The sequence below is a fragment of the Flavobacterium sp. GQ95 genome, assembly GCF_059758655.1.
In genome coordinates, this window is sequence record NZ_JCAXEB010000002.1 from 288,358 (window position 1) to 403,700 (window position 115,343).

A 115,343-nucleotide genomic window follows, 5' to 3' on the forward strand; every position below is an offset into this window, starting at 1 on the left:
ATTCAATGCGGTGATCAGACGTGACGGATCATCAAGATTTAGCGATGGCAATAAATGGGGTAATTTCCCTTCTGTTTCTGCGGGATGGAGAATCAGCAATGAATCCTTTTTTAAATCAGAATTCATTAAAGATTTAAAATTAAGAGCGAGTTATGGAGAATTAGGTTCTGGAAATATTAGAGAGTATGAATCTAAAAGTTTTATTAATAATTTCGGACAAGTTGTTTTAGGAAACGGACAAGTTTTATATCCTTCTGCAACACAGGTAAAACTTGCCAATTCTCAATTACGTTGGGAAAAACTAAAACAAACCAATGTTGGGTTAGATCTTGGCGTTTTAAATAATGATTTGCGTTTTACGGCAGATTATTTTATTGCCCGTACAGAAGATGTATTATTTGGTTTCCCAATTTTATTAACCACTGGAAATGATGGAGGAAACCCAATTTCTAATGCTGCAACTGTTGAAAATAAAGGTATTGAACTGGAATTGGCGTACAGCAAAAAAATCAATGATTTCTCTTTTAATGCTTCTGTAAACTTTACAAAAGTAAACAACAAACTGGTTTCTTTAGGTAACGGCCAAAATGAAAATATTGTTGGAAACACGATGACCCGTAGCGGAAATCCGGTTGGAATGTGGTATGTACTGCAAACAGATGGATTGTTCCAAAATACAGCAGAAATTCAGAACTACAAAAATGCAGACGGAAAAGTAATTATGCCAAATGCTGTACCTGGCGATATCCGTTTTAAAGATGTTAACGGTGATGGAGAAATTACAAACGAAGACAAAGACATCGTTGGAAGCCCATGGCCGGAGTTTGAAATGGGATTAAACGCAGGAGCTGAATATGAATCTTTTGATTTTTCTATGAACTGGATTGCTTCGCATGGAGCCACTGTTTACAATGGATTCAGAAGTGTTGTAGATCGTTTTGATGATAATAGTAATTACAGAACAGGAATACAGCCGTGGACACCTGAAAATCCAAATACTGATTTTCCTAGAATTACAAAAGGATCAACCTTAAACTCAAGAGGAGACAGTGACCGCTTCTTAGAAAGCGGCGATTTTATCAGACTAAAATACATCGGGTTTGGATACAATTTGCCTGATAGTGTTTTACAAAAATCAGGTATTACCAGAGCAAGATTGACATTATCTGCACAAAACGTGATTACAATTTCTAAATACAAAGGTTTAGATCCTGAATTCAGCAATACTGGCGATAATAAGATTTTTGAACGAGGTGTTGATAATGGTGCTTTCCCGAATCTTCAGACCTATTCTTTTGGTGTTGAGTTTAGCTTTTAATTTTTAAAAAACAGCATAATGAAAAAAATAATAATAATAACCGTAGTTTTTCTGGGTCTCTTTTTTACATCATCTTGTGAAAAGGAACTGGACCTGAACAGCCAGACTGATATTGAAACAGAACAATATTGGAAAACTGAAAGTGATGCACAAGCCGGTGTTAACTCTATTTACGCCATGTTTTATAAAGATGGTTTATGGGCAAGATGGATTTATTTTCGTTTAGATTTAACTTCTGATGAAGGGTATAGTGTAAGTCCATGGACAGAATTGGCAGACTGGACAAGATTCAACTATATCAATTATAATTTTTGGGAAGGGAACAATGTAACATGGAGAGATACTTACAAAGCTGTTTTTAGATGCAATCAGGTATTGGCAAATGTTCCGAATATTACTTTTCAAAATGAAGATGATAAAAAGAAAATTCTGGCTCAGGCTAAATTCTTTAGAGCCCTACATTATTACTATGCAGCTATTCTTTGGGAAAACATTCCATTGGTTTTAGAACCTTCTAAACCGTCTGATTTACCACAGCAAAAAAATGTAACGGAGGTTTGGGCTCAGATCGAAAAAGATTTAAATGAAGCGTATGAAGATTTACCTGCCGACTGGGCAGATGATCAAACCGGAAGACCTGATAAAGGAGCTGCAAAAGCTTTTCTGGCAAAAACATATATGCAACAGCATAAATGGGCCGAAGCAAAAACAGCTTTAGAATATTTAATTTCTGGTGCGGGAGCTAAATACAGCCTGATGTCTAATTATAGAGACAATTTCACGGATGTTAATGAAAACAACAACGAATCTGTTTTTGAAATTCAGTTTGGAGATCAAAGAAAAGGAGGGACTGGTGAAGATCCAAACGCTGCAGTTTCAAGCAATCGTGCGCAATTTTTTGCACCAAGAAGTATTGGATGGTCAGACGGGCAGGCTCGTTTCTGGTTAGTAAATGCTTTTAAACAGGAAAAAAACAAAGATGGTAATCTGGATACCCGTTTAAGATATACTTTATATTATCCAGGTTTATTGGCTGATTTTGGAGATAAAACATATGGTAAAAATTGGGAATGGAACAATGACGAAGCCTGGTTCAGAAAAGGAAGCCGTGATTACTACAGAAATAATGAAGATTATTACAGCCAGGTTAATTACAGACTAATTCGTTATGCTGATATTTTATTGCGTTACGCTGAAGTTTTGAACGAATTAGGAAATACTGCGGGAGCCTATCAATATGTTGATTTGGTCAGAGCTCGTGTAAACATGAACACGCTAGCTGCGGCGCATCCTGAAATAGGAAATGATCGTGTTAAGTTTTTAGAAAGATTAAAAATGGAAAGAGTTTTAGAATTAGCTGGCGAAAGTGTTCGTTGGGAAGATTTAAAACGTTGGGGAGATCTAAATACGCAGGCTTCTGTTGATAAAATTGCGCTTCGTGATCCTGATTTCAAAAACTTCGTTGTGGGTAAAAATCAAAGATTACCAATTCCACAGGTTGATGTAGACAATAATCCAAATCTGGATCAACACCCTGAATATTAAACTATTTTTAAGGGAATCAGATTGAATGATCTGATTCCCTTACCATAAAAGAACGATTGTTCATACTTAAGAAAAATTTATAATGAGAAAGATAAAACTGTATCTAACTTTAATGTTAGCTGGACTACTATTGTTCAGTTGTGACAAAAAAAGAGAAATCTGGACAAAAGAACAAGCAAATGAATGGTATGCTGAACAGCCCTGGTTGGTAGGAGCAAATTACTACCCAAGTACTGCTATTAATCAATTAGAAATGTGGCAGGCTGATAGTTTCGACCCAAAAAGAATCGATCAGGAATTAGGCTGGGCCGAAGGAATTGGTATGAATGTAATGCGTGTCTATCTGCACGACTTACTGCACAAACAAGATGCTGAAGGTCTTTACAAACGCATGGATACTTTTTTAGAAATTGCCGATAAACATCATATCAAAATACTATTTGTTTTATTTGATTCGTGCTGGGATCCGTTTCCGGTTTTAGGAAAACAACGTGCTCCAAAACCGCATACGCATAACTCGGGATGGGTACAAAGTCCGGGACAAAAGGTTTTACAGGATACAACGCAATATCCGCGTTTAGAGAAATATGTAAAAGAAACGGTTTCTAAATTTAAAAAAGACGAACGTATATTAGGCTGGGATGTCTGGAATGAACCCGATAATATGACGGGACCATCATATGAAAAAGTGGAGATAAAAAACAAAGCCGCTTTGATTTTACCGCTTCTAAAAAACGTTTTTATCTGGGCAAGAGAAAGCAAGCCATCACAACCATTGACTTCAGGAGTGTGGGTTGGAGACTGGAGCGATCCGAAGAAAATGCTTCCAATGCATAAAATGCAAATTGAACAGTCAGACGTGCTTTCATTTCATAATTACAATACGCCTGCAGATTTTGAAAAAGTTATCAAACAATTGCAACTTTACGGAAAACCGCTGATTTGTACAGAATATATGGCCAGACCAAATGGGAGTACGTTTGAAGGTTTCCTGCCAGTTGCCCGCAAATACAATGTTGGTATGATCAACTGGGGACTAGTTGACGGAAAAACACAAACCAAATACGCCTGGGACAGCTGGACGAAACAATACGACGCTGAGCCGGAAGTTTGGTTTCACGAAGTTTTTCACACTGATGGAACGCCTTACATTAAAGCCGAAACGGATTTGATTAAAAAGATGACGGCTGAGGCGAATGAAAAGAATTAGATAATGTGTCAATTAGATAATTAGATAATTTTTTTGGAACGGATAAATAGCCACGAATTCACGAATTTTTTAATCTATTATACGCAATCATTCGTGAATTCGTGGCGAAAAAAAAACATTTTAATCCTTTAATGTGTGGCATGAATAATTAGAACATAATTTCAAAGAGTTTAAGGCATTATCTAATTTTCTAATTGACACATTGTCATATTAACATATTGACACATTTTAAAAAAATGAATATGATAAAACGACTATATTTTTTACTAGTAATTCTGGTTAGATTTTCTGCGGAAGCGCAACAACCAGATCCGCCGGGACAGGTGAAGGGAAATGAAAAACCTAAAAACGAAGCCTATCTTTTTGCTCATATGACGCATAACGATTATGGCAGATTGTATTATTCCGTTAGTTTGGATGGTTTGCATTGGGAGAATCTAAATAACGGAAAACGAGTTTTTGAGGAATATAAAGGCCATCCCGACATCTGCAAAGGCCCAGATGGGAAATATTACATCGCAGGAAATACAGGTGACGATGCAAAAAGCATTAATATTTGGGTTTCTGACGATTTAATTACCTGGAAAAAACATTCAGATTATACGCCCGATTTAAAAAGTACGCCAGATTATGCAAATGCTTTACAGCGAATTGGGGCACCAAAATTGTATTACGATGCTCCTTCAGGAAAATTTATTATGACCTGGCATACGCCGCATCTTGACGGAACAAAAGAAGATCCGGAACGTTATTGGGCAAGCCAGAGAACATTATATGTTTTATCTAAAGATTTAAAAACTTTTGAAGGAACTCCAAAACGTTTATTCGATTGGGATATGGGAACAATTGATGTTTTCATCCGTAAAATTGGCGATTCCTACTACGCTGTTATCAAAGATGAAACCTATCCAACCTTGTATTGGACAACTGGAAAAACCATTCGAATTGCAAAATCAAAATCGCTTTTAGGTCCTTATTCTTTGCCCCAGCAATCGATCAGCCCAAACTTCAGAGAAGCACCAATGTTGATTCCGTCACCGGATGATAAAATTTGGTATATGTATTACGAACAATATCCGGGAGTTTCGTACGGATTATCAATTGCTGATAACCTAAACGGACCCTGGTTTCAGGCTTCAGGATATACCTTTTTTGCTGATTGGGACAAATACAGTTTCCCTGAAAAAGTACGCCACGGCTGTATGGTTACCATTTCAAGAAATGAATACGATAGTTTGGTGAAGAAATTTGGCCTTACGAAAAAGTTATAAGTTATGAATTATGAGTTATGAATTATGAGTTATGAGTTGAGTGTTGGAGTTTAACTCATAATTCATAACTCCAAACTCATAACTCAAAAAGAATTGGTTAGTTAAGTTAGTGTTTGGAAATTACCAGGCTATGTGGAAATGGTCTGGTAATTTATTAAGCTTTAAAACAGAAAATCTACAATGAAAAATAAAATAATAGTGCTTATTTTCCTGTTTTTAGGATTTATGACGAATGCACAATGGAAGCCTCAGGGAGATAAAATCAAAACGAAATGGGCAGCACAGGTTGATCCGGATAAAACTTTACCTGAATATCCCCGTCCGATTATGGAGCGTAGCCGATGGAAAAATCTAAATGGCTTATGGAATTATGCCATTCAGGATCTTGGAAAAACGGTACCTTCAAAATATGACGGGCAAATTCTGGTTCCGTTTGCGGTTGAATCGAGTTTGTCAGGCGTTATGAAGCAAGTGGGAGCGGAGAAGGAACTTTGGTATGAAACCAATTTCTCGATTGATTCCAACTGGAAAGGTCAAAATATTTTGCTGCATTTTGGAGCTGTAGACTGGAAAACTGAAATTTGGATCAACAATATCAAAATTGGTTCGCATACTGGCGGTTACACACCATTTTCGTTTGATATCACACCATTTATCAAAAAAAGAAAAAAACAGAAATTGATGGTAAAAGTGTGGGATCCGTCAAACGATGGACCACAACCAAGAGGTAAACAAGTTAAAAATCCCGAAGGAATCTGGTACACGCCCGTTACCGGAATCTGGCAAACGGTTTGGATTGAACCGGTAAATACCAAAAACATTACAGCTTTAAAAACAACTCCAAATATTGATCAAAACAGCATTAGCATCAAAGCAGATGTTGCCGGTGCAAAAACGGGTGATATTATTGAAATTTCTGTTTTTGATAGTGGAAATGAAATTGCAAAAGAGAAAGCGGTTGTGGGAGAAAGTTTAGATATTATTTTGAATAACCCCAAATTATGGTCGCCGGAGAATCCGTTTTTATATCAGACTAAAATCAGTTTAATCAGCGATGATAAAGTGGTTGATGAAGTAAAAAGCTATTTTGCTATGCGAAAAATTTCATCCAAACGAGATGAATTTGGCATTGTCAGAATGCAATTGAACAACAAAGATTATTTTCAGTTTGGCCCGCTTGATCAGGGTTGGTGGCCTGACGGATTATACACGGCGCCAACAGATGAAGCCTTGAAATACGATATTATTAAGACTAAAGAATTAGGTTTTAATATGATCCGCAAACACGTAAAAGTAGAACCGGAGCGTTGGTATACGCATTGTGATCAATTGGGAATTTTGGTTTGGCAGGATATGCCAAGCGGAGACGAGCAACCGGTTTGGCAAAACAAAAAGTATTTTGAAGGAAATGAATTGCAGCGTTCTGCAAAGTCAGAAGAAATCTACAAGAAAGAATGGGCAGCCATTATGGATCATTTGTATTCGTATCCAAGTATTGTGGTTTGGGTTCCGTTTAACGAAGCCTGGGGACAATTTAAAACCGTTGAAATTACAGAATGGACCAAAAATCATGATCCAAGCCGATTAACGAATTCATCAAGTGGCGGAAATCATTTTCAGACCGGCGATATTTTAGATTTACACAATTATCCGGGGCCGGAAATGTATTTATATGATGCCCGAAGAGTAACCGTTTTAGGCGAATATGGCGGAATAGGTCTGCCGCTTGAAGGACATTTATGGAGAGCCAATGACAATTGGGGATATGTAAAATTCAAAAATGAAAATGAAGTTACGGCAGAATACATCAAGTATGCGCAGATTTTAAAAAACTACGTAAAATCAGGTTTTTCAGCAGCAGTTTACACACAAACAACCGATGTTGAAGGCGAAGTAAACGGATTTATGACCTACGACAGAAAAGTGGATAAAATGGATTTTAAAGAAGTAAACAGAATGAATACTGAAATCATTAATGTTTTAAATCAAACAAGTAAATAATACAATTTCAAATGAAAAAATACATCATTCCATTTTTGCTTTTGTTTGTTTCTATAACTTTTGCACAGCAAAAAACATTCTCAAACCCAATTCTCCCTTCAGGCGCAGACCCTTACAGTACCTACTATAAAGGCTATTATTACTACACAAATACTTTGGGAAACAGATTGGTTTTATGGAAAACAAAAGACTTGTCTAATCTAAAGAACGCCGAAAGCAAAACGATCTGGGAAGCTCCAAAAGGAACTGATTATTCGGCAGAAATCTGGGCACCTGAATTTCATATCATCAACGGAAAATGGTACGCATATTTTGCTGCAGATAATGGTGATAACAATAATCACAGAATGTATGTTTTAGAAAATAAAGCATCAGATCCGTTTAAAGGAAAATGGGAATTTAAAGGAAAAATTGCGGCTAAAACCGATAAATGGGCGATTGACGGAAATGTATTTGAATATAAAAAACAGCTGTACATGATTTGGGCAGGCTGGGAAGGCGACACAAACGGGCAGCAGAATATTTACATCGCCAAAATGAAAAACCCACTTGAAATTGAAGGCGATCGCGTTTTAATTTCTTCACCAACACATGAGTGGGAAACGCACGGAGCACTGAATGATCCTGTTAATCCACCTCAGGTAAATGTTAATGAAGGCCCGCAGTTTTTGCAAAATGGAGATAAAATTTTCATAGTGTTTTCGGCCAGTGGTTGTTGGACAGATTTCTACGCTTTGGGACTATTAAGCTTCAATGGCGGTGACAATTTATTAGACGCAAATGCCTGGAAAAAAGCCGATGAGCCAATTTTCAAACAATCAGATAAAAATAAAGTGTACGCTCCGGGACATAACTCCTTTTTTAAATCTCCTGATGGAAAAGAAGACTGGATTTTATATCACGCCAATTCAAATCCCGGTGAAGGCTGTGGGAATCAAAGAGCACCGAGAATGCAGAAAATTAATTGGGATGCAAATGGTTTCCCAGTTTTGGGTGAACCTGTAAGCGAAGAAACTAAATTGGCAATTCCATCAAAATAAAAAACATTTTAAAATCATAAAAATGAAAAATATTCAAATAGCAGCGGTCGTTTTGCTGGCATTTTTTCAGTTTAATTGTAAAGACAACAAAAGGGCAGATGAGGTTGTAAAGGAAACAACTCAAATGGTATCTGATTCTATTAAACCAGTTTTAGAAACTAAAAATTTTGACACCATAATGGATGGCAAAAAAGTCAATTTGTATTGGATAGAAAACAAAGGAATAAAAGCAGCTTTTACCAATTACGGAGGAAGATTAATCGGACTTTGGATTGCAGATAAAAATGGAAAACAAACTGATGTTGTAGTTGGAATGAACAGCGCAAAAGGTTTTAAAACTTCGACTGAACCTTATTTTGGTGCAACAATCGGACGAGTTGGAAACCGTATTGCAAAAGGAAAATTTGCCTTAGAAGGGAAACAATATCAGGTGTCTTTAAATAATGGAAAAAATGCTTTGCACGGTGGTGTAAAAGGTTTTCAGGATGTGGTTTGGGATGCCAATAAAACGAATGAAAATACGTTGGTCTTTAGTTATGTTTCACCAGATCGAGAGCAGGGTTTCCCCGGGAATTTAACGGTAAAAGTGACTTATACGCTTGAAGCGGATCAAACCATTAAAATGCAATATGAAGCTACGACAGATAAAACAACTTTAGTGAATTTAACCAATCATGCCTTTTTTAATTTGAATGGAGAAGGAAGCGGTTCGATCTTAAATCACGAACTTCAGGTTTATGCTAATGAATTTACGCCTGTTGATGAAGGGTTAATTCCGTCTGGCGAATTAAAACCAGTTAAAAACACTCCTTTTGATTTTACTTCAAAACATACTATTGGCGAAAGAATTGAAACTAACGATGAACAGTTAAAATTCGGAAAAGGATACGATCATAATTACGTTTTAAACGGAACAAAGAAAAAGAGTCTGAATCATGCCGCTACAATTTCAGGCGACAAATCAGGAATTACATTAGACATCTACACACAGGAACCGGGTTTGCAGTTTTATAGTGGAAACTTTATGCAATCGAAAAACACCTTTAAATCTGGTGCAAAAGACGATTTTAGAACTGCTTTTGCCTTAGAAACGCAACATTTTCCAGATGCTCCAAATCAACCCAAATTTGCTCCGATTGTTTTGAAACCGGGAGAAAAATATCATACGGTTTCTTATTATCAGTTTTCTGTGAAGTAGGTATTTGATGAGATAATTAGAAAATTAGAAAAATGTGAGATATGCGACGCGATTGTCATCCTGAGGGATGAAGGAACAAACAAGGAATTCGACAAAGATTGGCGATTTTCTGTGCGGAGTTTCTAGTGCGATCCTTCGTTCCTTAAGAAGAAATACTATTAGTTATAAAACCTAAATCTGATTATAAAATGAAAAAAATATTAACCCTGGTTAGCTCGCTATGTATTTTCGTGTGTTGCTCGCAGGAAAATAATGCGTCAAAAACAACAGAGCCTGAGCAAAAAAATATTCTTTTAGCAGATCCTACGATCTTTTACGATAACGGAACCTATTATTTATACGGAACTACTGGTGGCGACACGCCATTAAGCGGGCAAGGTTTTATGGTTTATACGTCGACTGATTTAAAAAAATGGAGTGGTCCGGCTGGTTCTCAAAACGGATTGGCTTTGAAAATAGGGGATGCTTTTGGTGACAAAGGTTTTTGGGCACCACAGATTTTGAAGTATAACAATACCTTTTATATGATTTATACGGCAAACGAAAATATTGCGATTGCAAGCAGTGACAGTCCATTAGGACCATTTAAAAATGAATCTAAAAAGCCAATTATTGAAACAGGAAATCAAATAGATCCGTTTATTTTTATTGATGAAAATGGAAAAAAATATTTGTATCATGTTAAGTTAACCAACGGAAACCGAATTTTTGTTGCCGAAATAAATGATGATCTTCAAAGTATAAAACCAGAAACTTTAACCGAATGTATTTCCGGGACTTTGCCTTGGGAAAATACCCAAAATGTTCCATGGCCGGTTACAGAAGGACCAACCGTTTTAAAACATGATGGATTATATTATTTAATTTATTCGGCAAATGATTTCAGAAATCCTGATTATGCTGTTGGTTATGCGACAAGCAAAAATCCATATGGGCCTTGGGGAAAGTCTGCTGACAGTCCAATTATTAGTAGAAAAAATGTGAAGCAGGATGGTATTGGTCACGGTGATATTTTTTGGGATAAAAACAATAAAATGCATTATGTGCTTCATACCCATTTTAGCGAAAGCGGTGTTGCTCCGAGAAAGACTGGGATAATTTCTATTGATTTTGAAGGAAAAGCGCTGAAAGCAAATCCGGATAGCTTTGTTTTCCTGAAAGAATAAGAGAAAATACTTATTTTTTATTGGTCAAATAAGTCGATCGTTATTTAGAATTGAAAATATTTAAGAAAACCTGTTTCAAAAATGAGACAGGTTTTTTTATTGGTGTTCAGTTGGTTATAAATGTAATTTTAACAAATAACTATTGTTTTTATTTAGAATGATTAAAAATAATTTGGAAAACATACTATTAGGGATTACTTTTGCCAACGAAATTTAACAACTTACTAAAATGAACATAAATATTACCAAAAAAGCTTTCTTTTTTATGTTGCTTTTGACATCATTAAATATGATGAGTCAGGAACTGGGAAAAGTTAGCGGAAAAGTTTCCTTAAGTGGAAATGTCCCTGCAGAAAACATTGCTGTTGCTCTTAAAGGGACGAAGTATACTGCCGTTACGAATTCAAATGGACAATACGAGATTAAAAGTGTGAAACCAGGAAGTTATGTAATTAGCATTCGTGCCGTAGGAATTCATGCAGTTGAAGATAATATTGTTGTAAAATCCAAACAAACTACAACTAAAAATTTCTCACTTTCTGAAAGTCAGGAAGATCTGGATGAAGTTGTTATTACAAAAAATAAATACAAGCAAGACAAACCTTCTTTGTCTTTGCGTCTTCAAACACCAGTTTTAGAGATTCCACAAAACATACAAATCATTAGTGGTCAGACTTTAAAAGATCAGCAAATTACAAGCATGAGCGACGGTGTTATTCGTAACGTGAGTGGTGCTGTACGTTTGGAGCACTGGGGAGATTTGTATACTAATATTACAATGAGAGGTTCTCAAATTCAGGCTTTCCGTAACGGATTTAACGTGGTTTCTTCTTTCTGGGGACCATTGACTGAAGATATGAGTTTTGTAGATCATATCGAATTCGTAAAAGGACCTGCAGGATTCATGCTTTCAAGCGGAGATCCAAGTGGACTTTATAATGTAGTGACTAAAAAACCAACGGGAATTACAAAAGGTGAAGTTTCTGTACTTGGTGGAAGTTATGATTTTTACAGAGTTAGCATTGACCTTGATGGTAAATTAGATAAAAAAGGAAAATTGTTGTACAGATTTAATGGAGCGGCACAGAACAAAGGTTCTCACCGTGCATTTGAACACAATAATCGGTATGTAATCGCTCCTGTTATTACATATCAGGTTGATGATAAAACAAAATTGACTGCTGAATATAATTTTCAGTATGCTAATATGACTGAGGTAGGTTCTTACTACGTATTTGGACCAGCATCAGGCGGATATGCAACTTTACCAGTTGGATTCACAATGACACAACCAGGTTTGCCTGATACTAATATTCAGGATCACAGTGGATATTTGATGTTTGAACACAAGTTTGATGACAACTGGAAATTGACCGCACAAACATCCTATTTTAAATACCTTCAACAAGGATACAGTTCCTGGCCAGGTGTTGTTGGTCCGGGGCCTGTTGACAGAGATTTTGACGGTGTACCGGAAGGAACCCTTGCAGCCGGAGAAATTATTCGTAATGTGGGTATTTGGGATGCAGAAAGTAATATGTACTTAGGACAAATTTTCGTAAACGGAAAATTTAATACAGGAGCTGTTAGCCACAAAATACTAGGTGGAGTAGATTTAGGAAGTAAAGATTATGCGGCAGATTGGGGACAATCTCATGATCTTGATACTGTTGATGCGCCATTCAATGTAAATAATCCAAATTACGGAACACCTTCTAACGGTTTTCCAGCTTTTGACCACGATACTCCTCTTAGCCAAAGAGCTGGTGGAATTTATACTTCCGAATATGCAGCTGGATATGTTCAGGATGAACTTGGTTTCTTTCAAAATAAATTAAGATTAACTCTTGCTGCAAGATATACATGGATTAGCCAGTCTAGCTATGGTGATACACAGGAGGATAGTCATATTACACCTCGTGTAGGAGTTAGTTATTCTGTAAATGAAAGTACAGCAGTGTACGGATTATATGATCAGGCTTTTACGCCACAGTCAGGAGTTATTAAAAATGGCGATCCTATAAAACCATTAACAGGTAACAACTTTGAAGTTGGTATTAAAAAAGATTGGTTTGACGGTTCCTGGAATACATCATTATCGGCTTATCGAATTGTAAAACAAAATGAACTTACGGCGGATCCTAATAATGGACCAAATGATCCTTTTAAAATTGTTTTGGGAGAAAAAAGAGCTGAAGGTGTTGAATTTGATGTGAGAGGAAAATTATTAGATGGTCTTAATTTGATCGCAAATTATGCCTTTACAGAATCAGTAGTAACAGAATCTAATATTGCAAGTATAAATGTTGGTTCTGTGGTACCTGGATATGCTAAACACACAGCAAATGCATGGTTGAATTATACAGTTCAAAGTGGTAAAATTAAAGGATTTGGAGCTTCTATAGGAGGAACTTTCCTTGACGGTCGCCAAACAGATACGTGGAGTGCAGGACTTCAAAAATTACCATCGTACTTTAAATTAGACGGAGGTTTATCTTATGAAACAGGAAAAGTAAAAGTTACTGCAAATGTTTTCAATATTTTGGATAAATACCTTTACAGTGGTTCTTATTATGAGTGGCTTTCTGCTTATTACTGGCAAACAGAAGCACCAAGAAACTTTAGAGTTGGTGTAACTTACAAGTTCTAAGAAATACATAATTATAAAATGAAAAAGCATCTGTTAATAGCAGATGCTTTTTTTTTGTAAAAATTTTAGCCCACGGATTTTGCGGATTTAAACGGATTTATACTGAGGTTTTTTAAGGTCGACAAATAAGGATCGGTATAAATCCGTTTAAATCCGTGTCATCTGTGGCTAATAACTATTTAGCTTAGCCTTTTTTAATTAACGGAATCACTTTTGTACCTATGAGTTCTATTGTATTCATTAATTGTTTGTGTGTAAGACCTGCATTGTCCATTTGGAAAGTGAATCGGTCTACGCCGCCAAGAGATTCACTATGTCTTAATAATTTCTCTGCAACACGTTCCGGACTTCCAACAATTAAAACGCCATCATCATCAATAAGTCCGTCAAATTTTGCTTTGGTAACCGGTGGCCAACCGCGCTCTAATCCTAATTTTGTCCAAAGTTCGGCATAACCAGGGTAGTATTCGTCTATAGCTTTTTCGGTTGTTGTTCCAACAAAACCTGGTGAATGTATTCCAACTTTCAATTCTTCAGGCTTATATCCTGCAGCTGCTCCCGCTTGTCGGTATAAATCAATCAGCGGACGAAAACGATGTGTTTGTCCTCCAATTATAGCAACCATTAAAGGTAATCCTAAAGATCCGGCTCTAACAAAAGATTCCGGAGTTCCGCCAACACCTAGCCAAACAGGTAATTTTTCCTGTAATGTTCTCGGATAAATTGGAAGATTATTTATGGCAGGACGGAATTTCCCTGACCAGGTTACAAATTCATTGTCCCGAATTTGTAGAAATAGCTCTAATTTCTCTTTAAAAAGCGCATCGTAGTCATTCAGATTAAATCCGAAAAGGGGATAAGCTTCAATAGAAGAGCCACGGCCCACTACAATTTCGGCGCGACCTTTTGAAATTAAATCCAAAGTAGCAAAACTTTGATACACTCTTACCGGATCGGCAGCACTTAATACCGAGACAGCACTTGCCAGTCGGATGTTTTTAGTTCTCGCGGCAGCAGCACTTAAAATCACGACGGTAGCCGAATCTAAAAATTCTTTTTTATGATGTTCTCCAATTCCAAAAACATCCAAACCAACCTGATCTGCTAATTCTATTCTTTGGAGTAATTGTTCCATGGCATCAACACTACTCAAAGTGTTGTTGGTGCCGTACATTGCCGAAGCAAAACTGTCAATTCCTATTTCCATTTTTTTTAGGCTTTAGGCTTTAAGCTATAGGCAGTAAGCTTTTAGATAGCTTACTGCTAAATGCTTATAGCAATTATTTTTATTTTAGCTTTAGGCTTTAAGCAATAGGCTTTAAGCTTTTTGGAAAGCCTATTGCCTATGACTTACAGCCTACAGCATTTATTATTAACTTTAAGCTTGAGCAATACGCTTTAAGCTTTTTTGGAAAGCCTATAGCCTAAAGCTTATAGCCTATAGCAATAATTAATGTGAGAAGCCAAATGAAACACTGATTAAAATAATCAGGATAACAATCAGCGTAATCACAACATAAAGATAATCTTTCTCCAGAAGGAAAGAAAATAAGGAAAGCAAAACACGAAATACAGGCGTCAGAAAAAGTAAAATGATTCCGAAGAAGATTAATGATTCTCCTTTTCCTTGGATAACACCCTGATAAACATCAAAAACTACTTCAAATATGTTTCGGTCATTCTCATGAAATACAGAGTAGTTTTCGATATCGGTGCTGTGTCCCATCAAATAAACAATTCCACCAATAAAAGCTACTGACAATGAAGTCCACACGCCGTAACGCAATAAATTTCCTATGATGGTTTGGAAATCTTTCTCTCCGAATTTTTCGTTTTGCATATTTTTAGATTTTTCCATTTAGTCCGTTATAAATCATATTCACAGCCAATACAAAAATCAGGCAGGCAAAAAAGACTCTGAGTTTTTTAGGGTTTGTTTTTACTAATACTTTAGCACCGGCCATAGCACCAAACAGAACGCCAATAACAACCGGCATACAAATTCCGGGCTCGATATAACCTTTTTGAATATAAATCACAGAACTCGCCATTGCCGTTACGCCCATCATAAAATTACTGGTGGTGGTCGAAACTTTAAACGGAATCTTCATAATATTATCCATCGCAATTACTTTAAAAGCTCCTGAACCAATTCCGAGTAAACCCGACATCATTCCGGCAATTCCCATCATACTGAATCCGCCAATTACATTTTTGGTTCCATAGCTGATGACTTCGCCATTATGAGAAGGGTAAGTGCCTTGTAATCTTAGTTTTTTAGCTAATGAACTTGATTCTAATACGATATGTTCTTCTTTTTTTCGAAGAGAATTTATAGCAGAAAATATCAAGGTCATACCAAATAAAACGGCTATGAATGAAGTAGGAGCAATAGTAGAAAGTAGCGCCCCGCAAACAGCACCAATTGTAGTAGCGATTTCAAGAAAAATCCCCAAACGCATATTGGTAATTCCTTCCCGAACATAAGCTGCCGCAGAACCGGATGAAGTGGCAATTACAGAAACCAAAGCAGCACCAATGGCGTAATGAATATCAACTCCCAGAATGACAGTTAAAAGCGGAATAATAATGATACCGCCTCCTAAACCTGATAATGAACCAATAAAACCTGCTAAAAAAGCACCAAGAAGCATAATCAGGGTAAACGTAAGTACTGTCATTCGGATTAATTTTGTTTTTGCTAATTTACGAATAGAAATTTGGTGAGAAAATGTTTAAGTGCTTAAAAAGTCCTTAAAAAAGCGAAAACGATTTATCTGTTATAGATTTCAAATGAAATAAAATTCGTGCATTAAACTTTTATTAACAACTGCGAAAAAACTTATAGTTTATATTTGTAAGGCTAATTCAAAAACAAACAATTCAATTGTATGATGAAAATTCAAACATTTAGCATTTTCGCCTTTTTATTTGTGGCTTTTTCGGTTTCGGCATACAGCCAAAATGTCAAGCTGCTCAATATTGACCAGCTTAATGAAAGAGTAAAAAACGGAAAAGACAGCACTTATGTAGTCAACTTTTGGGCCACCTGGTGCGCACCGTGTATTAAAGAATTACCTCATTTTGAAAAACTTCAGGCTGACTTTAAATCCGAGAAAGTGAAAGTTTTGCTGGTAAGTGTTGATTTTAAATCAAAATTGAGTTCGGCTGTGGTACCATTTGTTAAAAGAAAAAATTTAAAAAATGAAGTTTTTCTATTGAATGAAAGCAGTCCGCAGGAATATATTGACCGCATTGATCCTTCGTGGTCAGGCAGTATTCCGGCAACACTTTTTATCAAAGGCGATAAAAGAAAATTTGTCGAAAGTGAATTTACCTATGAACAATTATTAACTGAATATAAAAAACTATAAACTATTTAAACCATGAAGAAAATAATCCTTTTAGTTATGCTGGCATTTTCTGCGTTTCTTTCGCAGGCGCAAAATGCAACTCTTAAAGCAGGAGATACTGCACCAGACTTTAAATTGAAAAATGTTGATGGCAAAGAAGTTTCGTTCGCCAGTTTTCCAAAAGCAAAAGGTTATATTGTAGTTTTTACCTGCAATACTTGTCCGTATGCCATAGGTTATGAGCAAAGAATCATTGATTTGGATAATAAATTCAGACCACAAGGTTATCCCGTAATCGCAATCAATCCGAATGATCCTGAAGCTTCTACAGCAGATACTTTCGAAAAAATGCAGGAACTGGCTAAAAACAAAAAATACCCTTTCCCTTATTTATTTGATGGAGGACAAAAAATAACAGATCAATATGGAGCAAAACGTACTCCGCATCTTTTTATCGTATCAAAAACAGCTAAAGGAAATGTAGTTGAATATGTGGGTGCAATCGATAATGATCCGGAAGGGACTAAAGCTGACAAAACAAAATATGCTGAAGATGTGATCGCGTCATTAAAAAGTAATCAAAAACCAGCCATTACGCAGACAAAAGAAATTGGCTGTACAGTTAAGAGAAAAGCGAAAGCTTAATTTGTCTTTCATTTATATAAAAAACGCTTCAGATATCTGGAGCGTTTTTTGTTTTTATTATTTCTTCCGTCATTTTTGTCATTTCGACGAAGGAGAAATCCTCGCAAGAAGCTCGACAAGGATTGGCGATTTTGCATGCGTAGAATGGATTGAAATCCATCCCTACAATATGCTTTTTTCCTCCGGAACGATGACAATATCGCGCATAACTTACAAACTTTTCAACTTCTTCATAAATAAAGGAAAAACTTCATTCAATTCATCAAATAAAGGATTTTTACGATGTTTCAATTTTATTTCTCCGAATAATTTCAATCCCAGTGCAAATTGTATCGCTTCAGATTCATTGTCAAATAAGTTTTTAGCTTTTATTTTTTCGATGATATCAAATATTTCATCGTGATTACCAAATTCTATTCCGAGTTCTTTTGCTGGATGCGTTTCTCCGTTTGCGTATTCTTTTAAGCTTAATGTTAAGTAATATTTGTTTGCTCTTTTTTCCATGTGATTTGAGATTTATTTAGGTAATTACAAATAGGTGGGGCATGTATATATTTAAAAATGGTTTATTCAATATTTAAAGCAGCTCCATCGGAGCGTTATGTTTATAGCTTAAATGTATTACGATTCAAAGCTCCAGCGGAGCAATATTTCACCCCGCCGGGGCTCTACGCTCGAACCGTATAAAATTCTATAAATATGGCGTCCCGCTGGGACTATGTCGGTGATAATGTTTTATATATTCTTATTTTATCCATTTATCTACAATTACTTTAAATGTCTCTTTATACTGTTCGCCGACGGTTATTTCTATTTTATTGATGAAGATTGAATTCTTGCTGATAGCACTTATTTTTTCAAGGGAAACAATAAACGAACGATTCATTCTCATGAATTTTGAAGATGGTAATTTTTCTTCGAGTGCTTTCAATGAAATCAATGACATCAAAGCTTTATCTGAATTTTCAAGATGAACTTTGACATAATCCTTTAAGCTTTCGATGTATAAAATGTCTTTTAAATTCACTTTTACCCATTGATATTCTACTTTCAAAAAGATAAAATCATCTTCAGCATTTGTTGGCGGATGGTCGTTTGTAGTTTCTTCGGCAATCTGCAAAACTTTGTTTGCGGCGCGTAAAAATTCTTCATAGCTAAAAGGCTTTAAAAGATAATCAACCGCATTAACTCTGTAACCTTCAATAGCATAATGATTGTAAGCTGTTGTAAACACAATTTTCGGCAACGACCCTGGTTGTTCCTGTAAAAGTCTTGCCAATTCCATTCCGGTTAAATTGGGCATATTGATATCTAAGAAAACTAAATCCGGCTGTTTTTCGCGAATTACACCCATAGCTTCAACTGCATTGTCACAGCTGGAAATTAACTCCAGAAATGGGGTCTGCCCGATAAAAGTTTCGACCAGTTTTAATGCTAATGGTTCATCGTCAACTGCTATACATTTTAATACTGTCATTCTTCTAAAGTTATTTGCAGCTTTACATTGTATTTTCCGTTTTTTGCAATGCCCGCTGTTAAGGTATGTTTATTCGGATAAATCAAATGAAGTCTGCGTTTTGTATTTGTTAATCCTATGCCGCCTTCGTCTGATACTGTCGTTTTTTCAAAAAAAGTATTTTCAACCTCAAATTCAAGTTCGGTGCCATTCTGCGTAAGCGTAATATGTATTTCACTTTTATCAGTAGCATGAACACCATGTTTAAAGGCATTTTCTACTAAAGGTAACAACAACATTGGAACAATTGGATAATCGTGCAGTTTTTCCGGAATATTAGTTGTAATCGTTAATTTGCTGTTGGCACGAAGCCGCATTAAAGCTATAAAATCTTTTAAAAAATCAACTTCTTTAAGCAATGTGGTTCTTTCACCTTCGGTGCTGTAAAGAAGGTATCGCATCATTCGGCTTAGTGTGTGAAGGGCACTGCGGGAATCTTCAACATTTGTATAGGTTAATGAATAAATACTGTTAAGCGAATTAAAGAAAAAATGCGGATTGATTTGCGCCTTGAGCATTGCCAATTCTGCTACTGTTTTATCCTGTTCCAGCTTTTGTTTGTGTTGTGCTGCTTTTTGCCAATATTGGAGCATCGACCAGCTTGTGCTGATTCCTAAAACCAGCAATGTCAGCATGAGTACATAATTGTCAAAATAGGGATTTCTATATTTTTTAAATCCTAAGACTTCACTGACTTTATTATGAAGATCTGTCTCTGAAGTATAAAAATAGGCAATAAGCTGCATTACAAAAATGGCAAGGAAAGCCCAAATTAAAAACGGAGATGTATTGTCTTTTATAATAGTTTTTGGAACTATGATTTTAGCATTGGAATAAAAAAGAATAATTAATAAAACTAAGATAATCATCTGCCAAAGCCAAAAGACAGATGGCAGCACCACATTCCAGGCTATTGGGATGTAAAACAACATGATGAATCCTAATAATAACCAGCTTAGAATGTGCAATCCGGTAAATAAATAAGGTCTAAATAAGTTTGTTGACATTATAATTTATTTTTTTATTGACAATATTACATTTTATTCGAATGCAATTTTGAGCCAATCGCTAAAGAGAGATTTACAATCCATAAAAACCATTTTACAGCCGACGAGCCTTACTCAAAAATACAGTTTTTTGACGAAACAACTTTTATCGGTTCTCACTGCATGTTTATCGATTATATCTTGCTATACGTCTAGTGGAAAGTTTTTGCATGAAAAGTTTTAGTTCTTTTGTACCTTAGTAAATAGATAATCTCATATTTCATCAAAATGAATAAGCAATCTTTTTTAAGCATTCTTGCTGCTTCAGTTATCATCGCTTCTTGCGGAAATAAAAATGATAAATCGGCTCAGGCTGGCGATGCGCCACAAGTTAAAGAATATAAAACGCTGACTTTAGAACCTAAAACAGCGACTTTATATGCTGATTTTCCGGCAACAATTCAGGGACAGCAAAATATAGAAATTCGCCCAAGGGTTGAAGGGTATATTGATAAAATATTTGTAGATGAAGGCGCTGTAGTAAAAACAGGACAGCCTTTGTTTAAAATCAGTGCTCCGGAATATGAGCAGGAAGTTAGAACGGCTTCTGCAAGTATTAAAAGCGCGCAGGCTTCTGTAAGTGCTGCAAAATTAGCTGTTAACAAAGTAAAACCTTTGGTTGAAAAAGGAATTATCAGCAAATATGATTTAGAATCTGCTCAATATAATTATGAATCTGCAATGGCGACTTTAGCACAGGCAAATGCTGCCTTGGTAAATGCTAAAACAAATTTAGGATATACCACTGTAACAAGTCCGGTTAACGGAGTGGTTGGTTCGATTCCGTTTCGTTTAGGAAGTTTGGTAAGTTCAAATACAGCTGATCCGTTAACGACAGTTTCAAGTATTGGAAACGTTTACGCTTATTTTGCCTTAAATGAAAAAAAACTTTTGGATTTTACTCAAAGTACTTCATCTCCCGGAACTACACTCGCTCAAAAAATCAAAAACATGCCCGAAGTTTCATTACTGCTTTCAGATGGTTCATTATATCCTGAAAAAGGTAGAGTAGAAACCGTAAACGGTTTAATCAATACAGAAACGGGTTCGGTAACTTTTAGAGCACGTTTCAGCAATCCAAAAAGTATCATTAGAAGCGGAAGCAGCACTACAGTTAGAATTCCAAATGAAGTTGTAGAGAAAATACTAATTCCACAAAGTGCAACATTTGAGCTTCAGGATAAAATTTTCGCCGTTACAGTAGGCAAGGATGGGAAAACTAAAAATGTCAATATTACAGTTTTAGAAATTACAGCAGGTAATTATTACGTAGTTACAAGCGGCTTAAAAACAGGAGATGAAATTGTATTAGAAGGAGTAGCTTCTTTAAAAGACGGAAGCGAAATTAAGCCTCAAAATCAGAATCAAGAAACGGTATACGCCGATTTAAAATAGAAAAAAATGTTTAAAATATTCATAAAAAGACCAGTACTTTCTACAGTAATATCGGTCATTATCGTAATTCTGGGTGTTTTAGGCCTCGTTGAGTTACCTATTTCTCAATATCCTGATATTGCTCCGCCAACCGTAAACGTTTCAGCAAGTTATACGGGTGCTAATGCCGATGTGGTACTGAAAAGTATCGTAATTCCATTGGAAGAGCAAATTAATGGTGTAGAGAACATGACTTACATGACTTCTTCGGCAACAAACGACGGAAATGCATCTATCAAAATTTTCTTTAAAGTAGGGACAAATCCAGATTTAGCAGCGGTAAACGTTCAGAACAGGGTTTCGAGAGCTACGAGTTTATTGCCAGTAGAGGTAACACAGGCTGGTGTAACGGTGACGAAGAGCCAAAGTAGTAACTTGTTGATTTTCTCTTTATATAGTGATGACAAAGCATATGACCAGACTTTCCTTCAAAATTATGCTAAGATTAACCTTGTTCCGCAAATTCAGCGTGTAGTTGGAGTAGGAGATGTAACCGTTTTTGGTGCCAAAGATTATTCTATGAGAATCTGGTTAAGACCAGATATCATGCAGCAATACAAACTGATTCCGAGTGATATTTCAGCTGCTTTGGCAGAACAAAATATCGAAGCTGCACCAGGTAAATTTGGTGAGAATGGCGATCAGGCTTTTCAATATGTAATTAAATATAAAGGACGTTTAACAAGTCAGAAAGAATTTGGCGAAATCATTGTAAAATCTGTTGGTAACGGACAAATGTTACGATTAAAAGATGTTGCCAAAGTAGAATTGGGATCTTTAAGTTATGCTTCGACAATTAAAACCAACGGAGTAGAATCGGCAGCGATGGCGATTAGCCAGACTCCGGGATCAAATGCCCGTGACGTAATCAACAATTCTAAAAAACTGATTGAAGATGCGGCAAAAAACTTCCCCAAAGGAGTAAAATATACCATCCTTGTTGACGTTAATGAAAATTTGGATGCTTCCATTGAAAAGGTAATTCATACTTTGATTGAAGCTTTTATATTGGTTTTTATCGTTGTATTTATATTTCTTCAGGATTTTAGATCGACTTTAATTCCGGCGATTGCAGTTCCGGTTGCGATTGTAGGAACGTTTTTCTTCCTGAGTTTATTTGGCTTTACGATTAACTTATTAACGCTTTTTGCGATGGTTTTGGCCATTGGTATTGTCGTCGATGATGCGATTGTCGTCGTCGAGGCCGTGCATGCCAAACTGGATCATGGTTATAAATCGTCTAAGAAAGCAACAATCGATGCGATGGATGAAATCTCCGGAGCAATTATTTCGATCACGCTTGTAATGGCCGCGGTATTTATTCCGGTAACATTTATTAATGGATCTACAGGGGTTTTCTACAAACAATTTGGTATCACGTTAGCGGTTGCGATTATTCTTTCAGCTATTAACGCCTTGACTTTGAGCCCGGCATTGTGTGCTTTGCTTTTAAAACCGCATGCTGACGATCATAAACATAAAAGTTTTATTCAGAGGTTTTATACTTCGTTTAACGTTGCATTTGATAATGTAACGAATAGATACAAACGTTCTGTTAGTTTTCTTTCTGTAAAAAAATGGATTGTATTGGCTGCTATTCTTATTGCCAGTGCCGCATTGTTTTATATGATGAAAACGACGCCATCTGCTTTCGTTCCTGCAGAAGATCAGGGGACCGTTTTTGCCAACATTAGTTTACCGCCATCAGCTTCCATGGAACGTTCTGATGTAATAGCCAAACGAGTTGACAGTATTGCCAAAACGATTCCGGGAGTTAAGAATACCCTTCGTATTGTGGGGCAAAACTTTACAGCCGGAGCGGGAAGTGCTTACAGTATGGTTATCGTAAAATTAGTACCATGGGATCAACGTGACTTAAGTGTTAATGATGTAATCGGTCAGCTTTTTGCCAAAACAAGTGGTATTCGTGAAGCTAATATTTTCTTTATTTCGCCACCAACCATTCAGGGATTTGGACAAAGTGGTGGATTCGAATTTCAATTGCAGGATAAAGGAGGTCACTCGACAGCAGAATTCTTCAAAGTAAATACTGATTTTTTAGAGAAACTATCAAAACGTCCGGAAATACAATATGCAACAACGCCATTTAACCCGGGTTTTCCACAATATATGATGGAAATTAATTTGGCTAAAGCCAAAGATGCAGGAGTTCCGGTGAATTCGATTTTATCAACGATGCAAGGTTATTACGGTGGATTATATGCTTCGAATTTCAATAAATTCGGTAAACAATACCGTGTTATGATTCAGGCTTCCCCTGAATTCCGAGCTAATACAGAAGGGTTAAATAAAATATTTGTCCGCAACAGTTCTGGAACCATGGCGCCGATTACGGAGTTTATAAAAATGACCCGAGTTTTTGGTCCGGAATCGATTTCAAGATTTAACTTATTTACCTCTATTGCGATTACAGGAGCGCCAAACCCGGGCTTTAGTTCTGGAGATGCCATTAAGGCAATTCAGGAAGTTGCTGCGGAAAATCTTCCAGCTGGTTATGGGTATGAATTTTCAGGATTAACGCGTGAGGAATTAGCTTCCGGAAGTGAAACTATTTTCATTTTTATATTGTGTCTGGTGTTTGTTTATTTCTTACTAAGTGCACAATACGAGAGTTATATTTTGCCTTTTGCGGTATTATTTTCCATTCCGTTTGGATTGGCGGGAGCTTATCTGTTCTCGATTATTTTCAAATTGAACAGTAATATTTATCTGCAGATTTCCTTGATTATGTTGATTGGATTGTTGGCGAAGAACGGAATCTTGATTGTCGAATTCGCATTAGACAGAAGACGAAAAGGATTGCCAATTGTACAATCAGCGATCGAAGGAGCTGTGGCACGTTTACGCCCAATTTTAATGACTTCTTTTGCTTTTATCCTGGGACTTGTTCCTTTGATGTTTGCTACCGGAGCGGGAGCTGTCGGGAATAAATCGATCGGTACAGGAGCAGTAGGAGGTATGTTAATCGGAACCATTTTGGGAGTATTTGTGATTCCGATATTGTTCATTGTGTTCCAGACTTTACAGGAAAAATTGAGTGGTCCGGCTAAAGATGGTTATGACGACGACGACGATGACGAGGAAATACAATTGATCGAAGCTCATAAAGAGTAATAATTTAATTTAGAAGAAATGACTCATAGTTCAAATAAATATATTGTACTGGTACTGACAGCCGCACTTTTAAGTGCGTGCTCGGTTACCAAAAAGTACGAACGCCCGGCAACGATTTCGACAGATAAATTGTATCGTGATCAGGCTTCTGCCGATTCTACTACGATTGCGAATATGCCGTGGCAAAGCGTTTTTAAAGATGAAAAACTGAAAGCACTAATTCAAAAAGGATTAGATCAGAATCTAAATCTGAAGAATGCGATTGAAAATATTGTACAGGCTAATGCCTCTTTAGTTCAAAGTAAATTAGCCTATTATCCGACACTGAATGTAGATGCTAATGTAACTCGTAACAAACAGTCACAAGCGGGATTAAATTTTCCAGCCGGAATAAATATCAACACGTTGACTACAACTTATAAATTAGGTTTGAGTACGTCTTGGGAAGCGGATATTTGGGGAAAACTAAGCAGTTCTAAAAGAGCAGCTTTGGCGACTTATTTAGGTACTGATGCTGCAAGACAAGCAATTCAAACCCAACTGATAGCTGATATTGCCAATAATTATTTTCTGTTATTGGCTTATGATAAACAATTGGTGATCACGGAGGAAACCTTAGAAAGCCGAATCAAAAATGTACAAACCATAAAAGATTTAAAAGAAGGTGCTATTGTGACGGGCGCGGCGGTTGTACAAAGTGAAGCCAACCAACACGCGGCCGAAGTACTGATTCCGGATTTAAAACGTAATATTCGTGAGACAGAAAATGCTATTCATATTTTGTTGGGAGAAACTCCCGGACCAATTGACAGAGGTGTTTTAGGAACGCAGACAATTCCTGAAAATCTGGCAACAGGTTTGCCATCTCAATTATTGCAAAATCGTCCTGATGTTCGTCAGGCGGAATTTAATTTGAGAATGGCTTTCGAAATGACCAATATGGCCAAAACTTATTTTTACCCAAGTTTGACATTGACAGCAAGCGGCGGATTTTCGAATCTGCAATTGACAGACTTTTTCACCAATTCCATTTTCTATTCTTTAATTGGCGGATTGACACAGCCTTTATTCAATCAGGGAATTAATAAAATGAGGTTGACCACAGCACAATCACAACAAGTGCAGGCTTATAACAATTTTCAGCAAAGTCTTTTAGTTGCAGGTCAGGAAGTTTCAAATGCTTTGTACGCTTATCAAATGGCGGCTGACAAAGAAGATTCAAGAGAAAAACAAATTGCAGCTTTAGAAAAAGCAGTTGATTATACACAACAGCTTTTAGAATACAGCTCTGCTACAAATTATACAGATGTATTGACATCGCAACAAAATCTTTTAGCAGCACAATTGAGTGGTGTAAACGATAATTTACAAAAATTACAAGCGGTGGTTGATTTGTACCGTGCATTAGGTGGAGGCTGGAAATAGATTCTTTATGCCGAAAAGCATTGTTGGTCGATAAAATTGGCTGATCGGTATAAAGAATAATCCAGCATTCAAAGTTTGTTACTATTTTAGATAAATAATAACAAGTCAAAGAAAAAGATCTGAAGTTCCAAAAGATGATCTCTATTATTAAAACATGACTAAATGAAAAACGCCTCGAGAAATTGAGGCGTTTTTTTTACCTCTATGTCGGTTAAAAAGTGCTCTCCGTCGATTGGTTTGGTGGTTCTGTATAATGGATGCGATAAACGTAATTAATGGCACTACTTTCGATTAGTATTAAATGAAATTAATATTTAAAAATAAAAACGATGAAAAAATCAGTATTCGCCTTAGTGCTTTTTATGAGTGTATTTTTTGCTCAGGCACAAGTTTCAATTAATGTAAATATTGGAACTCCTCCAAGCTGGGGACCGGAAGGAAATGACAACAGCAGATATTATTATTTACCGGATATCGATACTTATTATGACGTTGCTCAAAGTCAGTATATTTATGATAATAATGGTAGATGGATTCGTGATAAAAGACTTCCGGCACAATACAGACGATATGATTTGTACTCCGGTTATAAAGTAGTTTTAAATGATTACAGAGGAGATGCTCCTTATGCATATCACAAGAAACACAGAGAAAATTATCCAAAAGGATATCATGGAAAACCTCAGAAAAACAGAGGCAGTAAACCGGAGAAAAACAAATCAGATCACAAGCACGGAAATGAAAAACCGAAAAATTACAATGGAAAATCTAATAATGATAAGAAACATTCTCATGATGATCACCATTAATTAAAATAGAACTAATGAAAAACGCCTCAGATTTCTGAGGCGTTTTTTTATAATTTATAATGGCAACTATTAACTAGAAAAAGTCAACCCCTTAGCTTTAAAACTACTAAATAAAGTCTGACGTGCAGAGCTAATGGTTTCTTCGGTTCGGTAAATACTACACCAGAATTTCACTAATACTTTGTATTTTCCATCAGAAATGGCATTGTAGAAAATTTGAGGTGTTTTGGTTGTATTGACCAAAGATAAACTTTCAAGCGCCTGCATTATGATTTCATTGATGTCATTCGGAGTGGTATCTCCACTTATGTCTATGGAAACTTCAACTAATTTAAAATTGTCCGTATACGTCCAGTTGGTGATGTTTTGCGATAATAAATTTCCATTCGGAATAATGATTTCGGCACCATTTGGAGCATTGATTTTGGTGGTACGCAATCCCATTGATTTTACACGACCAGATTCAGAACTAATTTCGATCACATCTCCAATCTGAATTGGTTTATCAAAAATTAAAATAACACCCGATACAAAGTTATTTACGACATTCTGAAGCCCAAGTCCAACACCGACACCTAAAGCTCCTAATAAAATACTCAACTTATCCAAAGGCATTCCTGAAGCTGCAACGGCTAAAAGATAACCACCGATCAAAACAATAAGTCTGGTAATTAGTAATTTTGAATGCTGTCTTTTATTGACGTTTTCTTCATTTTCATCGTCAATTTCACCAAAGAAGTAAGCGACATATTTTTGAAGCAGATGGGCTATCCAGATAATAATAAAAAACAGTACAATATTGCCCAAAGTGAAAGTTATACTTCCAATAGTATTCGGGTGGCTTAATAAATTTCCTAAAGAAGAGCGAAGCGATTCCCAGATATTTAAATTGGAAGCAATTACCACTAACCACATATAGCTGATCACAATGATAAAAGGTTTTTTCAGCGTCTCAGATAAACTTTCGTGATCAAAAATCTTTTCGAAACCGCGCTTAATTCGGGTCGTATAGATTTGAAGAATAATGATTTCTAAAATTATTTTCAGCAGTACACTAAGAGCTACAATCTGCGTAAGCGAAATAAAAGCAGTTAAACTCAGCATATTAGAAAGCGATACACGTCCAAAAAGATTATAAAGTATCGATAAACCATTTAATCCGATGAAAATAATGCTGGCCCATTTAAAAAATCCTTTGATATACAATTGATCTTTAAGCGTTTTGATTTGCACCAAACCATAACGGATTCCCAGAATGTTAATAATAATAAAGGCACTACGTTGTAAAAATCCTACTTCGATAAACAGGTCAAGAAAACAAAGGGTAAAGAACAATCCCAATAGAAATAGCCAGTTTTTCATGGCAACTTTGGACCATTTATTTTTAAAAAGTACAGTCAAAAATCCGAGCAATAATAGTTGAAGTAATTCTAAAAATAAAGCCGGCGCATATAAGTTGCTGACAACGGCAATGTTGAGTCCGATTACTGCGGCCGGAATGATAACGCCTCTGTTTAAGTATTTAAAATTAAAGTCAGAAAGATTTTCGGCATATCCGTTTTCTTTAAGATATTTTATATTTCGTGAAATATACCAGGCCAGAAGCCCTATTAAAAAGAGTAAAGTGATTAAACCACCTGTTCGATAGCTCAAATAATAAGCAGCAACGCTTTCTTCGATTACGATTTTGGCGCCGATATTTTGTTTTATAGCTTTTTTCGGAATCGATTCATTGAAATTCCATAAAAAAGGATATTCTTTATGAAGCATGCTGATTCCAGACTTCTCCAGATTATTCTCAACGGTAATCAAGGCATTGGAAACGGCAATTTTTCGTTGTACCGTAATTCTTTTTTTAGCGTTAAGGATACTCTGATTTTTAGTCATCAGGCTGTCTGTACTGCGGTATTTTTTTCTAAGATTAGCGAATTCTTTTTTAAACTGTTTACGTCTAATAGTATCTTTTATTAATCCCATCAACGTTTTGTCTTTACGCAGTTCAATGAATCGACCTTTAATTTTTTCGAGATTTTCGTTGCGTAAATTTATGGCAGTATTCTGCTCATCCAGTTGCGTCTGGATTTCCTGCAGGACAGTATGATACATTTGCTGGTTACGCACATTTGGATTCGCACCTTTCAGGCTTGCCAAAATAAGGTCGAGTTTACTTTGGGTTCTTTTGATTTCACCAAACAAATGACGCGAAGCACTATCAAAATCGGCATCATTATAAGCAGATTCCATTACTTCGCCGGCTTTTTCAATAGCCATCAGATAGTCGCTGTCAGTGGCTGTCTCTTCAAATAATTTGGAGCGGCTTTCTTTTTTTGGAGCGGTTGTCTGCGAATAGGAGAGCGGTGCAAATACTAATGCAATTAATAAGGCGAATAAATAGAAAGGATTTCTTTTTTGAGACATAATTTAAGTAATGAATTGGGTTTCAAATTTAATTTTTTTTGAGCAACTTTTGGAGAAAATATCGAAATATTCTGATGTGAAAACACCTCAAAATGGTATTGTTTTTTGATTTATACGTTTTTTAGGAATGATTTTCAAATCTTTAATATTAGCAAAATTTATTCTTTCCAACTAAAAGTATATAGTTCATAAAATATTATATTAGTTCCCTAATCTAAGTATAAATCAAATAACGCATAAACAATCAGGAAATGGAAAATATCACGGTAATTATAATGTTACTATTTGGAGTTGCTTTTCTAAGTCTGTTAAGTAAAAAATATAATTTTCCAATTCCAATCGTCTTGGTGCTTTGCGGTGTTGCTATCAGTATTATTCCCGGACTTCCGGTTATTGCCCTGAATCCTGAAGTTGTTTTTATCATTTTTTTACCTCCTCTTTTGTATCACGCTGCGTGGTATACGAGTTGGTATGAATTTAAAAAAACGATTCGTCCAATTACGCTTGCAGCTGTTGGCCTGGTTTTGTTTACGACTGTTGCAGTTGCAATTGCAGCTCATTCACTTATAAACGATATGTCGTGGCCTTTGGCATTTTTGCTTGGTGCCATTGTTTCGCCTCCTGATGCGGTTTCGGCAACCTCTATTACAAAAGGTCTTGGCTTGCATCCTCGACTTATTGCTCTTCTGGAGGGTGAAAGCCTGCTTAATGATGCCAGCGGATTAGTCGCTTATAAATATGCATTAACGGCAATTCTTGCCGGAAATTTTGTGTTATGGCAGGCAGGCTTAAATTTCTTTATAATGTCAACACTTGGCATTGCCATTGGGTTAGTAGTGGGCTTTGTAATGAGTATTGCCCATAAAAAATTTGTGTGCGATGATATTATTGAGGCGACTTTAACTCTTTTAACACCTTTTGCTTCTTATTTAATTGCAGAACATTTCGAGTGCTCGGGTGTTCTTGCTGTAGTTACCACCGGACTTTATCTTTCAGCTCGATCAGGCAGTATTTTTACACATGAAAGCCGTATTATGGCGGGAACAATCTGGAGTATTCTGACCAATATTTTAAACGGTCTTATCTTTATATTAATTGGTTTGCAGCTTCGTCATATTATTATAGGGATCAGTAATTATTCTGGAAACTCTCTTTTTATATGGGGTGTCAGTATTAGTGCAGTTGTTATTTTTGTTCGTTTTTTGTGGATTGTTCCTTCAACATTGTTACAAAAATTTCTAAGTAAAAAAGACAGTCAGAAAGAAGAATTTGATTACCGGAACATGATCGTTTTTGGCTGGTCCGGAATGCGTGGTGTGGTTTCAATGGCGGCAGCTTTGGCACTACCTTTAATGGTGAATGAAAAAGAAGAATTTCCTTTGCGTAATCTTATTATCTATTTGGTCTTCTGCGTGATACTTTCGACATTAGTCATTCAGGGATTAACGCTTCCGTGGCTGATCAAAAAACTAAAACTTCAGCCTTATTCTATTCTGGCTGAGGAATACGAGATTCGAAATGTTATTGTTTCCGAAACCATTTCTCATATTGAAGATAATTTTTCACTTCTTAATGATGATTTACTACATAATATTAAAAGTAAATACGAAGTTAAGTTTAATCGTTTGCAGAAAACAGAACTTCCGGCTAATTTCTTCGGAAAAGGCAATATAATGGGTGGGGAGATTTTTAATGATTTTACTAAACTTCAAATTGATTTATTGAATGTAGAGCGTGAAAAACTGGAGTTAATGCATAAACAGGGAGCTGTTAATGAAGAAGTTTTTCGAAAAATAGAAAAAGAACTTGATCTTGAAGAAACCCGGCTCTGGATGGAAATGTATGAGGAATGAGATAATTAGATAATTGGATAATTGGAATGTTGGATTTTGCGTTATTAGATTTAGATATTTGGATAATTGGTAAAATGGAGTGGTTAATTTAGGAAAATATAATGTTGTAAAATAACTTATATTTACATCTCTTATTATCTATTTTATGGAAGAAAATAAACATGTAACTATATATGATATTGCTGAGAAGTTAAATTTGGCAACCTCAACAATTTCAAGAGCTTTAAAGGATCATCATTCAATAAGTGACAAAACGATCAAGAAAGTTAAGAAGGCCGCAAAAGAAATGGGATTTGTGCCCAATACTCTTGCAGCAGGTTTACGTGGCAATAAAACCAAAACAATTGGTGTTTTGATTCCAACAGTAACACAACCCTTTTTATCATCGTTGATTAGTGGTATTGAGATTACGGCACAAAAATCAGACTATTCGGTAATCATTATGCAATCGCATGACTCTTATCACGAAGAAGTCAATATGGCTAAATCCTTATACAGCAACCGTGTAAGTGGTGTTATTTGCTCGTTAGCAATGGAAACCAGGGATACTTCGCATTTTCATCAATTTTCAAATAATAATATTCCGCTGGTTTTTGTCGACAGGGTTCCGAAAGATTATAATACTTTCAGAGTGGTTATTGACAATTATTCTGCGGGTTACAAAGCGACCAAACATCTTATAGAACAGGGTTGTCTTCGTATTGCGCATTTAACAGCCGGTTCAGAATTTGGAAATCTGTATAACGAAAGAAAAAGAGGTTACGTTGAAGCTTTAAGAGATCATAATTTACCAATAGATGAGGATTTAATTATCGATTTGAAAGCCGTGACTTATGAAGAAGGGGTGAAGGCAAGCAACAAACTGTTTGATTTAAAACCAATTCCGGACGGACTTTTTGCTTCCGGAGATATTATTGCAGTAAGTGCGGTTCAAACGGCCAAAAAACGTGGTATTAAAGTACCTGAAGATATTGCCATTATTGGTTTTAATAATGACCCGATTTCTCAAATTATAGATCCTAATTTATCGACTATTACGCACCCCGCTGAAAAAATGGGTAAAGCCGCTGCCGATATTATTATAAAAAACCTTAAATCGGCGAAAAACGAAGATGTACAAGAAATTGCTTTCTTAAATACAGAAGTACTTATTCGCGAATCTTCTAATAGAAAAGAATCCTAATATTCGTTTTAAATTAAAATATTTAGATTGTTTTTTTGGTATAAAATTACCAGCAATGATTTACAAATAATAAAAGCTCCATTCAATTAAGTTTGAAGGGAGTTTTTTTATTTTAGAAGCAACCGATTGTCTTCTATAGACCCTCATTTAAATTTTCTGATTCAAACCCTCCATTTCTCTTCAAATCACGAAGATCTTAACTGGCGTTGCAATCCTATCAATTCTTTTGTATGAATTATTTGAATTTATTTTTTGAGAAGAAATTAAAACTTAAAAAAATTTTAACAGACAGTTTTTGTGTTTTTTTTAAATAAAACGAAGATCTCTCTTTTTATCTACAACGTTTTCGTGATTTAAAATCCTTATTTTATTGATTATTTAATATTTTGTGATTAAAAATATAAATATGGTTTTTTTTAACTCAATTTTTTAACAAATTAAAATAAAAATTTTAAACAACCGGTTGTGTGTTGTTGTAATTTATATATATTTGTTTTTATAAAAGGGTAAATACTAATTCATTTACAGAGAAAAATGGAAAGGTTATGAGCTTTTATAAAAACTAACTTAAACCATATATTAACTAATTAAACCAATCATTTATGACTAACTTTTTAATTACTAAAAGCAAATCAAAATACTTTAAGAATTTGGGTTTCATGATCCTGTTGTTTGTATTTTCTGCTTCGGTAAATGCTCAGACGACTGTATCAGGAACAGTTTCGGATAATAGCGGACCAATACCGGGTGTCAATATTATTGTAAAAGGAACAAATACTAGTGCAGCTACAAATTTTGATGGTACCTATTCAATTAAGACAACGCCAAATGCAGTTTTGGTTTTTAGCTTTATCGGCTATAGAACACAGGAAGTACCAGTAAGTAATAAAAGTCAGATTAATGTAACGCTTGAAGAAGATGTAAGCAGTTTAAAAGAAGTTGTAGTCGTAGGATACGGTACAATGAAAAGATCCGATTTAACGGGAGCTGTTTCTACAGTGACCAGTGCGGCAGTACAACAATCTGTTGCAACTACAATTGATCAGGTTTTACAAGGACGTGCAGCGGGTGTTCAAATTCAGTCGAATAGTGGTGCGCCAGGTTCAAGTTCTTCGATTCGTATTCGTGGTATCAGTTCATTAAACGGATCAAACGAACCTATTTTTGTAATCGACGGCGTTATTATTGACGGATCTACAAGTTCTGTAAATACAAATCCGCTTGCGAATATCAATCCGGCAGATATCGTTTCGATGGATATTTTGAAAGATGCTTCAGCAACTGCCATCTATGGTTCAAGAGCTGCAAACGGAGTTATTATGATTACTACAAAACGTGGAAAAAAAGGAGATATGATCTTAAATTTTGACAGTTATGTAGGTTGGCAGGAAATACCAAAACATTTGGATTTATTAAATCTGAAAGAATATGGTACACTTAAAAACACACGTTCTGATTTAGGAATTGTGCAACGTGATAATTACTTCATCAGACCTGATTTATTAGGAGAAGGAACAGACTGGCAAAAAGAATTGTTTGATACAGCTTTGATGCAAAGTTATAATTTATCTGCTTCTGGTGGGTCAGACAATACTACTTATGCATTGGGAATTGGTTATTTAGATCAGGAAGGTATTGCTATCGGATCTGGATTTGATCGTTTCAATCTTAGGGGAGTTGTCGATTCGCAAGTAAAAAGCTTTTTAAAAGTGGGAGTAAATTTCGCCTTGAGTAAAACCAATCAAACTACTACAGTTCAGGATGATGCTTTGATTTTAACAGCTCTTAAACAAACACCAAACGTTGCTGTCCGTAACGCTGATGGCACATTTGATGGCCCGGATACGAAAGAATTTGTTCAAAACAATCCTATTGGTTTGGCTTCTATCAAAGACAATCATAATAAAAACTATGGAATTCGAGCTAATGCGTATGCCGAGATTGGTTTTACAAAAGATCTTAAATTCAAAACAACTTATTCGTTAGATTATGGTTTTGCAAACAATTATACGTTTAACCCATCTTATACTTTCGGGGCACTTGTAAATGAGGTGAGAGAAGGTTCAAGAACAAAATCTAACAGTGAATTCTGGAGCTGGAATAATCTTTTAACTTACGATAAAACTTTTGGAGCTCATAAAGTTGTTGTTATGTTAGCTCAGGAGATGCAGGAATCAAATTGGGAGAATCTTTATGGTTACAGAACAGGATATTTAACTAATGGTGCTACAGATTTAAATGCAGGAGATGCTACAACGGCTAAAAATTCTAATGGAAGTAATACAAGCTCGATTAGTTCTTATTTCAGCAGACTGCAATATTCTTTTAATGATAAATATTTACTGAATGCGACTATCAGAAGAGATGGCTCTTCTAAATTTTACAAGGACAATCAATGGGGATGGTTTCCATCAGCAGGTTTTGCGTGGAAAGTTTCTAATGAAAATTTCTTAAAAGACAGCAAAACAATCAGTAACCTGAAATTGCGTTTGGGTTGGGGAGAAGTGGGTAGCCAAAATGTACCAAACTATGCTTATACTTCAACTTACAATGCTTCTGCAACAAATTGGGGAACTGGATTATTGGCAGCAAATACAGCAAATAAAGATTTAAAATGGGAAACAACAAGTTCAAGCAATGTAGGTCTTGATATTAGTTTCTTAGACAACAGAATTGAACTTGTTGCTGATGTTTACTATAAAAAAACAAACAACCTGTTATTGCAATTACCACTTCCTGCTTATGTAGGTACAACTGGACAGGGATCAACTTCTGCTCCATGGGTAAATATTGGTTCTCTTGAAAATAAAGGACTTGAGCTTACATTGAACACCTTAAATATGGACAGAAAAGATTTCACCTGGAGATCTAATTTTAATATGTCTATGAACAGAAGTAAAGTGTTGGCACTTAATACAGAAACAGGAATCTTAAATAAATCACTTCAACAAGGTTCTGATGTAACAATTGTGACCCGTACAGCAGTAGATCAGGCTATTGGTCAGTTTTATGGTTATAAAGTAATTGGTCGTTTTGAAAAAGCTACTGATTTCTATTATAAAGATGCAGCCGGAGTAGTGAAACCAACCGCTTTGCCGGAAGGAATGGCGATAGGTGAAAACGGTGTCTGGATTGGAGATTATATTTTTAAAGATATTAATAATGACGGTGTGATCAACGAGAAAGACCGTGATTATATTGGAAACCCAAATCCGGATATTACTTTCGGTTTCACGAATTCATTTTCTTTCAAAGGATTTGATGTCAGCATTTTGCTAACAGGTTCATACGGAAATGATGTGGCAAATTACCAAAGACGCTGGCTGGAAAATCCTCGTGAAAACACGAATTTATTGTCATCAGCTTTAGGGTATGCGCAATTAGGATTAATTGACCCAACTGGGCCAAATGATTATCGTAATGTACAAATTGTTGGTGGAGATCCTTATATGCCAAGAATTGCAGCTTCATCGGCAGCATCAGCTTCTAACTATCGTTTCAGCGACAGATTTATAGAAGATGCTTCTTATGTAAGAGTTAAGAATATCTCAATTGGTTACAATCTGCCAAAATCATTATACTCTAAATACGGCATTTCTAACATCAAAGTATATTCAAACGCTCAAAACGTATTAACATTCACAAAATACAAAGGTTATGATCCTGAAGTTGGATCTCTTAATCAGGATGCGTTGTTAACTGGTATCGATAACGGACGTTATCCTTCGGCAATGGTTACTACTCTTGGATTAAATGTTAATTTCTAATTTTTGCAAACTATGAAAACAAAAAATATATTTTACACGGTTCTTATGATCGCATTGCCATTTGTTTGGACTAGTTGTAGTGATCTTTTAGAGGTTGAACCAAATGATCAGATTACTAAAGAGAACTTTTATAAAACCGAGGCCGATTTTCAGGCCGCAACCGGACCATTATACAATAAAGTCTGGTTCGATTTTAATGATAAATTCTATTACGGTTTAGGAGACGGACGTGCCAATAACTTATACGCACCGTATTCAGATTATATTTATCCGTTTACTGACTTGTCTGAAACCGGATTAACAGGACCTTTGGTTTCGGCCTGGGGATCTTTGTACAATGTGGTGCAACAATCTAATAACGTAATTATTGGTATTTCTGAAAGTGAGGTTAGTGCTACTGTTAAAAATAAATATATAGCCGAAGCCCGTTTTATGAGAGGTACAGCGTATTGGTATTTGGCTTCGCTTTGGGGAGATGTAATTATTACAACTGACCCGAGAGAGTTGGTTAAAAACCCGATTGTGAATAAAAACCCGTTGAAAGATGTTTATGAATTTGCAATTCGCGATTTAGAATATGCTGCAAAATATCTTCCTGAAACGGCAGGTCAGGCAGGAAGACTGACAAAATACAGTGCTTACGGAATGTTATCTCGTGTGTACCTGTCATTTTCAGGAATAAGTGATAATCCGAACAGCAGTACAAGAAAACAGGAATATCTTGACTTAGCTAAAAAAGCAGCCGAGAAAGTACTGACTTCCGGACCTTACAAATTGTTGGCTAATTATGACGATTTATTTAAGATAGACAACAACAACAATACAGAATCTATGTTTGCTTTACAATGGGTACCAAACGGAGATTATGGTGTAACGAATACACAACAGGCTTATTTTGCCTTAGGTTCTGATATTACAGGAGATGATACTGGTTGGGGTTACTGGACAAGAGCTTCTTATAATGTTTTACAGGAATACGAAACTAAAGATACGCGCCGTAAAGCAACCTGGATGGCAGATAATGATGTTTATCCTGAAATCAATAAAACAAATGGAGGATATACTGTTGATCATACCAATGATTTCCTTACCGTTAAAAAAGGAGTTGTTGGTTCTACAAAAGACAATGCAAAAACGTCTCGTATGAACTCAGGTTTAAATACTTACATGTTGCGTTTAGGAGAAGTTTACTTAAACTATGCAGAAGCAGCTTTAGGAAACAGTGCTACAACTTCAGACGCTCAGGCTGTTGCCTTAGTAAACGCGCTTCGTACCCGTGCAGGACTGGATCCGAAGGCAGTATTAACTTACCCTGATATCATTCACGAAAGAAGAGTAGAGTTGTGTATGGAAGGTCAGTATTGGTATGATCTGGTTAGAAGATCCTATTACAAACAGCAAGAAGTAATAAATTATATTACAGGTCAGAATAGAGGTACTATAGTGCCAATTCTTTACGACAATGCTACAAATAAAGTAACAATCGATGCTACAAAAAGCAATAGTACCCGTTCAATAGGAGTAATTGATGCCACTATTTTTGTTATGCCTTATCCGGAATCTGAACTGGTTCAAAATCCTTTATTGAGAGAAAATCCTGTTCCTTATGAGTTTAAAGAGGAGAAAATAAAAGACTTGTTCTAATAGTATGAGAAATAATAATTTAAAAAGATTGATCGATATGAAGCAATATATATTAAATAAAAAATATTGGGCATCCATTGCATTTTTTGGCATGATGTGCTGTGCATTGCTGTTTACCTCTTGCGATAATAGTGATTCGACAAGTAAATCAATAGTTGTCAGCAAAGTGTTTCTGGAAGATGTAAATTCAGCTGTTCCGGATAGAGAAGTGAGTTTTGTACGACTGGGACAAACGATAAGAATTGAAGGTTCCGGATTTACCGGACTTAAAAAAGTGTACATCAACGGTTATTCAACTTATTTTAATGTCGTTTTTGTATCTGATAATTCTATAATCCTTTCTGTATCTGCTGATACACCAACTATAGAAGCAGATCCGGCTGACAGAAATACAATTCGTTTTGTAAATGATAATACTGAAACCGTATTTCCATTCCAGATTCGTGCTTCAAGGCCAACTATCAACGGTATTTCAAACACGATGCCTAATCCTGGTGAAAAAATTATGGTTGTTGGTTCTGGTTTAACTGAAATAAACAAAGTGGTTTTCCCTGGAAATGTTACCGTAACAAGCGGAATTACATCAGATCCTGATGGGGAGTTTTTTACCGTTACCATGCCAAACGGCGTTTCAGATATTGGAGGCTCGCTATTTGTAGAGGGTTCAAACGGAGGAGCTTATTCTCCGGCTTACTTTAACTTTAAAAAAGGTTTATTATTGAATTTTGACGGAAGCGGATCTCACGGTTATTGGGGAACTTCGACAAGTATGATTCAGCCAACGGATTTAGAATCAACAGTAATCGGAACTGGTACAGTTTCACAAGGAAAGTATGTTCCGCATCGTCCGGCCCGTATTGCTTCTTTTGATGCTGCCAAAAACCGTTTGACAGAAACCTGGACAGCAGGAAATGGTGTTGACAACTGGAGAGCGCAATTAACACCTTACATTCCGGCAAATACGCCATTGGATAAAGTAGCATTTCAGTTTGATATTTATGTACCAGATGCCTGGAAAGATTCCGGGTTCTTAAAAATCTGTATGATCAATAATTTTAATGGAGGAGAATGGGCAGGTGCAGTTTATAATTTTGTGCCGTGGATTGTTGATGGAAAATCGGTTGCTTTTCAAACTACCGGATGGACAACAGTTACTATTCCATTAAATAAATTCTATGCATGGTCTAAGGAAGCTTTTACTTTTGAAACTGTTCTGGCCTACCGCGAAGCTGCGACTTATCAGAATTTTGGTATTTACTTCGAAAACTCCGATGTTAAACTGAAAGACGTTACAGGAACTGATAGTACTGTAGAGTTTCCTTCAAAAGCGACTTCTGTAAAAGTGTATACAGACAACTGGAGAATCGTTTCATTAAACACACCAACTTATAATGATTTCCCGAATTAATATAAATCTGTAAAAAGATTAATAAAGGAGATAAATCATATAATTTAAAAAATATAAAAAATGAAATACAAATATATAATCCCAATAATTGCTTCCTCATTACTGATTTTGTCCTCATGTGATGATAATTTGATGGAATGGGAAAAAGATCCGGAACACGGAGTTGTGACCGGAGCAGAATTGCCTTTAGAACTGGTTGAAAAAATCAGCCGTTACGAACCATTAAAAACCTACACCAATTTTGTTTTAGGAAACGGAATTGGTGCCGATTTGTACATGAGCGATCCGGCATACCGAAAGTTAGTCAATGAAAATTTTGATGAGGTAACTCCGGGCTACGCCATGAAACATGGTGCAATGGTAAACGCAAAAGGAGAAATCAATTTTAAAACTATTGATGACTTTATTACGGCTACAAAAGCAGCAGGTTTAAAAGTTTTCGGACATACCTTGGTTTGGCATTCGAACCAAAATGCGAGTTACTTAAATGGTATTATTGCTCCAACGGTGATTCCGGGTTCAAGCGGTACCAACATTCTTGATGTTGCCGGTTTAAAAGCAGGAACATTTACGAATTGGGCTAGAAATAATCCTGGTAAAGGTATTAGTATTGTTGCAAATGCAGGATTAACAAGTACTTCGCAAGCGATTCAATTGGCATCTAGCGCTACATCTTCAGCAGCTTATAACTTGCAATTGACCTCTCCAAACACATCAATAGTTGCGGGGCATAATTATGAAATTTCATTTTATATCAAATCTGATGTAACGGGTAAAGGACGTATTTCTTTTGGATCAACATTAACGAATCAATATCCACACAAAGACTGGTATAATACCGGAGGATCATGGGTTGAAGCTTTTGCAACTTCATCACAATGGCAACAGGTTAAAATTAAACTGGCTCCAGGTGATTTTAAGGCAGGAAGTACTAATTTTCAATTTAATATTGATTTAGGATATCTGCCAAATGTAACTTACCTGATTGATGTTAATACAATCGCTGTGGTAGATCTTGATGCAGCACCAACAGTTGTTAATTTAGTTGCTAATGGTACCTTAAATACGGATATCAACGGATGGTCAAAATTTAATGGAGCTGATAATGCTTTAAGTTTTGCTGGTGCAGCAAATGCTTATGAAGGTAGCGGTGCGATGAAAGTGGTGAATGCCACAAGTGATGCTGCAAACCAATGGAAAACACAAATTCATGCTGATTTTACAAGTATAATGACTTTAGATAAAGATTATACAATTTCATATATGATTCGTTCAGAAGCTGCCGGATCTGTACGTTGTTCGACAACAGGTACAACAGCTCATTATCAGGGAGATCAGGCTACTTCTACAACATGGAAATTAGTAGAATGGAAGTTTAAAGGAAATGGAACGGAAACAGGATTAAATTTCGATTTAGGCGGAGCAGCAGGAACGTATTATATTGATAATGTTGTCGTGACTTCGGGAGCAACAACCGGTGGACCAACTGAGCCAATTACAATAGATAAAACAGCAGCTGAAAAAACAACAATCATTGGTAATGCAATGCAGGATTGGATTTCTAAAATGATGACGCATTATAAAACAAGCGTTTTTGCATGGGATGTTGTTAATGAGCCAATGAAAGAAGACGGAACATTAAGAAACGGCACAGAAGGTGAAACGGCGACAGATCACTTTTCATGGGCAAAATATCTTGGAAAAGATTATGCTGTTACTGCCTTTAAACTGGCCCGTCAGTACGGAAATACAACAGACAAACTTTTTATAAATGATTATAATCTGGAGTCACGATTAGACAAATGTGATGGTTTAATTGAATATGTGAAATATATTGAAAGCAAAGGTGGTACTGTTGATGGTATCGGAACTCAAATGCACATTTCATTGACGACCGATAAAGAAAAAATGGTTCAGATGTTCCAAAAATTAGCAGCTACCGGAAAACTGATTAAAATTTCGGAGCTGGATATCAGATTAGGTACAAATGCCCCAACTGTTGCACAACAAGCTTCTCAGGCAGAAATGTATCAGTATGTAATCGATATGTACAAAAAACATATTCCGGCAGCACAACAATATGGTATTACGATTTGGGGAGTTTCTGACAGTGTAAAAGAACACGAGTTCTGGTTGCCTGACGAATCTCCAAATCTTTGGGATGCCAATTATGTTCGTAAACACGCTTATAAAGGAACCGCTGATGGTCTTGCAGGAAAAGATGTGAGTAAAGATTTTTCTGGTGAACTAGTAAAAAAATAAGCCCCCTTTTTGCCTTAATCCATATTATAAAGCCAGTTCCGGTTTTATAATATGGATTATTTATTATGTTGAATTTTTTATCTTTAATATTAAAATGAAGAATATGTTTGATTTTCTGAAAACGAGTTTCTTTTTACTGGTGTTGACGGCAACGCAATTCGGCTTTAGCCAGGATAAAATACCGCATCTTCAAAAAAAAGGAAATAAGACCCAATTGATGGTTAGCGAAAAACCGTTCCTTGTTTTGGGCGGAGAATTAGGAAATTCTTCAGCTACGACTATGGGAAGCATGGAGCCTATTTGGCTTAAACTGAAGCATATGAATCTCAATACGGTATTAACGCCAGTTTATTGGGAATTGATTGAAAAGGAGGAAGACAAATTTGATTTTTCTTTAGTGGATGATTTAATTCTGCGTGCCCGAAAAGAAGATTTAAAACTGGTATTCCTTTGGTTCGGATCATGGAAAAATAGTATGTCGAGTCATGCGCCGGCCTGGGTAAAATTAAATCAGAAGAAATATCCGAGAGTAAAAGATGATATAAACAAAAGCCATGAAATACTAACGCCTTTTAGTGAAAATAATCTGAAAGCAGATCTAAATGCTTTTCAGAAATTGATGGCGCATATTAAAGATTTTGATCAAAAGGAGCAGACTGTTATTATGATTCAGGTTGAAAACGAGATCGGAATGCTGCCAACTGCCAGAGATTACAGCCCATTGGCAAATGAAGCTTTCAATAAAGAAGTACCTGCAGAATTATTGCAATACCTGCAGAAAAATAAAGAAAAATTAGTGCCTGAATTTTTAGAAGTCTGGAAAAAAAATGGTTTTAAAACGAAAGGAAACTGGGAAACAATTTTTGGAAAAGGACTTTCTACAGATGAGATTTTTATGGCCTGGTATTTCTCTAAATTTACCAATGCAGTTACCAAAGCCGGAAAAGACAGTTATGCCATTCCAATGTTTGTAAATGCAGCATTAAATGCACCTGAAAAAAAACCGGGAGAATACCCAAGTGCCGGGCCTTTGCCTCATGTTATGGACGTTTGGAAAGCCGCCGGAAATTCGGTTGATTTTCTCGCGCCAGATTTTTATAATCCATCATTTAAACATTGGAACGATTTATTTACCCGTCAGGGCGATCCGTTGTTTATACCGGAACATAAATTTGATAAAACAGCACCTTTTAAAGGATTGTACGCCATTGGTCATTATGAAGCGATTGGTTTTTCACCTTTTTCTATTGAATCGGTTGATGATGCCAAAAAAGAACCTCTGGGAAAAATATATGATTTAGTCCAGCAATTAACGCCTGTCATCGAAGCCAATAAAGGATTGGGAAAAATAGATGGTGTGTTATTGGATAAAGGAAATCAGTCACAAATCATTCAGTTAGGAAATTACGAATTTACGTTTAAACATGATTACACGCTGAATTGGTCTGATGCTGCCAAAGAAGAAACCTGGCCAATGACAAGTGCTCTTATAATAGAAATTGCGCCTGATGAATTTTATATTGCCGGTTCCGGAATTGTAGTCACGTTTAAACCATTAAAAGATAAAACAGGTAACGCCGGAATTTTAAAAGTCGATCAGGGAACATTTGAGAATAATGTTTGGAAAACATTCCGTCATTTTAATGGCGATCAAACCCATCAGGGAAGACATGTGAGAATCGCAGTTGATGATTACGAAATTCAGAAATTGAAATTATATACTTACGAATAATTCTTTACTGTAGCAATAGTTAAAAAGTACCTAATTTTCAGGTACTTTTTTATTGTTGCAGAATGAATTATGCTTTCAAATTGAATTTGAAAAGTGATTTTCGATAATATATTTTATATGAGTAATAAAAACATCTGTGTTTTTAATTTCTTGTTTGATAGAAGCATCATAATCTGTTAATTTAAATTGATGAACTATATCTTTTTTTAAATATTTTATGATAGATTCAAGACTACGAGTATCATTTTCCTGCTGTTTTTTTAATTCTCGTTGTTTGCTTTCCAAATACTGTAAACTCTTTTTTAATCTTTGAAGCTCTAATTTTTCCAATCTTTATGCTTTATAAATTTGATTAAACAAAACGATAACCCGGAAGGCCATTAAACTCAACATGCTCCAAAAACTTTTCCATTTGAATTTAAGCCATTCCAGAGTATCGCTTATTGATACTTACGTACAATTTGAGGTTTTGGTTTTGTTAAAGTTTATAGAATTTTTCAAAAGTGTTATAAAATTCCCATGTTAGTAATTAAGTATCTGATAATGTATTGTTTAGTTTTGCTGTAAAAGAAAATTTTTTAGTTTTTTGAAAAATAATTGCGTAACTCAAAAGTTACTTATATATTTGAGTAACTTAAAAGTTACTTATTATGGAAAGAAGCATCAAACATCAGTATTTTTTTGCCCATTCCCCTGAAAAGGTTTGGCAATACCTAACCAACCCCGATTTAATGGCGCTTTGGTTAATGAAAAATAATTTTCAACCAATAGTGGGAACCGATTTTCAATTTAGAATCAACCCGATTCCGGATTTGAATTTCGATGGAATTTTTTATTGTACCGTTTTGGAAATTGAGCCGTATAAAAAATTGTCATATTCCTGGAAGAGCGGGCCGGGGGATGAGAAGATCACGCTTGAATCGGTTGTAATCTGGAAACTGGAGCCAACAGAAAAAGGTACACAAGTTTATCTGGAACATAACGGATTTGACAAAGATGAAAACCTTGATTTTTTCAATGGTTTAAACCATGGCTGGCTAGAGAAATTCGAAAAAATAAACAATTTATTAAACGCATAAAATGGCAACACCAGCTCTTGATGTATTTCAGGTCATTGGAGACCCAAGCAGAAGGAAAATGCTTTCCCTGCTTTGCGAAGACCGGCTAACAATCAATTCGCTCGCCGAGCATTTCGACATGAGTCGTCCTGCAGTTTCTAAACATGTAAAGATTTTGCATAATGCAGGTTTTATTTCGATAGAAGATAGTGGGCGTGAACGTTATTGCAGTCTCAAAAAAGATGGTTTTGATGAACTAAAAACCTGGATTTCTTTCTTTGATGAATTCTGGGGATCAAAATTGAAAAAATTGGATGCTTTGATGGGGGATACTAAAATGCCGAATTAAAATGAGGCTTAACCGCAAAGTTCGCAAAGTTATATTCGCAAAGCTTTGCGAACTTTGTGTTTTTACAGAGCAAACCCAGGTAAAATTCCTTTGCGCACTTTGCGGTTAAATCTCTCCACTTTTATAATCAAAATTGATATTTTTATATCTTTATAAAATAAAATTATAATCCATGACGATCCAGCAATTAAAATATATTGTAGCCTTAGACGAAGAACGCCATTTTGCAAGAGCTGCCGAAGTTTGTATGGTAACACAACCCGGACTAACGATTCAGTTAAAGAATCTGGAAGAGGAAATCGGAATAAAGATTTTTGACCGGAATAAAGTGCCGTTGACGCCAACTATATTAGGAACCGAGATTATTAATCGCGCGAAAAAAATTCTCCGTGAAGCGGATGAAATTCGGGATTTTGTGGTCAATGAAAAAAACCTGCTGGAAGGGGAGATCAAAGTTGGTATCATTTCGACTTTATCGCCTTATCTGATTCCGTTGTTTATTAAAGCGATGAAAGAGACAACTCCAAAAGTACATTTCATAATAAAAGAAGCCAATACCGGTCAATTGATGAAAGATGTAGAAACCGGAACGATTGATGTCGCTATTATGGCAACACCTACCGGAAATCCGAATTTAATTGAACATCCTATTTTTAAAGAACCTTTTGTCGCCTATTTAAATGAATTGCATCCCATGGCTGAGGAAGCTTTTTATGAATTACAGCCTGGAGATCAAACTGAATTATTGCTGTTGCACCATGAATTTTGCTATAACGCGCAGCTTTTGGATATCTGCGGATTAAAAAATTCAGATAAGATAAAAGAACAATTTACGTACGACATCAGTTCGATTGAAACATTAAAAAACTTAGTGCGTGCCCAATTAGGATTTGCTATTATTCCACAGCTTTCGATAATGAACGAAGCCGCAACCGGACTTTTTAAGCCTTTCAAAGAGCCTATTCCGGTAAGAGAAATCAGCCTTGTAGTTTCAGATTCGTTTTCAAAGAAGTTAATCCTGGAGAAAATGAACGAAGCCATCTGGAATTGCCTTCCGGATTCCCTCAAAAAGGATTTCGCTTATCGAAAAATTCGTTGGAATGATTCGCCTTATTTTGTGAAGGCGGTAAGTAAGTTTATGTAATTTATAAACACATAGAAACATAGCTTTTCTTTGTCGATAAAGGCGTTTCACTTGTTTTAAAACACAAAGCTATGTGTCTTGAAACAAGTGAAACGCCTTTTTGCAGTATAAAAATCTATGTTTCTATGTGTTTAAATACTCAACTCAAAGCTGAACCAATTATTGTTTTTTAGAAGCAGCAATAATAACTTTCGAAACAGCCTCTGGTTGTGAAATAAAAACCACATGGCTTCCTTTTATTTCTGTGATTTTTGTGTTAGAACGTTTGTACATAGCACGCTCAATATCAGGATTGATGCTTTTGTCTTCTATTGCAACAATTCCGTAAGAAGGTTTGTCTCTCCAGGCTGCTTTTGTGATAGGCGTTCCAAAACCTTGTGCATGGAAAGCACCTTGAGAAGCGTACATGAAATCAGCTTGTTCTTTGCTTAAGTCTCCGGCAAAACCAGCATGGAATTTAGCTTTGTCATAATAAGCGATTCCTTTGTCGTCTGGAGGCAGTACACCGTTTTCAGGAGCAGGAGGCGCAGTTTGTAACCATTGAATAGAGTTTTCTCCGTTATCAGGCTGTAAAGCCGCTACGTAAACCAATGCTGCTACTTTTGGATGATTTCCGGCTTCTGTAATTACAGTTCCGCCCCATGAATGTCCCACTAAAATAGTTGGTCCGTCTTGTTTGTCTAACGCTAAGTTTGTAGCGGCAACATCATCTGCCAAAGAGCTTAACGGATTTTGAACAATAGTTACATTATATCCTTTTTTAGTCAAAATTTGGTATAACCCCTGCCATCCTGAACCGTCTGCAAAGGCACCGTGTACCAATACAACGTTTTTAATTTGCGGAACAGCAGTTTTAGTTTGTGCGTTACCATTTACAGTTGTAAATACTAAACTTAAGATTAAAGCGGCGAATGCGAAATAGCGATTAATTGTTTTCATAATAATAAAATTTAAATTTTAGATTTTTGTGTTGATGTTTTTACTGATAAATTCCAATTTTTCGCAATATTGTCATTTCGAGGAACGAGAAATCATCGCAAGTAGCTCTGTACAGAATGTTCCCAATCTTTGTCGAGTTTCTCGCGAGGATTTCTCGTTCCTCGAAATGACAAGACTGCATTGATTTTGTATTTAAAGTAATTGGAATTTGGAATTTAAAAAATTTGGAATTTATCTAAAGTTGTTGATATTTAATTAATTCAATTTTACAGATAATGTTATTTCTGTATTAAGAAGTTTTGAGATTGGACAAATTTCTTTTGCTTTTTGTGCTGCCAGTTGAAAATCTTCTGCTGAGATTCCAGGAACTTTTCCGGTCAATTCTAATTGAATTAAAGTAATTGTTCCGTCTTCGAAAGTAACTTTTGCGACTGTATCTAAATCTTCCGGAACAAATCCGGCTTCAGATAATAAAAAGCTTAATTGCATGGTAAAACAGCCTGAATGTGCCGCTGCGATTAATTCTTCCGGGTTGGTTCCAACTCCTTGCTCAAAACGGGTTTTAAAAGATAATTGTGCTTCGTTCAAAGTTGTGCTTTGTGTACTGATAGTTCCTTTTCCTTCCATTCCTGTACCTTTCCAATTTGCGTTTGCTCTTCTTGTAAATTTCATGATTTCTATTTTTTAAAGTTGTTTTAATTATTTCAAATCAATTGTTTGATTTTGATGAGACAAATTTATGGTGAGTATGCTTATTAATCAAATTAATAATTTTTTAGTGTTATTAAAATAATTTATAATTGTAGTGTTAAAAGGGTATGACAGAATAAAAACAGCTTTAATAAAATTGTACGGGCTGGATAGAATAAAGAATAAAGAATAAAGAATAAAGAATAACTCATAACCAATAACTCATAATATTAATTAATCTACTATTTTGATAGGTTAATAAAAGTTTTGATGATTTATGGAGTGAAATCAAAAATAACTTTTTAAATTTGCAACCACAATGAGAAATAATAGCCAGAATATGAAGAATTATTATTACAGCAACAAAATGATGTGCTGTAATACTGTAATGATTGTATGGGCTTCTATATAAAATAATACTATTTTTTCGAAAAGCCTTTCATGAGTATTTGAAAGGCTTTTTTGTTTTTAAACTAAAATTAAAGAATGATTGAATTAAAAAACGTTAGTAAAACTTTTCATCAGAAAGACCGAATTGTTTCGGCGCTATCGGATGTCTCGCTAAAGGTGCCGCCAGGGAAAATTTTTGGTGTAATCGGGACTTCGGGAGCAGGAAAAAGTACCTTAATAAGATGCGTTAATTTACTGGAAAGACCAACTTCGGGAGAAATTATTGTAGATGGAAAATCCCTTATACAATTATCAAACGCGCAGCTTGCTATTGAAAGAAGACAAATCGGAATGATTTTTCAGCATTTTAATTTACTTTCCTCCAGAACAGTTTTTGAGAATGTCGCTTTTCCGCTGGAATTATCTGGAGCTTCAAAAGAAGCGATCAAAACGCGTGTTTTAGAATTGCTTCAATTGGTTGGCTTAACCGAAAAAGCAAATGATTATCCGACAAGTCTTTCAGGAGGACAAAAACAAAGAGTTGCCATTGCGAGAACATTAGCCAATAATCCAAAAGTATTATTGTGTGACGAAGCAACAAGTGCGCTGGATCCTGCAACCACAAGATCTATTTTGAATTTACTGAAAGATATTAATCGCCGACTTAATATTACGATTTTACTGATTACACACCAGATGGAAGTGGTAAAATCAATTTGTGATGAAGTAGCCGTAATTAGTCACGGAAAATTAATAGAGCAGGGAAGTGTAGGCGAAATTTTTGCCGATCCAAAACACGAACTGACAAGGGAGTTTATTGCCTCTTCTTTGCATCTGGATATTCCTGCCGTTTATCTGGAAAGATTACAAAAGGAAGATGGTGAAAATTTAAACCCGCTATTAAGACTTGAAATGACAGGGAAATCAGTAAATGAGCCTGTAATATCTGAAGTTTCGCGCTTGTTTGATACTAATTTTAAAATTATTAGTGCCCAAATGGATCAGGCTGGAGAGGTTAATTTTGGAATTATGCTTATCGAATTATCTGGTAAACGGGAAAACTACAAGGCTGCAATTGAATATTTTATATCAAAACATATTAAAACAGAAATCATAGGTTATGTCTGAATCCATTATTGAATTATTATTAAAAGGAACCTGGGAAACGATCATCATGACGTTTTTGTCGGGATTTTTTGGTTTTCTGCTGGGACTTCCAACAGGTATTTTACTTTTCCTAACCCGAAAAAACCAAATATTAGAACAACCCGTTTTAAATAGAATATTATCTATTTTGGTGAATATTTTCCGTTCTATACCCTTCATAATATTAATAGTCTGGATGATTCCGTTTACCCGTGCGATTGTCGGAACTTCTATTGGGGTTAGTGCAGCATTGGTTCCGTTAAGTATTGGGGCAGCGCCCTTTATTGCCCGATTGGTAGAGAACAGCCTTTTAGGTTTGCCATCCGGATTAATTGAAGCCGCAAGAGCTTTAGGGGCAACACCTTTTCAAATAGTATATAAAGTATTACTGCCGGAAGCTTTGCCTTCTTTGATAAATGCAGCATCTATCACTCTAATTACACTTGTAGGTTACTCTGCAATGGGTGGAGCAGTAGGAGCGGGCGGTTTAGGGCAAGTGGGCTATCAGTACGGTTATATTGGCTATGATGCTGTAACTATGAATTCGGTATTAGCTTTACTTGTGATTCTGGTATTTCTTATCCAGTTTGCCGGCGACACTTTATCAAAACGATTTGATCACAGATAATTTCAATTAAAAAATTAGAATTAAAAATTAAAAAATATAAAGATGAATACTAAATTAAATTTCTTTAAAGCAGTTGGGATTATAGCTTTATCACTTGCTTTATCAAATTGTGGAGAAAACAAAAAGAACGATCCGCATTTTATAAAAGTAGGAGTTGCTTCGGGGCCAGAATTGAAAGTAGCAGAAGCTGCTAAAAAAGTTGCCAAAGAAAAATACGGACTTGAGGTGGAGTTGGTTTCTTTTAACGATTATGTAATTCCAAACGAAGCGTTAAGTCAGGGCGATATCGATGCCAATGCTTTTCAGCACAAACCTTATTTGGATGAGCAGTCTAAACAACGTGGTTACAAATTGGCTATTATCGGAAAAACATTTATTTATCCAATTGCGGCCTATTCTAAAAAAATAAAAAGTCTTTCTGAATTGAAAAACGAGAGCACGATTATTATTCCAAATGATCCAACAAACGGAGGACGTTCGTTACTACTTTTAGAAAAAAACGGTTTATTAAAATTGCGTGCAGGAGTTGGTTTATTACCGAAAGTAACAGACATTATAAGTAATCCTAAAAATCTGAAAATATTAGAATTAGAAGCGCCTCAATTGCCACGTGCTTTAGACGATCAAAATGTTTCGATTGCTATTATCAACAACACTTTTGCTTCTCAGGCAGGTTTGGTTCCTTCACGTGATGCCCTGTTTGTAGAAGATAAAGATTCTCCATACGTAAATCTGGTAGTAAGCCGTGAAGACAATAAAAATGAGGAAAAGGTAAAACAGTTTCTTCAGGCCTTTCAATCTGCAGAAGTAGAGCAGGCAGCTGTTCGCGAGTTTAAAGGCGGGGCTGTGAAGGGCTGGTAATTGAAGGTGAAATATTAGAATAAAAAAAACTGCGTAGAATCTAAAAGGATTTTACGCAGTTTTTTTTTTGATATTAGTATTGCTACGAAAGATGTAATGTTTAAGAGTTATTACTGGTTCGTACTGTATTTTTTTATCTTATTTCTTTTCTAAAATGTTTAAGTAATTTGTAAATATTTTCCTTCAAATTATTTGGTTGCACTAAGATTATATACTATATTAGTTTAAAGAATTTAAAAGTATTGAATGAATCCACATTCCTGATACGCGATAAATCGCCATCTTTATAATTGGGATTGATTAGCGTTGCGTGAGACACGATAAATCGCGTCTGTACTTTGCAGATTATTATGAATATATAGGGATGATCGATTCTTCTATTTTAGAAAATGAAAATGAATAAATGAAAAAATTTCTGAATAAATATCGCATTCCATCTGCCAGATTAGAAAATTGGGATTATGGTGCAAATGGTGCCTATTTTATCACAATATGCACGGATAAAAGGCAGCATTATTTTGGGGAGGTTTATGAACGCGAAATGCAATTGAATGAATTGGGAAAATTAGCCCACGATTTATGGCAGGAGATTACCAATCAATTTCCATACGTCGAATTAGGAAATTTTGTAATAATGCCCAATCACATGCATGGAATATTAATTATCAATAAATCCGTATCCGTAATGACACGATTAAATGATAATAAATCCGTACAAACGCGATTCATCGCGTCTCCTCCTGAAAATGCAAATCCAAATTCGCAATTAAATAATAATGATATAGATCCGCAATCAAATAATAACGAACCTGCAAAGACGCGATTCATCGCGTCTCCTCCTGAAAATGAAAATCCGAATTCGCCATCAAATAATAATGATATAGATCCGCAATCAAATAATAACGAACCTGCAAAGACGCGATTCATCGCGTCTCCTCCTGAAAATGAAAATCCGAATTCGCAATTAAATGATAATGATATAGATCCGCGATTAATTGATCATGCAATACGCATATGCAATGGCGGGATTGCGGGAGATAAAAATCCAATGTTAAATGAAAATATATCCCGTATTATTCGATGGTATAAAGGAAGATGTAGTTTTGAAATGCGTAAAATTCATGCTGATTTTAAGTGGCATTCCAGATTTCACGATCATATTATCAGAAATTCCAAATCACTTGAGACTATTCAGACTTATATAGAAAATAATCCCTCCAAATGGGGAGAAGATAAATTTCATAAACAAAGAAAGAACAATTAATCCGAAGCGGTCTTAGAAAAAAATTAATCCGGCAAGTGTTTTATTTAAAATAGTCCTCTGTGAAATTCAGGATGAATACTTTTCTAATAGCCCAAAAATATAAGCAATAGACTTATTAATAAATGCTTTATTTTTGCAATAAACGGATTTAAATAATCACCGCTTATTCGCAGTAACACCTCTTTATATGCACGAAAAATTAAGGCAACATATCGAAAAAATAGTACCTCTTACGGATGATGAGTTTGCGTTTATAAGCACCCATTTTAGCACTAAAAAATTTAAGAAACACCAATTTATTCTACAGGAAGGCGATACAGTGAGGTATTGTTATTTTGTAATTTCCGGACTTTTAAAACTCGTTCATACCGATAATGGCGGAAAACCGCACATTGTTTCTTTTGCAATGGAAGATTGGTGGGAAAGTGATTATTATGCCTTTTTTACGCAGACCGAAGCAACATTGTCCTTAGAATGTTTGGAGGACACCGAAGTTCTGTGCTGCACACTTGAAGATTATAATAAACTTTGCGACAGCCTCCCAAAAATGCAGCGCTTCTTTCTCGAAAAAGCCAATTTTGGTTTTCTGGGTTCACAGCGCCGTATTATTTCATGGCTTACTTCCAACTCCAAAGAGCGTTACGAACAACTGCTCAAACAATATCCTTCGCTAATGCAGCGCGTTCCCAAAAGTTTGATTGCCTCTTATTTGGGGATTTCGCGCGAAACCTTAAGCCGTTTATCCGCTTAGTGTGATATAGCTCACTTTATATTTGTGATTTATGTCAATTCTTGTTTTACGGATAATCCTGAACTTTGCTTTGCTAATTTAAAATAGCAGTTATAAAAAAAATCACGACGATTTTAGCTGTCATAGTATTCACCATTGTGTCTGTAATGACACAAAATAAAAACGCAAAGCAAATGGAAAAACACATCACAAATCCGTGGAAATGGCAGGACGAGCGCAGTTATGTTCAGGCTGTCGAAGTAAAACAACCAGCAGGAACCTTATATGTTTCCGGTCAGGCGGCAGTTAACGCTGACGGAACCTCAAGCACCGAAGACATGAAATCTCAAATCATTCTGGCATTGCAAAATCTGGAAACGGTCGTTACCCAGGCAGGCTACGAACCCAACGGAATTGTCAGACTCACTATTTATACGACTTCGGCAGCGGAGTTTTGGCCTCATTTTTCGCTTTTTCAGGATTGGATCGCCAAACACGGCATTAAACAAGCCACCACTTTAATGGAAGTTAAAAGTCTTTTTGAAACGCTAAAAATCGAATTTGAAGCTACGGTTGTAAGGTAATTTAATTTAGTAATAATAGTATTGAGGATTATCTTAAAACGGAAGTTTTGGATAATCCTCTTTTTTGTTGTTGTGAAAAAGTTGTTAGGTTTATTGTATTTAAGTAGACCTTAGATTAAAGTCGGAGACTTTGAGGTGTTTTTGTTTTTTAATTGTGGGCTTAGTTGAAATGGTACAAAGTCGGGGAAGTTTGGCATTGTGGGAAGAGAAAACTTCGCAGAACGGAGTTTGAAAAGCGGATATAATATCTGACAAAATAGATGTTTTAGAGGATATTTTTTTATATTTGAAACTCAGAATTTTTAATGTAAATGGCTTTATCTTTGAGCCTTCAGAAATTATACTCATTATGGAACAGAAAATACATCAGGGAAGAAACGTAAAGCGTTTTAGAGAAATGCTTAACATAAAGCAGGAAGCGTTAGCGTATGATCTGGGAGAAGACTGGAATCAGAAGAAAGTTTCTATGCTAGAACAGAAAGATATAATTGAAGACAGCCTGCTTAAACAAATCTCCGCAGTATTAAAAATTCCGGTTGAAGCTTTTCAAAATTTCGATGAGGAGCAGGCAATAAATATTATTTCTAATACTTTTGGCGATAATAGTATTGGATATCAGAGAAATGATAATCCTACTTTCAATCCTATAGAGCAAGTGCTAAAGATGCACGAAGAAAAAATTGCATTATACGAGCGTATGCTGAAAGAGAAAGATGAAATGATGGCAAGGCTTGAAAAACTAATCAATAAATAATTTATAAAAGATATTTAATTTGCAAAAAGAGACTTTCGAGTCTCTTTGTTGTTTTTAAATTTTAGTTATAGGAATGGCGCAAAGCCAGAGATGTTTGCAGCAGCGGGGAAGAGAACACTTTGCGGAGCGGGGGGTAGATATTCCTCTTTTTTGTTATTGTGAAAAAGTTGTTAGGTTGTATTTAAGTAGACCTTAGTTTAAAGTCGGAGACTTTGAGGCGTTTTTGTTTTCAATTGCGGGCTTGTTGAAATGGTGCAAAAGTCGGAAACTTTTGCCTTTACTTGTTATACTGTTTTCAACAGTGATGTTTTAAAAAAAATAAGGTATTTACATTTGCTTAAATAACAATATTATCTATATATTTAATACAAGAAATATCATAGCTACATAATGAAGATGTATGATTTACTTTTACTAAAGATAATTTAAAATGAATAAAAGAATATTTATCAGCTCAACATGTTATGATTTAATTGATTTAAGAGCCGAATTGAAAGTATATTTGGAAACATTGGGAATGAACCCTGTTATGTCAGATCAGTTAGACAGTGAATTCGGTACTTATCCAGATCAAAACTCAATTGAAACCTGTTTAATTAATCTTCGTTCATGCGATACAGTTATATTAGTTTTATGTCAACGTTATGGCGGTAATCTAGCGGTAGCCGGTTTTGGAGATTATTCAGCAACTCATCTTGAATATTTAGAGGCAAAAAAAAATAAAAAGAGAATATTATTTTTTGTCAGAGACAGGCTTGAGGCTGACTACATACAGTTTAAAAAAACAAAGACATCCGCTAATCTCTCATGGATAGAACAAAAAGATGAAAAAATTTTTGAGATTATTAAGGATAGGAGAAAATTATCTACTAAAAAACAAGACAATTGGATATGGCCATTTAAAGATGTTCTAGATATTAAAGAGAAATTAGCCGTTGAATTAAAGACAGAGTTGATGGAAATTCGATTAGATGAAATGATCAAAAGCGGAAACACGCCATTAATAACAGTTTTTACAACTGCCGATGTAATTGCAAAATCAACTGATATAAAACTAAATTTTAGTATAGACAATGTTGGCAATCAAACTGCAATTCAACCACTATTTTTATTATTTAAAGCCAAGGATTATAAACAGGTTATTAATGAAGGGCATCATTCTCAACCAGGTGGTTACATATTGACTCCACTCAAGCCATTAAAAGTATCAGATAACCAAAAAATTTCAATAGATGCAATTATTTCTCCAGATGAATATATGGCTAATGAAGCTAATTTTGTTGTTGAAACTATATACACAACAATACATGGAGATTTAATTTCTGATATTTCAGAAATTAAAATAAAACTATTATTAAGACCTAAAATAGAAGCAGTTTCAAACTACATTTTCAAAAGATATGTAGGTAAAAATGCTTATAAAGCACTAGCTGATTTAAAATCAATGACACCTTAATTAGTAGACTTATATTAAAAAAATACATCATTATATACAGCCATCCAATCAGGAGCAAGATGGCTTCGTGCTGATAAAACTCTCCAGAACTTTCTTCTGCAAAGATTTCCAATGCAGTAGTACAAAAAAATCTTAAAAGAAAGTACTCTAAAAGTACTTTCTTTTAAGATTTTTTTTCATTGTATTTTTTAAGTAAAACTTAGTTTAAAGTCAGACTTTGAGGGGTTTTTGTTTTTTTTCAAATTTGGTACAGAAGGGTGCGAAGTCATAATTTATCTGATAAATTAGCTCAATTAAATTATATAGTAGGTAGTTCGATTCCTATTTTATAAAACTTCACATAATTATTCTCTGGCTCATAGTAGAAATTGTCTTTTACAAAATCTCTTCTAGTTGCTTTTTGATCAGAATATATTATTAAGCAATCGATAACCTCATTGTGATTATCTTCCATTCCTAACTCTTTGTATATAGATGCCATTCTCGCGTAACCGCTTACTTGTCTTATATCATCTTTACTAATATTCCCATCTTTGTATTGTGGTTTGTATTTAGCATCAACCACCATTTGACATTTTTTATCTTTCGAGTTAATTATGAAATCTAATTCTTGACGGTTTGTTTTTACGTGATATTCTACCTCACCTTTTAAAGGGTATAATTCTTTTAATTTAGCAAAAACATACAGCTCAAATAATTTACTCATGTCAATCCAAAATGGAGGTGTTTGTATTTCAATCGGATTTATTGTTGAAATAGTATAACCATATCGTTTTAATATAAATTTAGCTAATTCTAAAGCTTGTTGGTATTCTTTATATAATGGATTTGGTTTTACGGTTTTTAGTTCTTCAATATCTATTTCCTCATCAACTGAATGAAAGGCTGGCTGGATATAGTTGAATAAACTTTGTAATTGTTCTGGATTAATTCCATTAATGTTTTGAATTGCTTTTTGAGCAAACAACAATGCTTTCTTTAAAACTTTATTTTCAGTAGTATTTGCTCCAAATTCATCATACTTGCAATAAGTGTAAAGCATTTTATTTTTAGCATGATTATTTTTGATGGTAGCATTAACCAATATTTTACCTTTAACTCTACCGTTTAAATTTTTAATAACGGGATAGTATGATTTCCTTAATCCTTTTTGAACTATTCTTCGCAATAACTGCAAGTATTGAACAACTAAAAGCGGAGACAATAAATCTTGTGTTTGGTCTATTTTAATAGTTGGTGTATCAAAATTTATTTTACACAAATGGCCTAAATGATTAAAGTTCTCAGGTTCTTGCAATGCATCAAAAAGCATTCTGATATAATTTACTTCTGATTTGTCTCTGTTTAATTTGGGTTGAATATAAATTGGTAGTTCATTCTCAATTACCCAATCTACACCTACAAAATAAGAAGCTTCAATATTTAAATTTTTTCCATTTCGTGTTATCTCATAACAACAGCCATCACTTTTTTTCTGTTTAAATAATTTTTTATGTGGTGTAATAGTTGAGTGCCCCGATAAATCGTATTTTATTGATTTCGGATTTTTATAGCCATATTGTTCCTTGATAACAATCATTATAAACTACTTACTAATGTTTCTATCTCTTTTGATTGTTTTAAGATGCCATCTTTGATATATTCCTTTAAAATAGGCACAATTTCATATTGCAGTTTCAACTCCATTTGTTTTTTTTCATCCAATGGTTTGCCTTCTTCGTCTTTTTCTTTTGTAATGAAATAACTATGTCCAATCATAACATCTTCCGGCTTAAATTCACTAGAAATATGTTTTGATGTTTTAAATTTTGGATCTTTCCAATCTACAGCATCAAAATTTTCAATAAATAGTTCACAAACGGTTTTAAATTTAGATAAACCAGCAGCTCTTATAGGTTCAATATCAGGTAATACATCCACGAAAGCAAAACGTCTTCTTATCGCATAATCAATATGGCTCACACTTCTATCTGATGTGTTCATTGTTCCAATGATATATAAATTGTCTGGTAATAGTAAATTTCTATTTGAATCTTCGCCATCTTTAGCTATGTCATAAAGACTTTCTACAGATGATTCTTTATAATTTTTTTTTATATGATTAAATCTGTACTCTAAAGCATAGATCAATTCTCCTAGAACTGATGGTAAATTGGCTCTATTGATCTCATCAATGATTAGTATGTATTTAGAATTTGAATCATTATATGCCTCCTCTGCCATCTGAAGCAAGATTCTATCTTCTACTTCATAGTAAATACCCTCTTTTGTTGTTTTTGCAGTAATACCTCTAACGAAATCTTCATAGGAGTAAGAAGGGTGAAATTGTATTATTTTATAATCACCTTTAATTACAATTTCATTGTTCTCCAATTTAACTTCCTTTTTTAAATTAAATGTATTGAAAAGAAAGTACATGAATTCGTAGTTGGTAATATCAGTATTGAATTCTTTCTTTTTTTTAAGAAAAATTAACTGTACATTTTTGTTTTTTTCAATGTAATTCAATCCTGTATAATCTTGGCCAAAAATTTTAAGTACATTATTAATACAATGTTCACTATTAATTGGAAAATAAGTTTCAGGATAATAAGTGTTCAATATTTTTAAAACAAAGTTTCTTCCAATTTGGAAATTAACTCCTTTATCGAATTTTTGATTAATTACTTTTTCCAACTCGATTCCCATAACTTTCATAGCATCTGAATCTATATCTATGTCTTGCAAGAAGCCACTTTTTATGTATTTATTATCTTTGCTATTAAAATATATCTTTCCTTTATCTGCAGGGCCATTATATTTTCCAGTTGCTTTCAATACATATTCTAGCCAATAGCAAAAGCCATCTTTTTCTTCTCGACCGAGAGCATAATCTTCTAATGACAAGTTTAATATTTCTTGAGGTTTAAACTTTTCTACAAATTCATTAACTAAATTCTCAGTAGCTCCTCTATGGTTAAAAATATCTTCATTGGTTGTGTAATTTTTAAAAAAATAGTCGATTTCTTGTATAGGACTTATTTTCTTAACTACATTCGTCATTTTTTCAGCTATCATTTTAGCCAATCTAGTTTTACCTGTTCCTGGAGGGCCTTGAAGAATGATTTGTTTTTTATACTCGAGTAAGTCTATTTTATCTTGCATTTTTTTTGAATCTATTTCTTTTTGTAATTCGTTTTTAAGTGTAATAAACAATTGTGAATCCTTATTAATTTTTCTGATTTTATTAAAAGAAAAATCACTTTCTAAGGGTTTAACAGTGCCGTATTGACTACCACTTAAAGTGGCATTTTTCATTCCGTATATTTCAGTACCGAACGATGGCTTCGAAGAATCGTAAAAAAACCATTCTTTAATTGGAGCGTATAAACACCATGGCTTATCACTTGTTTGTTTTATTTCAAGAGCTTCTCCGTAAGCAATAAATTTTCCTCTGTACTTAAGTAAAAGAATGTCACCTTTTTTAATGTTCGAGTACACTCCTTTTTGTGAAGTACCTTCATGTAAAATAAATGCTTGTTTTTCAATAATTCTATTTAAGTTTTCTTCATCATAACCTTTGTTTTCTTCACCTACACTACAAGAGTAAAATTTTCTCATATTTAATATTGATTGTATTTGTTTTATTTCGATAATATATTGCAACTAAAATATTTTTGTAAAAATTTATAAACTTTCATAGGTCATTTTTTGAAGCAATTATTTCCTTAAGCTTTTCATTTTCTTCAATTAAAGCTTGGATATCATTTTCTGCGGATAGTAATTGTTTAGTTTTAATTACTAAGAGTTCTTCTTTTTTAGAAGCTAAATCCTTGATATTTTGTCCCAAAATTAAATTCAGTTCATCTTTATAAGCCATGAATGGTTCATAAAGCCAATGATATGCATTGCCAATAGCACCATGAAATAAACGTAATTTTGGATTCCTTTCCTTAGCACCTGCAGTTAATATATGTTCAAGTGATATTCCGGGATATGGATCAATATAATATATTACTTTAATCCCCAATTGATAAGCTTTTTTAGAACACAACTCACAAGGGCTCGCAGTCGTAAATAGCTTACCATTTTGGATTCCTTGCCCGCCATATTTGCTTATTTGTAGAAAAGCACTTTCTTCAGCATGAAGTGATCTAGTGTGAACTTGATTCTTTCCATCTGAATAAGAATTTATAAGTCCTTTAAAACAGAAACAAAGATTTCTTCCTTTTAAATTCTTTCTGTTATTTTGGATATTTTGATTGTCATAATTTTCTTTAAAGGCTTTTTGAAATTCAGGATTTGATTTTTCATAAGAAGTAAATGCATCATAATCATCTTTACCAGACAATAAATCATCTGCATTTCTTAATGCGCATGGTACTTGACCCTCAGGTGTATTATTCCATCCAATTGCTTTAATTGCATAATTTTCATCCGTAATAGAAGCTCCTACTTGTCGTGAAATGCAACCAGAATTATATTTTGCCGTAAATGCAAGTTGCATACATCTTTCTTCTGGTGAAGGCGTTACTATGCCTGGTTGATCAATTAATGACAAAAATTTAAGAAGTTGCATTTGCCATGAAAAATAAGGTGAAACATTTTCACCTTTTGATAAAACTTCTTTATTTAAATCATCAATTTCATCATATTCTTTAAATGCTAAATGTATGTCTGAATTTTGAATACACTGAGAGACATTCTGTTTATAAAAATCTTTTGTCTTAGCTCCACTATATTCTTCTCCAATTAGCTTGTCTATATCGACTTGGCGATCATTCTTGTATCGATCTTTTATAACGTCCTTTTTTATGTTTTCAGTTCTATTTACAGCTATAGTATAGAATGCAGAAAAACGTTGCCTAAAGAACATTATTTCAAGTGGGTTTCTTAAGGAATCAATTACAATTTCAGTTGAAATTTGTGATTTTTTATTTTCTCTATCAAAAGCCTTAATAATATCATTTATTAAATCAACAACCGAAAAAACATTGTCTACATTGATATTTGTACAATCGTCATATTGGCTAGATTTTCTAATATTATTTCCTATAATCTGTAATAATTTATTGCGTTTTACTGTAGAATGTGTTTCTAACAAATTAAATATGTTATCTGATAAATCTTGAAATTCATTTGTAAGATATAAGTTTTTCAGATCTCTTGCTCTTCTATTTTTTAGCTTTTTCCAAATTATAGTAATCTCTTCATGGATTATATCAAAGTCATTTTTGAAAGATGACATTTTTTTAATTTCATTATCAAAATCACATAAATGTTCAAGTTTTGAATCGGCAAAATCTCTTCGTAAAAGTTCACTTTTTAAAAATTCTATAAAACAATCATAGTTTTTAGTTAGAATAAAAAGTAAAAGTATTTTTTTATAAGAAATCAAAATATGAGGATTGAAATTTTCTTTTGAGTATTCATAAACGATTCTATACTTTCTATACGAATTATGAGAAATATTAGTTGTACTTGGGTGCCTAAAAATTAAGTTGTTGCTACTAAAACCTTCCTTTAACCTATTTGCAACTTCGCTACATCCAGATCCTTTTCTTCCAGTTAATGCTATAATTGTAAAACTTTTTCTTAACTCGTAAATTTTCTCAATATTCATATTTGAATTCTTTATTAAATGAAGCATTTAATACCATTTGATTACTAAAAGTAGAAACATTTTGATTCTTAAATAATATAAATCAGTAGTGTTAAAATCTTAGATTGTAATAGTAAGGTTAAATATTTAAACTTTATTATGGAAAACCACAATTGACTAAAAAAATATTTTTAGCAAGTGTAACGATAAATAAAAATGAAGCAACACGTATTTATACGGTTTTTTGATTTTTCTGAACTGAAACAAAGCTAAGTCAGAAACATTTGTAGAGGAAGGACGGAATACTGATCGGGGATGGAGTGTGAGATTTATTATTCTTCCCAAATTATGCTAAGTGCTTGGTTTTTAAAAGGGAGGCAGTGTTCGAAAAATCTTCTATTAGTATCTTTGTTTGAAACATACTGAAACCAGTCCATAGCCCAAATTTGTTGGGTTGTTTCATGTTTTTTTTGTTTAGAAAAATATTCACCCATTACAGTATTTTCAGGAATTTGAAATTTGTTGAATAAAATCGATTTAAATGGAAAATCCTCACTAAACCAATACCATTTTATCTTATTGTCTTGACCAAAAACTATTAGTATTGGATGATTAGCTATATCAGCAAATTTAATAGCTGTGGATGTTAAACTAGTTTGATATTTTTTTGATAGCTGATCTAATAATAAAAAATTAAACTTCTTCTTATAACAATCTTTGAAAAAACGTTCTTTTGGCATAAGCAATGATGCTGCAAAATAATCAGCTTCCCATTCTACATATTTATCGGAAGAAAAATTTGTAAAAGAACTATGAGCTGGCACTAAACCAGATGAAAGAGCATTTCGATGTTCATCTATGAAATAATGCCCAAGTTCATGCGCAAATGTAAATCTGCAGCGAACTGTATGTGAATGTTTTAATCTATCTATGTTTAGATAAATATGAAATTTATTATTTAAGTGCTCAATCATACCATCGAAATATTGTTCATAATTTCCATAACAGAAAGAAATAGAATTTTTTCTAGCAATATATTCTGGATTTATTATATTATCAGGACAATAAGAATTTGCAATAAATTCTGCTAAATCTGACAATTCATTTTTTCGATGTTGTGATAAATGTTTATTCATTATTTTTTAATCTATCATCACGCATTTTTTTCAATATTTCTAAAGATAATTGTTTACCATCTCTAGCTGCTTGTGCTAAATTATCTGAATGCGGTGTTTCATCTTGTAAAATATCAATTTTGTTTGCAAAACCTTTTTTAAGAATGTTGAGAGGGTTGTCCCATTCTTTTGGTTTAATTGACTCGATATCCTTTTTGTAATTTTTTTCAAATTCAATTACACTTTCTTCATCAGTTGGAAATATGTATCCATGCGATTGAATTACCTTGATTAATTTATTTTGTTTGCTCATTTAGAGATTGTCTTTGTATTCGTCGGTTTACTATTAAAGTGATCAATTATCTTTTTATTGCATCGACTTTTAATAGCTTTGATATTGTCCCTAGTAGTTTTATGAACTTCGCAAAGCCAGTCCAAAGTTTCCGAAGGAGTATTTTTTCCTTCTTCATAAAATTCATAGAGAGTAAGTAAGATAGCTTTGTCTCTTTCTTTGAATGTATTTAAAACTTCATCCAATAATATTCTCATTTGTGAAAGAGAAATGTTTTCATCTGTTTCAATTTCGGGTGGATCAAAAATCTGTTCATCATCGTCAATAATTTTTAAATGATTTTCTTTTATTTCTTTATTTAATAAATCTTTTAGATTATTTTTTGCAATAGTAGATAAATATGCCTTAAACCTGGCATCAGTAATAAGATCAGAATGAGATTCATCTATTTGAAACAATAGTGGGTTTTCATATATCTTTAAAAAAGTATTATTCACAATATCATGAAGTATATCTTCTCTTAAAAAAGTATATTTTCTTTTTGCTTCAATTACTACCTTATATAAATACTTTGAGTACTCTTTATAAAATTTTATAAATGAATTTTCAGCATCTGATCTAAACTCCTCCTTATAGGCGAAATTCATTAGTATATCTTCTATTTCACTTTTCTTCAACTTATGAATGTTTATATTAATATATACTTAAAACAGTGACAATATCCCATTAATTTTTCATTTAGAATAAAACTTTGTCACTGAATCTTGTATATGTAAATATAAGAAGTTTAACAATATAAAATATTAGAAAGGAGGTGTAAAAATTATGGCTAAAGATTCAGATGGAAAAAAATTCAACAGAATTCCTGCATATACGAAAGTAGTTGATGGAAAAAAAATTGAAGTAAAAGAACATATTAGAAGTAACAGAAGTGATAGTAAAGGTAAAAAATAATGCTATTAAAGGTAAACAAATTCCACTCAGTTTTAAAATTGAGTGGAATTATAAAAATAAAATTTTAGAAAAAACTGTAATTATGAAAAAGAAGAATAATTTTGATGGGCATTTTAATGTCACAAAACAAACAGAACATATTAATATTTTATTGGGAAGTGATTTGGAACTTTTTATTGATCCATATAATATTGCTAATAATTTAGAGAATAAGATAGCGAAAAAGGTATATCTGAGAAGTAAATCATTTTTAGAATATTTAAACAGAACTTATATAGTTCCTAATGACAGGATAAATGGTCTTGCTTTTCTTTCTCATTTGCAGGAAGCAAATGAATATGGTTTTGGATACTCAAAGACAAATAAAGGAAAAGGAATTGGGCCGACTAAGGCAGAAGTAATTTTTGATTCCTTAAGTAATAATCTTTTTGCAAAAGCAGGAGTGTCGATAACGAACGAGGCACATAATGTGCTTTTATTAGTAAAGGGAATTGGGCCTGATAATATGTCTGATACTTTAGCTAATGTTTGCAGAGATATTTTTGCTGAATTTACCTATGAGCAATGTCAGTTACATGGTATTGCTACCTCAAAGGTTGAAATTGAATACTATGATTCTAGTCGAAATTGCTGGATGTTGAAAGATGTTAATCTACCTTCTTTTCATGGTAAAAACATTATATTAGTTCCTAAATTTTTAATTGGTTCTAAGAGAGCTTATACAAGTGCATTTAATTGGTTCATATCAAGTAATTATTTGTCGAAAGAAATCTTAGACGGAACTTTAAAAACTAGTAATTCAAAAGGATTTATAAACAGATTAAAAAATGGAACCAGAAGAGTTATTATAAAAAACATCAATAAACATTTTAAAAAGCCTAAAGGAGAATTAGTTGAATTTGTTAAAAAATACAATGGTTCGCTTTTGGAGTTTCAAACGCACATTAAAAACAATTTTCCAAATATTACTGATGACCAATTATTATTGATGTTAAGTTAATTTAGATTATGCTAGTATTGCTAAAAATTTAAAAAGTCCAGCATTTTTATGTTGGACTTTTTAGTTATACCATCCGGAAAGTTGTAGATAGCATTTGTCTCCAATAGTAGGATTATCTTTTGGATGCCACCATTTTGCCAAAGAAACTCTAATCAATGTTCCTGTTGGAATTGTAGAAAGTGGCGTTACATCACCTTTATAAGGCATTTTTTTATCTTCTTTGAATAAGGAGCTATAGATATAATACTTATTGTATTTAAAAATTAAGTCTTTATCGTTTTGCCAAAATCCAACACTATTTACTGGAATATTTTTTGGATCATCCAAGAAACCACTTCCATTTTTCCATTTTAATTTTGAATTAAATATATTGTGTAGTTCGCCTTTCCAAATAGTACAATTAGCTAATATGTGTTTTTTTGGATCCATTGTACCAATTAATCTTGCTCCAGATACTCTGACGTCTTCTATGTGAGGTGGTGTTGTAGGAGATTGTATGTAATTGATGTCCCAAACTTCACCCACTTTATATTTCGTATTTGATGGCTGGTAACCTCCATTTAAATCCATTAATCTTGTGTATTTGTTGGTTTGAAGCTCAATTCCTCCAATGCAAAAAAAATCTCCCCACTTTGTTTTTGCTACAATCAATACTTCCATACTTAAAATTATAAGTTATAAATTACTACGTTTAATTCTTTTTTTATTTTTTCCGTAATTAATGATCTATGACAAGCGCTTGAATTTTCCTCTACACAAAAAAGAATTATTTTTGATGAGTTTTTTAATTCAAGATTATTAATAAAATGTTTAATGTCAAATTTATTAAGGATCAGATTCTTGTATGCTTCTTTAAAAGTGTCGTCAAGTTCTTCACGAGTTTGTTTTAAATCATTTTTTTTTGAATCTGCATTTTTTTGTAAATTTCTTACTTCAGTTGATGGGGCTAAATCTAATTGATGAATATATTTTATATTTAATGAAGCTAATTTTTCCTGTAATTTAGTGCTATTAACAAAAGAATATTTCGAGCCTCTAACACCTCTTCTTTGTCTTACATCAATAAAAGTATCAATTTTATTATTGATAAGTTTATTGAAGAAAGTATCTTCAGAAGAGTTATAAACACCAATAGTATAAATTTCCATAATGGCTAATATTTTTTTCTCGAGGTTAAATTTTCGTTTCCGAACAAATTTGTCAAGTTTTTCCCTTGCATTAATTCATTCATAACCTTTTCTTGGTCTTTAGTTATTTTTGAATTAATGATGTGATTAATAGAAATATTATGCTTTAATAATTCTTGGCCTATTAATTTACTTCTATGACAAGTTTCTGGTTTGCTTTCACTACACATTAATCCTATTACTACTTTTTCAAGGTTTGCTTCAATTATTGTATTTATTCCTTCTTTAAAGAAATCTTTTTCTTTTACCTTTTCATAATCAACTTTTCCCTTTACATAACAGCTTATATCACTAGGTAACCCACCTAAATAATCACCTGCATATATATAAGTTACACCATTTTGAGCAAGTTCTGCTTCTAACAGATCTCTATTAAAATGAGGATTGAATTTAGAGTATGGTTTTGATCTAACATCAAATACGTACTCTATTTTAAAAGCATGTAATTCTTCAATGAATTTTTCTAAAGTTTTGTTGCCATGTCCAATAGAATATATTGTACTTTGGTCCATATGTTTGATGATTAAATTGAGTATCACAAATATAAAAACCATTATTGTGATGTTTCACTAAATTAGTCTATTTATTTAAATCATTAAGCAAAGATTACTATTTAATAATCAACCACTTTACGGAAAACCATAATTCATCAAAATTTATTTCTAACAAGTGTAAGTATAAATAAAAAAGAGACAATGCGTATTTATACGGGTTTTATAAAAAAAACTTCTCATGGAACCAAATTCCCTAGCCACGATAGAGGCGGTATCCTTTTTTGAGGCATTTTCGTCGATAAAAAGATATAGCCGATAGCGGGAAACAGCTCCCTAAAAAAAAACGAGACCTTCTCTCCAAAAGAAAAAATCTCGTCTCTATATTTTTTTAATCTTCAATAATACTCAAAATCGTCTTCGGGATTTCGGCGAAAGCCTCGAAGGAGTAGGGTTTTATGAGATAACCTTTTACACCCAGTACATCGCATTTTTGTTTGTACGAAGGGTTTATGCTGGTGGAATAGACAAAGCAGGGTATGTTTTTGAGGTCGTTGTGGTTTAAAATTTCCTGCAGTGCTTCGATGCCGTTGAGTATGGGCATGTTAATATCGGTCAGGATCACGTCGGGGGTTTCGTTTGTCGAATCTTTTAGGTAATTTAACAGTTCTTCGCCATTGGCTACAAGACTTACTTTGCTAAAGCTGGAGTTGTTGTTAAAGGTTTCGCAGATTACATCTGCATCATCATTGTCATCTTCGGCAATTATGATATGTAGCTTTTTTTCTGGCATTTTATACAATTGGAAAGTAAAGATTAAATGTTGTCCCTTCGTTCAGTGTACTTTCGACTGTGATGTTTCCGGAGTGGTTTTCCATAATCTTTTTGCAAATTGCGAGGCCAATACCGTTTCCTGAATATTCGTTTCTGGCATGCAGGCGCTGAAATATTGTAAAAATCTTAAAAAGATGGCTGGACTCCATTCCAATACCGTTGTCTTTGATCTGAATCTTTACAAATTTACTATTTTGATTTGGTAATTCAACGTCTAAATTGTCGGCCTGATAAATTTGTATCTCCGGCGGTTTATCTGTCTTGCAGTATTTAATGGCGTTGGATATCAAATTCGAGAAAAGCTGGCGCATTTGCACCCTGGACGCTTTTATTACGGGCAGGTTTCCGGCTTTTATATTGGCGTTTTTGTCTGTTATAATCACTTCGAGATCTTCCACTACTTCAGCAATCACGGTGGCCAGATTGATTTCACTGCGTTCTTCCTGCGCGGTATGCGAGGAGTATTGCACCAAATCATCGACAAGGGAATTGAGTCGCAAGACGGATAATTTTATGATCTCCATCGATCTGGCGTCAACTCCGTTTAAATAGGTACCGTCAATTTTTCCGTTATGCATGACGATTTTACGCAGCGGTTCTTTTAAATCGTGCGAAATGACGTGAATGAATTCTTCGAGGTTGCTGTTGATTCGGTTGAGCTCGTTGATTTTTCCTTCAAGTTCCTGCTGATGTTTGAGCAAGGCTTCCTCGTGTTTTTTCTTTTCGGTCAAATCGATTACTACGATTCCAATCGCATCTACAGACGGTTCAAGATCGGTGAGCGAGATATAGGCCGGAAAAGTAGTAGGGGAGCCACCATCGCTTTTAAAAAGGATTTCGTGCGTGCTAAGTCCGAATTTTAAAGCTTCAATAAGCGTGACAAACTGTGATGGATTGTCGAAAAACTCGTGCAGGTAATTCCCAATGATTTTTTCTGAGGGCGTATTGACCAGTTTTGCAAAAAAATCGTTGCAATACAGGATCAGGCCATTTTTGGCAATACTCAGTGCACCCTGTCTGAATTTTTCGATTAGGAGCCTATAAGTATAATCGGCTGTTTCCAGCGAATACAGCTGCGGCGTTCCGTTGGTGTTGACCACCAGGGCATCAACATCTCCTTCTTTTATGGCATCAACAATGCTATTGGACTCGTAAAGCTGTTGCTTTAAGGATTCAATTTCTGCCAATAAGGAGTCTATATTTTTATCGTTTACTATCAAATTCTATTCACTTAAATTAAGTATTCTCAATACTTTTTCCTTGTCTGATAAGTCTCCGAGAATGATTCGTCTGGGAGCAGGATGTATTTTTATTAAGGTCGGTATCGCTACAATTTGATGTATGACGGCCTGTTCTGTATCCCGGCTGATATCTACGATTTCTAATTCGTAGTTTTCATGCAGATATTTGTCGCATATGCGGCGTAAATTTTCAATAGCATGTCCTGATTTAACAGACATACCCGAAACAAAAAGCATGAACTTATGTTTGGTTGTACTTGTCCCATCAGCTGAATAATCCATTTTCTAAGAATTTAAGGGTTTAATATTAAGCCCTACAAGTACTCTCTCCTCATTTGAAAGATCACCAATGATCTTGCGAATGGGTTCCGGAAATTTTCTGACCAATGTTGGTACAGCCAAAATCTGATCACCTTCTGCCAACTGGGGATTTTTCAGCAAATCAATAATTTCGATGCTGTATTTCCCTGCCAGATGTTCTTCGGCGTATTTTTTTATGTTCTCCAATGCCTTTATCGATTTTGGCGTCTGGCCTGCTATATATAAAAGCAATTGCCATTCGGCTACAACTTCTTTTTTCATGGTTTTACTTTTTTTTCTTAGAAGACAGTTGTTCCTGCAATTCTTCTGTGGCTTTCAGAATACTTAATTCTTCCTGTGCCGATTCGAATTCATTTTTAAGTGCTTCTATATTGGCTTCCAGAACTTTGCGCTTGCGCTCAATTTCACGATCTTTTCGGTTAATTTCGTTCTGAAGCTTAATGTCTGATATTGTTTTTTTGAATTTGTGCGTTTGTCTTGCAGTGCCCGTAAGTATTCCCTGCGGACCTAATTCTACGTCCAGTAATTCAATTCCTTTATTCGTAATGACAAATTCCCTCACCTGGTTGGAATGGCCCATTCCTCTTGCTTTGATGATAAATATCCCGCGGTTTCTTTCGCCAATTCCTTCCATATCGCGTACCGTGACCCAGGTATCGACTAAGGAAGAAACGGATTCTTCGGCAAGGTCTGGCCTGAAATTGTCGGTTTGTTTGTTTAAAGACGTAAAAAGTGCCGTTATATTGTGCGCTTTTAGCATATCGATAAGCCTTACCAACATCGAACGTACTTCGTGTTCGCTTCCTACGGTGATCAAATTGCTTATTGGATCAATAATTATCGTTGTGGGCTTAAATTCTTTAATTAATTTTCTAAGTGTAAGCAAATGCAGCTCTAATCCGTTCAATGAAGGACGGGAAGAATGAATTTGCAAAATTCCCTTTTTGATATGTTTTTGAAGATCAATACCAATCGATCTCATGTTGCGAACCAATTGCTGTGGCGATTCTTCAAACGCAAAATAGATGGTTCTTTCGTTTTTTTTGCATTGTTCATTCGCAAAATAACAGGCCACGGTTGTTTTTGCTGTACCGGCTGTTCCCGATATCAATATATTGCTGCCGCGAAAAAAACCACCGCCATGAAACATATCGTTTAAACCCGGAACTCCTGTCGAAACGACTTCAGAACTGACTTCATTATCGAGTTTTAGAGACGTAATAGGCAATACTGAAATTCCTTCTTCGTCAATCAAAAACGGATATTCGTTGGTACCGTGTGTAGATCCTCTGTATTTTACGATTCGGAGTCTTCTGGTCGAAACCTGTTCGATAACACGATGGTCGAGAACAATCACGCAGTCTGAAACGTATTCTTCCAATCCCTGACGGGTAAGGGTTGCTTCGCCGCGTTCGCCGGTAATAATGGCGGTTACACCTTTGGCTTTAAGCCAATGAAATAAACGTCGGAGTTCGGCTCTCAGGATCGCCTGATTGTCCAGACCTGCAAATAACGATTCTATGGTATCCAATACAACTCTTGTCGCTTTTACCGAATCAATAGCATAGCCTAATCTGATGAATAAACCATCCAGATCGTATTCGCCTGCTTCTTCAATTTCTGATCTTTCGACACGAACGTGATCGACTACTAGTTTTTTGTCTGCTTTGAGCTTTTCAATGTCAAAACCTAATGATTTTACATTTAAAGTAAGGTCGTCCGACGGCTCTTCAAATGACATGAAGACCCCGGGTTCGTTATGATCGGTGATTCCTTTAATCAGGAATTGCATTGACATTAATGTTTTCCCACAGCCGGCACCTCCGCAGATTAAAGTTGGACGTCCTTTTGGTAAACCTCCGTTTGTAATCTCGTCGAGTCCGTCAACTCCGGTTGGAGTTTTGGGGAATATAAAACGATGTGATTTTGATTCTTTTTGCACTTTATTTAAATATACTGTTTACTCAAATATACGTTTTCTTACATAATTAACAATTAATATTTATTAAAGATTTAACACCCGTTTAAAGAAATTGTAAAGAATTTAGGTAAAATAAGGGTTTTGATTGCTTTATAATTGGAAATGACGTTAAATTTCTGAATCTGTGGTAGTTTTTTAGATGGGAAAGATGTAAGATATTTGAGGGAAGATGTAAGGTGTGTAAGAGGGAAGATGTGAGAGGCAAGAAGCAAGATGTGAGAAGCAAGAGGCAAGAGGCAAGAATAAAGAATATAGAATAAAGAATATAGAATAAAGAGGCAAGAAGAAAGAAGCAAGATGTAAAATGTAAACTGTGATTTATAGCAGGTATAAGTAATAATCTAATATGAAAACTGCGACTAAAAATGAAACATGAAACCTGAAGAAAAAACAAAGAATATCTTTATGAAATATAAGAAAATATCTATAGTATTGTAAGAAAAAAGATTTGAAGGAAATTGATATTTATGAAACGAGCTTGTCAGTAGAAAATGCTATTGTTCAATATCTTTTTGAGAGTGCAGGGCAGAGGAAGGTTATTAAGGCTGTTCAGTATTTGGGTTTTGAGACTAAGAGCGGTCAAAAGTTATATAATTTAGGTTTTGGTGATTATGACTTTGAAACTAAAAGTATATCTGACAATGAAAATACTAATAATGGAGACATGAGAACCGTGTTTAATACGGTGTTAAATACAGTTCCTAAATTTTTTAAGGACTATCCGGGATTCCCTATTTATGTTCAGGGTAGTGACAGCTCCCATTTATTTGAAGAAGAATGTAGAAATTCCTGTTCTAAGAAGTGTACTGACATTTGTAAAAATAAGGACAGAAGAATAAGAACGTATACCTATTTTTTTAATAAACACTTTGAAGAGCTTTCAAAAGAATATATATTTTTTGGATTTGATGAAGCCAAAAAAAGTTTTGTTCGATATGTGCCTAAAAATAAATACATTGCTGTATTGGTTTATAAAAAATAAATAGATAATTTTGTATTAATAATCAATTAAATATAAAGGATTATGAAAAAAGAGAAGATTGTGAAAACAACAAAAATCATTTCCATGTCTACTGCGACTAAGAAAAAGATTTCTAAAGTTGCTGAAGAGATAAATGGCCGAAATTTATTCACAGAAAAAATTGAACTTGCTCAAAAAACTTTGGAAAATTTAAAAGCATTACCAATTTAAATTTGTCATCATAATAATATAAAAGCGATCTAATAGGTCGCTTTTTTTATGAACCTAAAACTTGAAACCTGAAACAAAACAAACAAAAAACAAAAAACGAGATCATTTCTCTTAAAAAGAAACGACCTCGTTCAATCAACTTAAAAAAATCAGAATATAAATTATCCGTGTGCTGCTACAGAAACATCAGCCCATTCATTCCATGTTGCTAGTTTTTGTTCGTAGGCATGTGTGGCAAATGGTAAAGCTACTTTTCCTAAGAATAGGCGTAGAGGTGGGTTTTCGGCTTCTACTAATTTAATGATGGCTGGTACTGTAGCGTTAATTTGTCCGAAGGTATCAGGATCATGTCCTTCTGCAATCGCTTTTTTAAGTCCGTCGTAAGCGTCAATGCTTTCGCTGTTGAATCCGTTACCCCAGATATCTGTGAAGTAACCGTTTGGTTCTACCAAAGTAACGTTGATTCCGAATTGTTTTACTTCTGAAGCCAGCGTTTCGGTAAGACCTTCAACGGCAAATTTAGAGGCATTGTAAAGACCTAGATTTGGTAAAGTTGTGATTCCTAAGATAGAAGAAACCTGAATGATATGACCGCTTTGTTGTTTTCTCATGGTTGGTAAAACGGCTTGTGTTAGCCATAAAGTTCCGAAGAAATTGGTTTCGAATTGTGCTCTTGCTTCTTTTTCGGAAGCTTCTTCAACCGCACCGTTTAAAGCATAACCGGCATTGTTGATCAGAATATCAATAGTCCCGAAATGTTGCTGTACTTTTTCTACGACTGCAAATGATTCTGCGCGATTGTTTACGTCTAGTTTAAGAGGTAAAATTGCGTCTCCGTATTGTGCTTTTAAGTCGGCCAGGGTGTCGATATTTCTGGCTGTTGCAGCTACCTTGTATCCTTTTGCTAAAAATGCTTCTGCCCAGGCTCTTCCGAATCCTTTTGATGCTCCTGAAATTAAAATTGTTTTTGACATGATTTCTTAATTGTTAATTGTTAATGATGAATTGTAAATTGTTTAACTGTGTATTTGTTTAATTGTTTAATTGTTTGTTGTTTATTGTCTATTGTTTCGATTGTCATTGCTATTGATTTTTGCCATTGCTATTAATCTTTGCACCTTTGTAACTTTGTGCCTTTGAATCTTTAAAAATATGACCGAAAGGTCATTTTTTGAATAAAAAAAATTAGAGGCTGTTTTCCTCAATCATTGATTTTAGGGTATTGGTGACTACTTTCATTTTATTGTTGTTGCCGGACATTCTTGAAATTAGGTGGCCGCCTTCCATCATCGCAAAAATTACGGTGGCAAAATCGGCTGCGTTCCAGGCGGGGTTGAATTCACCGTTGGCAATGCCTTTTTTGATGCTGTTTTCCAGTAATTTCTGGTTGTATTTAATCCCCTGATTGATTTTTTCTTTTACAACGGGGTTGGTGTCATCTGCTTCTGTTCCGAAATTCAGCAACGGACAACCACCGGTTAGGGGCGGATTTACTGCATTGCTAAAAAAATCGATATACGTAAATAACTCGTCTTTTGCTGTTTTGCTTCTGCTGATTTGAGCCATCAGTTTATCACCCAATACTTTCATATTATGATCTACAGCAGCGCAGGCTAAAACTTCTTTATTCTCAAAATGAACGTACATGCTTCCTTTAGACAGTTTGGTTGCCTCCATAATATCGCTCATAGAAGTGGCTGCGATCCCTTTTGTATTAAAGATAGGTGCTGCTTTATCGATGATGAATTGTCTGGTTTCTTCTCCCTTTGCCATGATAGCTTTCATTTTTACTCTGCAAATATATGACCGATTGGTCATGTAATCTAATTTTTTATGATTTATTTGTGAAATCGCACACAGATGACGCGGATTTAGGCGGGTTTGCGTTGATTTTTTTTGCCACAGATTTCACAGATTAATTTCTATGTCTTAAATTTATTTCACGCAGATTTAGGCAGATTTGCGCTGATTTTTTTTTGCCACAGATTGTATGGATTTGGAGGATTATTTTTTCTGTGTGCATAAATTTTGTTTCTCGCAGATTAAGCAGATTAGGCAGATCAAATCATTATAATCTTTTTAATCTGTGGCAAAAACTAAAAAAATCAGTGCAAACCCGTTCAATCCGTAAAATCCGTGGGCAATCAATGATCGGAGAGTATGATATTGGTTTTTGGTTTTTTGGATTTGTTCATGACCAGTAATAATAGGGGTAAAGTGAGGGCGAAAAATAAACCGACGAGGAAAAAGGCATCCCGGTAACTTAATAAGGACGATTGTTTGGTTACGATGTTTTCCATTAGTTTTAAGGCTTTTGCTCTGGCTTCATTGTAGGCAAAACCTCTGTGTTGGAAATAACTGATGTAGGCGTTTATTCTTTCCATTGCTTTTACGTTATCTGGCGTTACGTTGGAAATTAATACGTTTCTGTGTTCGGCGTAACGATGAGCTATATACGTATTGATGATCGACACACCAAAAGAACCACCTAACTGACGCATCATATTGTTGAGCGCTGCACCTTGTCCGACATCTTTATCGTCAAGCGAAGAAACAGCAAGCATGGTTAGCGGAACGGTTAATAAAGCCAATCCCAAAGCTCTGAAGATAAGTGCAGTTGCGACTTCAAAAGCGCTGGTGTCTAGTGATATTTCGGACATTCTCCAATTAAAATAAATAAACAGCAGGAAACCTGTCGCGATGATGAGGACGGGAGAAACACCTTTTTGCAATAAAGTGCCGCAGAGCTTTAAGGCGACTAAGGCAAATAAAGCACCCGGAAGCAAAAGCAAGCCCGTTTGATACGGAGAAAAACTCAAAAGACGCTGCGCGACAACGGGACTAATGTAAATCGAAATAAACATTCCGAAACCGGTAACGAAAGTCAGAATCGCGGCTATACTTAACGATTTGCTTTTCAGGACCCGCAGGTTCACCACGGGTTTATCGATTTTTAGTTCCCAATAAATAAAAGCCAGTAAAGTGACCGTGGCAATGGCGGTTAAAACTATTATATAACGGGTTTCGAACCAATCTTCGACTTCGCCTCTTTCTAAAACGGTTTGCAGTGCACCAACGCCAATGGCTAATAAGGCAATTCCGGTCCAGTCGACTTTTGAGATTTCGGGTTTTACGGGAGGTTCTTTTAGCAGAAAGTAACAGGAAATCGCTACTAAGATTCCAATCGGAATATTAATTAAGAAAATCCACGGCCAATCGTAATTCTCAGTAATATACCCGCCAAGCGTTGGTCCGATCGTAGGTCCGATGAAAATTCCGGCTCCGAATAAAGCCCCTGCGGTAGATTGTTTGTCTTTCGGGAAAAGTTCGAAAACTACCACCTGAGAGATGGACAATAAAGCGCCACCGCCAATTCCCTGTAGAAATCTGAAAAAGACTAACATCCAGATATTAGACGAATGTCCGCACATAAACGAACAAAACGTAAAGAGAATAATCGAACCGATATAGTAATTACGACGCCCTAAATTAGCGCTCAAAAAACTCGTAATCGGAATGATAATTACATTAGCAATGGCGTATGCGGTAATGACCCAGGAAGTGTCTTCCAGCGTCGCACCCAGATTCCCGCTCATATGCGATAGCGCCACATTGACAATAGAAATATCAATAAGTTCCATAATCGCGGCAAGGATTACGGTAAAAATGAGCAATTTTCGTTGTAGTGATGTCATACTATTATTTTATACCAATCGGTATATTTTTAATTTTAAAAAAAAAGTATTTAAAAATATATTTAAACACATAGAAACATAGCTTTTTTTAGCTTAAAAAGGCATTTCATTTATTTGAAAATACATCAGCTATGTGTGAGAAACTAGTTTCTTTTCATATTCTTTTTAGTCAGGGAAAACTATGTTTCTATGTGTTAAATTTTTTTGTTTGCTATATCAATTGGAATTTGGAATTTTAAATATTGGAATTTCAATTTAAAGTTCCTGCTTCACAACATTAGTCTTAAAAAGATTAGAATACGCTGTCGCAATTAACCTCGTCTGGGCTTCATTCCAGATTTCGCATTGGGCATTCACGAATTGTCTTCCTTTTTTAATGATCGATGTTCTGGCGATAATGGTATCGCCCACACGAGCCGGAGCAAAATAATCGACATTGAGATTGATGGTTGTATAGAAATTTTCTTCATTTAAAGAAATCATCGTAGCGCCAATACAATCATCTGCAATGGCTGCAATAACACCGCCGTGAAGTGATTTAATTGGATTTGACATTTCTTCCCGAACTAAATATTGAAAGGTAACGCTGCCGTCTTCCGCCGCTAATACTATTGGTCGCATCCAAAGCATAAAAGGCGATGGCGAAGCAGTAAATTCTCTGTCGATGTGGTTTTGAAGTACTTGTAAACGTGTCATACTTTTTGAGTTATGGGTTAGGAGTTATGAGTTATTAGTTATGAGTTATGAATTATGAATTATGGGTTATGCGGGATGATTTTTTAACTAATAATTCATAACTAATAACTCATAATTATTTTATACTGATCGGTATATTTTATTTGCTTAAAAAAGCAATATTGTTATTGCTTCTTTTTATTCTAATTCTTCTATTACTTTTTTTACTGAGTGCATGACATTTGATAAGTCGGTTAGATTTCCGGTTAGTTTGCTAATCATTACTCCACCTTCTATTAGCGCTATAATGGTTAATGCAGTTCTTTCGGTATTGATTGATTTTGCTTTGAATTCTCCGGCTACAATTCCCTGGTCGATGAAATGCATTATTTTTTCTTTCCAGTAAATAAGAGTTCTTTCGGCATACTTTCTTAAAACCGGATGGGTGTCATCAGATTCGATTGCAGTGTTTAGAATGGGACAACCGCCTTTAGTGACTTTCAAATTAGTATATTCCGAATAGAGTTGGGGATAGACCAATAATTTTCCTTTGAAAGTAGTTTGCTTATCGATTTCTCTCGAAAAAGTATCCTGAAGTTTTTTGACATTATACTTAAACGCCGCAATGGCAACCTCGTCTTTATTTTCGAAATTTCCATAAATACTTCCTTTGGTGAGCCCAGTGGTCTCGGTGATATCACTCATCGAAGTACCGCTGTAGCCTTTCATATTAAAGATTGGAGCCGTTTGTTCTATGATAAACTGTTTGGTTCTTTCTGCCTTACTCATGATTTAGTATGATTTAAGACTACAAATATATACCAATCGGTATAATTATTTATGGTTTTTATAAAAATATTTTACGAAGACAATCAAGAAGCGAAGATGATATAAATAAAAACTCCCGTTCATGGCGGCGAACGGGAGTTTTTGGCATTATAAATTATTGGGCAGTAAAGGTCAAATAATCAAAATTCATATTTCCGTTGGAGACAATATGCAGACGTAAAACCTGCTTTCCTTTTTTAAGTTTTATAGTTCCAATGGATGCTGAACTGTTCCAATGATGCCATTGACGCCAATCGATCGGATCTTTGTCATCATGGGTGGAGGCAATTTTCATTTTTCCCGTAGCATCTTTTCCGTTAACATCAATACTGATTTCGCCGTCGCCGTTTGCGGTATAAAGCAAACCAATTTTATAGGTTCCGGATTTTGTTACTTCGACGGTATAATTAATCCATTCTGATGGAACGGTCCAGCCGACATAAAGGTCTCCAATGCTTCTTGGTACTTTATTAAATGGATTATTATCAATATCATCCGCTTTGGAATACGAAATATCAACGCCTTCGTTTATTCTGAATTCATTCAACGGATTTCCGTTTACCGGATTTAGTTTTCCGCTTCCGTTATTTACAGCATCGGTATCGTGATAGGCAATTCCTTCGCCTCCCTGATCGTACCATTCGCATTCAATTTCCCCGGGAATCTGTTGCGGTTTCAATGCTTTTGAAGTTTGTGCGATACAACAACAACTCATCAAAACAATAATAGGAAGTGTTAGAAACGCTTTCATATTATTGAACTTCTAAAGTTGCAATAGAATGTGCCGCACTGGTAATTTTAGCCGCTTTTCCTTTTATCCAAAGAAAATACTCGACATCAGTTTCGCCAGAATTCATCACCACAACTTCCAGTTTATTGTTTTCATTGACAAAAGCAGTTGACAAAAGTTTATTGCTGCTTGAAGAACAAGCAATACGTTTTGCTCCGGGACGAATGAATTTAGAGAAATGTCCCAGGTAATAATAACCGTTGGTATAAATCAATTTTCCGGTTTTAAGATCCGCGTGAATAGGAGCCATGCAGAAATTCTGAACATGATTTGGTCCTCCTTGTTTCATCCAATAAAACATTCCAGTCTGTCCAGGCAACGGTTCCGATATTAAAATCATTGATCATCGACATCCCGTATTTTTCACCATAACTCCAGTCGGTTAATAATTTTTGATCGAAATCGGCTGCACAACCTTCCGTTAAAATTAAGGGTTTATCCGGGAATGCTTCTGCTACACGACGTTCGGCTTCGAAATTCATTCCGTTTTTCATCCAGTCTTCGTACCAGTGATAGCCAACGCCCCAAACATATTTGGCTGCGTCTTTATCCTCTAAAACCGTACTTACGCGTTGATACATTAAATCACGATTGTGATCCCACATGATTAGCTTCTTTTTAGAAAGCCCCACTTTTTGCATGGTTGGTCCTAAAAAGTTTTTGATAAAATCACGTTCTTCTTCAGCTGTAAAAATACAGGACTCCCAACGCTGTACTGCCATTGGCTCATTTTGAACAGTATAACCCCAAATCGGAATGCCTTCTTTTTCATATTCATTTATAAACTTCACGAAAAAGTTAGCCCAGCTTTGGTGGTATTCCGGTTTTAAAGTTCCGCCCTGTAAAACATTATTATTGGTTTTCATCCAGGCCGGCGGACTCCATGGCGAAGCGTACAAAGTGATTTTGCCTCCGGCTTTTGCGATAACTTCTTTAATAAACGGAATTCGGTATTTTCTATCGTGACTAATATCAAAGGTTTTTAAGTCTTTATCACCTTCCTGAATGTAACTGTAAATATCGCTGGAGAAATCACAGCTTTGCATATTCGTACGTGCTAACGTATATCCAATTCCTTTTTCTTTGTCATAATAGGCCGTCAGAATTTCCTGTTGTTTGTCTTTTGGAAGCTGGTAGAAAACTTCTGCGGAAGCGTCCGTTAATGCGCCTCCAATTCCTAAAAGGGTTTGAAAAGTCATCGCCGGATCTACAAAAACCGAAACTTCTTTTTCTGTTGGCTGTGGTTTAGGTGTAAACGAAAGCGTTTCGGTTTTGGTTAACTTTTTATCCGTATTTTTTATAGTTTCATAAACGGTAACCGTTTTGAAATCGTACGTTTTAGAAGGCTTTTTCTGCGCAAATCCGCCCGTGGCTAAAAGTCCGGAAAACATGATGGTCAGACATGTTTTGGTATGGAATGGATTCATAATTGTGGTTTTTTGGTTAGTAGTTTATTTTAAAATCTGATTAATATGCTGCAATTCATGTTCAGAAAAAGTACTGTTCTGAAGACAGCCAACAGAATCGATTACTTGTTCCGGTTTGCTAGCTCCGATGATTACAGATGAAATTCGTTTATCTTTCAAAACCCATGACAATGCCATTTGAGCCAATGTCTGACCTCGTTCTTCAGCCATTTTATTCAATTGACGGACTTTGGCAATATTTTCAGGTGTAATAGCATCTTGTTCTATAGCACCATTTCCACGATGCGCGTTTGCTCTTGAATTCTCCGGAATACCGTTTAAATATTTATTGGTCAAAAGTCCTTGTGCAAGAGGAGAGAAGGCGATTCCACCAATTCCGTTTACTTCTAAAACATCCAGTAATCCCTCTTCAACAGAACGTTCAAACATAGAATATTTTGGCTGATGAATGACACAAGGCGTTCCTAATTCTTTTAAGATGCGGTATGCCTTTTCGGTTTCAGCCGGACTATAACTCGAAACACCCACATAAAGTGCTTTTCCCTGGCGTACAATCAAATCTAACGCCGCCATGGTTTCTTCCATGGGCGTATTCGGATCTGGTCTGTGATGATAAAATATATCCACATAAGGAATCCCCATACGTTTCAGACTTTGATCGAGACTCGCAATTAAATGTTTTTTGGATCCCCAATCGCCGTATGGGCCGTCCCACATTGGCCATCCGGCTTTGGTAGAAATTAAAAGCTCGTCTCGATAAGATTTAAAGTCGTGTTTGAATAATTCACCAAAAGTAATCTCAGCAGAACCCGCAGGAGGCCCGTAATTATTGGCAAGATCAAAATGGGTAATGCCGTTATCGAAAGCAGTATGCAGAATTTCGCGGGCATTGGCGATATTATCAATTCCGCCAAAGTTGTGCCACAAGCCCAAAGAAAGAGCAGGCAATAATAATCCGCTATTGCCACAACGGCGGTATTCCATTTTTTGATAACGATTTGTATTTGGTAGGTAAGACATTTTTTAATTATGAGTTATGAGTTATGAGTTTTTTGGAGCCTATTGCTTATTGCTTAAAGCTTATAGCTTTGAAAATGCTTTTTCTACTATTTCCAGATCGGTTGTGCCTCTGAAACCGCTAAATCCGATTGATAATTTTGTTCCGTCGCTTAATGTTAACGGTTGTCCGCCTTGCCAGCCGATAAGATCGGGAGCTTCGATTCCGTTCGCATTTTCTTCTACGATATTGTTGAAGACCAACTTTTCATATTCGCCTGTTTTTACTCCGGTCAGCCAAACCTGACTCGCTTTTGTCCATGCCACTTTGTACGATTGTCTTCGGCGAGGTTTGTCTTCGCCGTACATTCGACCATAAACAGCTCCATCTTCATCAATAATACAAATGGCAACATTTCCATTCGAAATTCGTTTGTCTTCGTCTATTTGAAGGTATTGCGGAATTAATTTTTCAATTGCTGATAAAGCCAGGGCAATTTGTTCTTTCATAGTTTATGGTTTATTGTTTTTCTGCCTAAAGCCTATTGCCTACAGCCTAAAGCTTACAGCAAAAAACAAAATTCAATCATTTAATTAATTCATTTCTTAAACTAGATCAAGAAATAATTGTAAATAAAACCTCTTATATTTACCCCCTGATAAAGCCACAATCGATAAAAAAAGATAAAAATGTTTCAGCAAATTCACGATTACCTTTCCAGATCTGCCCGTCTTTCTAAGGAAGAAGTGAAAATCTTTGAGAAACATCTTGAACTTAGAAAGATTCCGAAGAAAACCATTTTATTGAGCGCCGGTGAAATCTGTAATTTTGAAGCATACATCAATAAAGGCTGTATCAGAGAATATTTTGTCGATCGCAACGGAATCGAATTGACGCTCCAGTTTGCCATGGAAGATTGGTGGGTAAGTGATATTACCAGTTTTGAAGATCAGGTGCCAAGTGATATGTATATTGAAACGCTGGAAGACTGCGAACTTTTGGTTTTAACCCGTCAGGCTAAAGAAAATCTGATTAATGAAGTACCACAATTAGAACGAATGTTTCGTTTGATGATCCAGCGGCATTTGTCCAAATTGCAAAAACGATTGTTCAGAACCGTTTCTTCAACCGCGATGGAACAGTATGTAGAATTTATCACCCGTTACCCAACAATATCCCAACGCGTTTCACAACAATATATCGCTTCTTATCTCGGAATCACTCCTGAATTTTTAAGCAGATTGCGAGCGAAAAATTTGAAAAGTGGGAAGGGACAGGAGTAAATAAATGTTGTTTCTAAGTATTTATTTTTTTCGTTTTTTACGTCCTTATTTTTCATTTTTATTTGAAAAAAGCACCATAAGTAAAATCAATAGTAGTTTACTATTGTTTTGTTATTCTGATATATATGTAGTATTTTATAATGTGATACTTTAGGACATTTTTAAACTTAAATTTTATTAGGTTTGCTTACATATTTATTGCCTTTAACAAAAAATCTCCAGGGTAAAAAGGCATCTTCCTGTGCATATGCGACACCAACTCTCGGCGTTGCGACAATGTCATTTTCTACATAGCGAATGCCGTGATCTTCCACCCAGATTTCTTCTCCGCCTAAATCTTTTTGATTAAAAGTGTTGTCAATTCCTAAAGCTTTAGCCGCAGAACCCGGACCAGATGAAATAGCACTTTTAGTGACCGGCATATTTCGTCTTGATTCCATTATTTCTGTACCTGTCAGGGGCTCAATAGCTCGTATTAACACAGCATGTGGTTCATTTTTAACAGATGTCACGACATTGAATAAATGATGAATGCCATAACATAAATACACATAAGAAACGCCGCCTTCGCTGTACATTATTTCTGTTCGGTTAGTGCGTCGTCCGCCATAGGCATGAGAGGCCTTGTCTATTTCGCCGAAGTAGGCTTCGGTTTCTACGATTATGCCCGCTGTAATTTGCCCTTCGATTTGAGTGAAAAGCACTTTTCCGAGCAAATCTTTGGCCAGGAAAATTACGTCCTGATTCAGATAATAGGATAGTGGTAATTTCAATTTTATATTAATTTTAAACTTTAATTAAATAGTTTTAATTTATTGTTTATTAGTTATATGTGTTGTAAAAATGTGCATAATTTAAATATTCTTTTTAAGAATTATTTTGGGCGATATACTGGTGGAATTCGGAATAAGCGATGACAAGCTGTTCCAGATTAAATCCCCGATTTAAACCACTGGGATTTGGCAGAATCCAGACCTTTGTACCGCAAAAATCTTCCGGCTGTAATCCCCACAAAACTTTCTTTTTTCCTGAAAAGGATTGGTAGGCTGCCTTTCCTAGAAATGCAATATACTTCGGTTGGTATTCTGTCATTTTATTTCTAAAAGTTTCTAAAGAATAATCAAACTCTTCTTTTGAAAGTTGATCTGCGCGAGCTGTTGCTCTTTCGACGGCAGTAGTAAGTCCATATCCGAATTCTAATATAATTGCATCATTAATTGGTTCAATTTGGTAAGGCGTAAAACCTGATTGATACAACACCTTCCAGAAACGATTGCTTCGTCCGGAAAAATGATATCCATCTAAAGCAGATTTTAAACCGGGATTAATTCCACAAAATAGAACTTTAAGATTTTTATTGATAAGATCAGTTAACATTGTTATTGAATAGGATAATTAAAAATACAAAAGCTCAATCGAAAAATTGAGCTTTTGTATGAAATAAAATTTCAGGTTTAATTGTTGCGCAGGGCATGAGATAGTTCCTGTTTTGTCATGTTGGATCTTCCTTTTATACCCATTTTTTTAGCTTCCTGATACAAATCCTGTTTGGTTCTGTCTTCATAGTCACCTGCTTTACCACCTCTTTTTTCGGCTCCCTGACTGTTGGCTATTCGCGCAGATTTTTGTTTACTATACCCTTTATCGCGCAGTGCTTCGTATTGGTCCTTATCTTTAATTTGCGGACCCGGATCTTTTCCTGGCATAATGTTTCAATTTAAAATAGTTATACTAAAGTTCTGATTAAGAATCAGATTTGTCTTTTTTATCAAAAGCCTCATCTGAATAATCTTTAAGTTCATCCTCTAAAGCGTCATCAAGATCTTTGTCGAGTTGAGGTTCTATGTCCTGTTTTAATCTTTTATTTCTCTTTTTCTTGCTGACAGAATGGATTAATTGTTCTTCCGGGTGAAAATTGCGATCGTCCAGACCGAAATCTTCGTTGATCTCTTTTGGCATAATCTAAAGGTTTTATGGGATATTAATATTTATTCATCTGAACTGATTTCCTGGTCTCAATATTTGACTTCTCATTACTTCTGGCCGAAGTCGGCTTACTCTCCATTTTTTTAGCAGATGTTCTGGAACTGTCTTCAACGTTGCTTTTATGATTTGAAATATTCATATCATTTCTTTTTAAAAATTAATATATACAAATTTAAAAACGCATGAGAAGTAAAGATTATACTTTTTTTAATTTTAATTATATTATTATCAGAAGGTTATGGTAGTTTATTTGTTCTTTAAAGGTACTCTTTTCTCCTTGAAAATGATGCATTTTGCGTCATTATTGATTTATCTCTTACGGGAGGCAGAAGAAGATATTTGCCGCCTTTTCCTTTTCTACGCCAGCTGGTCCAACATCTTCAAGAGCTAACTGCCAACAATCCATAATGGTACCCACGATACTTCCCGAATCTGCAGCTTGTTACTACAGAAAAATATGCCCCAAAGAGGACAGTTGTATTTGTAAGAAATAAGATTCTATAGTAAAAGTATTGACTTATAAACAATGAAGATAAAAGTCTTGGGCATTAAAGGTTTCAAATTATAATATGCAACCAAAATGATAGCGATAAATAGTAAAATAGGCCTTATTATTGTTGTGTTTACACTTAATTTTTAAAATAATTTTATAAAAAAGAGTAGTGGATTAGGTAGTAACTTTAATTGTAAAATGATATGATAATAAGTAGTCGAATGAAAATGGCGGCCGCAATAATAGCCCTCATTTATATCCTGGTTCAGACACTTCAATGGTGGGTTTTTGAAAAAGTACCCGAAATCGGAAACGTTATTATTGATTTCCAAAATGGAGGAAACAAACTCAATATTTACAGGTCGTGGCTTATGCTTTTGAGCATGTTTGGTTTGTTGTTTTTATTCTTTACGATTTGCTTTGAGGATTTCACTCAACAGAAAGGCTGGCGAATTCTCGCATTTTCAGGCTTTTTTATTTTTTGTTTTCTGGAACTGTTTATCCGTTCGATCGAATTGTTTTTTGTGCAGGGTTATTTAGTTGATACTTATGCAACTGCAAATAGTGCAGATCGGGAAGCTATCATTAAAACGGTCACGTCGATTCAACAGGTTTGGTGGGCTTTGTATTTTCCGTTAGGACTTTCTCAATTATTAGGAAGTGTTATTCTTGCTGGTTTGTATTTAAAATCAATTGGGATAGATCGTCTGATCAAAGTAGTTTTCATTATCAACAGTTGTCGATTGTTTCTGCGAATGCTCGATTCTTATCTCCATATTGACATTTTAGGTATAAGTGTTTTATTGAACAATGAATTATATCTGCCTTCGGTGATTATAATGTTTGGATTGAAAGCGGTTTGGCTGATTAAATCTCCACTTAAAGAACCTTCCTGATTTTATTATTGCTGCTTTGGATTTTTAAGTGAAAAACAAAATACGCCAGAAGGACTCTGGCGTATTTTTTTAATACATTTTGATGTTCTTTTTCCAATAAAAATAAACCGTAAAAACAGTGATCAAGACCAAAGTCCACAAAACCGGACTATTGAAAAAGCTTTGGTAACTTCTGCCGTTTGGGATTTCTACAAAAGGTATTGTGATCAAAACATCCAATAACAAAGCCGTTCCGGACATTAAAATTCCTGTTATAATTCCGTTTGTTTGATATCCTTTTTTATAATAAAACTGAGCTCCTAAAAAAGCATACAATGAAATGCAAATCATGACAATGAAAGCCTGTGCTAAAAAAGAATCTTTGATTAAAGGAATATGTTCTAAAATATAGAAAGATAAACTAACACAGATCCAAACGAATAATCCTGATACTATTCCTCTCAGATAAAGCATTTGGATTTAGTTTTGAGGTACAGTCTGATTCCACACTCCCGTTTTAGCCGTTTCTAAAGCATAAGCGGAGAAATCTTTGGCTTTTCTCCCTAACACTTTTTCTATATCTGAAGTAATGGATGAATTTCTGCCATCCAAAACTTGTTCAAATAAATAATTTACAAGCCAGATATGGTCTTCCGGAACCTGATATTCCCTCAACATCTGGATATATTCTTCTAAAGTCAAATCCTGAAAGGCGATTTCTCTATCTGTTGCTTTCGCAATTTCGGCAATAACTTCCTTGAAAGTTAATAATCTTGGTCCGGTCAGTTCATAGGTTTGTCCGTTGTGTTTGTCTTCCAAAAGAGAAGTAACGATGACATCGGCAATATCATCTGCATCTGTAAAAGGTTCTAATGCTTCGGCTCTTGGTAATGCAACGTAACCTGCTAGTATTGGTTCCAGAAAGAAGCTTTCGCTAAAGTTTTGGTTGAACCAGCTTGCTCGTACAATGGTCCATTTTTTGGCATTGGATTTCACTATTTCTTCACATATTTGAGCTTCTTTTTCGCCTCTTCCGGAAAGTAAGACCATTTTTTTAACGCCCATTTGCGTAGCTAAGCCACTAAAAAGCTGAATAGCAGTTGTTGCTGAAGGAATGGCTAAATCAGGCTGATAACTAATATAAACGGTATCTATATCCTGAAGCGCCGCTTGCCATGTTTCGGGTTTTTCCCAATCAAAAGGAATGGTTGCATTTCGTGAACCCGCGCGAACTTCAACGTTTGCATTACCTTCTAATCTTTCCAATACTCTGCGTCCCGTTTTCCCGTTGGCTCCCAGAACTAAAATTTTTGTAGTTTTCATATCAATATCTTTTTTAAGTGATTACTGATACAAAATTGGGCCGATTAAAACGAAATCATTTGTCGGAAAAGAATTAAGATTTGTTTGAAAAGAATTGTTGTTTGACATCATTCGGTCGTGTGCCGAATTTAGTATAAAAAGCATTCGAGAAAGAACTTAAACTTTCGTAACCGACTTCCCAAGCCGATTCCTGTACGGTTTTTTCACTGTCACGAAGCAATTCATACGCTTTATGGAGTCTCTCTTCCTGAATGTATTTGAAAACCGGGATTCCGAATAGCTCTTTAAAATTCTTTTTCAGTTTATTACTGTTGAGGCCAACCATCTTGGATAATTCGGTAATCGATGGCGGTTTAGAATAATGTGTGGTTACAATTTCCTTCGCATGAAAAAGTTTGTTTTTGTCATATTCTGATAAATCCGCTTTTTTATCTGTCGTTAGCAAAGCAAAAAAATGAGCCAAAAGCTCGTTGACCTGACTTTTTAAAAACAACAATCGGGTAGTGCCGGTGTACGACGTATTGAAGATTTTCTGAACGGCTACTTGCATATCGAGCGTCATATAAAATGCCGGGCCTTTGACGAAATGTTCTTTTGGATGCATCAAATCTGAAAGATGGTTTTCGAAGATCTCTTTTTCGGCCGGAGGCAATGCATTAAGATATTTAAGTTTGGCAAAAATACTGATCGACTGCAAAGGTTTGTCCGGTTCGATTTTGTGGGCAAATTCCACTTTCTGATTTCCAAAAAAGCAAATCGCCAAACCGGTAGTATTCGTCAAATATTTCGTTTGATTGTTATGTTTGATTTCCAATTCGACATTGCCTGAACCGTAAAAAGCAAAACCAATAGAGTCTCCGTCTATTTCGCATTTCTCTACTACTGTTTTTGTCGCGTAAGACTGTTCAATTAAAACAATAAAATCGTTTACTTCTAAAATATCTGTTGTCATACTAAATCGGGATGTTTTGATAAAAGTATGAAAAGTTGCTGTTTTTTGAAACTAATGTCTGACGTAAAAATTTTAAACACAAAGAAACATAGGTTTTAGGGCTTAAAAAAAGGGAATTTTAAAAAACTAGTTTTTTACACATAGCTATGTGTTTTAAGGAATTAAAATTTAGAATTAAAAATCTGCCGAATCTGCTAAATCTGCGAGAGAAAAAATTAAACACATAGAGAACATAGGTTTTATGTTTAAAAAAAGGAAATTGAAAGAAAACTAGTTTCTCACACATAGCTATGAGTTTTTAGACAAATGAAATGCCTTTTTTAAGCGGTTACAAAGTCTATGTCTCTATGTGTTTAAATTTACACCTAGTTTTTCAGATGAAATTTAGTCTTATTAAAATTCTTCGATTTAATAATTTTCCCTTTATCCGTAATCACAATCCAGCGGTATTCCGGATATTGATTAATGAGGCTGATTCCGGCTTCTTTTCCTAAAACCATGATGGAAGTACTAAAACCATTGGCTGTTTCGGCATTGGGTCCAAAAACAGAAACACTGCAAAGTCCGGTAGACGGATATCCGGTTGCTGGATTAATGATGTGAGAATATCTCTTTCCATCTAAAATCACATATTTTTCGTAACTCCCTGAAGTGGTCACCGCACCATCGTGCAACGGAACAACGGCAAAAAGTTTATCGGTCTGAAAAGGATTTGTCATTCCAATGTTCCAGTCTTTGCCATTCGGTTGTTTTCCCCAAACGGTCATATCTCCGGTTGCGTTTACGATTCCGGCTTTTATGCCTTTTGAAAGCATTAAATCTTTGCATTTGTTAGTAGCATATCCTTCGCCTAAAGCGCCAAATCCAATTTTCATTCCTTTTAATTTCAGGAAAATGGTCGATTGTGTACTGTCTAAAATGATGTTTTTGTAACCGACTTTCTCTACCGATTTTTTTATGGCTTCCGCCGAAGGCATTTCGGTCATCGAACCATCAAATTTCCAGATGCGATCCATGGCTGCAAAACTGATATCGAAAGCACCATTGGTAATTTCAGAAAAATGCAAGGCTCTTTTTGTCAGTTCAAAAACTTCTTTGTCGACTTTTACAGGACGAATTCCCGCATTCTGATTGACTTCTGAAACTTGTGAAGTTGGTTTCCAGTCGGAGATCAGGTTTTCAATTCTTGTGATTTCGGCAATAATTTCATCAATGGATTTTTCTGCTGTTACCGAATCTTGTGCTACAATTGAAATATCAAACCGGCCTCCCATAAGCATAGTGGTTCTTTTTCGCAGCGTTTGGGATTCAGCATTGAAACTACAAACTAGTACGAAAAGAAACAGGAATGAATTGAAAAGGAATTTGTATTTAATGGGCATAATTATTTATTATTGTTAATTTCCAACACATAGAAAACATAGGCTTTATGTGTTGAAAAAGAGTATTAAAAGAAACTAGTTTCTTACACATAGCTTTGTGTATCTAAAATAATTAGATTCTTTTAAGCGCATTTCTTTCACACAGCTATGTGTTTTTAGTTAAATGAAATGCCTTTTTTAAGCGGCTTGAAAAGCTATGTTTCTATGTGTTTAAATTTACGTAGCTTTCTTTTACGCAGTTATGTTTAAATTTAATAACAATCCGTCAATAATTGACCCTTGTTTTTATAATCGCTTAGTTGTTTGTTTTTCGCAACTAATAAAGCATCAAGAGTCGATTCAACATCTTTTTGCATCGCCAATGATCCGCAAATCATGATGACACCGTTATTAGCCAGTAAATCAATAAAAAATTCAGCATCACGTTGGATTAAATCCATTACATAAAAATGATTTTCTTCACGGGATAACGCCAAATGAAAGCTTTGTAAATGTTGTTTCTGCATCATTTCTGAAGCAAACTTTTTATAACCTGAAACCGTTTCCGTTTCCATTCTAAAGCCCGCGTACAAATGGGTTTCAGTCTTTTTCTTGTTTTGCTCGATCATTCCAAGGAATGGCGCAATTCCGGTTCCGTTTGAAATGAAAGCCACTTTAGAAACTTTCTTTGGTAAATGAAAAGCATGATTATTAATGATTCTTGCTTTGATGACATTGCCGGGTTTTAATTCATTCAAAAAGCCGGAACCCAATCCGTTTGGATGCAGTTTAACAACCAATTGAATGTTACCGGAATGATTTCCGATAGAATAGAGGCGCTCTCTTGCATCATTGGCCGGATAAATAGCCAGTAAGTCACCAGATGTATATTTGGCTCTCATATTGGCTCTAAGGGTAATGATAAAAGTATGTTCCGTTTCAGAAATAGCCGTTTTATCTAAAACCATTAATTTCTGCAAACCTTTTGGAGCGTGATTATAAAGAGAAGGGGTTGTGGACAATGGAATTCCGGTTTTAGCACTCCATAATTTAATCCATTCCACAAATTCCACAGCCGATTTATCATTGACAGTCTGCAATGCTAAAAGACGTTCTGTCCAGTTTTGCTTTTCTAAAAGTGCATCAATTTCACGGGCAAAACCACAAAAATCAGGATAAGCGGTGGAACCAAATCCAACCACAGAAAAATTGATTTTTTGTTGTTGTTTGTGTTTCTGTAAAAGGGATATGAATTTTCTTCCGTTGGAAGGCGCGTCGCCCAATCCGTGTGTAGAAGAGAAAACAATAATATGTTCTGCTTTTGGAAAAACCGTGTAACTGTTCAATTCTGTTAAAAAAGCCTTTTCACCAACAGCATTCAATTGTTTCTGAATCGCATTGGCGAATCGCAATGAACTTCCGTTTTCAGAACCTGCCAATAAGATGTATTTGCTTTCACTGGCTTTGAATTTATTTTTGATTCGGCTTGACCTTCTTTTTAAAGTCATGGCAAAACCGGAATAGATAAAAAAGAGAATGTTTAATGAAGCAAGAGCCAGCACTAAAGCCCAAATAGCGTTAATTCTTCCGGTATGGAGGTCCAAACTTAAATCAGCAAATTGAGCCGTCATTGGAGATCGTTTCTCGCTAATTACTTCACCCGTAACCTGATTTACTTCAATTTCCCTGTCTTTTAATTCAATGATATAATATTCTTCAGGATCATCTGTAAAAGGAAATTCAATTTTTTTTACATCGGCCAAAAGTGTGGTCTTGAAAATATTTACAGTTTTTTTTGCTGGTGCAACAGTTTCTGTTTTTTCTTTATGCTCTTTTTTATCCATGAAAAAGTTGAACCTTTCCAGAGATAAATAGGTTCCGGTAAGCGCCATAACGAGAATCGGAATTAAAGCCAATCGCCCTAAAACCACATGGTAATATTGAGCAAAATATTCTTTTATAACTTTTGAAAAGAAATTACGAATGCCTTTTTGTCTTTTCAAAACCAGAACAAATCCGGAAATAGCAATCAGAAATAGTAAAAAGGAAATAACACCCACAAAAAAGCGACCCGCTTCATGTAGAAATAAAGAACGATGAAAGCTGGTGATCCACTGAATAAATTCACTTTTTTTAAGTGGAGTTCCTAACTTTTTTCCTGTTTTGGTATCAATATAAGCGTTGATGTCGTTTCCGTCCTGATCGATGGCCTGTAGTGTTACAAACTGATTGTAATCAACAGTTAATTCGGTCATTTCAGAATAGTTCTTTTTTAAGACAGGCAACGCTTCTCCCAGCGTTATGGTATCAAAATTTTCGATTTTGTACGGAAGTGTTTTTTCCTGCACAGCATCAACAGCCAGAATAATACCCGTTACAGCTGCTAATATCAAAAATAAAGAAGAAACCAAAGCCAAAGCCAGGTGAGAGGAACGCCAAAAAGAAAGAGTCATGGAGTGTAAGCTAAAAGGTAATCAAATGCAAATGAGAAAGGTAAGGTATTAAATTTTGTTTAATCTTACGTATCTGATATAACCTTTACCATCTGTTTTATCAGCAAGACCAGCAGTAGTTAGTGGAATTTCAGCATCAGTTATATAGTATTTTTGATCTTCAACAGCCGATTCAAATCTTAATTTATAGCCTTTGTTCAATTTAGAATCTTCAATTTCAAAAGTGGTAATACTGCGATCGCCACCAGTAACTGATGCTCCGCTGATTGCACTAATATCCTCATGTTTCTGAGTCTGAAATTTATTCCATTCTTTCAATGATTTGTACCATTTTTTATCATCCCCCATAACATAAAGTGTTTTTTCATATTCTCCTTTTGGATTAATAAGAGAAACCACGATATAAGCGCCTTCTCCCATATAATTCGCCATTTGAAGCATGCATTTGTATTTGCTTTGTGCAACAGATTGAAAAGAAACTAGAGTGATTAATGAAGCAGTTAAGGCTATTTTGAATATTGATTTCATGTTTTAGAATTATAAATTATGAGTTATGAGTTTTAAATTATGAGTTTTGAGTTTCAACTACTAACTCAAAACTAATAATTCATAACTTTTTTAAAGTTTATTTTAAAAAGTCAATTGATACATTTTGTCTTGTTAAGGACTCGTTTTCTTTTGCAAGAGCGTAGGCACTTTCGTCAAATTCTGTATTGATGTCTTTTTTTGCACCAATTGATAATAAGTATTTCAGAATTGAATCATCTTTAGAAATCATGGCAGCTTTATGCAAAGCAGTCATTCCGTCTTTGTTTTTGGCATTCACGTCGATGTTTAAAGTGGCTAATTTTTTCAACAAAGTCAGATCATTTTTAACGACGGCTAAATGATATAATGTACTTCCATCTTTTTGAGCAGCAGCAAGGTTTAAACCTTTGTCTTGTACTAATTTTATTTTTGCTTCTAAAGGATCTGGTCCTTTTGATGCTTCCGGGCGATACGATTGAATTAGATATACGCCTAAATTATTACCGTCTTTATCCGTAACGTTTACATCGGCACCTTTGTTTAAAAGAAGCGCAACATTTTCAGGAGTTCCTGATTTTACTGAAATTGTCAGAGCCGATTCTCCTTTTGCGTTTTTTGCATTTACATTTTTTGTAACCGCTAATAATTGTTCTAAAACAGCAGTTTCTCTTGATGCGGCTGCTTTGATAAGAGGCGTATTTCCTTCTTTATCCACTTTGTTGGCATCAACACCTTTACCCAAAAAATATTTAACAATCTCTCCCTGATTTGGTTTAGCTGCCAATAAGTGCAGGATATTTTCTTCTGATTTGTTTACGGCTGTTGGTTTAAGTTTTAATTCTTCAACTAAATATTTATAAGCTTCTAAAGAAGTAGTTTCTCTTCGGCTTCCTTGTGCTGCAAAGAATAATGCATTGTCATTATACTTAATTCCTTTTGCTGCTATCTTTTTCAGTAAATCGATATTTCCAATTTTGGCAGCATAATTAAAGGCAGTATTACCATTGTTGTCAACATCTTTAAGAGACATTCCTTTTGTTGTGAAATATTCTGCAAGAGTCAGGTTTTTATCAAACGCGATACTAAGTAATAATAAGTTGGCACCGTCATTATATTTTTTCGTCGGATTTAATCCTGCTTTAAAAAAAGCTTCATATAAAGCGGGATTCGTTTGTCCGTTCATTGCAGCAAAGTCGGCTGGTGTTGCACCATGGCTGTCTTCAAGATTAATATCTGAACCTTTCTTGATAAGATGGTCTACCATTTCTACATTTCCTTTATAGGATGCCCAATGCAGGTAAATACGATTATCATGTGTTGATTTAGTAACAGGATTACCTGGTTGCTCTAATAAAAACTTAATAGTTTCATTAGGTGCATCATTATTAATGGCAAGAACAACAACATCAAATGCATTTGCATTTGCTTCTGCCGGATTATTTCCTTTTGCTATTTCGGCTTTTACAGTTTCTACATTTGGAGTAGTCTTCCAAAAAGTTGCTTCTAATAAGGTATTCTTTTGCTGAGCATTAGAAAATAAGGCAGCAACTAATGCAATCGAAATGAAAAGTTTCTTTTTCATATTTAGAATTTTACAATTTTAAAAATAGTTTGGTTATGTTTTTATTTCTTCAAAAAATGGCTTTTAAAGCGATCTATTTAGAATAAATAAAAATAAGGCAAATGTAAAAATAAATATTAGTAAGACAATTTTATTTGCAGAAGAAAATCAATCTTAATTTACTCTTAAGATAACGGAATTTCAAAAAAGTTTAATTTTTCAGTAATTCTTTTTAGTGTCATATCGTATTTGTTTTAGGACTGATAGCGATATATAGCTTTTTATTTTATTTAAAACAGCTGTAAAGCACTGATTGTTAGTTATTTGATATAAAGGCATTATTCTGGCTTAGCCGTTTGTATAACAATGTAATAACGACTTTATGCAAACCGAAAACCCAAAAACGATTCTTTTTATAACGGGAGCTTTTGTGAGTAATGAATCCTGGGATGATTGGCGGGATTTTTACGAAAATAAAGGATACAAAACACTTGCTCCGCCCTGGCCTTATAAAAATGATACAGCTGAAAAACTTCGCCAACAACATCCGGATTCTGCAATAGCGACGATTCGGCTGCAACAACTGATTGAGCATTTTGCAGAGATCGCCGGTTCATTTCCTGAAAAACCAATTATTATAGGCCATTCCATCGGTGGATTAATTGCACAGATTTTAAATCAAAAAGAATTAGCAGCAGCAGCAATTGCAATTCATTCTGTACCACCACAAGGCATTATATCGTTTAAATTTTCCTTTTTGAAAGCAGGCTGGGGACCACTCGGATTCTTCACTTCCACAAAAAAGACATTTTTAATGACTTTTTCACAATGGCAATATGCTTTTACGAACGATATGTCTTTCGATTTACAGAAAAGTGCCTACGAGCAATTGGCTATTCCGGAATCAAAACGGGTAGTTCGTGATACCATTACTTCCGTGACTAAAGTAGATTTTGCTAAATCACACCGCCCATTATTATTCATTGCAGGAGATAATGATCACACGATTCCACATCAATTAAATCAACAGAATTTTAAAAAATATACGGATAAAAACTCGGTGACGGATTATAAACTTTTTTCAGGCCGAAACCACTTTGTTTTGGGACAACCCGGCTGGGAAGAAATCGCAGTTTATATTTTGGAATGGCTTCAGAAGAGTAAAGAGTAAAGAGTAAAGAGTAAAGAGTAAAGAGTAAAGAGTAAAGAGTAAAGAGTAAAGAGTAAAGAGTAAAGAGTAAAGAGTAAAGAGTAAAGAGTAAAGAGTAAAGAGTAAAGAGTAAAGAGTTTGCGCTAAAATCTATTTTCTTTCTTCTTTGTTCTTTTTTCTAAAATAATTCACAACTCACAATTCACAATTATAATTAATAACCACTTTAAATCTAAAATTATGAAATCAATTCTCAACCAAAATGCAAGATCGAAAAGTACAAGAGCTTTTTTAGGTCTTTTAGTAATTAGTTTTTTTATGCTTGTGTCGTGTAACAAAAAAGCAGAGCCGATAGCAGTTGACGACGCAAAAGTTACAACTGATTCGGCAACAGTTAAACCTGCCGATCCTCCGGCTAATTTTAAACACGCCACCGCTTTTGTAAACGGGGTGAATATTCATTATGTCATTGGTGGAAAAGGAGATCCACTTGTTTTAGTTCACGGTTTTGGTCAAAACTGGTATATGTGGAATCGCTTACTTCCTGAACTTTCGAAGCATTTTACTGTTATCGCACCCGATTTAAGAGGTGTTGGCGAGTCTGACAAACCCGAATCAGGATATGATAAAAAAACGATGGCTACCGATATTCATGAATTAGTGAAAAAACTCGGTTATTCTAATATCAATTTGGCCGGTCATGATATCGGACTTATGGTTGCCTATGCTTATGCAGCACAATATGGCAGCGAAGTTAAAAAGTTGGCGCTGATGGATGCCCTGCTTCCCGGAATTGAACCAGTTTGGTCACAGGTTTCAGCTTCGGCATGGTGGTTTGGATTTTTTGCATGGCCAGCATCCGGAGATATTGTGAAGGGAAAAGAAAAAGATTTTTTGACTAATTTCTGGCCAATGGTTGGACACGTAAAAGATCCTTTTACTCCTGAAGAAACGGCAGAATTTGTTAGAGCGTATGCTGTTAAAGATGGAGCTAAATCAAGTTTTAAATGGTTTGGAAATTTTCCTCAGGACGGAAAAGACAATCTGATTTTCATGAAAACGAAACTTAAAATGCCTTTATTAGCGATGGGAGGAGAGTATTTTGCAGCAGCGTTCTTAAAAGAACACTCGAAACTGGTGGCAGAGAATGTAACCGAATCAAAAATAGCAGGTTCAGGACACTGGTTGGTTCAGGAAAACACAGCTCAGGTTCAGAAAGACTTATTGACCTTTTTTCTGGCGAAATAATTAATAAAATAACATCATTAAAATTTAAAAAGTAATTCCGGGAATGACACTGTTTTTATTGTTATTCCTGGTCAATACAGTGGCGTATGCTTAGTTTTCGATGCCTGATCATACGCCAATTTGGAGAATACAGGTTACACTTTCTAAGATTGAAGTATCTCACGAAGTTCTTCAACTAGTTCTTTATAACTATTTGGTTTGCAGATATAATTTCTGGCACCAATTTTTTGATACGTATCTTTTATAATCGCATCAGATTGCCCTGATAATACTACCACCGGAATATTTTGGAGCGTACTATCTTCGTTCAATTTTTCTAAAAAATCCTTACCGGTTAAACGGGGCATTTGCAAATCAAGGAAAATAATATCAGGTAAATTTTCTGCTTTTTTGAGATTTTCTAAGGCAAGCAAAGCATCGGTAGAAGATGTAATAGTAATATTTTCATTAAAGGAATTGATGGCCTCTGAAAATATTTCTATATCTTCAGGATCATCATCGATTACCAAAATATGTTGATGCTTCATTTTATAAAATTATACAAAATGCAGCGATCGGAGTTACACAATTTAAGGTCACATTTTATATAATATTAATATTTAGAAAGAAAACTTCTTTTCTCTTCAAAATTTATTTTCAGCATAAATGATTTTTGTATTTAGCTTATTTTTATCTTTATAATATATAAGGTTTTTGTTTTAATGAATATAAAATCAGATACTTATGTTTGTAAATAATAGTTTCAGTTTTAAAGCGCTGGTAAGATTTACCAGAGGTTATTTGTTATTGATTATTATTTGGTCGTTTTTGGTTTTATTTGCCTATAAATTTCTGCATTTAACATGGATCGCAATTCCGTGGGTTAGTGTCGGAATTATTGGTACAGCGGTATCTTTTTATATTGGTTTTAAAAATAACCAGTCTTATGACAGAATATGGGAGGCCAGAAAAATATGGGGTGCGATTCTAAACATCAGCCGAATGTGGGGAGCCACAACAAGAGGTTATATTAAAAATCATCTTTCTGTAGAAAAATTTTCGGAAACAGAAATTGATGTTATTACAAAAAAACTGATTTACAGAAATATAGCTTTTGTATATGCCTTAAGAGATCAGTTGTTAATACCAACATCCTGGGAACACGTCAGTTTGGGAACGAATGTTGCCAAGAGAAGCCGAAGGAAAATGGAAAAAATTAGTAATGAAATACTTCAAGGCAACTTTACAAAAGAAATTCTGGAAAAATATCTTGGGAGTGAAGAATATGAGAAATTAAGTAAATTCTCTAATATGGCCACACATATTATCGATTTGCAATCGCAAGATTTAATGCAACTCAGACAAGATACTATTATTACTGATTTTTATCATGCACAATTACAGACACTTCTAAATAATTTATACGACGAGCAGGGCAAGGCTGAAAGAATCAAAAAATTTCCTTTGCCGCGCTTGTACGCTTATGCCAGTATTTTATTTGTATCGATTTTTATTATTTTATTGCCTTTTGGTTTAATAGCCCAATTTGATAAAATGGGACCTTACGAAACGTGGTTGTTTATTCCGACAGTAACAATTATTTCCTGGATTTTTCTTATTATGGAGCTTGTGGGTGACTATTCTGAAAATCCGTTTGGAGGTTTAGGAAATGATATTCCGATGCTCTCTATTTGTCGGTCTATTGAAATTGATTTAAAGGAAATGATTGGAGATGAGGATATTCCGAAACCCATCATGGCTCAAAAGGGAATTTTGATGTAAAGGACTTGTTGAATATTGTTCTCTCTTTTTAAAATAAAAAAATCCCATTTCGTAATATAGATGGGATTTTATATAAGTTATTTAATTTTACTTACGCATTGGCTTCTTTTTTAGCCTTTTTCAACGCCTTTTTTTCTGCTTGTTTTTTCTCAAATTCCTGATGAGCAGCAATAATAGTTTTACCTGCTTCCATCACAAAAATTAAATAAACACCAACACCAATAAAAATATAAATAATATTAAAGATAACGCCAATGGTCGAAAATGTTATTTCGCTGTCATATGGACTGTTCATAGAAAGCGTTCCTACCGAATAGGCAAGTGCTTTCAAAAAAGACAAATGCTCGACAAGCCAGAAAAACATAGTACCTACTAAAACAAGTACAAAAAGTAAAAAACCCAGGGTTCGGAAAGTTTTGTCACTTCTCAATCTTTTAATGATGTCAACAATAAATTTTCCCGTAAGAGCAAGTTCTATTAGCATAATTTTAAGTTTTTAAGGAATTATTTAAAACAAATTTAACATTTTATTTGAGGCATAAAAATAAATCTCTACTTTTGATATAGAATATTTTTCGCATAATCCATTGATTTTAAGTTAATAAGCATTTTTCAATCTTACTGAATATCGCAGGTTTCCTATTATAAAAATTAAACACTAAATGGAAAAAAATTGATGAATTATTGGCTCTTAAAAGATTTAAAGTACTTCGTTTTCGTTTTGGTATGTTGTTTTTCCAGTGTTAGTTTTGCTCAGGATAGTCTTAGATCGGCAAAAAAAATAAAACTGGATGAAGCTATTTTGTTAGGCATTCAAAATAACAAACAACTTAAAATTGCCAATACAAATTTGGCGATTGCTAATGAAAACGTAAGTCAGGCCAAAATTGCCAAAATGCCACGCATTGGATTAAGTGCAGGTTACACATATATAGGGGACCCTAAATTATACGAAGGGTTTTATGAAAGCAATATTACTGTGGATTATTTTAATCACATGGGATTTGCCAACGTTGTATCATCAGTTCCAATTTACAGTGGAGGTTCGATTAATAATAGAATCGAACAGCAAAAATTGCTTAGTCAGATGCAGGAATCTGTTGTTAAAATGACGGAGGCCGAAGTTAAAAATGCTATTACAGAACAATATTTTACCCTTGAAAAACTATACCGTCAGATTGAGGTAACCAAACAAAATATTATCAATACTGATATTAGGATTAAGCAGTTAAACTCACGTGTTAACAATGGACAAAATCTTAAAAGCGATTTGTTGAGAACTGAATTGCAGCAGTCTAATTTTAAAATTTCAGTTTTTAGAAGCTCCAATACCATAGAATTGATAAGTAACTATCTTGATATCCTGATTGGTTACCCGACCAATACGATTTTAAAGCCTGAAGTAGCAGAAAGCATGCTTCCGACAGAAAATATAGATCTTCAGCAAAGTTTAACAGAAGCATTCCAAAACAGAGAAGAAATAAAACGTGCCGAAATAGGAATTAAAATATCTGAATCCTCTTTGAGTCTTACAAGAAGCGGATTCCGACCAAATATAAATGCAAATCTTATTTTAAACACTGAATATCCGGCGCAATGGCCAACTTATGTCAATATTCTAAATTATTGGGCTGCTGGTCTTTCGTTAAGCTGGGATGTGTCGAGTTTTTATACTTTAAAGCACAGAATATCAGGTGATAAATTAGAGATTGATAAGAGTAATATTGCTTTGGCAATAACAAAAGATCAAATTGGTACTGAAGTGAAAAATGCCTATGTGCGTTATGCGGAAAGTAAAGAGAATATCATAACCTTTAAAAAAGATGTGGAGCTTTCGATGAGCAATTATAAAATTGTAAAAAGCAGGTATGATAACGATTTTGCCTTAATCAGTGAAATCGTAGATGCTGAATTACAATTAAACAACTCCCGAATTTCACTGGTGAACGCCAACCTAGATTTAATTATTCAATATTATTCCCTGCAATATGCCATGGGTAAACTTTAAGATATCCTATTATGAGTGAAGAAAATGCATCAAATGAGGCAATTCAGAAAAAAGACAAAAAGCGAAATACGGTTTTAACGGTTTTATCTTTTGTTTTTTTGATCGTGGGTGCTTTATGGATTTTAAGCTTATTTTTTGATTTCAGTAATTATGAAACAACGAATAATGCTCAGGTTGAGGCCTATATAAACAGTGTTTCAGCGAGGGCTACAGGTCATATTAAGGAAATTAGGTTTGAAGCCAATCAATATGTGCATAAAGGGGATACTTTGGTCATTTTAGATGATTCAGAATATAGTATTAAGGTAAAGCAGGCTGAAGCTGATTTGGCTATAGCCGAAGGAAGCCTGCATTCTTTACAGCAAAATATAACAACTTCTGCCTCAAACCAGGCTTCCGGACAGGAAAAACTGGCCGGAGATTTGGCAAGCCTTGAAAAAGCACAAAAAGATTATCAGCGCTTCAAAAATATGTATGCCGATTCGGCCGTGACGCGTAACCAATACGATCAGGTGATTTCAAAATTGAAATCGGAAGAAGCGTATGTAAAAGCGAGTCAAAAAGGATTAGAAGCCAGCGGTTCTGTAACCAGACAAAGCAATATCAATCTTGAGGGTGCAAGAGCAACAGTTGCCAGAAAAAAAGCAGATCTCGATGCCGCCAAATTACAATTATCTTATACCAGTATTATAGCGCCATTAGATGGTTATGTTGGAGAACGCAATCTTTCCATCGGAGAATTAATCAACGCCAATCAGACGGTAGCGACAGTTGTCCTGAATCAAAAATTATGGATTTCGGCCAATTTTAAGGAAACACAAATTGAAAAAATAAAACAGGGACAACAAGTTACCATAACTATTGATGCGCTCAACGGAAAAGAATTTAAAGGGAAGGTAATTGGTTTCTCTCCGGCAACAGGTGCTAAGTTTTCTATGGTCGAGCCAGATAATTCAACAGGAAACTTCGTGAAAATAACACAGCGCATTCCCGTTAGAATTGAATTTGAAGCTGCAGCCAAAGATTTGGAAGAAGTAAAACCCGGAATGAATGTAACTGTTGAAGTAAAAAAATAAAAGATGATCGCAGGAAAAAAAGGAAGTCTTTTTACTCTTATAGGATTATACGTCCTTACGATTCCTTTTTTTAACGGGCTGAATGTTACTGCCTATGATAATTCGCAAATACTCGGGCATTTTGGGGCTTCAACTACGGTTTTTGCGTACTCTGTTTATATTCCTATTTTCTCAATGCTGGCTTTTATGCCTTTGGGATTAAAATTAGGTAAACAGATTCGGGTTCGTACTATGATTTTATCGGTTAGTTTTTTATCATTACTATTCAATACGGCTTCTTTATTTGCACCCACAATTGAGTGGTTTACTTTATATAGGGCTCTTTTGGCGATTGTTTCCGTTATCGGAATATTTGCTTCGATGGTGCCGATATTATTAAAATACAATCCTGTTTTTAATATGGCATTGTTGTATGGAATTCTTCAGTTTATTCAGAAAGGAAGCCAACATCTGTATCAGTATTTTGGAGCTCATTTTACCAGTTTGCATAACTGGACTTTTGGTATTTATTTTCTGAATATCAATTTCTTGGTTTGTATTCTATTGGCCTGGTATTTTTATAAAGCAGATGTTGCGCCTATGAAAACGCCATTTCAATTTGACTGGAGAGGTTGGATCATCATGATGCTGTTTTTCATGGTCATTCTCTTTTTATGTGCCGAAGGGCAAACCCGAAACTGGTTTGGTGATCCCAAAATAGGATTGGCAACTGCGCTTTTGTTTGTAATATTCGGAATTTACCTGCTTCATACCCGTTTCACAGAAAATCCAATAATCGATCCGGATGTTTATCGCTATAAAAATGTAGTGATTGGCGCTTTTTTGATGTTTTATATTGGCGTCATAAATGGAACAGGCAGTGTTGTAACGGGTTATATGACGAATATTTTGGGGTTTGATTCGGTTTTGGGCGCTCAGACACATCTGGCTTTGCTGCTTGGTTTGTGTATTTCGATTCCGTTGTCAACTTATCTTTTATACAAACGAATTTATTTGGCAACCATCTGGATTATAGGTTTCGCCTGTTATGGATTGTATCATGTTATGCTCTTTTTAAGGTTTTATCCCGGAATCGATGCATCGGATTTCTTTTTGCCTTTGATTTTTAAAGGACTTGGAATGGGTTTTCTTTTTCCGGTTTCTTTGCTTTATATTTCGGAAGGAGTTCCGCCGAAATTAAGTGCATCGCGTATGATGAGCGGGATTATTGCTCAGGCTGTTTTTGCATCACTTTTAGGAGGTGCTATTTTAGGAACCATTATTTCTAATATGAATGTACAACATAAAACAGGTCTTAGTCAGCAATTGACAGCGACTAATAGATTAGCAGAAAATCAATTGGCCAATTCTAAAAGAAATTTTTTATTCATGGGTTTGTCTGAGGCCGAAGCACAGAAAAAAGCAGAGAAAAGCCTTTCTAATCAAACAGCGCAAGCCTCAATATTGCTGGCCTATAAAGATATTTATCTGGTCATGTCGGCGATCTGTTTTTTGCCCATTTTTATTATTCTTCTCTTTAAACTTTGGCGCAGGCCGATAGGAAAAGTAGAAGCAGAGCCAATACCAATATAAGTATTGGATATAAATACTGTATAGCATCTTATTTAATTAACAATCGAGAATTATGAAACTAAAAAAAGATCGCTTTTTATATCGTTTATGGACTCAGGAAAGTGGACTTAGCGTTATGTTGTTATTGCTTTGTATCATGCAATTTGTAGTGATTCCGTTATTTGGCAGCTATTCTCGTTTTATGGTAGTTATCAATATTTTTTGGATGTTATTTATTTTGGCGGGAATTATTTCATTGGCAAAAGATAAGAAGCAAGCCCTTCTTATTTCTATTATTCCATTCCTGTTTTTAATGGTACAATGGATTGATTTTTTTCAGAAAAACATCATTATAATATTTTCAGACCTCTTTTTGTCAATTGCGCTAATGTTGCTTCTGATTGGGTTGGTTTTAGTAAAAGTCTTAGAGCCAGGACCAGTCACGGTACATCGCATAATAGGTTCTGTTGTTGTTTATATGTTATTGGTGAATCTTTGGTGCACACTTTATTTATTCATTTTTAAACATATAGAAGGGTCTTTTCAGATGGCAGTTTCTCCATTTGAAAGTAGTAGTGATCAGGCCAATTTTATGTATTTCAGTTATATCACCATTACCTCGACGGGTTATGGCGAAATAGTGCCAATTCATCCTCTGGCTCGTTCCCTGGTTCAGATCGAGGTTTTGACAGGTGTTTTATATCCGATAATCTTAATAGGAAGGCTGGTTTCTGATGCCAACTTTTCCTTAAAAAAATAATGAACAAATATGTGAAACCAATTATTATCTAAAAACAAAATAAAATGGAAAATTCGAATGTGAATAAACGAAAAGAACTCTTTGACACTATTTTACAGCTATTTTTTATCTTCCTGGTTGTTGGATTTTGCCTAACATTGCTAATGCCTTTTTTTATGCCAATTCTTTGGGCAGCAATATTATCTGTAGCATTTTATCCTTTATTTAATTTTCTGCAAAGAATATTAAAAGGACGAAAAACTTTGGCCGCTGTAATTATTACAATTACAATTATAGCGGTACTATTATTGCCTGTTGTTTATGCTTTGAAAGCCGCAACATCTAATTTTTTAGAATTAAAAAGCGAGTTTGAGGCCGGAACTCTTAAAGTTAGTCCACCAGGACCTTCTATTAAAGAATGGCCTGTAATAGGAAAACCTCTTTATGAGTTTTTGCATTCTGCGTCAACAGATTTGCAACAGAGTGTGATTAAATATCAGGATCAGATAAAGGAATTCTCTACCAAAATAATGGGTAGTATAGTGAGCTCCGGAATGGCATTTTTACAGTTTATCCTTTCGGTAATTATTGCCGGAATCTTATTGGTTTCTCCTGGAGCAAAAACTATGTTTTATAAATTTCTAAAAAAGATTGCCGGAAGTGAAGCTGATGAAATAATGACGATCTCCGTTTCTACTGTTTATCAGGTGGTAAAAGGAATTTTAGGAGTAGCACTTATACAGACTATTATCCAGGCTTTTGGATTGTTTTTAGCCGATATTCCATATGCAGGAATTTTAACATTAATCTGTCTTGTATTTTCTATTTTACAGATTGGTCCAATTATTATTAATATTGGGGTTATTATCTATCTTTTTTCCACAGGAGATTCGGGTTATGCAATTGGCTGGACGATATTTTTTATCATAAGCGGACTTTCTGATAATGTACTAAAACCACTTTTATTGGGTAAAGGAGCTTTGGTACCCATGCTCGTTATCTTTTTGGGAGTTATCGGCGGATTTATTATGTCGGGTTTCATAGGATTGTTTGTAGGTCCGATTGTATTTTCGATTGGATATAAATTGTTTATTGCCTGGTTGGATGATCATCCTCATGCTGAACCATATGTTGAAACTATAGATCCTGAAACTATTGAGTGATTTCGTTTTCTTATAAATCAAAAATGCCATTTCATTATAGAAATGGCATTTTTGATTTATAAACGAGAATAAGTTAAAATCTATTTACTGCTTTTTAAAGCCATTAACAAATCGACTAAATCAACTACTGCATAAGTAGAAGAATAATCAGATACAGCATATGGTAATATTAGGCTGTTGTTATGAACAATGGCGCCACAGGAATAGACTACATTCGGAACATACCCTTCACGTTCGTCTTCCAGAGGTGAAAGTAAAGGTTCTTTTAATCTTCCAATTTCTTTGGATGGATCATCTAGATCAAATAACGAAGCTCCAATGCAATAACGTCGCATGGTGCCTACACCGTGCGTTATAACAAGCCATCCTTCAGTTGTCCATAATGGTGATCCGCAGTTTCCAATTTGTGTAAATTCCCATGCAAAGCGTGGTTCCTGAAGTAGTATAGGAGTATTCCATTGCGTAACTCTGTCAGAATACATAATGTAGTTGTTTACACCATCAATTCGGGAAAGCATTGCATATTTACCTTTTATTTTTCTTGGAAATAATGCCAGATTTTTATTCTGAGCACCGGCACCATGTAAAGGCATTACACGAAAAGTATAAAAATCTTCGGTAGAAATAAGTTTAGGAAGTATAGTATGACCATTATAAGCCGTATAGGTGGCCAGTACACGATGAGAGTCATCATGATCATCATCAAAACGAACAAAACGCGCATCTTCTATACCACGACTTTCAGACTCCGATATCGGAAATATAACACGTTCTGTAATGTCAGAGTCATGTTTAAATGATAAATCATAAAAAGAATTCGCCAGCCAGATGATTTCTTCAAGCGCGGTTTTTCTTTCCTGACTAATCGATGGGTCGCTTAAGCTGGTTTTTACCATGCTCTTTAAGACAGCATACTCAAATTCATCTGGTAAGTCCTTCATAACTTGAGCGATGTATTTATCATCCGTATGCATCTCATACAATTTCATTAGAAATCGTTCTTTATTGTATAAAGTTTTATGCTCGATTTCTGCCTTGTCAATATGATGGCCAATCTTCATTACCTGAAGGTTATTGTTCCGATCCAGAATTCCTCTTCTAAAAACAATAGAAGAAATATGACCTTCTCCCGTCGCTCTAAAGGAAATAATGACGCGTTTTTCGCCCATTTCTAAACCTGTCTGATCAAAATCTTCTATTATTGAGGGATTAAAAATAGCAGCTGATTCAATAGCATATTCCATGGTACAATAAGAGCCAATCAGCATCTTTCGATCGAGGGAAATCGCTTCATAATCCACTTGCATTCCTTCAATTATAGGTCTGATCTTCTCGCAGTGTTTTAAAAATATGCTTGAAATATTTCGATGTCGTCTTGCAAATTCGCGAAGTGTCTGTTCTAATATTTGTAAAACTTGTTTTTCATCCAACATCATTATCCGCATCACCATTTGTTGGGTTCGTTCATCGCCATTCATGAAATATCGGGCAACAACTCTTTTGGAATCTGGGGTAAATACTATGTTTTTTCTGATGATGGGTACTCGCATATTTTTAGTTTTTGTTAGAATAATGTCAATACATTTTATTTATAAATGATAAAAGGCTTTCAGTTATTTTATTTTTTAATTCTTTTTAGATATAAATTAAAAGCCTATCTATTTTGAAATAAGATTAACTGTGTATTAATAGTTCAATACAAGTTAGTGATTTTGCTAACGAAAAAAAACTTAAATTTTTATTAAAACTCCACTACCATTCACTTTTCAATCTATTTCCTAAAAAAATAAACTTATGATGTCTGATTCTAATAAAGGGGTCTTTCAAATTTACAAAAAAGAATAAAATTATTTGTATAAATATTTGGTTTACAATAGCTACCAATTAAAGTTTGTTTTTATACAAACGACCAGCCTTAAAAATAAAAAAGGGAACAAAGATTTTTTCACCTTGTTCCCGTAAATAATTCTGACCGAATCATTATATTTTTATTCTTTATACAAAATAATAACCGCTTTGTAACCTTTACCAACATTCCACTGGCTTGATTCGATTACAACTCCTTTATCATCATAAACCTGAAATTCAGCTGTGTTTGGTGAAGCAGAACCTTCATTCAAAGCTTCAAAATCAATTTTGTTGATCCCTTTTACCAAATTTATTTTGAATCCTTTATATTCTCCATCCAGTAATACCTGTGGCTCAATCACTTTATCATTCAGATATACCTTGATCTTATCTCCGTCAACAAAAGCAGCATCTCTGTAACGAATTGTAGACGTAAAAGATTTCGTTACAAATCCTCCTAAATATTCATTTCGTCTATAAAAAATACCTTCTACATTGGCTTCTTTTTTATAAAGAACATTATTATTGAAAAGCTCTTCAGGATTAATTTTCAAAACAACCGGTTCTTTTGAAAGAGGTAGTGGCTCTTCAGTTGGAGGAGCTTCGGTTGGCGGAATAACTTCTTTATTATCTGAATTTTTAGGTTGGATTGATTGCTGTTTTCTTTTAAGCTCATCTTGTGCAAATCCATGCAGCGAAATACCAATCATTACAACTAAAAACAAAATCTTTTTCATACTTTTCTACTATTTTAAATACAAGTTAATATTAGATTTAACCTATTAACATAAACATTTAATTCTTTTATTTATTGCCTATATATCGAATTGATTATCAAAAACAGAGCCGTTTTATGCCTGTTGGATCTTATTGATCTTTTTAAAAGGTATTGACTTTGAATAAATTGGTTAATAGTCCAATTTATTTTGTTGACGAGTTGTTTTTTTAATGGTTTCTGGTTAAAGGCTGGAATAATAAAAAACATCTGCACTTTTGTACAGATGTTTTTTTAATGAAAGTAAATAACAACAGAATGTCCCTAATTACTCCGCTGCCACAATATTCACACTGTTTAATGCAACGTCATTAAGCACACAATCCGCCTCTTTTTCTTCAGCCAGCGTTTGGGTTAATAATTTGGCAGCATCATTTTCACCAAGTGTTTTGGCAAAAGCGCATAAAGTACCATAGGATGCAATTTCATAGTGTTCAATTTTTTGTGATGCGGCAATAATTCCGGCATCTCTCACAGCTCCTGGCACTGTTTCCTGAAGAATGCTGTCGCCTTCTTTTAGCAATCCGGCCATAGCCTCACATTTTTTTCCTTCTGCGCTTTCCCCAAGGAGTTCAAAAACTTTTTCTAGTCTTTTTACCTGGTTTTCGGTTACAGAAAGATGTTCTAAAATGGCACTCGTAAGTGCAGGAGATGTGGCATTTGAAGCCATTTTTGGCAAAGCGGTGACAAGTGCATTTTCTGCCCAATAAATATCTTTAAGACTGTCTATAAAGAAGTCTTTTAACTCTGAAGCGGCATCAGCAGAAGGGGATACGATATTATGTTTACCATTTTTATTGACGGCAGTTTTATCCGGTGTAGGTTTATCTGAATTTTTCATATGATTTATATTTAAATGTTAGTTGTATAAATTTTCTTCACGTTCCCAAATACGATGGTTGGCCATAGCGTTTATAAAATCGAGTGCAAATGTTTCGGTTGCAGCATCACTGTACAAAATAATTCCAGCGTCATCATTATTAAGTTTTGAAGCAAACGGTGTTTCACTTAGTACTCCAATTGCCTGACCATCGGCACCAATAACTTTGCAGTGCTTGTACGCGTCGTTTAAAAACTCAAGAACGTCATCATTTTGTGCCAAATCATTCAGACCTTCACTATGTGGAATATAAACGGCATCAAAAAGTACGGATGACGTGGTTATTAAACTAAAATCAACCGGAATTGCACCGCCTTCGTCTGTAACAACAGATCCAAGATTTTTTGCGATCACAAATCCTTTGGCATCTTCTTTTAATAGAATATTTTTCATATTCATTACGGAAGCGGCAGAAACACCATCGGCACATAGTATAGCTACTTTTCTGGAAGCTATTGTTGGCGTATTCGTAGGATTTTTGATCATCGAAAGTGCATCAGAAGATTTTACAGATGAATCTATCGAACGTGGTTCCTGATTTCCTAATTCATTTTCCGGAGAAACTCCTTTGTTTATTGGAGTTTCAAGAATAGGAGGTACTGAAGCACCCAGTCCTTCCGCCACTCTTTCGGCTAATTGCATGTCTACCTGAGATAAAAGCCCAAGCATTCTGATTCTAATCGCTGTTGTTTCGACTTTTCCAAGTTCAAAACGCAAGGCTCTTACAATATGACTTTTTTCAGTAGGAGTCTGACTGTTGAAGAATAATTTTGCCTGACCAAAATGATCTGCAAAACTTTCGCTTCTTTCTCGCACTTTATGAGCGTCTACACGTTCATTAAAACTTGAAAATCCGCCTTCTTCAATTTTTGCCTGAAACGGACATCCTCCGCCAAGCGAATTTGGATGATAACTTACACGGCCTTTATTGATTTCCTGACGCATATGTCCGTCACGTTGGTTGTTGTGAACCGGAGCAACACTTCTGTTAATAGGAATTTCATGAAAGTTTGGACTTCCCAATCTTGATAATTGAGTGTCGGTATAAGAAAATAATCTTCCTTGAAGCAATGGATCATTGGTAAAATCAATTCCCGGTACAACGTGCCCTGGATGAAAAGCAACCTGTTCTGTTTCGGCAAAGAAGTTGTCCGGATTTTTGTTCAATACCATTCTACCGATTATTTTCACCGGAACCAATTCTTCGGGAACAATTTTGGTAGGGTCTAATAAATCAAATTCATATTTATGTTCGTCTTCCTGTGGAATGATCTGAACTCCCAATTCCCATTCAGGAAAATTCCCGTTTTCAATAGCTTCCCACAAATCCTGTCTGTGGAAATCAGGGTTTTTACCTGAAATTTTTAGGGCTTCGTCCCAAACTACGGCGTGAGTTCCTAATTTAGGTTTCCAGTGAAATTTCACAAAAGTAGATTCGTTTGCTTCATTAATTAATCTGAAAGTATGTACGCCAAAACCTTCCATCATTCTATAGCTTCTTGGAATAGCACGGTCAGACATCGCCCACATAATCATGTGCATGGATTCAGGCATCAACGAAATAAAATCCCAAAAGGTATCATGAGCAGAGGCAGCCTGAGGAATTTCGTTGTGAGGCTCGGGTTTTACGGCGTGAATCAGATCCGGAAATTTGGATGCATCCTGAATAAAAAATACAGGAACGTTATTTCCAACCAAATCATAAATGCCTTCCTGAGTATAAAATTTAACGGCAAACCCTCTTACGTCTCTGGCAAGATCGGTTGAACCTCTAAAACCTGCAACAGTTGAAAATCGAACAAAAACAGGCGTTTTTAATCCGGCTTCTTTCAAAAATCCTGCTTTAGTTAATTCAGGAATCGGGTTGGTTACTTCAAAAAAACCATGAGCCCCGGATCCACGTGCGTGTACAATTCTTTCCGGAATTCTTTCATGGTCAAAATGGGTGATTTTTTCTCTTAATATAAAGTCTTCTAGTAGTGAAGGGCCTCTATCGCCGGATTTCAGCGAATTATTATCATCATTGATTCGAACACCCTGGTCAGTAGTCAGGAATTTGTTGGTTCCATCAGATTTATTTTGCAATAAATCACGCTGCTTTTCGTCTTGGAAATTTTTCATATACGATAAATTTTGATTTAATTTTTTGGAGTTTTTAAATAGGTTAACATCGGAATATCAGTGATTTATATGGTTTGATATTTAATGATTCCAAATTTACTTTATGTATTTGCGAACAACTTATAAGATTATTTTATTAGGTTGTACAATTACCATTATATGCTTTGAAGATGTGGCCTTATTTGCATGGTGACAATATCACATCTCTTGGGTTGTGATAAACAGAATAAAATGCTCATGGCAATATCATCTGCTTCAAGCATTTCCAGTTTATCTATTTTCTTTTGATGCTCTTCTCTTGTGCCGGGCTGCATATCGCTGGTTACGGCACCAGGTTCAATTAGCGACACTTTGATTCCAAGCGGATTAACCTCTTTTCGCAAGGATGTACTAAATCCTCGTATCGCAGATTTTGTGGCTACATAGATGGTGCTTTTCGGCGAACGACTTTCTGCGCTCATAGATCCAATATTGATAATATGCCCTGATTTTTGATCTGACATTCTGGAAACCGCTTCTTTGCAAAAACCGAGATATCCCATAATATTAGTGTCTATAATGTATTTCCAGTCTTCAAAAGTTCCGTCTGTAATGCCGTCAGCCCCTAAAGCTGCATTGTTAATCAAAATGTCAATTCCGCCTAGTTCTTCATCCACTATTTTTAAGATAGTATCTATATCTTCTTTTTTCGTTACATCAGCAGGAGTACCATAAAGTTCGCAATCAGGGAACTGTTGTTTGATATCGTCAAATGACTTCCTGAAAGCTTCGTGATCCCTTCCAAAAATAAGCACACGGCCTCCAAGGGAAACCAATAAATCGGCTGTTGCTTTTCCTATTCCGGTGGTTCCACCTGTTATTACAATTCGTTTATCTTTAATGTTTTGTCCAAAATATTCATTTAGTTGTCTCATAATGAGTTTTTTTATTTGTAATTATTACCATTGTACTTTAATTGAGCCCTTGCCTGAAATTTCGTATTCGTGTATTTTTAGTTTTTCTTTGAATGGTTTCAGAGCTTTTTTATTCTGAAATACTTTCATCTGAATTTTGTGATCGTTCTTTTTTATGATTTTTAGATTGTAAATCATATCCTTATCTCCCTCTATTTTTATGGTGATTGATTTTCCTCTTTTAGTAGGTTGGGCAATCGGGTAATCTATAAATAGAAGGAAATCTTCATCTATTTTGATGTATTGTCTTGGTACTATTCCGAAGGCCATTCCGGCACCATACACTTCCTGACCTACCTGACCGCTTTTTTGCCAGCCGTTATATAAATCTTCTAAAGGAACCCACAAATCAGCTTGAATTTCTCCGGTTTTTACTTCTTCAGAAAGCATTTCTTTTGGCAGCATCGGCGGATAATAATAGGCAATTCGATTAACGGCGTATTTAACAAATTCCGGAATAAGGGTTTTTAACGATGGCAAAATGTCCACGTCTTTCGACTGAATAAAATATTCTGACAATGCAGCATAGACTTCTAATTCTTCATACGCTGCAGTGTAGGGTGCATCATTGAGTGGAAATATGGAAAAGAAATTGGTATAATTTTTACCGTAACCATATTTGCAATCGTATAGCTGTACATTTTTAAATAATCCGGTGAGGCAGGTATAACTTAGTTCCAGATATAATTTTTCATTGGTAATTTTGTACAATTCTAATAATGCTCCGGCTGCAAAAGCGGTATTGTTGGCCTGATATAAAACTTCAAGTCCCAATTCTGCTAATTTTTTTGCTGCTTTTTTTGCTTCATTTAAATAACGTTTTTCTTTGGTTAATTTAAAAAGCAGCAGCATTAGGTGTGCATAAGCGCCTGCAACATCGCGTTCTCCTCCGGCACCCGGAGCAGTTTCTTTTTTAATGATGTCAAGGGTTTCCATATCATAAAATACGGGCCATTCATATTTAAAATGATGCGCTACTTTTATGACATAATCGATAGAATCCAATACCAGTTTTTTTGCAGTTTTGTCTCCGTGTAAAGCCAGTCTTGCCAAATTCATTAAGGGATGGTGTAAATACCACGAATCCATTACCATTTCCTTCTTTTGTTCTTCAGACTGATCGAGTTTGTCGGCTAATGCAGGAAGCCATCGATTAATACAATTTATTTTGGGATCATAAAAAGCAGGTAACCCATTAATTAAATCATTATAAAGTGGATGTTTTTCACCGGTCCACTTTTCATATTCCTTAAACGGACCTAATACAGCAAGCTGAACCATACTTTCAGCAGGTGTTTCGTAATCGCATAAATAAGCATTTAGATACGGAATTCCGTTTGTTTGTGTCCATGCGCCTTTGTTATGGTGGAGATCGGTTAAAACGTTTTGAGCGATTTCCGGCCAATCATGATATTCAATTCTGGGCTGTTGCAGTACTTTATATATTTTAACGAGATTATCTAAAAAGTGTTCACAAACAGCTGACGTTTCTTTAATTATTTGAGTTTCCAATACTATATAAGCATCCGATATTGTAAAAGGTTTACCTGAAGGAAGAGGTAATTTATCTGTGGCTGGCAATTGAAATCCGATTTCTGGCCAGGTTCCTCCAACTGTATTTTTGGATTCCGTTTGGGTAGCTTCACAATATTCAGATAATGAAGTAAGGTTTTGAAAATAAAAAAAGGATCCTGTCTGTGGTTTTGTAATGGTTGCAAATAGTATCCCGGATCGGGAGCCAAATTGCTCCATATGAATTGTTCCGGTAGTATTTTCTACACTTCCATTTTGTGTAAGAGGTAGTATGTCACGTGGCGAAAACGGAATCATCAATGGCATATTCGCTGTAAATGTGGTTATGTAATGCAATAAAGGTGTTGTCTTATCCGGAAAGTCAACACGAACTTCATAGCTTCCAAGTTTGGAATTTAATAGAATTACTATTGTTTCTTCATCATCAAAGAGATTGGCAACTTCAAAACAGCTGTTCATTCCAAATGCTCCACGAAACGCTATTTTTCCGTTTTCGGGAAGAAGTGCAACAATCCATAAGGAATCGCCGGTATTATAAAATTGATAAGTATAATCAAGAATTTTTCTTTCTAAAAGTAATTCACTATTCTCAATATCTTCCTGAGCTGTAGCGCTCCAAGGTGTAACTGTTTGCATATTGATAAATTTTAATGGATTAAAAGATTCTTTTATAGTTATTCAAATTCTGAAGTTTCGCTATTCGCCTGTTTCCATATTAGGTGCGTCAACAGGTTTGGATTGGGGGGAGCCAATTTGCCTTAAATAAATCGAAAGCATTACGATGGCAAAAACAGAGAGAAATTCGCTTTGCCAGTTTTGAAAAGATTCAAACCAAAATCTGGAATCTCCGATATAATCAGAGACGGATTCCAAAGGCAGTCCTTTTAAGGTTAATTGCTCATTTTCATCTTTTAAGCTTCCATAAAAATGCAGAATAAAAGAAATTACAAATAGTAACAATAAAGCAATAGTGAGGGAATGTTTATAAAGACAAAGTATCCATCCGCCTTTTTTTACAGGCCATGGAGCATCTTTTCGGGTAGCAGAAGGCTCTCTGTCAACTTCTTCATCCTTATCCAAATCTTTCGATTCTGAGGAACCTTTCTGCATTAAAAAAATAGTAAACACCACAAACAAGGCCATTTGCAGAAATTCGCTTTCCCAATTTTCAAAAGTCGATTGAATAAAATGTCCCGAAATAAGATAGGCAGAAAGATTGATGGCAGCACTGCCTTCCTCTATAAGTTCCTTATTGTGTTCTTCAAATCCAAAAATTGTCTGACCAATTAGTGCCGCTATAAATAATGCTAAAAAGCAGATACATAAACCGTTGTTGCGTAAAAAGTCTTTCATCTTAGTATTTATTTGTATCAAAATTGACAAATACTAATGAGGAATACTTACATAATTAAGTTTAGAATTTATAAGATTTCATTTCGCAAAAAACGAATGTAGTTTTAGATGTTTTCAAGAAAAGTGATCAGATTAATATCTTCGTTTTGAATATTAAGTTTTTTTCGTAGTCTTGCTCTGGCGACATTTAGACTGTTATAGGATTGGCGTGTGAGTGCACATATTTCTTTGGTCGTCATGTTTAACCTTAAAAAAGCACAAATCCTTTTTTCATTAAGGGTTAAATCGGGGTATTTTGTATTTAAACGCTCATAAAAATCGTTGTAAACCTGGCTAAAACGAACTTCAAATTCTTTCCAGATGTCATCATCCTGAGCATTTTTAATGTCTAAGATTATTTTTTGGATAATATCCTGATCGGGCTTTTTCATTTGTTTTTTCAGCTCCATCAAACGATTGGAAATTTCAGAATTAAATTCGTTCTTTTTTAAGAGATACATGATATTGGTTGTCAACTCTTTATTTTTAAATTCTAATTCTCTTTTTAAGGCATCTTCTCTTAGATAAAGATCTTTATTGCTCAATTCAGCGCTTTCTTTGGCCAATTGCTGAATTTTAGCCTTAGATTCCTGAAGTCTGTACATAATGATTACGATAATGATTCCAAGAATCAAAACGACTGCAATAATTGAATAAATAAGTTCTCTTTGATTCTGTGCTATTTTTGCAGCCTGATTTTCTTTGTCAAATTTGTACTGCATTTCGGCACGGGTAATTTTTTTCTGATTTTCCTTATTAAAGAGGCTGTCACTTAATGATTTATAAGCAACATGATAATTATACGCATTTTTATATTCCCCCTTTTCTGCCATGACAATGCTAAGTTCTTCTAAAACCGAGGCCCTTGAAGAAGATGAATTAGCTTGTTGACAGTAGGAAAGACTTTTTAGAAGATATTGTTGTGCTTTATCAAACTCTTTTTTCTCTATATATAACCTTCCCAGATGATAATTGGATTTACACAATCCTAAGATGTTATTTTCTTTTTTTCTTAAATTAAGGGATTCTATAAAAATAGCTTCGGCAAGATCATAACGCTTTCCCTTAAGGTAAACGATGCCCATATTGGAATATACAGAAGACAGGTTTTCAGTATCATTTGCCTTTTTACTATGGGTTGATGCCTGCATAAAACATTCAAGAGCAAGATCTTCCTTATGCTGATTGTCATAAATGATACCAATATTATTTAATATTTTCCCCTTAATAAAGTGAACTTTTATTGAATCCTTTATGATTTTTTTATCTAGTAAACCTTTTACCTGATTAAATTTAACAAGTGCCTTTGAAAAATCACCCTGATAAAAATAAACCAGCGCCATACTGTTATACACTTTTACAACATCTGGTTGAGGAGGATAAAGTTCATAAAACTTCAACGCCTTTAATTGATAGTCCAGACAGATGTCAATATTGCCTTTTAATAAATTGACAGTCCCAATATTAGAATATATTCTGGCTAATAGAGTATCGGTGATTTTTTTTTCAAAAATTAATGCTTGTTTGTAATAAAAGAGAGCTGAATCTAAATCCTTTTTTTCTAATAAATGGCCAGTCCGAAGAAGCAGACCTACTTTTTTATCAGGATCTGAGGTTGATTTATACTGAAGTTTCAAACGATCAACATTCTGTGAAAATAGCGTTTCACAAAAAAATAAAAGAAAAACGATATAGATATAAGAATACTTCAATTAAAATGATTTTTGCAAGCTAAACTATGAATAATTTTTGAGTTTTAATTAAATCTGTTATCGGATTTATAAAATTCAATTTCTAAATAAAGTAATACAGACGAATTTATACTTTCAAAAGTCGTATGAATGAGAATTAATAAAGCACTATTAATATTATAAGCGACCAGAAAAGATCCTCTCATCATACTATTATTTTTTATTTGTTAAGTATTTTATAATTAGTCACTTATGTTTTGTTGTTATAAAAATGTAATCATCATTTCTTCCCTATATATATAATGTAACTACTCTTTAAATCCTATCAACTTGGATTTTCCATATTCTTGCCCTGAAAGATTTAATTTTTTATTCAATAGCTAACTTTTTTGAAACTTTTAATACAATAAAGAGGTTAAAAAATACAATTATTGAGGACTAGATTAAATAGTATTAACTAATCAAAAAACTACTTTAATGACAAAATTTTACAAAAAGGGAACTCGATTATTATCGTTTTTTATTTTTTCGCTTTGGTCAGTTTTTTCTTTTGGTCAACAAACAACTTTTAAAGAAGGTGTCAAACAAGGTTCTGTTAAAATCAAATTTTCAGGACAGTTAGCACCCACTTTGAGGAAAATGAATGTTACCACAGGAAAAAAACTTTCTACAGGAATTCAGGCTTTTGATCAAGTTTCGGCCAAGGTCGGAGCCAGGAAAATGCGTAGACTATTTCCTGAAAATCCTAATCCCATATTAGAGGCAAAATTGCGAAAGCACAAACTTGATTTGTGGTATGTTGTGGACATTGACGCAAACCAAAATGTTAAAGAAGCAGTTCAAAAATACAAAGGAATTGCTGAAATTGAAATAGCTGAAACGGAAAAACAAAAAGTGCTGTCGGAGTATAATTTTACAACAATTAGCGGTAGTAATAGTAAACCTTCTACTCTCGCTTCTTATTTTAATGATCCCAAGCTTGCCGATCAATGGCATTATGACAATACGGGACAAAC

Annotated in this window: 104 protein-coding genes (2 of these 104 only partly in view); 48 read left to right on the forward strand and 56 right to left on the reverse strand. The window is 34.9% G+C overall.

Annotated elements, in window-relative coordinates; translation table 11 throughout:
- The 9 genes from AC6CH4_RS05915 to AC6CH4_RS05955 form a co-directional block, all read left to right on the forward strand.
- Positions 1-1,318, forward strand: partial view of a SusC/RagA family TonB-linked outer membrane protein gene (locus tag AC6CH4_RS05915; protein ID WP_498101057.1) — the 3' portion only. Its footprint begins 1,700 nt before the window's first position; 1,318 of the gene's 3,018 nt are visible here — the last part of the coding sequence; its start codon lies off the left edge, out of view; it ends in the stop codon at positions 1,316-1,318.
- Between the two features lie 18 nt (positions 1,319-1,336).
- Positions 1,337-2,863 (forward strand): RagB/SusD family nutrient uptake outer membrane protein, encoded by a 1,527-nt coding sequence (locus AC6CH4_RS05920; protein WP_498101059.1) that lies wholly within the window; start codon positions 1,337-1,339, stop codon positions 2,861-2,863.
- A gap of 82 nt (positions 2,864-2,945) precedes the next feature.
- Positions 2,946-4,073, forward strand: a complete 1,128-nt coding sequence (locus AC6CH4_RS05925) for a cellulase family glycosylhydrolase (RefSeq protein WP_498101061.1) — start codon at positions 2,946-2,948, stop codon at positions 4,071-4,073.
- A 242-nt stretch (positions 4,074-4,315) separates the two neighbouring features.
- Positions 4,316-5,344 (forward strand): glycoside hydrolase family 43 protein, encoded by a 1,029-nt coding sequence (locus AC6CH4_RS05930; RefSeq protein WP_498101063.1) that lies wholly within the window; start codon positions 4,316-4,318, stop codon positions 5,342-5,344.
- A gap of 180 nt (positions 5,345-5,524) precedes the next feature.
- Positions 5,525-7,345 (forward strand): glycoside hydrolase family 2 protein, encoded by a 1,821-nt coding sequence (locus AC6CH4_RS05935; RefSeq protein WP_498101065.1) that lies wholly within the window; start codon positions 5,525-5,527, stop codon positions 7,343-7,345.
- 11 nt (positions 7,346-7,356) lie between these two features.
- Positions 7,357-8,385, forward strand: a complete 1,029-nt coding sequence (locus AC6CH4_RS05940) for a glycoside hydrolase family 43 protein (protein ID WP_498101067.1) — start codon at positions 7,357-7,359, stop codon at positions 8,383-8,385.
- A gap of 22 nt (positions 8,386-8,407) precedes the next feature.
- A complete protein-coding gene (locus tag AC6CH4_RS05945) occupies positions 8,408-9,583 on the forward strand; it encodes an aldose epimerase family protein (RefSeq protein WP_498101069.1) in 1,176 nt (391 codons plus the stop codon).
- A 188-nt stretch (positions 9,584-9,771) separates the two neighbouring features.
- Positions 9,772-10,749 carry a glycoside hydrolase family 43 protein gene (locus AC6CH4_RS05950; RefSeq protein ID WP_498101071.1) on the forward strand — a complete coding sequence of 326 codons (978 nt, stop codon included), beginning with the start codon at positions 9,772-9,774 and terminating at the stop codon, positions 10,747-10,749.
- Positions 10,750-10,978: 229 nt separating this feature from the next.
- Positions 10,979-13,399 carry a TonB-dependent siderophore receptor gene (locus AC6CH4_RS05955; protein ID WP_498101073.1) on the forward strand — a complete coding sequence of 807 codons (2,421 nt, stop codon included), beginning with the start codon at positions 10,979-10,981 and terminating at the stop codon, positions 13,397-13,399.
- A 184-nt stretch (positions 13,400-13,583) separates the two neighbouring features.
- Here AC6CH4_RS05955 and AC6CH4_RS05960 read toward each other — a convergent pair whose 3' ends face one another.
- The 3 genes from AC6CH4_RS05960 to AC6CH4_RS05970 all read right to left on the reverse strand — a co-directional run bounded on the left by AC6CH4_RS05960 (position 13,584) and on the right by AC6CH4_RS05970 (position 16,080).
- Entirely contained in the window at positions 13,584-14,606 is a 1,023-nt protein-coding gene (locus AC6CH4_RS05960) for an LLM class flavin-dependent oxidoreductase (protein ID WP_498101075.1), read from the reverse strand.
- Between the two features lie 243 nt (positions 14,607-14,849).
- On the reverse strand, positions 14,850-15,239 hold the full coding sequence (locus AC6CH4_RS05965; protein ID WP_498101077.1) for a DUF1634 domain-containing protein: 390 nt from the start codon (positions 15,237-15,239) through the stop codon (positions 14,850-14,852).
- Between the two features lie 4 nt (positions 15,240-15,243).
- Positions 15,244-16,080, reverse strand: a complete 837-nt coding sequence (locus AC6CH4_RS05970) for a sulfite exporter TauE/SafE family protein (protein ID WP_498101079.1) — start codon at positions 16,078-16,080, stop codon at positions 15,244-15,246.
- A 210-nt stretch (positions 16,081-16,290) separates the two neighbouring features.
- Here AC6CH4_RS05970 and AC6CH4_RS05975 point away from each other — a divergent pair, with 210 nt between their 5' ends.
- Positions 16,291-16,773 (forward strand): TlpA disulfide reductase family protein, encoded by a 483-nt coding sequence (locus AC6CH4_RS05975; protein ID WP_498101081.1) that lies wholly within the window; start codon positions 16,291-16,293, stop codon positions 16,771-16,773.
- Between the two features lie 12 nt (positions 16,774-16,785).
- A complete protein-coding gene (locus AC6CH4_RS05980) occupies positions 16,786-17,397 on the forward strand; it encodes a thioredoxin family protein (RefSeq protein WP_498101083.1) in 612 nt (203 codons plus the stop codon).
- A 210-nt stretch (positions 17,398-17,607) separates the two neighbouring features.
- On the opposite strand, the gene AC6CH4_RS05985 is transcribed toward AC6CH4_RS05980, so the two are convergent.
- From AC6CH4_RS05985 to AC6CH4_RS05995, 3 genes are all read right to left on the reverse strand, one after another.
- The gene (locus tag AC6CH4_RS05985) at positions 17,608-17,901 is read right to left on the reverse strand and encodes a DUF3861 domain-containing protein (RefSeq protein WP_498101085.1); all 294 of its coding nucleotides are present in this window, start codon (positions 17,899-17,901) and stop codon (positions 17,608-17,610) included.
- 241 nt (positions 17,902-18,142) lie between these two features.
- Positions 18,143-18,874, reverse strand: a complete 732-nt coding sequence (locus AC6CH4_RS05990; protein WP_498101087.1) for a LytR/AlgR family response regulator transcription factor — start codon at positions 18,872-18,874, stop codon at positions 18,143-18,145.
- On the reverse strand, positions 18,871-19,920 hold the full coding sequence (locus AC6CH4_RS05995) for a sensor histidine kinase (protein WP_498101089.1): 1,050 nt from the start codon (positions 19,918-19,920) through the stop codon (positions 18,871-18,873). Before AC6CH4_RS05995 ends, AC6CH4_RS05990 begins: the two co-directional genes overlap by 4 nt.
- 267 nt (positions 19,921-20,187) lie before the next feature.
- Here AC6CH4_RS05995 and AC6CH4_RS06000 point away from each other — a divergent pair, with 267 nt between their 5' ends.
- From AC6CH4_RS06000 to AC6CH4_RS06015, 4 genes are all read left to right on the forward strand, one after another.
- Positions 20,188-21,354, forward strand: coding sequence for an efflux RND transporter periplasmic adaptor subunit (locus AC6CH4_RS06000; protein ID WP_498101091.1), 1,167 nt, complete (start codon positions 20,188-20,190; stop codon positions 21,352-21,354).
- Between the two features lie 6 nt (positions 21,355-21,360).
- On the forward strand, positions 21,361-24,528 hold the full coding sequence (locus tag AC6CH4_RS06005) for an efflux RND transporter permease subunit (RefSeq protein WP_498101093.1): 3,168 nt from the start codon (positions 21,361-21,363) through the stop codon (positions 24,526-24,528).
- An 18-nt stretch (positions 24,529-24,546) separates the two neighbouring features.
- Positions 24,547-25,953: an efflux transporter outer membrane subunit gene (locus AC6CH4_RS06010; RefSeq protein WP_498101095.1), complete on the forward strand. Its 1,407-nt coding sequence runs from the start codon at positions 24,547-24,549 to the stop codon at positions 25,951-25,953.
- A gap of 329 nt (positions 25,954-26,282) precedes the next feature.
- Positions 26,283-26,762, forward strand: a complete 480-nt coding sequence (locus AC6CH4_RS06015) for a hypothetical protein (protein WP_498101097.1) — start codon at positions 26,283-26,285, stop codon at positions 26,760-26,762.
- A gap of 69 nt (positions 26,763-26,831) precedes the next feature.
- Here the strand turns inward: AC6CH4_RS06015 and AC6CH4_RS06020 are convergent, their stop codons facing one another.
- Entirely contained in the window at positions 26,832-29,180 is a 2,349-nt protein-coding gene (locus AC6CH4_RS06020; RefSeq protein WP_498101099.1) for a mechanosensitive ion channel family protein, read from the reverse strand.
- Positions 29,181-29,431: 251 nt separating this feature from the next.
- On the opposite strand from AC6CH4_RS06020, the gene AC6CH4_RS06025 reads away from it, so the two are divergent.
- From AC6CH4_RS06025 to AC6CH4_RS06055, 7 genes are all read left to right on the forward strand, one after another.
- Positions 29,432-31,033, forward strand: coding sequence for a Na+/H+ antiporter (locus tag AC6CH4_RS06025; RefSeq protein WP_498101101.1), 1,602 nt, complete (start codon positions 29,432-29,434; stop codon positions 31,031-31,033).
- A gap of 145 nt (positions 31,034-31,178) precedes the next feature.
- Positions 31,179-32,216, forward strand: a complete 1,038-nt coding sequence (locus tag AC6CH4_RS06030; protein WP_498101103.1) for a LacI family DNA-binding transcriptional regulator — start codon at positions 31,179-31,181, stop codon at positions 32,214-32,216.
- 602 nt (positions 32,217-32,818) lie between these two features.
- Positions 32,819-35,983: a SusC/RagA family TonB-linked outer membrane protein gene (locus AC6CH4_RS06035; protein ID WP_498101105.1), complete on the forward strand. Its 3,165-nt coding sequence runs from the start codon at positions 32,819-32,821 to the stop codon at positions 35,981-35,983.
- A gap of 12 nt (positions 35,984-35,995) precedes the next feature.
- The gene (locus tag AC6CH4_RS06040) at positions 35,996-37,627 is read left to right on the forward strand and encodes a RagB/SusD family nutrient uptake outer membrane protein (RefSeq protein WP_498101107.1); all 1,632 of its coding nucleotides are present in this window, start codon (positions 35,996-35,998) and stop codon (positions 37,625-37,627) included.
- Positions 37,628-37,664: 37 nt separating this feature from the next.
- Complete coding sequence (locus AC6CH4_RS06045) at positions 37,665-39,035, forward strand: glycan-binding surface protein (RefSeq protein ID WP_498101109.1); 1,371 nt, start codon at positions 37,665-37,667, stop codon at positions 39,033-39,035.
- A 60-nt stretch (positions 39,036-39,095) separates the two neighbouring features.
- A complete protein-coding gene (locus AC6CH4_RS06050) occupies positions 39,096-41,297 on the forward strand; it encodes an endo-1,4-beta-xylanase (protein WP_498101111.1) in 2,202 nt (733 codons plus the stop codon).
- Between the two features lie 103 nt (positions 41,298-41,400).
- Positions 41,401-43,029 (forward strand): GH35 family beta-galactosidase, encoded by a 1,629-nt coding sequence (locus AC6CH4_RS06055; protein ID WP_498101113.1) that lies wholly within the window; start codon positions 41,401-41,403, stop codon positions 43,027-43,029.
- 75 nt (positions 43,030-43,104) lie between these two features.
- Here the strand turns inward: AC6CH4_RS06055 and AC6CH4_RS06060 are convergent, their stop codons facing one another.
- The gene (locus AC6CH4_RS06060) at positions 43,105-43,359 is read right to left on the reverse strand and encodes a hypothetical protein (RefSeq protein ID WP_498101115.1); all 255 of its coding nucleotides are present in this window, start codon (positions 43,357-43,359) and stop codon (positions 43,105-43,107) included.
- Between the two features lie 320 nt (positions 43,360-43,679).
- On the opposite strand from AC6CH4_RS06060, the gene AC6CH4_RS06065 reads away from it, so the two are divergent.
- The 3 genes from AC6CH4_RS06065 to AC6CH4_RS06075 all read left to right on the forward strand — a co-directional run bounded on the left by AC6CH4_RS06065 (position 43,680) and on the right by AC6CH4_RS06075 (position 45,580).
- Positions 43,680-44,108, forward strand: coding sequence for an SRPBCC family protein (locus AC6CH4_RS06065; RefSeq protein WP_498101117.1), 429 nt, complete (start codon positions 43,680-43,682; stop codon positions 44,106-44,108).
- A 1-nt stretch (position 44,109) separates the two neighbouring features.
- A complete protein-coding gene (locus AC6CH4_RS06070) occupies positions 44,110-44,436 on the forward strand; it encodes an ArsR/SmtB family transcription factor (protein ID WP_498101119.1) in 327 nt (108 codons plus the stop codon).
- Between the two features lie 172 nt (positions 44,437-44,608).
- Positions 44,609-45,580 (forward strand): hydrogen peroxide-inducible genes activator, encoded by a 972-nt coding sequence (locus tag AC6CH4_RS06075; RefSeq protein ID WP_498101121.1) that lies wholly within the window; start codon positions 44,609-44,611, stop codon positions 45,578-45,580.
- A gap of 159 nt (positions 45,581-45,739) precedes the next feature.
- Here the strand turns inward: AC6CH4_RS06075 and AC6CH4_RS06080 are convergent, their stop codons facing one another.
- Both AC6CH4_RS06080 and AC6CH4_RS06085 read right to left on the reverse strand, forming a co-directional pair.
- Entirely contained in the window at positions 45,740-46,519 is a 780-nt protein-coding gene (locus AC6CH4_RS06080; RefSeq protein WP_498101123.1) for an alpha/beta hydrolase, read from the reverse strand.
- 255 nt (positions 46,520-46,774) lie between these two features.
- On the reverse strand, positions 46,775-47,191 hold the full coding sequence (locus AC6CH4_RS06085; protein WP_026985352.1) for an OsmC family protein: 417 nt from the start codon (positions 47,189-47,191) through the stop codon (positions 46,775-46,777).
- Between the two features lie 504 nt (positions 47,192-47,695).
- Here AC6CH4_RS06085 and metN point away from each other — a divergent pair.
- The 8 genes from metN to AC6CH4_RS06125 all read left to right on the forward strand — a co-directional run bounded on the left by metN (position 47,696) and on the right by AC6CH4_RS06125 (position 55,022).
- Positions 47,696-48,727: a methionine ABC transporter ATP-binding protein MetN gene (metN, locus tag AC6CH4_RS06090; RefSeq protein ID WP_498101124.1), complete on the forward strand. Its 1,032-nt coding sequence runs from the start codon at positions 47,696-47,698 to the stop codon at positions 48,725-48,727.
- Positions 48,720-49,373 carry a methionine ABC transporter permease MetI gene (locus AC6CH4_RS06095; RefSeq protein ID WP_498101125.1) on the forward strand — a complete coding sequence of 218 codons (654 nt, stop codon included), beginning with the start codon at positions 48,720-48,722 and terminating at the stop codon, positions 49,371-49,373. The genes metN and AC6CH4_RS06095 overlap by 8 nt, the downstream gene beginning before the upstream one ends.
- A 42-nt stretch (positions 49,374-49,415) precedes the next feature.
- Positions 49,416-50,234, forward strand: a complete 819-nt coding sequence (gene metQ, locus AC6CH4_RS06100; RefSeq protein ID WP_498101126.1) for a methionine ABC transporter substrate-binding lipoprotein MetQ — start codon at positions 49,416-49,418, stop codon at positions 50,232-50,234.
- Between the two features lie 403 nt (positions 50,235-50,637).
- Complete coding sequence (locus tag AC6CH4_RS06105; protein ID WP_498101127.1) at positions 50,638-51,498, forward strand: hypothetical protein; 861 nt, start codon at positions 50,638-50,640, stop codon at positions 51,496-51,498.
- A 187-nt stretch (positions 51,499-51,685) separates the two neighbouring features.
- The gene (locus AC6CH4_RS06110) at positions 51,686-52,249 is read left to right on the forward strand and encodes a Crp/Fnr family transcriptional regulator (RefSeq protein WP_498101128.1); all 564 of its coding nucleotides are present in this window, start codon (positions 51,686-51,688) and stop codon (positions 52,247-52,249) included.
- Positions 52,250-52,422: 173 nt separating this feature from the next.
- Complete coding sequence (locus AC6CH4_RS06115) at positions 52,423-52,812, forward strand: RidA family protein (RefSeq protein ID WP_498101130.1); 390 nt, start codon at positions 52,423-52,425, stop codon at positions 52,810-52,812.
- Positions 52,813-53,161: 349 nt separating this feature from the next.
- Positions 53,162-53,566 carry a helix-turn-helix domain-containing protein gene (locus AC6CH4_RS06120; protein WP_498101132.1) on the forward strand — a complete coding sequence of 135 codons (405 nt, stop codon included), beginning with the start codon at positions 53,162-53,164 and terminating at the stop codon, positions 53,564-53,566.
- Between the two features lie 430 nt (positions 53,567-53,996).
- Positions 53,997-55,022, forward strand: coding sequence for a DUF4062 domain-containing protein (locus tag AC6CH4_RS06125; protein WP_498101134.1), 1,026 nt, complete (start codon positions 53,997-53,999; stop codon positions 55,020-55,022).
- 298 nt (positions 55,023-55,320) lie between these two features.
- Here AC6CH4_RS06125 and AC6CH4_RS06130 read toward each other — a convergent pair whose 3' ends face one another.
- The 6 genes from AC6CH4_RS06130 to AC6CH4_RS06155 form a co-directional block, all read right to left on the reverse strand.
- Positions 55,321-56,601 carry a 5-methylcytosine restriction system specificity protein McrC gene (locus AC6CH4_RS06130; RefSeq protein ID WP_498101136.1) on the reverse strand — a complete coding sequence of 427 codons (1,281 nt, stop codon included), beginning with the start codon at positions 56,599-56,601 and terminating at the stop codon, positions 55,321-55,323.
- On the reverse strand, positions 56,601-58,622 hold the full coding sequence (locus AC6CH4_RS06135; RefSeq protein WP_498101138.1) for an McrB family protein: 2,022 nt from the start codon (positions 58,620-58,622) through the stop codon (positions 56,601-56,603). The genes AC6CH4_RS06130 and AC6CH4_RS06135 overlap by 1 nt, the downstream gene beginning before the upstream one ends.
- Positions 58,623-58,698: 76 nt before the next feature.
- On the reverse strand, positions 58,699-60,651 hold the full coding sequence (locus tag AC6CH4_RS06140) for a hypothetical protein (RefSeq protein WP_498101140.1): 1,953 nt from the start codon (positions 60,649-60,651) through the stop codon (positions 58,699-58,701).
- Positions 60,652-60,935: 284 nt separating this feature from the next.
- Positions 60,936-61,739 carry an ImmA/IrrE family metallo-endopeptidase gene (locus AC6CH4_RS06145; RefSeq protein ID WP_498101142.1) on the reverse strand — a complete coding sequence of 268 codons (804 nt, stop codon included), beginning with the start codon at positions 61,737-61,739 and terminating at the stop codon, positions 60,936-60,938.
- A complete protein-coding gene (locus AC6CH4_RS06150; RefSeq protein WP_498101144.1) occupies positions 61,732-62,031 on the reverse strand; it encodes a hypothetical protein in 300 nt (99 codons plus the stop codon). The genes AC6CH4_RS06145 and AC6CH4_RS06150 overlap by 8 nt, the downstream gene beginning before the upstream one ends.
- Positions 62,028-62,687, reverse strand: a complete 660-nt coding sequence (locus AC6CH4_RS06155) for an RNA polymerase sigma factor (protein WP_498101146.1) — start codon at positions 62,685-62,687, stop codon at positions 62,028-62,030. The genes AC6CH4_RS06150 and AC6CH4_RS06155 overlap by 4 nt, the downstream gene beginning before the upstream one ends.
- Before the next feature lie 148 nt (positions 62,688-62,835).
- Between AC6CH4_RS06155 and AC6CH4_RS06160 the strand changes: the two genes are divergently transcribed.
- Both AC6CH4_RS06160 and AC6CH4_RS06165 read left to right on the forward strand, forming a co-directional pair.
- Positions 62,836-62,964, forward strand: coding sequence for a hypothetical protein (locus AC6CH4_RS06160; RefSeq protein WP_262510123.1), 129 nt, complete (start codon positions 62,836-62,838; stop codon positions 62,962-62,964).
- An 82-nt stretch (positions 62,965-63,046) separates the two neighbouring features.
- The gene (locus AC6CH4_RS06165; RefSeq protein WP_498101148.1) at positions 63,047-63,964 is read left to right on the forward strand and encodes a DUF8370 family protein; all 918 of its coding nucleotides are present in this window, start codon (positions 63,047-63,049) and stop codon (positions 63,962-63,964) included.
- 60 nt (positions 63,965-64,024) lie between these two features.
- Here the strand turns inward: AC6CH4_RS06165 and AC6CH4_RS06170 are convergent, their stop codons facing one another.
- The 8 genes from AC6CH4_RS06170 to kaiC all read right to left on the reverse strand — a co-directional run bounded on the left by AC6CH4_RS06170 (position 64,025) and on the right by kaiC (position 69,980).
- A complete protein-coding gene (locus tag AC6CH4_RS06170; protein WP_498101150.1) occupies positions 64,025-64,624 on the reverse strand; it encodes a dual OB domain-containing protein in 600 nt (199 codons plus the stop codon).
- A gap of 8 nt (positions 64,625-64,632) precedes the next feature.
- Positions 64,633-65,112 carry a DUF488 family protein, N3 subclade gene (locus AC6CH4_RS06175; protein WP_498101152.1) on the reverse strand — a complete coding sequence of 160 codons (480 nt, stop codon included), beginning with the start codon at positions 65,110-65,112 and terminating at the stop codon, positions 64,633-64,635.
- Between the two features lie 5 nt (positions 65,113-65,117).
- A complete protein-coding gene (locus AC6CH4_RS06180) occupies positions 65,118-65,663 on the reverse strand; it encodes a DUF488 domain-containing protein (RefSeq protein WP_498101154.1) in 546 nt (181 codons plus the stop codon).
- A gap of 370 nt (positions 65,664-66,033) precedes the next feature.
- Positions 66,034-66,435, reverse strand: coding sequence for a response regulator (locus AC6CH4_RS06185; protein WP_498101156.1), 402 nt, complete (start codon positions 66,433-66,435; stop codon positions 66,034-66,036).
- A gap of 1 nt (position 66,436) precedes the next feature.
- The gene (locus tag AC6CH4_RS06190) at positions 66,437-67,663 is read right to left on the reverse strand and encodes a sensor histidine kinase (protein WP_498101158.1); all 1,227 of its coding nucleotides are present in this window, start codon (positions 67,661-67,663) and stop codon (positions 66,437-66,439) included.
- A gap of 36 nt (positions 67,664-67,699) precedes the next feature.
- Complete coding sequence (locus tag AC6CH4_RS06195; RefSeq protein WP_498101160.1) at positions 67,700-67,999, reverse strand: circadian clock KaiB family protein; 300 nt, start codon at positions 67,997-67,999, stop codon at positions 67,700-67,702.
- A 3-nt stretch (positions 68,000-68,002) separates the two neighbouring features.
- On the reverse strand, positions 68,003-68,299 hold the full coding sequence (locus AC6CH4_RS06200) for a circadian clock KaiB family protein (RefSeq protein ID WP_492965997.1): 297 nt from the start codon (positions 68,297-68,299) through the stop codon (positions 68,003-68,005).
- Between the two features lie 4 nt (positions 68,300-68,303).
- A complete protein-coding gene (gene kaiC / locus AC6CH4_RS06205; RefSeq protein ID WP_498101162.1) occupies positions 68,304-69,980 on the reverse strand; it encodes a circadian clock protein KaiC in 1,677 nt (558 codons plus the stop codon).
- Positions 69,981-70,467: 487 nt separating this feature from the next.
- Here kaiC and AC6CH4_RS06210 point away from each other — a divergent pair, with 487 nt between their 5' ends.
- Positions 70,468-71,001, forward strand: coding sequence for a DUF6934 family protein (locus AC6CH4_RS06210; protein WP_498101164.1), 534 nt, complete (start codon positions 70,468-70,470; stop codon positions 70,999-71,001).
- Between the two features lie 42 nt (positions 71,002-71,043).
- A complete protein-coding gene (locus AC6CH4_RS06215) occupies positions 71,044-71,211 on the forward strand; it encodes a hypothetical protein (protein ID WP_207556487.1) in 168 nt (55 codons plus the stop codon).
- A gap of 161 nt (positions 71,212-71,372) precedes the next feature.
- On the opposite strand, the gene AC6CH4_RS06220 is transcribed toward AC6CH4_RS06215, so the two are convergent.
- From AC6CH4_RS06220 to AC6CH4_RS06265, 10 genes are all read right to left on the reverse strand, one after another.
- Positions 71,373-72,185, reverse strand: coding sequence for an SDR family NAD(P)-dependent oxidoreductase (locus AC6CH4_RS06220; protein ID WP_498101166.1), 813 nt, complete (start codon positions 72,183-72,185; stop codon positions 71,373-71,375).
- 211 nt (positions 72,186-72,396) lie between these two features.
- The gene (locus tag AC6CH4_RS06225; protein WP_498101168.1) at positions 72,397-72,984 is read right to left on the reverse strand and encodes a TetR/AcrR family transcriptional regulator; all 588 of its coding nucleotides are present in this window, start codon (positions 72,982-72,984) and stop codon (positions 72,397-72,399) included.
- Positions 72,985-73,355: 371 nt separating this feature from the next.
- Positions 73,356-74,906, reverse strand: a complete 1,551-nt coding sequence (locus AC6CH4_RS06230) for a DHA2 family efflux MFS transporter permease subunit (protein ID WP_498101170.1) — start codon at positions 74,904-74,906, stop codon at positions 73,356-73,358.
- Positions 74,907-75,161: 255 nt separating this feature from the next.
- Positions 75,162-75,602, reverse strand: coding sequence for a PaaI family thioesterase (locus tag AC6CH4_RS06235; RefSeq protein WP_498101172.1), 441 nt, complete (start codon positions 75,600-75,602; stop codon positions 75,162-75,164).
- A gap of 177 nt (positions 75,603-75,779) precedes the next feature.
- Complete coding sequence (locus AC6CH4_RS06240) at positions 75,780-76,370, reverse strand: TetR/AcrR family transcriptional regulator (protein WP_498101174.1); 591 nt, start codon at positions 76,368-76,370, stop codon at positions 75,780-75,782.
- A 154-nt stretch (positions 76,371-76,524) separates the two neighbouring features.
- Complete coding sequence (locus AC6CH4_RS06245) at positions 76,525-77,160, reverse strand: hypothetical protein (protein ID WP_498101176.1); 636 nt, start codon at positions 77,158-77,160, stop codon at positions 76,525-76,527.
- 1 nt (position 77,161) lies between these two features.
- Positions 77,162-77,449, reverse strand: a complete 288-nt coding sequence (locus AC6CH4_RS06250) for a glycoside hydrolase family 30 beta sandwich domain-containing protein (RefSeq protein ID WP_498101178.1) — start codon at positions 77,447-77,449, stop codon at positions 77,162-77,164.
- Complete coding sequence (locus AC6CH4_RS06255; RefSeq protein ID WP_498101180.1) at positions 77,424-78,626, reverse strand: glycoside hydrolase family 30 protein; 1,203 nt, start codon at positions 78,624-78,626, stop codon at positions 77,424-77,426. The genes AC6CH4_RS06250 and AC6CH4_RS06255 overlap by 26 nt, the downstream gene beginning before the upstream one ends.
- Positions 78,627-78,650: 24 nt before the next feature.
- Positions 78,651-79,646, reverse strand: a complete 996-nt coding sequence (gene mgrA / locus AC6CH4_RS06260; protein WP_498101182.1) for an L-glyceraldehyde 3-phosphate reductase — start codon at positions 79,644-79,646, stop codon at positions 78,651-78,653.
- 60 nt (positions 79,647-79,706) lie between these two features.
- Positions 79,707-80,132 carry a GlcG/HbpS family heme-binding protein gene (locus AC6CH4_RS06265; protein WP_498101184.1) on the reverse strand — a complete coding sequence of 142 codons (426 nt, stop codon included), beginning with the start codon at positions 80,130-80,132 and terminating at the stop codon, positions 79,707-79,709.
- 180 nt (positions 80,133-80,312) lie between these two features.
- Here AC6CH4_RS06265 and AC6CH4_RS06270 point away from each other — a divergent pair, with 180 nt between their 5' ends.
- On the forward strand, positions 80,313-80,906 hold the full coding sequence (locus AC6CH4_RS06270) for a Crp/Fnr family transcriptional regulator (protein WP_498101186.1): 594 nt from the start codon (positions 80,313-80,315) through the stop codon (positions 80,904-80,906).
- A gap of 167 nt (positions 80,907-81,073) precedes the next feature.
- Here the strand turns inward: AC6CH4_RS06270 and AC6CH4_RS06275 are convergent, their stop codons facing one another.
- The 5 genes from AC6CH4_RS06275 to AC6CH4_RS06295 form a co-directional block, all read right to left on the reverse strand.
- Positions 81,074-81,679, reverse strand: a complete 606-nt coding sequence (locus tag AC6CH4_RS06275) for a DNA-3-methyladenine glycosylase (RefSeq protein ID WP_498101188.1) — start codon at positions 81,677-81,679, stop codon at positions 81,074-81,076.
- Positions 81,680-81,773: 94 nt separating this feature from the next.
- Positions 81,774-82,283: a G/U mismatch-specific DNA glycosylase gene (mug, locus tag AC6CH4_RS06280; RefSeq protein ID WP_498101190.1), complete on the reverse strand. Its 510-nt coding sequence runs from the start codon at positions 82,281-82,283 to the stop codon at positions 81,774-81,776.
- Between the two features lie 77 nt (positions 82,284-82,360).
- Positions 82,361-82,612, reverse strand: a complete 252-nt coding sequence (locus AC6CH4_RS06285; RefSeq protein WP_498101192.1) for a DUF7218 family protein — start codon at positions 82,610-82,612, stop codon at positions 82,361-82,363.
- A gap of 37 nt (positions 82,613-82,649) precedes the next feature.
- Entirely contained in the window at positions 82,650-82,865 is a 216-nt protein-coding gene (locus AC6CH4_RS06290) for a hypothetical protein (RefSeq protein ID WP_498101194.1), read from the reverse strand.
- 22 nt (positions 82,866-82,887) lie between these two features.
- Complete coding sequence (locus AC6CH4_RS06295; RefSeq protein ID WP_498101196.1) at positions 82,888-83,031, reverse strand: hypothetical protein; 144 nt, start codon at positions 83,029-83,031, stop codon at positions 82,888-82,890.
- A gap of 575 nt (positions 83,032-83,606) precedes the next feature.
- Here AC6CH4_RS06295 and AC6CH4_RS06300 point away from each other — a divergent pair.
- On the forward strand, positions 83,607-84,281 hold the full coding sequence (locus tag AC6CH4_RS06300; RefSeq protein ID WP_498101198.1) for a hypothetical protein: 675 nt from the start codon (positions 83,607-83,609) through the stop codon (positions 84,279-84,281).
- Positions 84,282-84,350: 69 nt separating this feature from the next.
- Here AC6CH4_RS06300 and AC6CH4_RS06305 read toward each other — a convergent pair whose 3' ends face one another.
- From AC6CH4_RS06305 to AC6CH4_RS06335, 7 genes are all read right to left on the reverse strand, one after another.
- Entirely contained in the window at positions 84,351-84,734 is a 384-nt protein-coding gene (locus AC6CH4_RS06305) for a DUF5367 family protein (RefSeq protein WP_498101200.1), read from the reverse strand.
- A gap of 6 nt (positions 84,735-84,740) precedes the next feature.
- The gene (locus tag AC6CH4_RS06310) at positions 84,741-85,583 is read right to left on the reverse strand and encodes a Rossmann-fold NAD(P)-binding domain-containing protein (RefSeq protein WP_498101202.1); all 843 of its coding nucleotides are present in this window, start codon (positions 85,581-85,583) and stop codon (positions 84,741-84,743) included.
- Positions 85,584-85,656: 73 nt separating this feature from the next.
- Positions 85,657-86,535, reverse strand: coding sequence for a helix-turn-helix domain-containing protein (locus AC6CH4_RS06315; RefSeq protein WP_498101204.1), 879 nt, complete (start codon positions 86,533-86,535; stop codon positions 85,657-85,659).
- Between the two features lie 365 nt (positions 86,536-86,900).
- Complete coding sequence (locus AC6CH4_RS06320; RefSeq protein WP_498101206.1) at positions 86,901-87,917, reverse strand: FAD:protein FMN transferase; 1,017 nt, start codon at positions 87,915-87,917, stop codon at positions 86,901-86,903.
- Positions 87,918-88,168: 251 nt separating this feature from the next.
- The gene (locus AC6CH4_RS06325; RefSeq protein ID WP_498101208.1) at positions 88,169-90,349 is read right to left on the reverse strand and encodes a PepSY domain-containing protein; all 2,181 of its coding nucleotides are present in this window, start codon (positions 90,347-90,349) and stop codon (positions 88,169-88,171) included.
- Positions 90,350-90,397: 48 nt separating this feature from the next.
- Positions 90,398-90,877 carry a DUF2271 domain-containing protein gene (locus AC6CH4_RS06330; RefSeq protein WP_498101210.1) on the reverse strand — a complete coding sequence of 160 codons (480 nt, stop codon included), beginning with the start codon at positions 90,875-90,877 and terminating at the stop codon, positions 90,398-90,400.
- A gap of 97 nt (positions 90,878-90,974) precedes the next feature.
- A complete protein-coding gene (locus AC6CH4_RS06335; RefSeq protein ID WP_498101212.1) occupies positions 90,975-92,459 on the reverse strand; it encodes an ankyrin repeat domain-containing protein in 1,485 nt (494 codons plus the stop codon).
- Positions 92,460-92,820: 361 nt separating this feature from the next.
- Here AC6CH4_RS06335 and AC6CH4_RS06340 point away from each other — a divergent pair, with 361 nt between their 5' ends.
- The gene (locus tag AC6CH4_RS06340) at positions 92,821-93,609 is read left to right on the forward strand and encodes an alpha/beta hydrolase (RefSeq protein WP_498101214.1); all 789 of its coding nucleotides are present in this window, start codon (positions 92,821-92,823) and stop codon (positions 93,607-93,609) included.
- Between the two features lie 219 nt (positions 93,610-93,828).
- Positions 93,829-94,836, forward strand: a complete 1,008-nt coding sequence (locus AC6CH4_RS06345) for an alpha/beta fold hydrolase (protein WP_498101216.1) — start codon at positions 93,829-93,831, stop codon at positions 94,834-94,836.
- A gap of 143 nt (positions 94,837-94,979) precedes the next feature.
- Here AC6CH4_RS06345 and AC6CH4_RS06350 read toward each other — a convergent pair whose 3' ends face one another.
- Entirely contained in the window at positions 94,980-95,363 is a 384-nt protein-coding gene (locus tag AC6CH4_RS06350) for a response regulator (RefSeq protein ID WP_498101218.1), read from the reverse strand.
- A gap of 196 nt (positions 95,364-95,559) precedes the next feature.
- Between AC6CH4_RS06350 and AC6CH4_RS06355 the strand changes: the two genes are divergently transcribed.
- Positions 95,560-96,597, forward strand: a complete 1,038-nt coding sequence (locus AC6CH4_RS06355; protein ID WP_498101220.1) for a bestrophin family protein — start codon at positions 95,560-95,562, stop codon at positions 96,595-96,597.
- Positions 96,598-96,688: 91 nt separating this feature from the next.
- On the opposite strand, the gene AC6CH4_RS06360 is transcribed toward AC6CH4_RS06355, so the two are convergent.
- Positions 96,689-97,081 carry a hypothetical protein gene (locus AC6CH4_RS06360; protein ID WP_498101222.1) on the reverse strand — a complete coding sequence of 131 codons (393 nt, stop codon included), beginning with the start codon at positions 97,079-97,081 and terminating at the stop codon, positions 96,689-96,691.
- 192 nt (positions 97,082-97,273) lie between these two features.
- Between AC6CH4_RS06360 and AC6CH4_RS06365 the strand changes: the two genes are divergently transcribed.
- From AC6CH4_RS06365 to AC6CH4_RS06385, 5 genes are read left to right on the forward strand one after another with little or no spacing between them, the layout of a single operon-like run.
- Entirely contained in the window at positions 97,274-98,605 is a 1,332-nt protein-coding gene (locus AC6CH4_RS06365; protein WP_498101224.1) for a TolC family protein, read from the forward strand.
- A gap of 11 nt (positions 98,606-98,616) precedes the next feature.
- Positions 98,617-99,681: an HlyD family secretion protein gene (locus AC6CH4_RS06370; protein WP_498101226.1), complete on the forward strand. Its 1,065-nt coding sequence runs from the start codon at positions 98,617-98,619 to the stop codon at positions 99,679-99,681.
- A 3-nt stretch (positions 99,682-99,684) separates the two neighbouring features.
- On the forward strand, positions 99,685-101,253 hold the full coding sequence (locus AC6CH4_RS06375; protein ID WP_498101228.1) for an efflux MFS transporter permease: 1,569 nt from the start codon (positions 99,685-99,687) through the stop codon (positions 101,251-101,253).
- Between the two features lie 52 nt (positions 101,254-101,305).
- Positions 101,306-101,992, forward strand: a complete 687-nt coding sequence (locus tag AC6CH4_RS06380) for an ion channel (protein WP_498101230.1) — start codon at positions 101,306-101,308, stop codon at positions 101,990-101,992.
- A gap of 44 nt (positions 101,993-102,036) precedes the next feature.
- Positions 102,037-103,134: an AI-2E family transporter gene (locus AC6CH4_RS06385; protein ID WP_498101232.1), complete on the forward strand. Its 1,098-nt coding sequence runs from the start codon at positions 102,037-102,039 to the stop codon at positions 103,132-103,134.
- A gap of 80 nt (positions 103,135-103,214) precedes the next feature.
- On the opposite strand, the gene AC6CH4_RS06390 is transcribed toward AC6CH4_RS06385, so the two are convergent.
- From AC6CH4_RS06390 to AC6CH4_RS06425, 8 genes are all read right to left on the reverse strand, one after another.
- On the reverse strand, positions 103,215-104,684 hold the full coding sequence (locus AC6CH4_RS06390; protein WP_498101234.1) for a glycoside hydrolase family 130 protein: 1,470 nt from the start codon (positions 104,682-104,684) through the stop codon (positions 103,215-103,217).
- A gap of 438 nt (positions 104,685-105,122) precedes the next feature.
- Positions 105,123-105,719 carry a hypothetical protein gene (locus AC6CH4_RS06395; protein WP_498101236.1) on the reverse strand — a complete coding sequence of 199 codons (597 nt, stop codon included), beginning with the start codon at positions 105,717-105,719 and terminating at the stop codon, positions 105,123-105,125.
- A gap of 306 nt (positions 105,720-106,025) precedes the next feature.
- Positions 106,026-106,598 (reverse strand): YciE/YciF ferroxidase family protein, encoded by a 573-nt coding sequence (locus AC6CH4_RS06400; protein WP_498101238.1) that lies wholly within the window; start codon positions 106,596-106,598, stop codon positions 106,026-106,028.
- 18 nt (positions 106,599-106,616) lie between these two features.
- Positions 106,617-108,758 (reverse strand): catalase, encoded by a 2,142-nt coding sequence (locus tag AC6CH4_RS06405; protein ID WP_498101240.1) that lies wholly within the window; start codon positions 108,756-108,758, stop codon positions 106,617-106,619.
- 155 nt (positions 108,759-108,913) lie between these two features.
- Positions 108,914-109,672 (reverse strand): SDR family oxidoreductase, encoded by a 759-nt coding sequence (locus tag AC6CH4_RS06410; protein WP_498101242.1) that lies wholly within the window; start codon positions 109,670-109,672, stop codon positions 108,914-108,916.
- 24 nt (positions 109,673-109,696) lie between these two features.
- Entirely contained in the window at positions 109,697-111,880 is a 2,184-nt protein-coding gene (locus AC6CH4_RS06415; protein WP_498101244.1) for a hypothetical protein, read from the reverse strand.
- A 60-nt stretch (positions 111,881-111,940) separates the two neighbouring features.
- Positions 111,941-112,597: a DUF6766 family protein gene (locus tag AC6CH4_RS06420; RefSeq protein ID WP_498101246.1), complete on the reverse strand. Its 657-nt coding sequence runs from the start codon at positions 112,595-112,597 to the stop codon at positions 111,941-111,943.
- A 104-nt stretch (positions 112,598-112,701) separates the two neighbouring features.
- The gene (locus tag AC6CH4_RS06425) at positions 112,702-114,273 is read right to left on the reverse strand and encodes a tetratricopeptide repeat protein (protein WP_498101248.1); all 1,572 of its coding nucleotides are present in this window, start codon (positions 114,271-114,273) and stop codon (positions 112,702-112,704) included.
- Between the two features lie 531 nt (positions 114,274-114,804).
- Between AC6CH4_RS06425 and AC6CH4_RS06430 the strand changes: the two genes are divergently transcribed.
- Positions 114,805-115,343, forward strand: the 5' portion of a protein-coding gene (locus tag AC6CH4_RS06430) for a S8 family serine peptidase (protein ID WP_498101250.1). Its footprint extends 7,777 nt past the window's final position; 539 of the gene's 8,316 nt are visible here — the first part of the coding sequence; it begins with the start codon at positions 114,805-114,807; its stop codon lies off the right edge, out of view.

Bases quoted from the DNA above. Each gene is read 5' to 3' on its own strand.
- AC6CH4_RS05920 (WP_498101059.1), top strand. From the start codon at position 1,337: ATGAAAAAAATAATAATAATAACCGTAGTTTTTCTGGGTCTCTTTTTT.
- AC6CH4_RS05925 (WP_498101061.1), top strand. From the start codon at position 2,946: ATGAGAAAGATAAAACTGTATCTAACTTTAATGTTAGCTGGACTACTA.
- AC6CH4_RS05930 (WP_498101063.1), top strand. From the start codon at position 4,316: ATGATAAAACGACTATATTTTTTACTAGTAATTCTGGTTAGATTTTCT.
- AC6CH4_RS05935 (WP_498101065.1), top strand. From the start codon at position 5,525: ATGAAAAATAAAATAATAGTGCTTATTTTCCTGTTTTTAGGATTTATG.
- AC6CH4_RS05940 (WP_498101067.1), top strand. From the start codon at position 7,357: ATGAAAAAATACATCATTCCATTTTTGCTTTTGTTTGTTTCTATAACT.
- AC6CH4_RS05945 (WP_498101069.1), top strand. From the start codon at position 8,408: ATGAAAAATATTCAAATAGCAGCGGTCGTTTTGCTGGCATTTTTTCAG.
- AC6CH4_RS05950 (WP_498101071.1), top strand. From the start codon at position 9,772: ATGAAAAAAATATTAACCCTGGTTAGCTCGCTATGTATTTTCGTGTGT.
- AC6CH4_RS05955 (WP_498101073.1), top strand. From the start codon at position 10,979: ATGAACATAAATATTACCAAAAAAGCTTTCTTTTTTATGTTGCTTTTG.
- AC6CH4_RS05960 (WP_498101075.1), bottom strand. From the start codon at position 14,606: ATGGAAATAGGAATTGACAGTTTTGCTTCGGCAATGTACGGCACCAAC.
- AC6CH4_RS05965 (WP_498101077.1), bottom strand. From the start codon at position 15,239: ATGCAAAACGAAAAATTCGGAGAGAAAGATTTCCAAACCATCATAGGA.
- AC6CH4_RS05970 (WP_498101079.1), bottom strand. From the start codon at position 16,080: ATGACAGTACTTACGTTTACCCTGATTATGCTTCTTGGTGCTTTTTTA.
- AC6CH4_RS05975 (WP_498101081.1), top strand. From the start codon at position 16,291: ATGATGAAAATTCAAACATTTAGCATTTTCGCCTTTTTATTTGTGGCT.
- AC6CH4_RS05980 (WP_498101083.1), top strand. From the start codon at position 16,786: ATGAAGAAAATAATCCTTTTAGTTATGCTGGCATTTTCTGCGTTTCTT.
- AC6CH4_RS05985 (WP_498101085.1), bottom strand. From the start codon at position 17,901: ATGGAAAAAAGAGCAAACAAATATTACTTAACATTAAGCTTAAAAGAA.
- AC6CH4_RS05990 (WP_498101087.1), bottom strand. From the start codon at position 18,874: ATGACAGTATTAAAATGTATAGCAGTTGACGATGAACCATTAGCATTA.
- AC6CH4_RS05995 (WP_498101089.1), bottom strand. From the start codon at position 19,920: ATGTCAACAAACTTATTTAGACCTTATTTATTTACCGGATTGCACATT.
- AC6CH4_RS06000 (WP_498101091.1), top strand. From the start codon at position 20,188: ATGAATAAGCAATCTTTTTTAAGCATTCTTGCTGCTTCAGTTATCATC.
- AC6CH4_RS06005 (WP_498101093.1), top strand. From the start codon at position 21,361: ATGTTTAAAATATTCATAAAAAGACCAGTACTTTCTACAGTAATATCG.
- AC6CH4_RS06010 (WP_498101095.1), top strand. From the start codon at position 24,547: ATGACTCATAGTTCAAATAAATATATTGTACTGGTACTGACAGCCGCA.
- AC6CH4_RS06015 (WP_498101097.1), top strand. From the start codon at position 26,283: ATGAAAAAATCAGTATTCGCCTTAGTGCTTTTTATGAGTGTATTTTTT.
- AC6CH4_RS06020 (WP_498101099.1), bottom strand. From the start codon at position 29,180: ATGTCTCAAAAAAGAAATCCTTTCTATTTATTCGCCTTATTAATTGCA.
- AC6CH4_RS06025 (WP_498101101.1), top strand. From the start codon at position 29,432: ATGGAAAATATCACGGTAATTATAATGTTACTATTTGGAGTTGCTTTT.
- AC6CH4_RS06030 (WP_498101103.1), top strand. From the start codon at position 31,179: ATGGAAGAAAATAAACATGTAACTATATATGATATTGCTGAGAAGTTA.
- AC6CH4_RS06035 (WP_498101105.1), top strand. From the start codon at position 32,819: ATGACTAACTTTTTAATTACTAAAAGCAAATCAAAATACTTTAAGAAT.
- AC6CH4_RS06040 (WP_498101107.1), top strand. From the start codon at position 35,996: ATGAAAACAAAAAATATATTTTACACGGTTCTTATGATCGCATTGCCA.
- AC6CH4_RS06045 (WP_498101109.1), top strand. From the start codon at position 37,665: ATGAAGCAATATATATTAAATAAAAAATATTGGGCATCCATTGCATTT.
- AC6CH4_RS06050 (WP_498101111.1), top strand. From the start codon at position 39,096: ATGAAATACAAATATATAATCCCAATAATTGCTTCCTCATTACTGATT.
- AC6CH4_RS06055 (WP_498101113.1), top strand. From the start codon at position 41,401: ATGTTTGATTTTCTGAAAACGAGTTTCTTTTTACTGGTGTTGACGGCA.
- AC6CH4_RS06065 (WP_498101117.1), top strand. From the start codon at position 43,680: ATGGAAAGAAGCATCAAACATCAGTATTTTTTTGCCCATTCCCCTGAA.
- AC6CH4_RS06070 (WP_498101119.1), top strand. From the start codon at position 44,110: ATGGCAACACCAGCTCTTGATGTATTTCAGGTCATTGGAGACCCAAGC.
- AC6CH4_RS06075 (WP_498101121.1), top strand. From the start codon at position 44,609: ATGACGATCCAGCAATTAAAATATATTGTAGCCTTAGACGAAGAACGC.
- AC6CH4_RS06080 (WP_498101123.1), bottom strand. From the start codon at position 46,519: ATGAAAACAATTAATCGCTATTTCGCATTCGCCGCTTTAATCTTAAGT.
- AC6CH4_RS06085 (WP_026985352.1), bottom strand. From the start codon at position 47,191: ATGAAATTTACAAGAAGAGCAAACGCAAATTGGAAAGGTACAGGAATG.
- metN (WP_498101124.1), top strand. From the start codon at position 47,696: ATGATTGAATTAAAAAACGTTAGTAAAACTTTTCATCAGAAAGACCGA.
- AC6CH4_RS06095 (WP_498101125.1), top strand. From the start codon at position 48,720: ATGTCTGAATCCATTATTGAATTATTATTAAAAGGAACCTGGGAAACG.
- metQ (WP_498101126.1), top strand. From the start codon at position 49,416: ATGAATACTAAATTAAATTTCTTTAAAGCAGTTGGGATTATAGCTTTA.
- AC6CH4_RS06105 (WP_498101127.1), top strand. From the start codon at position 50,638: ATGAAAAAATTTCTGAATAAATATCGCATTCCATCTGCCAGATTAGAA.
- AC6CH4_RS06110 (WP_498101128.1), top strand. From the start codon at position 51,686: ATGCACGAAAAATTAAGGCAACATATCGAAAAAATAGTACCTCTTACG.
- AC6CH4_RS06115 (WP_498101130.1), top strand. From the start codon at position 52,423: ATGGAAAAACACATCACAAATCCGTGGAAATGGCAGGACGAGCGCAGT.
- AC6CH4_RS06120 (WP_498101132.1), top strand. From the start codon at position 53,162: ATGGAACAGAAAATACATCAGGGAAGAAACGTAAAGCGTTTTAGAGAA.
- AC6CH4_RS06125 (WP_498101134.1), top strand. From the start codon at position 53,997: ATGAATAAAAGAATATTTATCAGCTCAACATGTTATGATTTAATTGAT.
- AC6CH4_RS06130 (WP_498101136.1), bottom strand. From the start codon at position 56,601: ATGATTGTTATCAAGGAACAATATGGCTATAAAAATCCGAAATCAATA.
- AC6CH4_RS06135 (WP_498101138.1), bottom strand. From the start codon at position 58,622: ATGAGAAAATTTTACTCTTGTAGTGTAGGTGAAGAAAACAAAGGTTAT.
- AC6CH4_RS06140 (WP_498101140.1), bottom strand. From the start codon at position 60,651: ATGCTTCATTTAATAAAGAATTCAAATATGAATATTGAGAAAATTTAC.
- AC6CH4_RS06145 (WP_498101142.1), bottom strand. From the start codon at position 61,739: ATGAATAAACATTTATCACAACATCGAAAAAATGAATTGTCAGATTTA.
- AC6CH4_RS06150 (WP_498101144.1), bottom strand. From the start codon at position 62,031: ATGAGCAAACAAAATAAATTAATCAAGGTAATTCAATCGCATGGATAC.
- AC6CH4_RS06160 (WP_262510123.1), top strand. From the start codon at position 62,836: ATGGCTAAAGATTCAGATGGAAAAAAATTCAACAGAATTCCTGCATAT.
- AC6CH4_RS06165 (WP_498101148.1), top strand. From the start codon at position 63,047: ATGAAAAAGAAGAATAATTTTGATGGGCATTTTAATGTCACAAAACAA.
- AC6CH4_RS06170 (WP_498101150.1), bottom strand. From the start codon at position 64,624: ATGGAAGTATTGATTGTAGCAAAAACAAAGTGGGGAGATTTTTTTTGC.
- AC6CH4_RS06175 (WP_498101152.1), bottom strand. From the start codon at position 65,112: ATGGAAATTTATACTATTGGTGTTTATAACTCTTCTGAAGATACTTTC.
- AC6CH4_RS06180 (WP_498101154.1), bottom strand. From the start codon at position 65,663: ATGGACCAAAGTACAATATATTCTATTGGACATGGCAACAAAACTTTA.
- AC6CH4_RS06185 (WP_498101156.1), bottom strand. From the start codon at position 66,435: ATGCCAGAAAAAAAGCTACATATCATAATTGCCGAAGATGACAATGAT.
- AC6CH4_RS06195 (WP_498101160.1), bottom strand. From the start codon at position 67,999: ATGGATTATTCAGCTGATGGGACAAGTACAACCAAACATAAGTTCATG.
- AC6CH4_RS06200 (WP_492965997.1), bottom strand. From the start codon at position 68,299: ATGAAAAAAGAAGTTGTAGCCGAATGGCAATTGCTTTTATATATAGCA.
- AC6CH4_RS06215 (WP_207556487.1), top strand. From the start codon at position 71,044: ATGAAAAAAGAGAAGATTGTGAAAACAACAAAAATCATTTCCATGTCT.
- AC6CH4_RS06220 (WP_498101166.1), bottom strand. From the start codon at position 72,185: ATGTCAAAAACAATTTTAATTTCAGGAGCATCAAAAGGATTCGGAAGA.
- AC6CH4_RS06225 (WP_498101168.1), bottom strand. From the start codon at position 72,984: ATGGCAAAGGGAGAAGAAACCAGACAATTCATCATCGATAAAGCAGCA.
- AC6CH4_RS06230 (WP_498101170.1), bottom strand. From the start codon at position 74,906: ATGACATCACTACAACGAAAATTGCTCATTTTTACCGTAATCCTTGCC.
- AC6CH4_RS06235 (WP_498101172.1), bottom strand. From the start codon at position 75,602: ATGACACGTTTACAAGTACTTCAAAACCACATCGACAGAGAATTTACT.
- AC6CH4_RS06240 (WP_498101174.1), bottom strand. From the start codon at position 76,370: ATGAGTAAGGCAGAAAGAACCAAACAGTTTATCATAGAACAAACGGCT.
- AC6CH4_RS06245 (WP_498101176.1), bottom strand. From the start codon at position 77,160: ATGAAAGCGTTTCTAACACTTCCTATTATTGTTTTGATGAGTTGTTGT.
- AC6CH4_RS06250 (WP_498101178.1), bottom strand. From the start codon at position 77,449: ATGGCTCCTATTCACGCGGATCTTAAAACCGGAAAATTGATTTATACC.
- AC6CH4_RS06255 (WP_498101180.1), bottom strand. From the start codon at position 78,626: ATGAATCCATTCCATACCAAAACATGTCTGACCATCATGTTTTCCGGA.
- mgrA (WP_498101182.1), bottom strand. From the start codon at position 79,646: ATGTCTTACCTACCAAATACAAATCGTTATCAAAAAATGGAATACCGC.
- AC6CH4_RS06265 (WP_498101184.1), bottom strand. From the start codon at position 80,132: ATGAAAGAACAAATTGCCCTGGCTTTATCAGCAATTGAAAAATTAATT.
- AC6CH4_RS06270 (WP_498101186.1), top strand. From the start codon at position 80,313: ATGTTTCAGCAAATTCACGATTACCTTTCCAGATCTGCCCGTCTTTCT.
- mug (WP_498101190.1), bottom strand. From the start codon at position 82,283: ATGTTAACTGATCTTATCAATAAAAATCTTAAAGTTCTATTTTGTGGA.
- AC6CH4_RS06285 (WP_498101192.1), bottom strand. From the start codon at position 82,612: ATGCCAGGAAAAGATCCGGGTCCGCAAATTAAAGATAAGGACCAATAC.
- AC6CH4_RS06290 (WP_498101194.1), bottom strand. From the start codon at position 82,865: ATGCCAAAAGAGATCAACGAAGATTTCGGTCTGGACGATCGCAATTTT.
- AC6CH4_RS06295 (WP_498101196.1), bottom strand. From the start codon at position 83,031: ATGAATATTTCAAATCATAAAAGCAACGTTGAAGACAGTTCCAGAACA.
- AC6CH4_RS06300 (WP_498101198.1), top strand. From the start codon at position 83,607: ATGAAAATGGCGGCCGCAATAATAGCCCTCATTTATATCCTGGTTCAG.
- AC6CH4_RS06305 (WP_498101200.1), bottom strand. From the start codon at position 84,734: ATGCTTTATCTGAGAGGAATAGTATCAGGATTATTCGTTTGGATCTGT.
- AC6CH4_RS06310 (WP_498101202.1), bottom strand. From the start codon at position 85,583: ATGAAAACTACAAAAATTTTAGTTCTGGGAGCCAACGGGAAAACGGGA.
- AC6CH4_RS06315 (WP_498101204.1), bottom strand. From the start codon at position 86,535: ATGACAACAGATATTTTAGAAGTAAACGATTTTATTGTTTTAATTGAA.
- AC6CH4_RS06320 (WP_498101206.1), bottom strand. From the start codon at position 87,917: ATGCCCATTAAATACAAATTCCTTTTCAATTCATTCCTGTTTCTTTTC.
- AC6CH4_RS06325 (WP_498101208.1), bottom strand. From the start codon at position 90,349: ATGACTCTTTCTTTTTGGCGTTCCTCTCACCTGGCTTTGGCTTTGGTT.
- AC6CH4_RS06330 (WP_498101210.1), bottom strand. From the start codon at position 90,877: ATGAAATCAATATTCAAAATAGCCTTAACTGCTTCATTAATCACTCTA.
- AC6CH4_RS06335 (WP_498101212.1), bottom strand. From the start codon at position 92,459: ATGAAAAAGAAACTTTTCATTTCGATTGCATTAGTTGCTGCCTTATTT.
- AC6CH4_RS06340 (WP_498101214.1), top strand. From the start codon at position 92,821: ATGCAAACCGAAAACCCAAAAACGATTCTTTTTATAACGGGAGCTTTT.
- AC6CH4_RS06345 (WP_498101216.1), top strand. From the start codon at position 93,829: ATGAAATCAATTCTCAACCAAAATGCAAGATCGAAAAGTACAAGAGCT.
- AC6CH4_RS06350 (WP_498101218.1), bottom strand. From the start codon at position 95,363: ATGAAGCATCAACATATTTTGGTAATCGATGATGATCCTGAAGATATA.
- AC6CH4_RS06355 (WP_498101220.1), top strand. From the start codon at position 95,560: ATGTTTGTAAATAATAGTTTCAGTTTTAAAGCGCTGGTAAGATTTACC.
- AC6CH4_RS06360 (WP_498101222.1), bottom strand. From the start codon at position 97,081: ATGCTAATAGAACTTGCTCTTACGGGAAAATTTATTGTTGACATCATT.
- AC6CH4_RS06365 (WP_498101224.1), top strand. From the start codon at position 97,274: ATGAATTATTGGCTCTTAAAAGATTTAAAGTACTTCGTTTTCGTTTTG.
- AC6CH4_RS06370 (WP_498101226.1), top strand. From the start codon at position 98,617: ATGAGTGAAGAAAATGCATCAAATGAGGCAATTCAGAAAAAAGACAAA.
- AC6CH4_RS06375 (WP_498101228.1), top strand. From the start codon at position 99,685: ATGATCGCAGGAAAAAAAGGAAGTCTTTTTACTCTTATAGGATTATAC.
- AC6CH4_RS06380 (WP_498101230.1), top strand. From the start codon at position 101,306: ATGAAACTAAAAAAAGATCGCTTTTTATATCGTTTATGGACTCAGGAA.
- AC6CH4_RS06385 (WP_498101232.1), top strand. From the start codon at position 102,037: ATGGAAAATTCGAATGTGAATAAACGAAAAGAACTCTTTGACACTATT.
- AC6CH4_RS06390 (WP_498101234.1), bottom strand. From the start codon at position 104,684: ATGCGAGTACCCATCATCAGAAAAAACATAGTATTTACCCCAGATTCC.
- AC6CH4_RS06395 (WP_498101236.1), bottom strand. From the start codon at position 105,719: ATGAAAAAGATTTTGTTTTTAGTTGTAATGATTGGTATTTCGCTGCAT.
- AC6CH4_RS06400 (WP_498101238.1), bottom strand. From the start codon at position 106,598: ATGAAAAATTCAGATAAACCTACACCGGATAAAACTGCCGTCAATAAA.
- AC6CH4_RS06405 (WP_498101240.1), bottom strand. From the start codon at position 108,758: ATGAAAAATTTCCAAGACGAAAAGCAGCGTGATTTATTGCAAAATAAA.
- AC6CH4_RS06410 (WP_498101242.1), bottom strand. From the start codon at position 109,672: ATGAGACAACTAAATGAATATTTTGGACAAAACATTAAAGATAAACGA.
- AC6CH4_RS06415 (WP_498101244.1), bottom strand. From the start codon at position 111,880: ATGCAAACAGTTACACCTTGGAGCGCTACAGCTCAGGAAGATATTGAG.
- AC6CH4_RS06420 (WP_498101246.1), bottom strand. From the start codon at position 112,597: ATGAAAGACTTTTTACGCAACAACGGTTTATGTATCTGCTTTTTAGCA.